Source organism: Flagellimonas sp. 389 (assembly GCF_018449435.1).
Classification (GTDB): domain Bacteria; phylum Bacteroidota; class Bacteroidia; order Flavobacteriales; family Flavobacteriaceae; genus Flagellimonas.
Genome location: NZ_JAHCMU010000003.1, coordinates 173,015 through 267,583 on the forward strand (window position 1 = coordinate 173,015; position 94,569 = coordinate 267,583).

92 protein-coding genes and 1 tRNA gene are annotated in these 94,569 nt (G+C 37.3%); 42 read left to right on the plus strand and 51 right to left on the minus strand.

Annotation, left to right across the window (positions count from 1 at the left end; translation table 11 throughout):
* Nucleotides 1–48: 48 nt before the first annotated feature.
* From KIM67_RS04030 to uvrB, 4 genes are read left to right on the plus strand one after another with little or no spacing between them, the layout of a single operon-like run.
* The gene (locus KIM67_RS04030) at nt 49–945 is read left to right on the plus strand and encodes an ABC transporter ATP-binding protein (RefSeq protein WP_213830076.1); all 897 of its coding nucleotides are present in this window, start codon (nt 49–51) and stop codon (nt 943–945) included.
* A 6-nt stretch (nt 946–951) separates the two neighbouring features.
* The gene (locus KIM67_RS04035) at nt 952–1,785 is read left to right on the plus strand and encodes an ABC transporter permease (RefSeq protein ID WP_213830077.1); all 834 of its coding nucleotides are present in this window, start codon (nt 952–954) and stop codon (nt 1,783–1,785) included.
* Between the two features lie 27 nt (nt 1,786–1,812).
* Nucleotides 1,813–3,555, plus strand: coding sequence for a T9SS type B sorting domain-containing protein (locus KIM67_RS04040; RefSeq protein ID WP_213830078.1), 1,743 nt, complete (start codon nt 1,813–1,815; stop codon nt 3,553–3,555).
* Between the two features lie 40 nt (nt 3,556–3,595).
* Entirely contained in the window at nt 3,596–5,584 is a 1,989-nt protein-coding gene (uvrB, locus tag KIM67_RS04045; protein ID WP_213830079.1) for an excinuclease ABC subunit UvrB, read from the plus strand.
* 115 nt (nt 5,585–5,699) lie between these two features.
* On the opposite strand, the gene KIM67_RS04050 is transcribed toward uvrB, so the two are convergent.
* The 5 genes from KIM67_RS04050 to KIM67_RS04070 form a co-directional block, all read right to left on the minus strand.
* A complete protein-coding gene (locus tag KIM67_RS04050; RefSeq protein ID WP_213830080.1) occupies nt 5,700–6,125 on the minus strand; it encodes an Hsp20/alpha crystallin family protein in 426 nt (141 codons plus the stop codon).
* A 115-nt stretch (nt 6,126–6,240) separates the two neighbouring features.
* The gene (locus KIM67_RS04055; RefSeq protein WP_163418235.1) at nt 6,241–6,642 is read right to left on the minus strand and encodes a TerB family tellurite resistance protein; all 402 of its coding nucleotides are present in this window, start codon (nt 6,640–6,642) and stop codon (nt 6,241–6,243) included.
* Between the two features lie 117 nt (nt 6,643–6,759).
* Nucleotides 6,760–7,131 carry a hypothetical protein gene (locus KIM67_RS04060; protein WP_213830081.1) on the minus strand — a complete coding sequence of 124 codons (372 nt, stop codon included), beginning with the start codon at nt 7,129–7,131 and terminating at the stop codon, nt 6,760–6,762.
* A gap of 342 nt (nt 7,132–7,473) precedes the next feature.
* Nucleotides 7,474–8,667 carry an ADP-forming succinate--CoA ligase subunit beta gene (gene sucC, locus KIM67_RS04065; protein WP_213830082.1) on the minus strand — a complete coding sequence of 398 codons (1,194 nt, stop codon included), beginning with the start codon at nt 8,665–8,667 and terminating at the stop codon, nt 7,474–7,476.
* 142 nt (nt 8,668–8,809) lie between these two features.
* Nucleotides 8,810–9,448: an LON peptidase substrate-binding domain-containing protein gene (locus tag KIM67_RS04070; RefSeq protein ID WP_213830083.1), complete on the minus strand. Its 639-nt coding sequence runs from the start codon at nt 9,446–9,448 to the stop codon at nt 8,810–8,812.
* 164 nt (nt 9,449–9,612) lie between these two features.
* Here KIM67_RS04070 and lysA point away from each other — a divergent pair, with 164 nt between their 5' ends.
* The 10 genes from lysA to KIM67_RS04120 all read left to right on the plus strand — a co-directional run bounded on the left by lysA (nt 9,613) and on the right by KIM67_RS04120 (nt 18,771).
* Nucleotides 9,613–10,851 carry a diaminopimelate decarboxylase gene (gene lysA, locus KIM67_RS04075; RefSeq protein ID WP_213830084.1) on the plus strand — a complete coding sequence of 413 codons (1,239 nt, stop codon included), beginning with the start codon at nt 9,613–9,615 and terminating at the stop codon, nt 10,849–10,851.
* Nucleotides 10,852–11,314: 463 nt separating this feature from the next.
* The gene (locus KIM67_RS04080) at nt 11,315–12,265 is read left to right on the plus strand and encodes an SDR family oxidoreductase (RefSeq protein ID WP_213830085.1); all 951 of its coding nucleotides are present in this window, start codon (nt 11,315–11,317) and stop codon (nt 12,263–12,265) included.
* A gap of 9 nt (nt 12,266–12,274) precedes the next feature.
* Nucleotides 12,275–13,186 (plus strand): AraC family transcriptional regulator, encoded by a 912-nt coding sequence (locus KIM67_RS04085; protein WP_213830086.1) that lies wholly within the window; start codon nt 12,275–12,277, stop codon nt 13,184–13,186.
* Between the two features lies 1 nt (nt 13,187).
* Nucleotides 13,188–13,703: a hypothetical protein gene (locus KIM67_RS04090; RefSeq protein ID WP_213830087.1), complete on the plus strand. Its 516-nt coding sequence runs from the start codon at nt 13,188–13,190 to the stop codon at nt 13,701–13,703.
* Between the two features lie 375 nt (nt 13,704–14,078).
* Nucleotides 14,079–14,561, plus strand: a complete 483-nt coding sequence (locus KIM67_RS04095) for a hypothetical protein (RefSeq protein ID WP_213830088.1) — start codon at nt 14,079–14,081, stop codon at nt 14,559–14,561.
* 12 nt (nt 14,562–14,573) lie between these two features.
* On the plus strand, nt 14,574–15,092 hold the full coding sequence (locus KIM67_RS04100; RefSeq protein WP_213830089.1) for a cbb3-type cytochrome c oxidase subunit I: 519 nt from the start codon (nt 14,574–14,576) through the stop codon (nt 15,090–15,092).
* 277 nt (nt 15,093–15,369) lie between these two features.
* Nucleotides 15,370–16,113, plus strand: coding sequence for an AraC family transcriptional regulator (locus tag KIM67_RS04105; protein WP_250149139.1), 744 nt, complete (start codon nt 15,370–15,372; stop codon nt 16,111–16,113).
* Between the two features lie 57 nt (nt 16,114–16,170).
* Nucleotides 16,171–17,244, plus strand: a complete 1,074-nt coding sequence (locus KIM67_RS04110; protein ID WP_213830090.1) for a family 16 glycoside hydrolase — start codon at nt 16,171–16,173, stop codon at nt 17,242–17,244.
* A gap of 323 nt (nt 17,245–17,567) precedes the next feature.
* On the plus strand, nt 17,568–17,996 hold the full coding sequence (locus KIM67_RS04115) for a hypothetical protein (protein WP_213830091.1): 429 nt from the start codon (nt 17,568–17,570) through the stop codon (nt 17,994–17,996).
* Between the two features lie 250 nt (nt 17,997–18,246).
* The gene (locus KIM67_RS04120) at nt 18,247–18,771 is read left to right on the plus strand and encodes a DUF255 domain-containing protein (protein WP_213830092.1); all 525 of its coding nucleotides are present in this window, start codon (nt 18,247–18,249) and stop codon (nt 18,769–18,771) included.
* Nucleotides 18,772–18,783: 12 nt separating this feature from the next.
* On the opposite strand, the gene KIM67_RS04125 is transcribed toward KIM67_RS04120, so the two are convergent.
* Both KIM67_RS04125 and guaB read right to left on the minus strand, forming a co-directional pair.
* Entirely contained in the window at nt 18,784–19,914 is a 1,131-nt protein-coding gene (locus tag KIM67_RS04125; protein WP_250149140.1) for a DUF819 domain-containing protein, read from the minus strand.
* Between the two features lie 82 nt (nt 19,915–19,996).
* Nucleotides 19,997–21,469: an IMP dehydrogenase gene (guaB, locus tag KIM67_RS04130; RefSeq protein WP_213830093.1), complete on the minus strand. Its 1,473-nt coding sequence runs from the start codon at nt 21,467–21,469 to the stop codon at nt 19,997–19,999.
* A 140-nt stretch (nt 21,470–21,609) separates the two neighbouring features.
* Here guaB and KIM67_RS18755 point away from each other — a divergent pair, with 140 nt between their 5' ends.
* Complete coding sequence (locus KIM67_RS18755; protein ID WP_313788423.1) at nt 21,610–21,960, plus strand: DUF6686 family protein; 351 nt, start codon at nt 21,610–21,612, stop codon at nt 21,958–21,960.
* A 68-nt stretch (nt 21,961–22,028) separates the two neighbouring features.
* On the opposite strand, the gene KIM67_RS04135 is transcribed toward KIM67_RS18755, so the two are convergent.
* The 8 genes from KIM67_RS04135 to KIM67_RS04170 form a co-directional block, all read right to left on the minus strand.
* Nucleotides 22,029–24,479, minus strand: a complete 2,451-nt coding sequence (locus tag KIM67_RS04135; protein ID WP_213830094.1) for a TonB-dependent receptor — start codon at nt 24,477–24,479, stop codon at nt 22,029–22,031.
* On the minus strand, nt 24,460–25,827 hold the full coding sequence (locus KIM67_RS04140; RefSeq protein WP_213830095.1) for an HTTM domain-containing protein: 1,368 nt from the start codon (nt 25,825–25,827) through the stop codon (nt 24,460–24,462). Before KIM67_RS04140 ends, KIM67_RS04135 begins: the two co-directional genes overlap by 20 nt.
* Complete coding sequence (locus KIM67_RS04145) at nt 25,828–26,964, minus strand: imelysin family protein (protein WP_213830096.1); 1,137 nt, start codon at nt 26,962–26,964, stop codon at nt 25,828–25,830.
* 119 nt (nt 26,965–27,083) lie between these two features.
* Nucleotides 27,084–28,310 carry a DUF4856 domain-containing protein gene (locus KIM67_RS04150; protein ID WP_371815660.1) on the minus strand — a complete coding sequence of 409 codons (1,227 nt, stop codon included), beginning with the start codon at nt 28,308–28,310 and terminating at the stop codon, nt 27,084–27,086.
* Between the two features lie 138 nt (nt 28,311–28,448).
* A complete protein-coding gene (locus tag KIM67_RS04155; protein ID WP_213830097.1) occupies nt 28,449–29,312 on the minus strand; it encodes a hydroxymethylglutaryl-CoA lyase in 864 nt (287 codons plus the stop codon).
* 21 nt (nt 29,313–29,333) lie between these two features.
* A complete protein-coding gene (locus tag KIM67_RS04160; RefSeq protein ID WP_213830098.1) occupies nt 29,334–29,960 on the minus strand; it encodes a LysE family translocator in 627 nt (208 codons plus the stop codon).
* Between the two features lie 87 nt (nt 29,961–30,047).
* The gene (locus tag KIM67_RS04165; RefSeq protein WP_213830099.1) at nt 30,048–30,587 is read right to left on the minus strand and encodes a DinB family protein; all 540 of its coding nucleotides are present in this window, start codon (nt 30,585–30,587) and stop codon (nt 30,048–30,050) included.
* A 15-nt stretch (nt 30,588–30,602) separates the two neighbouring features.
* Nucleotides 30,603–31,640, minus strand: coding sequence for a quinone-dependent dihydroorotate dehydrogenase (locus KIM67_RS04170; RefSeq protein WP_213830100.1), 1,038 nt, complete (start codon nt 31,638–31,640; stop codon nt 30,603–30,605).
* A 255-nt stretch (nt 31,641–31,895) separates the two neighbouring features.
* Here KIM67_RS04170 and pepT point away from each other — a divergent pair, with 255 nt between their 5' ends.
* Nucleotides 31,896–33,125 (plus strand): peptidase T, encoded by a 1,230-nt coding sequence (gene pepT, locus KIM67_RS04175; RefSeq protein ID WP_213830101.1) that lies wholly within the window; start codon nt 31,896–31,898, stop codon nt 33,123–33,125.
* A gap of 2 nt (nt 33,126–33,127) precedes the next feature.
* Complete coding sequence (locus KIM67_RS04180) at nt 33,128–33,721, plus strand: YdeI family protein (RefSeq protein WP_213830102.1); 594 nt, start codon at nt 33,128–33,130, stop codon at nt 33,719–33,721.
* Between the two features lie 51 nt (nt 33,722–33,772).
* Here KIM67_RS04180 and yajC read toward each other — a convergent pair whose 3' ends face one another.
* From yajC to nusB, 3 genes are read right to left on the minus strand one after another with little or no spacing between them, the layout of a single operon-like run.
* A complete protein-coding gene (gene yajC / locus KIM67_RS04185) occupies nt 33,773–34,063 on the minus strand; it encodes a preprotein translocase subunit YajC (RefSeq protein ID WP_163418195.1) in 291 nt (96 codons plus the stop codon).
* 13 nt (nt 34,064–34,076) lie between these two features.
* Nucleotides 34,077–34,559: a DUF1573 domain-containing protein gene (locus KIM67_RS04190; RefSeq protein ID WP_213830103.1), complete on the minus strand. Its 483-nt coding sequence runs from the start codon at nt 34,557–34,559 to the stop codon at nt 34,077–34,079.
* Between the two features lie 39 nt (nt 34,560–34,598).
* Nucleotides 34,599–35,546: a transcription antitermination factor NusB gene (gene nusB, locus KIM67_RS04195; protein WP_213830104.1), complete on the minus strand. Its 948-nt coding sequence runs from the start codon at nt 35,544–35,546 to the stop codon at nt 34,599–34,601.
* A gap of 180 nt (nt 35,547–35,726) precedes the next feature.
* On the opposite strand from nusB, the gene KIM67_RS04200 reads away from it, so the two are divergent.
* From KIM67_RS04200 to KIM67_RS04220, 5 genes are all read left to right on the plus strand, one after another.
* Complete coding sequence (locus KIM67_RS04200; protein ID WP_213830105.1) at nt 35,727–37,478, plus strand: ABC transporter ATP-binding protein; 1,752 nt, start codon at nt 35,727–35,729, stop codon at nt 37,476–37,478.
* 79 nt (nt 37,479–37,557) lie between these two features.
* Nucleotides 37,558–37,929 (plus strand): PUR family DNA/RNA-binding protein, encoded by a 372-nt coding sequence (locus KIM67_RS04205; protein WP_213830106.1) that lies wholly within the window; start codon nt 37,558–37,560, stop codon nt 37,927–37,929.
* Nucleotides 37,930–38,016: 87 nt separating this feature from the next.
* Nucleotides 38,017–40,536: a M14 family zinc carboxypeptidase gene (locus KIM67_RS04210; RefSeq protein ID WP_213830107.1), complete on the plus strand. Its 2,520-nt coding sequence runs from the start codon at nt 38,017–38,019 to the stop codon at nt 40,534–40,536.
* Nucleotides 40,537–40,549: 13 nt separating this feature from the next.
* Nucleotides 40,550–41,113, plus strand: coding sequence for a thioredoxin family protein (locus KIM67_RS04215; RefSeq protein ID WP_213830108.1), 564 nt, complete (start codon nt 40,550–40,552; stop codon nt 41,111–41,113).
* A 39-nt stretch (nt 41,114–41,152) separates the two neighbouring features.
* Nucleotides 41,153–41,674 carry a GNAT family N-acetyltransferase gene (locus KIM67_RS04220; RefSeq protein ID WP_213830109.1) on the plus strand — a complete coding sequence of 174 codons (522 nt, stop codon included), beginning with the start codon at nt 41,153–41,155 and terminating at the stop codon, nt 41,672–41,674.
* 1 nt (nt 41,675) lies between these two features.
* Here KIM67_RS04220 and KIM67_RS04225 read toward each other — a convergent pair whose 3' ends face one another.
* Entirely contained in the window at nt 41,676–42,218 is a 543-nt protein-coding gene (locus tag KIM67_RS04225; RefSeq protein WP_213830110.1) for a YfiT family bacillithiol transferase, read from the minus strand.
* Nucleotides 42,219–42,380: 162 nt separating this feature from the next.
* Between KIM67_RS04225 and KIM67_RS04230 the strand changes: the two genes are divergently transcribed.
* Together KIM67_RS04230 and KIM67_RS04235 are read left to right on the plus strand one after the other, a co-directional pair.
* A complete protein-coding gene (locus KIM67_RS04230) occupies nt 42,381–43,019 on the plus strand; it encodes a peroxiredoxin (RefSeq protein ID WP_213830111.1) in 639 nt (212 codons plus the stop codon).
* An 86-nt stretch (nt 43,020–43,105) separates the two neighbouring features.
* On the plus strand, nt 43,106–43,300 hold the full coding sequence (locus KIM67_RS04235) for a cold-shock protein (RefSeq protein WP_055397609.1): 195 nt from the start codon (nt 43,106–43,108) through the stop codon (nt 43,298–43,300).
* A gap of 495 nt (nt 43,301–43,795) precedes the next feature.
* Here KIM67_RS04235 and KIM67_RS04240 read toward each other — a convergent pair whose 3' ends face one another.
* The 3 genes from KIM67_RS04240 to KIM67_RS04250 all read right to left on the minus strand — a co-directional run bounded on the left by KIM67_RS04240 (nt 43,796) and on the right by KIM67_RS04250 (nt 47,151).
* A complete protein-coding gene (locus KIM67_RS04240; RefSeq protein ID WP_213830112.1) occupies nt 43,796–44,728 on the minus strand; it encodes a peptidylprolyl isomerase in 933 nt (310 codons plus the stop codon).
* A 144-nt stretch (nt 44,729–44,872) separates the two neighbouring features.
* Nucleotides 44,873–46,270 (minus strand): M20/M25/M40 family metallo-hydrolase, encoded by a 1,398-nt coding sequence (locus KIM67_RS04245; RefSeq protein ID WP_213830113.1) that lies wholly within the window; start codon nt 46,268–46,270, stop codon nt 44,873–44,875.
* The gene (locus KIM67_RS04250) at nt 46,270–47,151 is read right to left on the minus strand and encodes a PPK2 family polyphosphate kinase (protein ID WP_213830114.1); all 882 of its coding nucleotides are present in this window, start codon (nt 47,149–47,151) and stop codon (nt 46,270–46,272) included. Before KIM67_RS04250 ends, KIM67_RS04245 begins: the two co-directional genes overlap by 1 nt.
* A 178-nt stretch (nt 47,152–47,329) precedes the next feature.
* Between KIM67_RS04250 and KIM67_RS04255 the strand changes: the two genes are divergently transcribed.
* Complete coding sequence (locus KIM67_RS04255) at nt 47,330–48,040, plus strand: hypothetical protein (RefSeq protein ID WP_213830115.1); 711 nt, start codon at nt 47,330–47,332, stop codon at nt 48,038–48,040.
* A 12-nt stretch (nt 48,041–48,052) separates the two neighbouring features.
* On the opposite strand, the gene KIM67_RS04260 is transcribed toward KIM67_RS04255, so the two are convergent.
* From KIM67_RS04260 to KIM67_RS04305, 10 genes are all read right to left on the minus strand, one after another.
* The gene (locus tag KIM67_RS04260; RefSeq protein ID WP_213830116.1) at nt 48,053–49,216 is read right to left on the minus strand and encodes a sigma-54 dependent transcriptional regulator; all 1,164 of its coding nucleotides are present in this window, start codon (nt 49,214–49,216) and stop codon (nt 48,053–48,055) included.
* A 10-nt stretch (nt 49,217–49,226) separates the two neighbouring features.
* The gene (locus KIM67_RS04265) at nt 49,227–50,075 is read right to left on the minus strand and encodes a DUF6268 family outer membrane beta-barrel protein (RefSeq protein ID WP_250149141.1); all 849 of its coding nucleotides are present in this window, start codon (nt 50,073–50,075) and stop codon (nt 49,227–49,229) included.
* Nucleotides 50,076–50,137: 62 nt separating this feature from the next.
* On the minus strand, nt 50,138–51,016 hold the full coding sequence (locus KIM67_RS04270; protein WP_213830117.1) for a mechanosensitive ion channel family protein: 879 nt from the start codon (nt 51,014–51,016) through the stop codon (nt 50,138–50,140).
* 6 nt (nt 51,017–51,022) lie between these two features.
* Nucleotides 51,023–52,363: an ABC transporter permease gene (locus KIM67_RS04275; RefSeq protein ID WP_213830118.1), complete on the minus strand. Its 1,341-nt coding sequence runs from the start codon at nt 52,361–52,363 to the stop codon at nt 51,023–51,025.
* On the minus strand, nt 52,356–53,294 hold the full coding sequence (locus KIM67_RS04280; protein WP_213830119.1) for an ABC transporter ATP-binding protein: 939 nt from the start codon (nt 53,292–53,294) through the stop codon (nt 52,356–52,358). Before KIM67_RS04280 ends, KIM67_RS04275 begins: the two co-directional genes overlap by 8 nt.
* A 183-nt stretch (nt 53,295–53,477) precedes the next feature.
* A complete protein-coding gene (gene dnaJ / locus KIM67_RS04285; RefSeq protein ID WP_213830120.1) occupies nt 53,478–54,596 on the minus strand; it encodes a molecular chaperone DnaJ in 1,119 nt (372 codons plus the stop codon).
* 6 nt (nt 54,597–54,602) lie between these two features.
* Entirely contained in the window at nt 54,603–55,178 is a 576-nt protein-coding gene (locus KIM67_RS04290; protein WP_213830121.1) for a nucleotide exchange factor GrpE, read from the minus strand.
* 136 nt (nt 55,179–55,314) lie between these two features.
* Nucleotides 55,315–56,280, minus strand: a complete 966-nt coding sequence (locus tag KIM67_RS04295) for a TIGR01777 family oxidoreductase (RefSeq protein WP_213830122.1) — start codon at nt 56,278–56,280, stop codon at nt 55,315–55,317.
* A gap of 134 nt (nt 56,281–56,414) precedes the next feature.
* A complete protein-coding gene (gene mnmD, locus KIM67_RS04300; protein ID WP_213830123.1) occupies nt 56,415–57,077 on the minus strand; it encodes a tRNA (5-methylaminomethyl-2-thiouridine)(34)-methyltransferase MnmD in 663 nt (220 codons plus the stop codon).
* 1 nt (nt 57,078) lies between these two features.
* Entirely contained in the window at nt 57,079–57,543 is a 465-nt protein-coding gene (locus KIM67_RS04305) for a DUF4920 domain-containing protein (protein ID WP_213830124.1), read from the minus strand.
* Between the two features lie 108 nt (nt 57,544–57,651).
* On the opposite strand from KIM67_RS04305, the gene KIM67_RS04310 reads away from it, so the two are divergent.
* A complete protein-coding gene (locus KIM67_RS04310) occupies nt 57,652–58,716 on the plus strand; it encodes a branched-chain amino acid aminotransferase (RefSeq protein WP_213830125.1) in 1,065 nt (354 codons plus the stop codon).
* Between the two features lie 31 nt (nt 58,717–58,747).
* Here the strand turns inward: KIM67_RS04310 and KIM67_RS04315 are convergent, their stop codons facing one another.
* On the minus strand, nt 58,748–59,134 hold the full coding sequence (locus tag KIM67_RS04315) for a nucleoside triphosphate pyrophosphohydrolase family protein (protein ID WP_213830126.1): 387 nt from the start codon (nt 59,132–59,134) through the stop codon (nt 58,748–58,750).
* A 536-nt stretch (nt 59,135–59,670) separates the two neighbouring features.
* On the opposite strand from KIM67_RS04315, the gene crcB reads away from it, so the two are divergent.
* The 4 genes from crcB (at nt 59,671) to KIM67_RS04335 (ending at nt 63,100) form a co-directional block, all read left to right on the plus strand.
* Nucleotides 59,671–60,045, plus strand: coding sequence for a fluoride efflux transporter CrcB (gene crcB / locus KIM67_RS04320; RefSeq protein WP_213830127.1), 375 nt, complete (start codon nt 59,671–59,673; stop codon nt 60,043–60,045).
* A gap of 267 nt (nt 60,046–60,312) precedes the next feature.
* Nucleotides 60,313–60,651: a P-II family nitrogen regulator gene (locus KIM67_RS04325; protein ID WP_213830128.1), complete on the plus strand. Its 339-nt coding sequence runs from the start codon at nt 60,313–60,315 to the stop codon at nt 60,649–60,651.
* A gap of 34 nt (nt 60,652–60,685) precedes the next feature.
* The gene (locus KIM67_RS04330) at nt 60,686–61,942 is read left to right on the plus strand and encodes an ammonium transporter (RefSeq protein WP_213830129.1); all 1,257 of its coding nucleotides are present in this window, start codon (nt 60,686–60,688) and stop codon (nt 61,940–61,942) included.
* Between the two features lie 117 nt (nt 61,943–62,059).
* On the plus strand, nt 62,060–63,100 hold the full coding sequence (locus KIM67_RS04335) for an outer membrane beta-barrel protein (RefSeq protein WP_213830130.1): 1,041 nt from the start codon (nt 62,060–62,062) through the stop codon (nt 63,098–63,100).
* 55 nt (nt 63,101–63,155) lie between these two features.
* Here KIM67_RS04335 and KIM67_RS04340 read toward each other — a convergent pair whose 3' ends face one another.
* Complete coding sequence (locus tag KIM67_RS04340) at nt 63,156–63,791, minus strand: DUF1684 domain-containing protein (RefSeq protein ID WP_213830131.1); 636 nt, start codon at nt 63,789–63,791, stop codon at nt 63,156–63,158.
* A gap of 115 nt (nt 63,792–63,906) precedes the next feature.
* Here KIM67_RS04340 and KIM67_RS04345 point away from each other — a divergent pair, with 115 nt between their 5' ends.
* A complete protein-coding gene (locus KIM67_RS04345; protein ID WP_298867595.1) occupies nt 63,907–64,611 on the plus strand; it encodes a DJ-1/PfpI family protein in 705 nt (234 codons plus the stop codon).
* Here KIM67_RS04345 and KIM67_RS04350 read toward each other — a convergent pair.
* Together KIM67_RS04350 and KIM67_RS04355 are read right to left on the minus strand one after the other, a co-directional pair.
* A complete protein-coding gene (locus KIM67_RS04350; RefSeq protein ID WP_213830132.1) occupies nt 64,598–66,013 on the minus strand; it encodes an alpha/beta hydrolase in 1,416 nt (471 codons plus the stop codon). The genes KIM67_RS04345 and KIM67_RS04350 overlap by 14 nt on opposite strands.
* A 74-nt stretch (nt 66,014–66,087) precedes the next feature.
* Nucleotides 66,088–66,534, minus strand: a complete 447-nt coding sequence (locus KIM67_RS04355; RefSeq protein WP_213830133.1) for an Lrp/AsnC family transcriptional regulator — start codon at nt 66,532–66,534, stop codon at nt 66,088–66,090.
* Between the two features lie 124 nt (nt 66,535–66,658).
* Here KIM67_RS04355 and KIM67_RS04360 point away from each other — a divergent pair, with 124 nt between their 5' ends.
* The gene (locus tag KIM67_RS04360) at nt 66,659–67,060 is read left to right on the plus strand and encodes a hypothetical protein (RefSeq protein ID WP_213830134.1); all 402 of its coding nucleotides are present in this window, start codon (nt 66,659–66,661) and stop codon (nt 67,058–67,060) included.
* Nucleotides 67,061–67,079: 19 nt separating this feature from the next.
* Here KIM67_RS04360 and KIM67_RS04365 read toward each other — a convergent pair whose 3' ends face one another.
* Nucleotides 67,080–70,526 carry a methylmalonyl-CoA mutase family protein gene (locus tag KIM67_RS04365; protein ID WP_213830135.1) on the minus strand — a complete coding sequence of 1,149 codons (3,447 nt, stop codon included), beginning with the start codon at nt 70,524–70,526 and terminating at the stop codon, nt 67,080–67,082.
* A 143-nt stretch (nt 70,527–70,669) separates the two neighbouring features.
* Here KIM67_RS04365 and purU point away from each other — a divergent pair, with 143 nt between their 5' ends.
* The 3 genes from purU to KIM67_RS04380 all read left to right on the plus strand — a co-directional run bounded on the left by purU (nt 70,670) and on the right by KIM67_RS04380 (nt 74,170).
* Nucleotides 70,670–71,518 carry a formyltetrahydrofolate deformylase gene (gene purU, locus KIM67_RS04370; protein WP_213830136.1) on the plus strand — a complete coding sequence of 283 codons (849 nt, stop codon included), beginning with the start codon at nt 70,670–70,672 and terminating at the stop codon, nt 71,516–71,518.
* 69 nt (nt 71,519–71,587) lie between these two features.
* On the plus strand, nt 71,588–72,292 hold the full coding sequence (locus KIM67_RS04375; RefSeq protein ID WP_213830137.1) for a DUF4197 domain-containing protein: 705 nt from the start codon (nt 71,588–71,590) through the stop codon (nt 72,290–72,292).
* Between the two features lie 357 nt (nt 72,293–72,649).
* Entirely contained in the window at nt 72,650–74,170 is a 1,521-nt protein-coding gene (locus tag KIM67_RS04380; protein ID WP_213830138.1) for an AraC family transcriptional regulator, read from the plus strand.
* Nucleotides 74,171–74,398: 228 nt separating this feature from the next.
* On the opposite strand, the gene KIM67_RS04385 is transcribed toward KIM67_RS04380, so the two are convergent.
* Complete coding sequence (locus KIM67_RS04385) at nt 74,399–75,181, minus strand: alpha/beta fold hydrolase (protein ID WP_213830139.1); 783 nt, start codon at nt 75,179–75,181, stop codon at nt 74,399–74,401.
* Nucleotides 75,182–75,358: 177 nt separating this feature from the next.
* Here KIM67_RS04385 and KIM67_RS04390 point away from each other — a divergent pair, with 177 nt between their 5' ends.
* Nucleotides 75,359–75,556 carry a hypothetical protein gene (locus KIM67_RS04390; protein ID WP_250149143.1) on the plus strand — a complete coding sequence of 66 codons (198 nt, stop codon included), beginning with the start codon at nt 75,359–75,361 and terminating at the stop codon, nt 75,554–75,556.
* A gap of 4 nt (nt 75,557–75,560) precedes the next feature.
* Here the strand turns inward: KIM67_RS04390 and pyrF are convergent, their stop codons facing one another.
* Both pyrF and prfA read right to left on the minus strand, forming a co-directional pair.
* A complete protein-coding gene (gene pyrF, locus KIM67_RS04395) occupies nt 75,561–76,382 on the minus strand; it encodes an orotidine-5'-phosphate decarboxylase (RefSeq protein ID WP_213830140.1) in 822 nt (273 codons plus the stop codon).
* A 96-nt stretch (nt 76,383–76,478) separates the two neighbouring features.
* Nucleotides 76,479–77,555: a peptide chain release factor 1 gene (gene prfA, locus KIM67_RS04400; RefSeq protein ID WP_213830141.1), complete on the minus strand. Its 1,077-nt coding sequence runs from the start codon at nt 77,553–77,555 to the stop codon at nt 76,479–76,481.
* A 356-nt stretch (nt 77,556–77,911) separates the two neighbouring features.
* Between prfA and KIM67_RS04405 the strand changes: the two genes are divergently transcribed.
* Nucleotides 77,912–78,571 (plus strand): ABC transporter ATP-binding protein, encoded by a 660-nt coding sequence (locus KIM67_RS04405; RefSeq protein WP_213830142.1) that lies wholly within the window; start codon nt 77,912–77,914, stop codon nt 78,569–78,571.
* On the opposite strand, the gene KIM67_RS04410 is transcribed toward KIM67_RS04405, so the two are convergent.
* The 7 genes from KIM67_RS04410 to KIM67_RS04440 all read right to left on the minus strand — a co-directional run bounded on the left by KIM67_RS04410 (nt 78,558) and on the right by KIM67_RS04440 (nt 85,526).
* The gene (locus KIM67_RS04410) at nt 78,558–79,904 is read right to left on the minus strand and encodes a DUF3570 domain-containing protein (RefSeq protein ID WP_371815663.1); all 1,347 of its coding nucleotides are present in this window, start codon (nt 79,902–79,904) and stop codon (nt 78,558–78,560) included. The genes KIM67_RS04405 and KIM67_RS04410 overlap by 14 nt on opposite strands.
* On the minus strand, nt 79,891–80,100 hold the full coding sequence (locus KIM67_RS04415; RefSeq protein WP_213830144.1) for a DUF4266 domain-containing protein: 210 nt from the start codon (nt 80,098–80,100) through the stop codon (nt 79,891–79,893). The genes KIM67_RS04410 and KIM67_RS04415 overlap by 14 nt, the downstream gene beginning before the upstream one ends.
* Before the next feature lie 9 nt (nt 80,101–80,109).
* Entirely contained in the window at nt 80,110–81,105 is a 996-nt protein-coding gene (locus KIM67_RS04420; RefSeq protein WP_213830145.1) for an FAD:protein FMN transferase, read from the minus strand.
* Nucleotides 81,102–81,521: a thioredoxin family protein gene (locus KIM67_RS04425; protein WP_250149144.1), complete on the minus strand. Its 420-nt coding sequence runs from the start codon at nt 81,519–81,521 to the stop codon at nt 81,102–81,104. Before KIM67_RS04425 ends, KIM67_RS04420 begins: the two co-directional genes overlap by 4 nt.
* A gap of 39 nt (nt 81,522–81,560) precedes the next feature.
* The gene (locus tag KIM67_RS04430; RefSeq protein WP_213830147.1) at nt 81,561–82,016 is read right to left on the minus strand and encodes a ubiquinol-cytochrome c reductase iron-sulfur subunit; all 456 of its coding nucleotides are present in this window, start codon (nt 82,014–82,016) and stop codon (nt 81,561–81,563) included.
* A gap of 47 nt (nt 82,017–82,063) precedes the next feature.
* Entirely contained in the window at nt 82,064–83,242 is a 1,179-nt protein-coding gene (locus KIM67_RS04435; RefSeq protein WP_213830148.1) for an AIR synthase related protein, read from the minus strand.
* Nucleotides 83,243–83,342: 100 nt separating this feature from the next.
* Nucleotides 83,343–85,526 (minus strand): glutamine synthetase III, encoded by a 2,184-nt coding sequence (locus KIM67_RS04440; protein WP_213830149.1) that lies wholly within the window; start codon nt 85,524–85,526, stop codon nt 83,343–83,345.
* A gap of 210 nt (nt 85,527–85,736) precedes the next feature.
* On the opposite strand from KIM67_RS04440, the gene KIM67_RS04445 reads away from it, so the two are divergent.
* Nucleotides 85,737–86,747 carry a glutamine synthetase beta-grasp domain-containing protein gene (locus KIM67_RS04445; protein ID WP_213830150.1) on the plus strand — a complete coding sequence of 337 codons (1,011 nt, stop codon included), beginning with the start codon at nt 85,737–85,739 and terminating at the stop codon, nt 86,745–86,747.
* 57 nt (nt 86,748–86,804) lie between these two features.
* Here the strand turns inward: KIM67_RS04445 and KIM67_RS04450 are convergent, their stop codons facing one another.
* The gene (locus KIM67_RS04450; protein WP_213830151.1) at nt 86,805–88,409 is read right to left on the minus strand and encodes a carboxypeptidase-like regulatory domain-containing protein; all 1,605 of its coding nucleotides are present in this window, start codon (nt 88,407–88,409) and stop codon (nt 86,805–86,807) included.
* Between the two features lie 11 nt (nt 88,410–88,420).
* On the minus strand, nt 88,421–89,395 hold the full coding sequence (locus tag KIM67_RS04455; RefSeq protein ID WP_250149145.1) for a calcium/sodium antiporter: 975 nt from the start codon (nt 89,393–89,395) through the stop codon (nt 88,421–88,423).
* A gap of 576 nt (nt 89,396–89,971) precedes the next feature.
* On the opposite strand from KIM67_RS04455, the gene KIM67_RS04460 reads away from it, so the two are divergent.
* Both KIM67_RS04460 and KIM67_RS18575 read left to right on the plus strand, forming a co-directional pair.
* Nucleotides 89,972–91,753 (plus strand): DUF885 family protein, encoded by a 1,782-nt coding sequence (locus KIM67_RS04460; protein ID WP_213830152.1) that lies wholly within the window; start codon nt 89,972–89,974, stop codon nt 91,751–91,753.
* Between the two features lie 70 nt (nt 91,754–91,823).
* Nucleotides 91,824–91,970, plus strand: coding sequence for an SsrA-binding protein (locus KIM67_RS18575; protein ID WP_250149146.1), 147 nt, complete (start codon nt 91,824–91,826; stop codon nt 91,968–91,970).
* On the opposite strand, the gene KIM67_RS04465 is transcribed toward KIM67_RS18575, so the two are convergent.
* Nucleotides 91,964–92,476: an adenine phosphoribosyltransferase gene (locus tag KIM67_RS04465; RefSeq protein ID WP_213830153.1), complete on the minus strand. Its 513-nt coding sequence runs from the start codon at nt 92,474–92,476 to the stop codon at nt 91,964–91,966. The genes KIM67_RS18575 and KIM67_RS04465 overlap by 7 nt on opposite strands.
* A gap of 63 nt (nt 92,477–92,539) precedes the next feature.
* Between KIM67_RS04465 and KIM67_RS04470 the strand changes: the two genes are divergently transcribed.
* Together KIM67_RS04470 and KIM67_RS04475 are read left to right on the plus strand one after the other, a co-directional pair.
* Nucleotides 92,540–92,613: transfer RNA gene (locus KIM67_RS04470), tRNA-Arg, on the plus strand.
* A gap of 234 nt (nt 92,614–92,847) precedes the next feature.
* Nucleotides 92,848–94,107: a site-specific integrase gene (locus KIM67_RS04475; RefSeq protein ID WP_213830154.1), complete on the plus strand. Its 1,260-nt coding sequence runs from the start codon at nt 92,848–92,850 to the stop codon at nt 94,105–94,107.
* A 51-nt stretch (nt 94,108–94,158) separates the two neighbouring features.
* Here KIM67_RS04475 and KIM67_RS04480 read toward each other — a convergent pair whose 3' ends face one another.
* Nucleotides 94,159–94,473, minus strand: coding sequence for a DUF4138 domain-containing protein (locus KIM67_RS04480; protein ID WP_256442755.1), 315 nt, complete (start codon nt 94,471–94,473; stop codon nt 94,159–94,161).
* Between the last annotated feature and the right edge of the window lie 96 nt (nt 94,474–94,569).

Below are 94,569 nucleotides of genomic sequence, written 5' to 3' on the forward strand. Positions count from 1 at the left end.
ATAATACTTCGTCAAGTTACTATAAACAAATCAAAAAACGATTCCCACTTGGAGACAATACTCACCGTTAACAACCTGACCAAGAAATTTGGTTATTTAACTGCCGTAAAAGATTTATCGTTTACCATAGAAAAAGGAAATGTCTATGGTATTCTTGGGCCTAACGGCAGCGGAAAATCCACCACTTTGGGGATTATTTTAAACGTGGTCAACAGGACATCTGGAGAGTTTAGTTGGTTCGATGGCAACACATCTACACACGAAGCCCTAAAGAAAGTTGGAGCCATCATTGAGCGACCCAACTTTTATCCCTACATGACGGCCATCCAAAATCTAAAATTGGTCTGTAAAATAAAAGAAGTTTCAGATACGAAGATTCAGGAAAAACTGGAATTGGTCGGGTTATGGGATAGGAAGGACAGTAAATTTAGAACGTATTCCCTGGGAATGAAACAACGTTTGGCCATAGCCTCTGCCCTATTGAACGACCCTGAAATTCTCATTCTTGATGAGCCTACTAACGGACTAGATCCACAAGGCATCCATCAAATACGGGAAATCATTAAAAAAATCACAAGCCAAGGAACCACTATCTTGCTTGCTTCCCATTTGTTGGACGAGGTGGAAAAAGTCTGCTCCCATGTGGTCATTCTCAGAAAAGGCAAAAAGCTATATTCCGGTCCGGTGGACAGTATGCTTGCCAGCCATGGTTTCTTTGAGTTACGGACCACTGATATGGAAAAGCTCCAATCACTTTTGGAAAACCATGCAAGCTTTGGAAAAATAACTCGAGAGAACGGCATTTTGACCGCTTTCTTAAAAGAAGAAATGAATGCAGAGGAACTTAACAAAATGTTGTTTAAGGATGGTATGGTATTATCACATCTTGTGAAACGAAAAGAAAGTCTTGAAGAGCAATTTTTAACCTTGACCAAAAACAACTAAAAAGAAATGGTACGATTACTTCACATAGAATTTATAAAACTTTGGAACAATAGGGCAAGCAAAATATTGATAACATCGTATTTTTTCCTATTGACTTCCATAGCCCTTGTCGCCGCCATCAAATTTGATATTGGCCCAATTAAGTTCCATTTAGCCGAAATTGGTATTTTCAATTTTCCTTACATATGGCATTTCAATACTTTCGTGACCGCTTTTTTCAAGTTGTTCTTGGCAATTGTCATTGTATCCATGATGGCAAACGAATACAGTAATAAGACCATTAAGCAGAATCTAATTGATGGCCTGTCCAAAAAGGAGTTCATTCTCTCAAAATTCCTTACCGTGATTTCCTTTGCCTTGGTATCCACTGTTTTTGTTTTTGTGGTTTCACTTGTTTTAGGATCTATCTATTCAGATTATGACGAAATCTCCATCATATTTTCAGATTTAGAGTTTTTGGTAGCATTTTTTGTAAAATTAGTAGGCTTCTTTTCGTTCTGTTTGTTTTTGGGGATTCTGGTAAAACGTTCTGCTTTTTCATTAGGCTTTCTGGTCATCTGGCAAATTTTGGAAGGGATTATTAATGGGTTGATACGATGGAAATTATTTGACAAAGAGACCACAGAAATTGTTATGGGCTTCTTTCCCTTGCAATCCATGTATAATCTTATAAAAGAGCCTATTACTAGATTGGAAGCTGTACAAACCGTAGCTGATCAGGTAGGAGAAAGCATTAGTTTGGACTATCAAGTACAGTTGCACGAAATTCTTATTGTTCTCGGTTGGACAGCTATTTTCGTCTATTTATCCTATGCCTTGTTGAAAAAGCGTGATTTATAGTATCTTGTAGTGTTTGATTTTTGTCAAATGCTAAAAAAATTGCTTTACATAGGGTTATTTCTAATCCCAATACTTGCTTTTTCCCAGCGCTGTCCATCCCTCCTTAATCCATTGGAAGGAGCAACTGGTGTTCCGGTAGAAACAGTGATATCCTGGGAAGAAATACCTGGTGTTGCAGGTTATTCCATAACAATAGGTACAACCGTAGGTGGTCAAGATATTCAATCAGAGCGAAATGTAGGTAGTGCAAATTTCTTCACTCCACCTGTTGGGCTTCCTAATAACACGCAGGTTCACATAACAATTACATTATTGTTTTTCGATGGGACTGCAAGCATTGTATGTCCCAGCAAATCCTTTACGACAGAAAACGTTAGCATCGTACCAGATTGTACAACATTAAGAAATCCTATTGATGGTGAAATCGATATAAATTTCAGATCCAACATAAGATGGAATTACGCTCCAAAAGCCACAGACTATAGATTGAGCATAGGAACAAGTATGGGAGGTTCTGAAATTTTTGGACCACAAAATGTAGGTAATGTGTTAACTTTTAACCCTCCCAATGATTTTCCGCTCAATACCGAAATCTTTGTCACAATAATACCTTTTAATATTGTTGGGGATGCAACGAGTTGTACTGTTCAATCATTTACAACGCAAGATATACAAACAAACTTGGGATGCACAAGGCTTATTTCTCCCCAAAATGGAGATTCAGATGTACCATTGACGGTAATATTGCAATGGGAGCCCGTATCTGGTGCACGGAGCTATTTGGTAAGTCTTGGAACTACTCCCGATGGAAGGGAGATATTACGTGAAAGAGAAGTATTTGACACAATGTTGCCTGTTTTAGAATTTGAAGCAAATCGTTCTATTTTCATTACTATTATCCCTAAAAATGAATTAGGGGAAGCACTAAATTGTCAACAAGAAGTGTTTTCAACTGCTTTGGGCTGTGGACCTTTTTTGGATAGGACAACAGGAGAAATTGTCACCCTATTTCCAGAATTGGATGTTGAAGGGACCATTGTAATTTGCGAAAATTCCCCTCCAATCATTTTATCCACAAACGCCATAGCCGAAACCTACAGATGGGCAAGCATTACATCGGGTGGAACAGAGATTGAATTATTATCCGAAACCTCAGAAGTTGAAATATCAGAAGGCGGCCTTTATCGATTGGATGTCACCAATTTCGCCGATCCTAATGGAAACAATATTCCCTGTACTTCTTCGCAAGAATTTACGGTTGATGTTATACCTGGACCTAATATTAATTCCATAGATGTAGAAAGAGATGGCGATAATCTGAGATTGACCGTAAATGTTTCTGGAAACAGCGAGTATGATTTTGCGCTAAATGATATAAGTGGACCTTATCAAGACAGCAACGTTTTCACCAACGTACCTATCGGAAACAATACGGTTTATGTTAGGGATAAAAATGAAGATGGTTGCATACTTTCAGAAGAAGTTGAACAAGATCTCATCTCCGAAGGATTTCCAAAATTCTTCACCCCAAATGGAGATGGCATCAATGATTTTTGGCAATTCGCGCTCCCACCAAATATTGAAGATTTTGAAATAGTCTCCATTTCAATATTCGATAGATACGGAACTCTTATTTCACAGATCACTTCGGATTCCATTGGTTGGGACGGTCTGTTGAACGGACGTCCGTTACCCTCTTCTGATTACTGGTATAGTGCAATTGGCATTGACAATAGAGAATTTAAAGGACATTTCGCATTAAGGCGTTAGATTTTTTTTACAGTAGCCATTTGCTTCGTAATTTTAAAAAATGAAGTTTCAAGTAGTATCCGATTTTAGCCCAACTGGTGACCAACCCCAAGCCATAAAACAATTGGTAGATGGTATAAAAGAAAAAGAACCACACCAAACACTACTGGGTGTGACGGGTTCTGGTAAAACATTTACAGTAGCCAATGTGGTGGAAAAAGTACAGCGTCCCACACTTGTATTAGCACATAACAAAACACTCGCCGCCCAACTGTATTCCGAATTCAAACAGTTTTTTCCCAATAATGCCATTGAATACTTTGTATCCTATTACGATTATTACCAACCCGAAGCCTACATTCCAACCAGTGGATTGTATATTGAAAAAGATCTGTCCATTAATGAAGACATCGAAAAACTAAGGTTAAGTTCAACTTCATCTTTATTATCAGGTCGTAGAGATGTTTTGGTCGTGGCATCGGTATCTTGTTTGTATGGTATCGGAAATCCAATAGAATTTCAAAAAAATGTAATTTCAATTCACAGAGACCAAGTCATATCGAGAACCAAGTTCTTAAAACAATTGGTACAGAGCCTCTATTCAAGAACTACCGCCGATTTTAGAAATGGGAATTTCAGGGTCAAGGGAGACGTTGTGGATGTATTCCCCGGATATGCCGACCATGCATTCCGTATTCACTTTTTTGGAGATGAAATTGAGGAAATAGAGGCATTGGACCCGTTTAACAATAATGTCATAGAGGTCTATGATTCCCTGAATATTTACCCTGCTAACATGTTCGTTACCTCACCGGATATACTTCAAAACGCCATTCATCAAATTCAGGATGATTTGGTAAAACAGATAGATTACTTTAAAGAAGTCGGGAGGCCCCTTGAAGCAAAACGTTTGGAAGAGCGTACCAACTTTGATTTGGAAATGATACGCGAACTGGGTTACTGCTCAGGAATCGAAAACTATTCCAGGTATTTAGATGGCAGGGAGCCTGGTACGCGACCGTTCTGCCTGTTGGATTACTTTCCGGACGATTATCTAATGATCATTGATGAAAGTCACGTAACCATACCACAAGTACATGCCATGTACGGTGGTGACCGCTCAAGAAAAGAGAATCTTGTGGAGTACGGATTTCGGTTACCGGCAGCAATGGACAACAGACCACTCAAGTTTGAAGAATTCGAAGCATTACAAAATCAAGTAATCTATGTGAGTGCCACGCCTGCGGACTATGAATTACAGCTAAGCCAAGGGGTTTACGTAGAACAGGTAATCAGGCCAACGGGTTTATTGGATCCCATTATCGAAGTACGGCCAAGCTTAAACCAAATTGATAATCTCGTAGAGGAAATTCAGCAACGGGTAGAGAAAGATGAGCGAACTTTGGTAACGACCCTGACCAAACGAATGGCGGAGGAACTAGCAAAATATTTGACGCGAATCGATGTACGTTGTCGCTATATCCATAGTGATGTGGATACGCTTGAACGTGTAGAGATCATGCAAGATTTGAGAAAAGGTATTTTTGATGTTTTGATTGGGGTCAACCTGTTACGGGAAGGTCTGGATTTACCAGAGGTTTCACTTGTAGCTATCCTAGATGCGGACAAAGAAGGTTTTTTACGGAGCAATCGCTCCTTGACCCAAACCGTGGGACGTGCTGCCCGTAACTTAAATGGAAAAGCTATCATGTATGCCGACACCATAACAGAAAGTATGAAGAAAACAATAGATGAGACGAACTATCGTAGAGAGAAACAAATGACCTACAACAAAGACAACAATCTTGTTCCCAAAGCTTTAAATAAGAGTCTGGACAGTGCTTTGGCCAAAAATTCAGTTTCCACCTATCATTTTCATAAAGAAGAGTTACGCGCTGCGGAACCAGAATTGGAATATCTTACTCCAGACCAAAAAGAGAAGATGGTTCGTGAAAAACGCAAAGCCATGGAAAAAGCGGCCAAAGAACTCAATTTTATGGAGGCCGCAAAGCTTAGGGACGAGATAAAGGTTTTACAAGAGAGTGAATAAAAAAGAAAGCGCGCTCACAACACTATGAATGTGCAGAAACGCGCTTCCAAACTAACTAACCAACTAAACCAATCATCATGAAACACCTAAATGGTGCGTTCTTCTTCTTTTGTAATTATCCTATAGAAATCAATCTTTTAGGCCTTGGTAATGCCTCTTCTTTTTTAGGAAGTGTCAATTTTAAAATTCCATCTTCGTAGTTGGCATCAATTTTATTGCCATCTACTGTTTCTGGTAAAGTGAAGGCTCTTTTAAAGGAAGAAAAAGAAAATTCCTTCCTTGTGTAATTATCGTTTGTTTCTTCGTTTTCGGACTTTGTCTCGCTCGAAATTGTCAAAACATCATTATCGACCTCTACCTTAAAATCTTCTTTTTTGAAACCGGGAACAGCCAGTTCCAATTCAAATGCTTCCGTGTTGTCCTTAATATTTACTGAAGGAACAAAGTTTTTTTGGTTCTCAATTCCTCCAAACCAATCTGGTCCAAAAACATCGTTCATTAATGATGGGAAAAACACGTTATTTCTTTTTACTATACTCATGGTGATACATTTTATATTAAACATTAAAATCACCTAACCATAGTCAAATCCCATACCACTACAATAAATATGTCATTTTGACATTTTATTAACAAATTATAATGTCAAAATGGCATTAATTGTAATGTGCCTTGAAAATATTGATGAGTACGTCTACTGGAATAATGTTATCGGGATACTTGTGCATTACCTCCAAAACCTGCCCAATGGCAGATGGTGGCAGTCCCATCGCGAGCCCTATGTTATGAAGTGTGCTGATTTCCTTGTCGTGCTGTTCTTTATCCACATTCATGAGCAGCAACAACCTATGGAACTGCACGATTCGCTCAGCTTGTGTTTTAAGAACAACTTTTGGCGATTTTTTTTTGAGAAGTTTATTGAACGTTTCCTTGTCTACTCCCAAATTGGAAGCAACACCAAGTAAAAATTGATATTCTGATTGTTTCAGCGAATAATCTACCCTTGCAAAGGCAATCATCTCAGAAAGAATACTCAATTTCTCTTTATACGTTCCCATTATTTTGGAGTTGACATGTAATGCTAAGTACATAACTCCAAAACACCTGACTTTAGTGTATAAAAAAATCCCGGAAGTCTCCGGGATTTCTCAACTAATTCAAATACTACCAGCTAATTAGGTTGTAATCTTTACAGGAATCGTATATATTTTTCCCTCAATTACGTTTCCAACCGTTACTTTTTTATAGTTCAACCGTCCCTTGACAAATCCCTCCAACATATCGTTTTCAGTATAGACGGACAACACTACAATTTCACCTTCCTTGTTAATGGTGAAACGTACTTTGGCGGCCATCAATTCATTTTCAGCTAACTGAAAAGAATTGTTTTTCAATAGCATCTGAATTTGTATTGAAAGATTCTCTGAAGGATCGATTGTATTGTCTCTGTTTGCAAGAATATTTCCAGAGATACATAAACAAAAGATAACTAAAGCAATATGGGTTCTTTTGATGATATTTTTTTGATTTCTATTCAATGATTTCATATAAATCTGTTTTACAGCTATTTATTCAAAATTTGAAGAACGTTTCTTTGCAAAGACATGGCAAAATTAAGTTCTATTTTCAGAAAAACTTTACACAAAAACTTGATTTAACCCATGCTTAAATTCAATAACACTTACCTAATATTGGAGCTTTTTTTAGCTAAGAACCGTATGCTAAGAATCTTTCATTGGAACCTTCCAAAAGCAGAAAAACTTGTTATGCAATTAGAAAGATTACTGAAGATTTATGAAACCTGAGCCTAAACTTTTAGCGATACAAAAAAAGGGCAACGTTAACTAAACGTTGCCCTAAGTATTATCGGGATTGTGTGAGGTAGACTTCTAACCCAGCACTTCTTTGACTTTATCCGCAGCTTCTTGAAATTGAACAGCTGAATGTACCGCTAATCCAGAATTATCGATAATCTCTTTTGCCAGTTCTGCATTGGTACCCTGTAATCGAACTATGATAGGCACTTTAATGGCATCTCCCATATTTTTATAGGCATCTACCACCCCTTGCGCAACTCTATCACAACGGACGATTCCCCCAAAAATATTGATAAGTATCGCTTTTACGTTGGGGTCTTTCAAAATGATTCGGAAAGCTTCTTCCACCCTTTTGGCATCTGCCGTACCACCTACATCCAAAAAGTTGGCCGGTTCACCACCTGCCATCTTGATCAAATCCATAGTTGCCATGGCAAGTCCGGCACCGTTGACCATACAGCCTACATTACCGTCCAAATCCACGTAATTCAATCCTACTTCGCGCGCCTCGACTTCAATTGGGTTTTCTTCACGCAAATCCCGCATTTCGGCATAAGCCTTTCTTCGATATAAAGAATTATCATCAATAGAAACCTTGGCATCCACAGCCATTATTTTATCATCAGAAGTTTTTAAGACCGGATTTATCTCGAACATACTGGAATCACTTTCCACATATGCCCTGTAAAGTGATGAAACAAACTTTGTCATTTCTTTGAAAGCGGTTCCTGAAAGTCCAAGATTAAAGGCAATCTTTCTTGCTTGGAATGGAAGTAATCCCGTAGCTGGATCAATCTCTTCGGTAAATATCAAATGAGGTGTCTTTTCAGCAACTTCTTCAATATCCATACCCCCTTCGGTCGAGTACATTACCATGTTTCTTCCAGTTCCCCTGTTCAATAGAACGGACATGTAAAATTCGCTCGTTTCGCTATCTCCCGGGTAGTAAACATCTTCAGCAATAAGCACTTGGTGCACTTTTTTTCCTTCTGCGGAGGTCTGTGGCGTAATAAGGTTCATACCTATAATGTTTCCCGCAATCTCTTCTACTTCTTTCAAGTTTTTTGCCAACTTAACACCACCGCCTTTACCACGGCCACCAGCGTGAACCTGGGCCTTTACTACATGCCATCCCGTTCCTGTTTCTTGTGTAAGCTGCTTGGCTGCATCCACTGCTTGTTTGGCATTACGTGCAACTATTCCGCGTTGGATTCTAACTCCAAAACTTGCTAAAATTTCTTTACCTTGATATTCGTGAAGATTCATCTATACTTTACTTTTGTTCGTACTACAAAAATAGAAAACGACATTGACAAATTGAAGGGGAAAAAGGAATAAATGATGGCTAAATTGATACTATGGATGTTTTGATTTTTTTGTTCATCGAAAAGTGTGCAAAGAGAGGTGATCAAATCTTAAAGTCAGTAAAATCCAACGGGTCAAAATTTTTAAAATGTCCGTTCATTTCTATGATTCCTTTGGTACGTTTAACTTCATTCAATACCGAAGTCGTATTCTCCAAATGGGTTTTGATAAAATACAGTCTATCGGTCTCATTCGAAATTTGCAACAGCTCGTATTCCTGTTCAAAGGAAAGTCCCATTTTGTGTGCAAGCGAATAACTATTGAACTGTTTTGGGGATGTTTTGGTAAAGGGTACATCCATTAAACCGTACAATTCTTCCACACGCTCCAATACTTCTTTTCTAAGTTCTTCGCTGGCGTCATTTTCCATATCCAAAAATTGTACATCTCCTCCGGCATAGGGCTTTCCCTCAATTTGATTTTCGAATGAAAGCACCTTAAAGACCTGCCGGGCAATACAAACTACATCCATTTCACCGCTCTCATAGGTGGTAACCACTTCTACCAACTGCACCTCGGTACCGTAGGAAATGGTATTATTGATAAAGACAGGAATGCCAAAAGTCACTGCTTCTTTCCTGCAATCCAGAATCAATTGCTTGTACCTTTCTTCAAAAATATGTAACGGTACGGTTTCTCCCGGAAAGAAAACTGACTGCAATGGGAATAGGGGTAATTTCATCCTAATAATTTGCCCTAAATTTACAATGACAAGTTTAAAAGGGCAAACACCTTTACGCAATAATTGTTATTTTTAAAACAAATTGTTATATATTTACTTTTTCTTAAAATAATCTTGTGCAACTAGTCTGCAACCTTTAGATTTGTCACAAATAACGTTAGCTTATGAACTCCCAAGATTTACTGAACATTACAAAGGAATTTGGAGCTCCCCTGTATGTTTATGATGCTGAAAAAATAGCCTCTCAATTTCAACGTTTAACAAATGCTTTCAAGGGTGTTGGAAACCTTAGGCTCAATTATGCTGCAAAAGCACTTTCCAATGTTTCCATTCTCCGTTTAATGAATCATTTGGGGAGCGGTCTGGACACCGTTTCCATTCAAGAGGTAAAGCTGGGTCTTATGGCAGGGTTTCAGCCTGAGTCCATTATTTACACACCAAACGGTGTTTCCTTGGAAGAAATTGAAGAAGCTGCGGCATTAGGCGTTCAAATCAATATAGATAACCTATCGGTTCTGGAACAATTTGGGAGCAAACATCCAAACGTACCGGTATGTATTCGTATAAATCCACATGTGATGGCAGGGGGCAACTCCAATATTTCTGTGGGCCATATCGATTCTAAGTTTGGAATCAGTATTCACCAGATTCCACATTTGTTACGTATCGTGGACCTTACCCAAATGAACATCAATGGTATCCACATGCATACCGGTAGCGATATTCTGGATATCGATGTTTTTCTATATGCTTCTGAGATTTTGTTCGAAACGGCCAAAAACTTTAGGGATTTGGATTTTATAGACTTTGGCAGTGGGTTTAAGGTACCCTACAAAACCGGAGATATAGAGACCAATGTTGAGGAATTGGGGAAAAAGCTCACCAGTCGCTTCAATAAGTTCTGTAAGGAGTATGGCAAGGAACTGACCCTGGCCTTTGAACCGGGGAAGTTTTTGGTAAGCGAAGCAGGTTACTTTTTGGCAAAGGTGAACGTGGTCAAACAAACAACTTCCACAGTTTTTGCAAGTATCGATTCTGGATTTAATCACTTGATAAGACCTATGCTCTATGGGTCCTCGCATGAAATCATCAATATATCCAATACCAACGGAAGGGAACGTTATTACTCTGTAGTTGGCTACATTTGCGAGACGGATACGTTTGGCAGCAACCGCAGGATCAACGAAATTTCTGAAGGGGATATTTTGTGTTTTAAGAATGCTGGCGCCTACTGTTTTACCATGGCGAGCAATTACAATTCCAGATTTAGGCCGGCAGAGGTACTTTGGCACAACGGAAAAGCCCATTTAATCAGAAAACAGGAAACATTTGATGATATTCTTAGGAACCAAGTGGATGTAAAAGAACTGTTCGGATCTCCTGAAAAGGCAGTAGCTGAATAGCAAGTACAACTATCCTTCTTAGTAGTTTTTTGATATACCGACATAGCTACAAAACGAGCAACATACTATATGCCCGTGCACACATATATTATTCAAGGCTTTAATAAAAAGTGTTCAACCGTTCCTAGATTATTCACATCACCCTCAATGCATTAAATTTATGCTGTGATTTTTTGAGAGGTGTCCATAACGAAACTATAATAGGTTATTAAAACAATACCCAAAGGTGTTACATAACCAACATTTCGTTTTGGATATGCTTACTTTTATAGTAAAGTGTATATATCCAACCGTTGGTGGCAATGAGCAAAAGTATAGCCACCAACAACGTGTATAACACAAAGCCCGTAGTGCGTAAAAAGCCAACCAAAGAGTATACGATATTCGAAAATCTGTATAAGGAGTCAAATCTACTTCCACCCGACCTTTGTCTTATTCTTTTAATCTATAAAAAATAGACAAAATGAATACAAATCAATTTGGTAAAAAAGGTTGGACACCAGACAGCATTGGAAATCTAAATGGCAAAACATTCGTCATTACAGGTACTACAAGCGGAACAGGTTTTGAAGCAACAAAAATATTGCTTTCAAAAGGTGCAAAGGTGGTAATGCTTAATAGAAACCCAAAGAAAGTAGAAGACACCATTGCTTCATTGAAACAAGAATTGGGTAACGATATTGATGTTACTAACATTCAAATGGACTTATCCAAGCAAGCCTCTATAAAAAAAGCAGTTGCAGAAGTTTTAAAAATGGTTCCTCAAATTAATGCACTTATCTGTAACGCCGCAATTGCCCAAGTACCTAAACAAACGCTAACAGTAGACGGTTGGGAAAGTCAAATGGGAACGAACTACTATGGCAATTTTACGCTTCAAGCTTTACTATTTCCATTAATAGAAAAATCTAAAGGACGAATTGTAACTGTAGGAAGTATGGGATATGATATGGGAATTAAAACCATCAAATTTGACGATTTGAATTGGGATAAAGATTACACCCCTAACAATGCTTATAGTCAAAGTAAATTGGCACAGATTATGACTATTTATGAACTACAGGATAGATTGGCAGCAGTAGGTAAAACAGACGTTAAAGCATATGCTTGCCATCCTGGTTCTTCAAGAACCAACTTGATAAATACAAGTGGTAGTTTTATGATGAAATTCATCTTTAATCTCATGAAACTATCCCCATTAACACAATCGGCCGAAAAAGGTGCGTATCCCCAATTGATGTGTGCAACGGAGCCAAATCTTGACCAAAAGGGTTTTTACGGCCCAACAGGAACAAGCAATTGGGTAGGTCCAGTTGGAGCACACAAAATAGAGCCACACGCTAAAGATAAAGCTGTTGCTAAAAAACTATGGGAACTTTCGGAAAATGAGACAGGTGTAAAATGGAATATCTAAATTGGAAATATGAAACACTTTAAAAAATTGTCATCTTATTTAGATTATTTAGGACTGCCTCGACCAGAGCATCCAATGTTTAGTGTTTTTAACTCAAAAGGCGATGGTTATCTACCTTGTCCGCGAGAAAGTTCGCCACCAATTACCAATGATTGCTATTCCATTAGTTTTAAAAAATACGTAAAAGGTAATTTAAACTATGGGCGAACGAAATATGATTTCACCAATGGGGCTTTAATTTTCATTGCTCCAAGACAAGTTTTACAATGGGATAATAGCGTTGTTTTTGAGCAAAAAGGCTTTTCAATTAATTTCCACGAAGATTTTTTGAAAGGGACAGCATTAGCCCAACAAATAAAGAAATACGGTTTCTTTTCTTATTCAGTAAACGAAGCATTACATCTTTCACCTAAAGAAGAAAAGCAAATAGAATCGATAGTAGAAACGATTGAAATTGAATATCAAAATAATCAAGATGTCTATAGCAAAGAAATCATAATTTCTCAATTGGACACCCTGTTAAAATATGCCAATCGTTTTTATGAAAGACAGTTTTTAAACAGAAAAGAAATATCAAACGATTTGTTGGAACAATTTAATCAACATTTAACTGAATATTTTGAATCAGGTCAATTGCAAGAAAAAGGCATTCCAAGTATAGAACAAATCACAGATAAAATGTCCGTTTCGCAACGTTACTTAAGTGATACTCTAAAAAAAGAAACAGGTAAAACCACAACCGAACACTTACACTTACACCTGATTGATGAAGCAAAAAATATACTATTACAACCAAATAAGAGTATTTCAGAAGTGGCGTATGAATTAGGGTTTGAATATCCACCCTATTTTTCGAGATTATTCAAAAAGAAAGAAGGCATAAGTCCAACCGAGTATAGAGAAAAATATAAACTAAACTAAAATGGAATTATTAAAATTAGCCACAGAATGGGCAAAGTCTGAAGTATTTTCAACACGTTTCTTCATCTTCTTTGCCATTTTATTTTTAATCGCAAGTATTGGGTTTTGGCAGTTGGGAAAAACGGACTTAGCAAAGGCTTACATCATTCCAACCTTGGTAGCAGGTTTATTACTTATGACCATAGGACTTGGTTTATTTTACACCAACAAATCAAGAATTACCCAATTTAAAAAAGCGTTCAATAGCGATACACCAGCCTTTTTTCTGTCCGAAATTGAACGTTCCGAAAGCACATTAAAAGAATACACAGTCGTATTTAAGGCAATTCCAATTTTAATTATTGTAGCAGCATTACTAATTCTATTTATTAATACGCCAACTTGGAGAGCAGTTAGCATAACAACGATTGCGATGCTGATAGTTATCTTATTAGTTGACGGAACTGCCTATGCGAGAATTGAAGCCTACCGTAAAGAATTGAAATTGGTGCATATAGAAAATAAAATCATAAAATAACCACACACAACAAAGAATATAAAGCATAGCTAGTAAGTGCTAATTCGCAAGGTTCTTACTCTTGAGTAAGTTCGTCGGATCTATGATAGTGAACTGGAGCGAAAAGTAGAAGTTGTATTAGAAAAATGAAAATAAGAAAATGGTATATAACCACCGTATAAAAATGCATTGAAACGAATTTTACACTAAATGTTCAAGTTAATGCTGCGCTGCGCATCAACTCGAATGACGCAGGCGGCTACCCCAATCTGAACTGCACACAACGCAGCGCAAACCAAAACTGACCGCTTAGTACATTTCACTTCAAGCAAGATATTCCATACCTTGTTGCTGGAAAGCGGACCATTGCCATCCACGTCATTAGCATCAATAAAAATGGGAATTGAATTAGAAATATTCTATTTGTATAAAATCACATCTGATGAGAATAAAGAGACAAATGTTCTTATTAGATGTACTCGTGAGGAATTCCCTAATTATAGCCAGACTAAGGAAAATCAAGTCAATAAAGATGTTGAATCTAAGAAGGATGTTTTGTTAAAAAGCTTCATAATTCAAAATTTAGTAGCTAATAAAGAAAATACAAAAGTAGAATTTTTGGGTGAAATGCAAGTAAACACATTTGGAGACGAATTATATGAAATTGAAAATAAAGAATTGACCATATATGTTGCCGATACAGAGTATGGATTTCCTTGGATTACAATTGGGCAAGCAGATTCAAAAATGGATTTCACCAAAAAAATGAAAGATGATGAAATTTATGATTCCGAAATGGGAATATTAAGCCTTAATCCCAAAGTTGAAACACTTAGAAAGCTAAAAATAGAATTAATAACAGAAGCTAACACTGTGTAAAAATGCATTTTAATGCATTTTACTCAACCCGTTAGAGTTAATGCTCCGTTGCGTCCCGCCTCAACTCGAATAACACGGGCGGCTAACGCCACAAGTTGGATGAATAAACTAATTGAAAAACCACATCTGATTTTTTTACTGGCTATTCCAATAATACTATTGATTGGAATTTTGAGTGGAGATGCTGTATTGGACATCAATGTTCACGATACTTATTATGTAATTACTTATTTGCATTCTGCAATAATGATTTCTGCATTCTTTGGAATAATCGGAACTGGATATTGGATCATGCAAAAAGTGGGCAGAAAATTATCAAAATGGTTAAATTGGATTCACATTGGACTGACTTTTGGCGGAACTATAGTTGTCTGGATTTTAACCAAGCTTTATCGGACTGACATTATGGAATATGAATTCAATAATAATCTGACTTTAATTATTACTTCAATTGTTTTGCTAATGACCTTAGGGCAATTGATTTTTCCGATTAACATTATTTACGGACTGACAAAAAAGAAGAATGAATGAATTTGACTTTGCCGAATTAAACTATGACAAATCTGAATTTTAGGCCGTTCCTAAAAACAGGGAAGGCTTCAAAAAAGGTAAGAGCTTCACAAGAAGCTACTTAAAGTCAAAATTATTGTTAAACATAAAATCGGCATAATAAAACTACAATTTGCGAACATTTATTTTTGAAAAAAGAAAGTACGGATTCGAATTGCTGATGGATCTTCACAGATTTGAAGGAAACCCAAACGTTTTTTTCGATCCTGCACCTCACACAACCAATTTTTTTGAGATCATGGTTTTCGAAAGAGCCAATGGAACAATTGAATTGAACGGACATCTTTTGGAGGTTGCAGAAAATAGCTTTTTTTTTATCTGTCCCTTTCAAAAGAAAAGTTGTAAAATTTCGCTATCTGGGGTTAAAGGTTTTCATCTTGTTTTTCAAAATGACTTTTTATCTGATTTTTTTGATGATAAATTGTTCGCTTATCGGTTACAGTATTTTTATAATTACCAATACCCTCAATATTTGCAATTGGTCAATGAAGATTACAATGTTATACGATTTGCTTTAGATGAAATCATTGCGGAAATAAAAAATTATCAAAATGATAGCTCTCATATATTACGCTCACTTTTATATTTCTCCTTGTCAAAGTTGAATCGGCTGTATTCAAAATGTTACAATATTTCACCCAACATCCAATCAAATTCAATAATTTATAAGTTTAAAGAACTGCTCGAACTAAATATTCGAACATTACATTCTGTTACGGATTATTGTAATCTATTACATATAACACGGCATCAAATGAATGCTATGGTAAAAGAACATACCGGGCATACATCAAAAGAAATAATCAATAACAGACTACTGCAAGAGGTAAAAACAGAACTTCGTTATTCCGATAAAACGATTGCCGAAATAGCACATTCCTTAAAATTTAGCGAACCCAACAATTTGACACGGTTTTTTAGAAAGATGGAGGGTGTTAGTCCTTCCAAATACAAGGATAATTACCAAAATGATAGAAATTAGCAATCAACTGATAAGGTAGAGAAAGATAAACAAGCAGAAATTTGTAAATAAAAAGTCATGCAAAAATTTCTTTGTCCATTAATCACATTATTGAGTTTTCAACTGGCCATCGCTCAAAATTCCATCACAAAAATTGATATGGTCGCTTCTAAATGGGACATTCCAAAAGAAGCTTCATTTGAAAGATTTGACAACAGGGAAACACTAATTTTAAATGGTGGAAGAGCCACTGTTAAAAATCAAACCTTCACGAACGGGACTATTGAAGTAGATGTGTACGCCAACTCAACTAGAAGTTTTGCAGGCATCACCTTTAGGAAGCAAAACGACACTATGGAAGAAGTATATATGAGAATGCACAAATCCAGTCAGGTAGATGCTGTGCAATACACTCCAATCTTCAATAATGAATCAAACTGGCAATTATATAGAGAATATCAGGCACAGGTGATTTTTAAAAACAAAGGTTGGAACACCTTGCGAATCGATGTCAATAATCAAAGTGCAGAGGTTTTCGTAAATAATGAGAAAGTTATGACCGTAGATAATCTACGAACTGACCAAAGTAGTGGAGAAATTGGACTTTTTGCATTGTTTACCAATAGGTTTTCAAACTTTAGAATTACACCTAAAGATGCAGTAGAGCAACCTAAAAAAGATAGCAATATTCCTCTTGACGCTACACTTATTAAAAAATGGGATATCACAAAAGCACGTCCCTACAAAGTAGAAAAGCTAGATTTTAAAAGCTTTCTAGAGGAAGAATACCTTACAGTTGAAACCGAAACATCAGGACTTTTGCCTATTTCCAAATACATTAAAAAGTCAACTTCTGGCAATTTTGAACAGAATACGGAGGAATACATAGTTGCCTCTACAACTATTTATACCGATAATGACGAAACAAAACTGTTTTCGTTTGATTATAGTGACAAAATAATCGTGTATTTAAATGGTAAGATTCTTTTTGATGGCAATAACGCTTTTAGATCCAAAGGGATACAATACATGGGGCATATGGCCATTAATACCAACACATTGTACCTACCGCTCAAAAAAGGAGAAAACAAGATACATTGTATCGTTATAGATAAAGCCAACGGTTGGGGGTTAATGGCTAAACTGGAATAATACACTTTACAACTTCAGATGAGTTGGCACCCTATTTAAATGGAAAAGTAACGTATGCTTTTAGAATAACCTTATCTCTAAATCAGAGTAATGGAAAAAAATAGTATTAACTTAAACTACAAAATGCAAAACCACATATTTGAAGAAAAATAAAATCTGATTCTGATTACATAAAAACAATAGCGATTTGGATTTAAACTCGAACCGTTGTTGGTATTTTAAGTATATTATAGCCTATTTTTATTTACTACTATGCTTATTCTAAATCCTTTAAGAAAACAAGAAGAAGGCCTATCATGATGATTAGCAGTAATTCTAATTTTATGAAAAGAAGTACGATACTGCTATTAATAGCAATACTCTTTACATATGGAAATTTAATTGCACAAGAAGTAACGAAGAAACCGAAAATACAATTTGGAAAAGCCTTTAAAATATCGAGTACTGAAAGTTTGACCATTGGAAATCAAGATGAACATATGGCAATTCAACTAATAGATGTTATTGAAGAATGGGGATATGATGCACCTCCGGAAGATGAGAATCGCAATTATTTTTCTGATATAGAATATACCTTGAAAGTTGTAGCAAAAGATATTGAAAAAAGCATCAGTTTTTACAGTTCCGAAATTGAAAACAAAGCTAATCTCACTATTACCTTTGAGGGTTATAAAATCGGTATCTTATCTGATACCTACAACAATTCATCTGCATCAATCGAAATGGTAGTTACCAAAAATGAGGATAAATAAATTTAGATTAGCTGGATTCTCATAAAAAGAAGTTAAGCTTCTAAAGCATCTGAGCCTATAATGGTATTGCATGATTGCTTATTCTAATCATTTTATGAAAGTCCTCAGAGATTTTCTGCCTAAATGAAGAATAATCCAATTTATATCAACCTAATATACATGTTAGCATATGTGCCCTAAATACTATTTTGGCACAATTTTCGTTAGTTTTGTACTGGTCGATGGACTAAACCTTATAAAATAAAAAACTATGCGCTCAATTTTTACCTACTTTACCCAAATTGGCTTACTTTTTTTTCTTTTAACAGGATTCCAATCCCAAGCACAAGATGTACAATGGGTATCTTGGGATGAGGCCGTAGCACTTACCAAAAACGAAGGGAATACCAAAAAGATTTTTATAGATGTTTACACGGATTGGTGCGGATGGTGCAAAAAAATGGATAAAGATACTTTTCAAAATCCAGAAGTAGCTGCCTACATGCAGAACAATTTTTATATGGTCAAGCTTGATGCAGAAGGCAAAGACCCAATTGAATATGAGGGTAAGACCTTTAAATATGTACCTTCTGGAAGAAGGGGCTATCATGAATTCGCCGCTGCGCTTCTACAAGGCAAAATGAGTTATCCCACGGTTGTATTTTTGGACGAAAATCTAAAAATGCTTTCCCCTGTACCAGGCTATCAAAAAGTCAAGCCCTTTTTGCAGATTGCCCGTTACTTTGGGGATAATATCTACAAGGACCAAGATTGGCAGACATATGCCGGAAAATAGAATACTGTAATTCTATAAGACTAATACCACCATAAATCCTAAGTAAGTTCCTAGGGCATTTCCCAACGTACCTACCAATATTGCAGGCAAGACAAGTTCTTTACGATTAAAGCTTTCTGCCAAAGCAATAGCAGAAGTACTTCCTCCCACATTCGCCTGACTCGCTATTGCAATCATGTCCCAATCCTTAAATACCATAAATCCAAAAAGGATAATGAACAATCCATGAACTACCACAGCCAATAAGGTAAATCCGAATAGGGTAAACCCAATTTCCTTGAGTGCTACGACCGCTCCAATTTCACAGTAAGCCCCAATAACCGCCAGAAATAAATAAACCAAATATAAACCCAGGGTTCGACTCCCCTTAAGTTTGGTAATGAATGAAAATTGTGCCAATATGATTCCTATTGTAGAAATGGTAATAATAGAGGGTATCTTAGGGAATACATGGGCTATAAGTTCAGATACCAGGAATGCCGTTAAACCTAAGACCAAAAGAATTCCCAAAGAATATAAATCCAGCGTATCCGAAGCAGTTTCATCTTTAGCGGAAGTAGGGGATCCAATTTTTTTGTCCTTAAAAAAACGTCGAAGCGCTACCGGTATGGCTATTGTCACTACTACCCAAATAGCAGTAACCACATTATCTACGGCAATGGTACCCGCATATAAACTCCCTTTTTCCTGAAAATTGTACGCCAAAGCAACTGCATTAAAATTTATGCTACCACCAGTATACGTTCCGGTAAGCATTCCCGCCAATACTTTTGCATCATCGCCTAAAATATCTTGTGGCGAAACTAAATACCATGAACAAACGATTCCAAACACAGTGGCCAATGAACCAATCAAAAAAAGAACTATCATTGGTGTCCCTGCTTTCTTTATGGCTGTTAAATTAGCTCCAAGCAGCAAAAAAAATATCGAGATCGGAGCCAAATAACTAAATATGGCACCATATAACGGAATGGAATTCGAGGCGGAGGGTATTAGCTTCAGGTTAGCAACAATGGCAGTAAAAACAATAACCAACAGCGCCGCACCCATGGGTTTGCCCCATTTGGTCCTGCCTGCATAAAATGATAAAATCACCATCAGGCATAAAACGGTCAATACATAAACTGGGTTGGCTAGACTCATCTTTAATTCTTAAAAGATAAGCAAAGTGAATTGATTTGTCCAGCTAAAAAACCAACATTTATAAATAGTCAATTATTAGTTGCTATCTACTGTAATTAGGACTCTCTTTGGTAATGGTTACATCATGTGGATGGCTTTCGTTAATACCGCTAAATGTAATCTTCACAAAACGCCCTGAATCTTTAAGCGTTTCAATATCCTTGGCACCGCAATAACCCATACCGGCACGCAGGCCACCGATAAATTGGTGCATACTTTCGTACAGATCTCCTTTATAGGGTACACGGCCAACGATACCTTCGGGAACCAACTTTTTGATATCGTCTTCAACATCTTGAAAATAGCGGTCCTTACTCCCTTCTTTCATAGCCTCAACAGAGCCCATTCCACGATACGATTTAAACTTACGTCCTTCGTAGATTATCGTTTCGCCCGGAGATTCTTTTGTACCTGCCAATAGTGATCCCAACATAACCGTATCCGCACCCGCAGCAATAGCTTTTGGAATATCTCCCGTATAGCGTATGCCCCCATCAGCAATTACAGGAACACCGGAACCTTTTATGGCAGCTGCAACCTCTAAAACTGCAGAGAATTGAGGAAATCCTACTCCAGCGACCACCCTAGTCGTGCAAATAGAACCAGGACCAATACCAACTTTGACTGCGTCTGCTCCTGCTTCTACAAGATATTTAGCAGCTTCACCTGTAGCTATATTTCCTACGATTACTTCCAGCTCAGGAAAAGACTTTTTTACCTCTTTTAGAATATTCACCACACCTTTGGTATGTCCATGTGCGGTATCAATAACTATAGCGTCAACACCGGCATTGACCAATGCCCCTGCCCTATCAACGGCATCTGGTGTAACTCCAATGGCAGCAGCTACACGCAAGCGACCGTATTGGTCTTTGTTTGCCATAGGTTTTTGGGTCAATTTGGTAATATCCCTAAACGTAATTAGTCCTACCAGCACGCACTTATCATTAACAACTGGGAGTTTCTCGATTTTGTTTTCTTGTAAAATTACTTCAGCATCAGAAAGCGAAGTACCCTCACCAACAGTTACCAGATTTTCTGAAGTCATCACTTCAGCAATGGGTCTATCATCATTCTTTTCAAATCGTAAATCCCTGTTGGTCACAATACCGATCAACTTTTTGTCTTCATCAACTATAGGGATTCCGCCAATGCTATGTTCTTTCATGTTGGCCTTTGCATCACGAACAACAGAATCTAGCGGAAGTGTAACAGGGTCGATGATCATACCGCTTTCGGCCCTTTTTACCTTTCTGACCTTAATTGCCTGATGTTCAATGGTCATATTTTTATGCAAGACGCCAATACCGCCTTCTTGAGCCATGGCAATTGCCATTTGCGACTCGGTCACCGTATCCATTGCAGCAGAAACAATAGGCACATTTATGGTAATGTTACGAGTGAATTTTGTTTGAATGTTGACTTCTCTTGGCAGTACTTCAGAATATCCAGGTACAAGCAGTACATCGTCGTACGTTAAACCTTCGCCAATAATCTTTTTTAGGTGGGCTTCCATTGCAATTACGAATTAATTGCGTGCAAAGATACCATATTTTAATACAAATAAGATGTTTAGGAAATCACATTGGTTTTTAATGTCATTTTATTTAGATTCATTATAAATAATAATTATATTTATGACATAATACTCCCATTATGTATCAATCTTTAGAAGTTTTAAGCCAAACTAAGAACGGATTATTTACTTTTTGTAATCACAGTAAACTTTTCCAGTTGGTCTTCAATAATTTATGTTTTGAATTTTATGAATGGGAACTTGAAAATTTTAAAAAATACATTTTCCAGTTAGATGTAACATATTGGGAAAAAAATTACATTCAATCCCTAAATCATCGAAAAATACCTATTTCGGTAGGAAACAAGTTTTTCACGATATTGGTAAACAAACAAGAACTGGACGAAATTAAGAACTTGTTGCATATTGAGTTTTCACCCATCAGGTTATTAAAGCACAAAGACATAAACTATCAATTCATAGAAAACTAATTCCTAAGTGTTCTCAGGAGTTAGTAGGTTTGGAAAGCGGCTATTGGATTCAGCCGCTTTCTTTTTTACTATAGTTTAATCTGAAGTGTTGTATAGAACGTTCTTGGATCTGCCGGAATAATTCCCGGACCCGGGTATCCTGTAGCTCTTCGCGTAAAATAGGATTCGTCAAGAAGGTTGTTAATACCTGTTTCTAACCTAAACTGTTTATAGGAATAGGAAAAAGATAGATCCATAATGCCATAAGCCGGTAATTCACCAATAATACCGGCACTTGGCGCAGTTGATTCAGTAAGCGGTGGTGAATTTTGCGGATCATTGAATTGTTTCGATAAATATGTGTACTGTAAAGAACCAAGAAAATTTTTATATCCAAATCGTACTCCAGAACGAAAATTTATCTCTGGTATATGTTCAACCTTTTTCCCTTCCACATTATTGATTCCCTCTGCTTGTTCTATATATTCTGAAGAAGTCAAGGCCAGGTTACCAAAAAGGTTCAATTGTATATCTTGCGAAACATCCAACAGTGTTTCTTTTACGTTCCAATCACCAAGTAGTTCCAAACCATAGATAACGGCTGTACCAGCATTATCCGTGAGGTTTCTAACTCTATTTTGGTCGTCCACCAATGGAATGGTTCTAGAAATACGATTATCATAATACAACAAAAAACTACTAATATCATAAGACAAGAATTCCTTAAACCTACCTCTTGCTCCAATATCGGCTGTAAAGCCCTCTTCATCTTCTAAATCTTCACTAATCACCTGCGATGGATTTATCACCCTTAAATCATTAAAGGTCACTGAACGATAATTTTGGGATATGTTGCCGTAAAACTCAACACTCTTATTTAATTTATAGGAGGCGCCTAGACCCAATAAGACAAAAGAACGTTCTAAGTCACGATCTTCTTCGGTTACGCGAGTTTCTAGAACATTATCGGCCAAATCGGTAAATATCGTAGTAAAATTGCCAATGGCAGATGTTTTTATGTATTCAAAACGAAAACCGGGGGTAATAGAAAAACGGTCACTTAAATTAATGATATTCTCCCCAAAAACGGCCAAGTTCAAATTAGGGAAATTATATGTGGACTTTCTTGGAAAGGCAGGGAACTCTTCATCCACAAAATTGAAATCCGGGCCTGTAGTTGCAGGGCCAGCTCCTTGACGTTGTTTATTAAATGCTTGATAATACTTTGACCCTATCAAAAAAATAGCATCTTTTTGACCAATTTTATAACGTGAAAGCAAACGCGCCTCAGCACCCCAATTCTGAAAATCATCTACCAACAATTCTCGTACACCCCCATCATCAATAATATCTACTCTATTTTCACGAAATCCCAATGCTTTCCGTGAAGCATCCAATGCAAATAGATTAAGGCTAAAATCTGTTGCAGGTGAGAAGCTGTGATCTAAACGCAAAGAGCCTAATTTCCAATCAATATCGAACCAATTGCGTTCACGGTTGCTAAAAGTAGGATCTTCATTGAACTGCGCATCCGTCAATCCTCCCGGTTGTTGCGCCAAATAGTCTAGTATAGTGGCTTCGAAAGTAAGTTTTGTCTTTTCAGATATTTGATATCCGAAATGACCATGATAATTTCTAGCATTAAAATTTGAATTTGGTCGAAAGCCATCACCTTGCTTGTAATTAAAATAGTTATAATAGCTAAACTTACCCGAAGTACCGCTCAAACTATTAAAACTAGTGAACAAACCATTTGACCCAATAGTTTGTCTAGATATGAGCTCTACTTTTTTATTTGGATTGGGTTGCTTAAACTTAAAGTTAATCAACCCCCCAAATTGTGTTCCATACTGTAAAGATGCTGCTCCACGTACTACCTGTATTTCGCTTAAAGCTTCTACAGGTGGCGTATAATAACTTTCGGGGTACCCAAGTACATCGGCACTGATATCATAACCATTTTGACGCACATTAAAATTTGCAGTACGGTTGGGGTCCAAACCCCTCCCACCAATATTTAATTGAAGCCCTGCATCACCATTGTCATAAATATTAAGACCTACGACTTGACCATAAATCTGACGTGCATTGTTTGCTGCTAAATTGCCTGTGATCAGATCAATTGCCACTACTTCTGTTTTCTTACCTGCGTAAATGGCGGTACCTTCAACTTTTCTAAGGTTTCGTAATGCAAATACTTTTTCCCGTTCCCTGGTCAAGATCACTTCGGATAGTTTTTCCCCTATCGATTCAAGAGAAATAACCAAATCTTGATTTGATGTATTTATAGTTTGTTCATAAACCTTGAAACCATAGGCAAAGACAACCAAGCTATAGCTACCTTCAGAAAGATTATCAAAATAAAAATTTCCCGTTGCCGATGTGGTCGTTAACAATTCCAGTTCCTTCAAATAAACTTCCGCTTCAGATATAGGCTGATTGTCCGCATCCATTACCAAACCAGAAAAACTCGTTTGGGCCTGTACCAAAACAGAAAACAGCAATAAAAAAACCGTACTTTTAAATACCTTTGATCTCATCCTTAAATGGAAGTATCCATGTTTTATGTTTAAATGAATCATGTTCTTTGGTCAAATCTATTTCTGGGTCTATGAATGGCCGGCTCAACCTGCCGTTAAGTGCCACATAACTCTCCACGTAAACTTCAATATTTTTATGTCCTTGTGCTTCAAAATGATTTTTTAAGTAGTGGGCATATTCAACAATAAAATCTGGTTGAAAAGCCATTTGTTTTTCTTGAAAAGGGGTTAAGAAGTCAGTATTATCAACATAAAACCATTTCCCGTTTTCCTTATCAACTATCTTAAACTGGGCATAGCCCGATTTTTCCATCAACATTACCCGCCATGAAAAACGATATCCTTCTTCCGTCCAAAACAATTCTCCGGGATATAGAAGGCACCTCCAGGGAAAAGCAAGTTGGATTATAAAAAACATACTTATTACCATATACCGTAGCCGGTTTGAAAGACTGGTAGCGTATACTAAGGCTTTATTATTATCAAACTGGTTCTTAGTAATTTTCAACAATCGCGAAAGATAGTTCAATACGTTAGTATGAAACTTGACATCAAAAAAAATGAGTGCGGAAACAATCATGATATAGGGGAACATTCCAATGGGAAACAGTACCCGCGTTAATACGTGAAATACGACCACCAAGAAGAAAGCAAAATACCGTGTCTTGGAATACAGAAGAAGAAAGGGAATGACAAGATCATACACGGCACCGCCCCAACTAAAGGCATAATGCACCCACTCTTTACCCATAAGTTCCCCAATCAACGGAACATCAAATTTAGAGGGAAGCCATATCTTTAACGGCATTGCTTTTACCAACCAATCAGAATTCAGCTTTGCCAATCCCGCATAAAAGTAAACGATACCCAATACCAACTTTAAAGCATCCACAGTCCACTTGGGTATATATTGATAAGCGTTTTTAGGATTTTTTTTTGCATCCAGGGCATAATACACGTTTGCGGGCAAAAAAATCATTAGAAAAGATAGTGCACTAATGAAGTAATAATGATTGAGATACGTGGTCTTATCCATTAACTCGATGTACGTAAACGATAGGAAAAAAACCAAAATGGACAGTCGGTACTTATATCCCAACGCTACACCGATTGACGCAAGGGCACAAATAAGGAAAATTAAATACGTTGTATTGCCCAAAGGTTTCACCCACTCGAAACCATAATAGGAAAAGTGAAATTTTGGTTCCAAATACAATTTTTCAATCCAGCCGTTTGCCCAAAAACGAATGATGCTGATTAGCATCATGATACCAAAAAGAATACGAAAGACCGCCAAAGGGGCGGCCTCTACATTTATTTGTCTGTATTTGGAAAAGGAAATGGACATCTAATCGCCATCAGCATCAACGAAATCAATACTGATGCTCATTGCAGATACCATATCTACCTTAAAGAGCGGGACAGCTCGTTGGACCTCATCGTAAGCCATGTTCATATTGGTAGGGGTATCGTTGTTTTCGATTTCACTTCTAAAAGTATCCAAACCTGAAACGGCGGTACGCGTAGTATTCAATTGATTATTGATAAGTTCCGATAAATCATCGCCATCTTTTACAGAATTTAAGTCTTCAAGATACGAGGCCAGACTTTCACCAGTTGCCGATGAATTAAAATGCTTTCCATTAAAGAAATCCTGCACCGCTGATAAACCCTCTAAAAAAAGTGTATTGCTTATATCAGCTTTGTAGAAGGCTTCTATAGTATTAGGAGCGGTTTCTCCTGTGAAAACCCCCAATGGAATTCCCATTTTTCCAGCTCTGAGAAATTTTTCGTAGTAAAAGATATAATCGTTCACAAAACGATCTACAGATGCAGTTGATGAAGAGCCATCATTTTCTACAAAAGTATCGCGGTAATCACCTTCCCATTGTCCGACAACATCATCTGTTAGGGATTTCATATCTGAAATCACATCATCCATGTACGACAAGGTACCATCTGCTTCTGTACCACTGGCCAATCTGTTGACCAGAGCAACATCATCAGTTTCCAATCCATTTAAAAGATAATCCAGAGCGGGAAAACCTTTTGCATCTCTATTTGATGGCAAGGAAAGATCATAAGCACCATTAGCGATATGAGATTCTATCAAATCGGCATCCGCAGGATAAGTATTCATATTCAAACGATATCCAACAGATTCTGCAGGACCAGTTTCAAATAAAGAGACTTGTTGCCATGCAGTGTAAGCATCCAACCATGCTTCCCTAAAAGCGGTTAAGTTATCAACACTTCTATCTGAAACGAAACTATCGTACGATTCTTCCAGAACAGTGAGTTTGGCAGAAAAAGATTGGTATGCCGGCACAATAATATTATCGGCCCAATTTACCAACATAGCACTTCTATCGAATGTAACGGGGACCTCATCGTCCACTGCAGTACCGTCACCATTATTGGAATCTGAAGAACATGCCCAAATAAGAAATGGAACTGCAAAAAGAAAATACCAATACTTTTTCATTTTTTGTTTTTATTTATTCTAAGTAAAAGGTTTCAAAAGTAATAAAAGGAATGGATTTTACCTTTGTAAAACCCATTCCTTTTACTTAAAAAAGTAAGATTACTACTTAAAAACAAATCTTACTCTGCTGCTTGTTCCAATGTGAAGTCAAATTCTGATGCAATAGCTTCAGAAATTTCGTCTAGAGTCGTAGTGGATACATCCCATAAACCATTGACTCCGTCGTCTAACAAATCAACAAGAAATGCATCTACTTCAGCTTTGGTGAAATAAGGTCCGTCAGTATTTGGTTTTCTTGTAAACTGCAGGCTATAGATAAACCCGTATCCTTCGGATAAATCGTGAAAAGCACCACCAAAATCAGGGTTTTCTTGATCAAGTAGATTTTTTGCCTGTTGCAAATAGTAAACCGCTCTGATTCCAATAACTTCTGAAATCAATCCTTTAATAATTTCGGCTTGTTCATCACGGGTTGTGTAATCTTTCGCAACAATAGCCGCTCTACCCAGTTTAAATGCTTGGTAAATATCATCTGCGATACCAGCAAAATCCGTATCATCTTCTACCCTACCGATATACTTATTCAAGAAATCATCGGCTCCCAGATCATCGTTTGGATTGGCTGGGTCCGCATTCAATCCATAAGCATAACCATAGGCTTCATCCCATTTGTGCTCCATGGTGGTATAGTTTTTTCCTTCTGCTACCGTGCCTTCGTCGTTTTCAGCTACGTTATTTCCTTCGTCCAAAATACCGGTACTCAAATAATTATTGAGCGCTTGGTCTACCATAAGTGCCCCAATCAATGATTTATTAAAAAGTTGATTCATCTCCAAGCCAAGTCCGGTTACATAACGAGTGGAGGTACCGTCCGCAATTTGACCCGCAACACCGGCTGAAGCTGCCGTATTCCAATTTGGAAAAACCTCATCGTCTTGATTGTTGATCCAAGATTCAAAGTCAGCTCTGATTAAAGCTTGGTCAGTGGTATTGGAAGAAAAATAATCAAATGAAGCTGCAGTTTTACTTCGAATACTCTTGTCAGAAGCATTCAACTCAGTATTCTCAAAATTCTCCTCACCTTCAATATGGGCGAACATAGCATTCAAAATCTCTTTACTACTGGTCTCATCCATAAATTCATCCAATAATTCCTCTCCCATTTGAATTCTGGTGGTTTGACCGCTAAAACTAACCGTGGATTCCCCGTTTCTTGTAAATGTATATGTTGCAGGGTTATCTATGGTTATTTCATCTGGATTTATATCATTTGAATCATCATCAGAACAGGAAACAAGCAATAGGCCGATAAAACAAAAAAAGAAAAATCTTTTTAAAAACATCATTTAGTTTATTTAGATTACTTAAAAATAATTTTGGTGGCAAATATATTCTTAGAAAATCAATGAGACAAATTTATTTAGACTTGATTTAAATAAATTTACTGTTGCTTTCTTTGAAGATAAGGAAGGACAAAATTAGTTTTAATGATAAGCGGAGAACAACTTCGTAGCCTTGTTATAGGCAGCCTCAAAAACCATCCAGTTTACACCAGAGTCTACTTTTTCTGTTGTAAAATAAGATAACATCTTTTCGGTTGGCATATTCCCTGTAAGTTCATCTTTTGCCATGGGACACCCCCCAAAACCTTGAATTGCACCATCAAAACGCCTACAGCCGGCCTTGTACGCCGCATCTACCTTTTCGTGCCATTTTGTAGGTGTTGTGTGCAGATGTGCCCCAAATTCAATATGCGGATATTTTGGAATCAAGTTTGAAAACAGGTATTGAATCACCTCTGGGGTAGAGCTTCCTATGGTATCCGAAAGCGATAGGATCTTTACGCCCATATCCGCTAACTTCTCTGTCCACTCTCCTACAATCTCAACATTCCACGGATCACCATACGGGTTTCCAAAACCCATGGAGATATACGTTACCACTTCCTTATCGTTAGCATGCGTCAAATCTAGAATACCTTTTAAAGTTTCTACGGACTGTGCTATGGTCTTATGCGTGTTACGCATCTGAAAATTTTCCGAAATCGAGAAAGGGTAGCCTAAGTAATCAATTTGTGAGTGTTGGCATGCATCACTCGCCCCTCTTACATTGGCAACAATGGCCAAAAGCTTACTTTTTGTTTTGGATAAGTCTAATTTTCCCAATACTTCTGCAGTATCTACCATCTGGGGTATTGCTTTTGGTGAAACAAAGCTTCCAAAATCCAACGTATCAAAACCACAGCCCAACAAAGATTGAATGTACGCTACTTTTTCATTGGTAGGAATGAAAGTTTTTATGCCTTGCATGGCATCTCTTGGACATTCTATAAGTTTGATTTTTGACATATACTGAATGTAAAATTACCATTATTTATCCGATAGGAATATGAAAATGGCAATTCCCACAAAGACAGCAATCTGCAACCATCTTAAGTAAACTCCCGCTCTAGGGCTTTTTGAAAGATAGGTTGCTATTGTTCCCCCTAAAACAGCGATAGTACCAAAAACAATAAATGCTGAAAGCATAAATAGTAATCCGAGCACGTAGAACTGAATCACGGTATGCATATTCTCACTGAATAGAAAACCTGGAAAAAATGCCAAAAAAAAGATGGTCACCTTTGGATTGAGGACATTCATTGTAAAACCTTTCTTGAATAACTTGAACAAGTCTGTTTTTGGAGTCCCCTTTTTGTTCAACAAAATAGATGAATCACTTTTATAAACGCTAACAGCTAAATACAATAGGTATATAGCTCCAAATAGCTTTATACCAAAAAAAAGTGCATCACTTCTTTTAATTATTTCGGAAACACCAAATGCCAGCAGGGTGGTATGTACCAAACACCCACTCACTAGCCCTGCAACCGTAACCAGTCCAGATTTTACACCATTTGATACACTTTGGGTCAGCACAAATATGTTATCCGGTCCCGGCGAAATGGCCAAAGCAAAAGATGCGGTCGTGAAAAGTATCAGCGTATCAAAACTCAAACGTACTGGGTTTATCCTAGAAAAATACAAAATAATGATAGTGCAAAAGAAGAAAACTACTATTCAAAAATCACATATTCCCTTAGCTTACCAAGTGTATTCGGGTGGTTTGATTTTGTTCATACGCAAATAAAGATTGGCTTTGGCCCTATGGTTGGTCAAATGATCTTGCACATAGAAAAATGCAAATGCTCTACTTACCGTGTTACCACTATGGTACATAACACAGGTTTCATCTAATTTAGATTGCTCAATGCTGTAAATTACTTCAGTGGTATATGAAAATCCTTTTTCCAACAAGTCTATAATTTCTTTCTTGCTCATTACGGTAGCATCTGGGGTATTTGGCTTTACTTCCATACCTTGTACATATCGTTTGGTCAACAATTCGATGGTGTAGCCAATGTGTACCATCTGTTCCGCAAAAGACTTGCTTTGTGGAGTTGGTTTATAACTGTAAAGTTCTTCGGGCATAGCTTTTGCAACTTCGAGACAGTGTTCTTTCGCCTCTAACCATACCGGAAGATACATTTTGGTAAAGTTGGTTTTAGGTGTCTTATCGTTTTGTGCGAACACTATGGCTGTCACCAATAAAAGAAGGAACGTACTAAAAATTTTTCTGCTCATTGGACAACTAAGATTTTAAGTTCTTGCCAAAAGGGCTTGATTAATTTTTTTGACAATTGCAGGGCCTTCATAAATGAACCCTGTATACAACTGAATCAAATCTGCACCCGCATCCAGTTTTTCCAGAGCGTCTTCAGGAGAGTGAATCCCCCCTACTCCAATTATGGGAAATGCTTTGTTACTCTTTTCTGCTAACAATCGAATCACTTCAGTGCTTCTTTTGGCCAAAGGTTTTCCACTTAGCCCCCCCTTTTCTTCAACAATGGTCAAATGCGATTTAAGATTTTCCCTAGAAATAGTTGTATTGGTGGCTATAACCCCATCAATAGCGGTATCCTTCATTATACCAACAATATCCAGCAATTGGTCATCGGTCAAGTCAGGTGCTATTTTTAATAAAATCGGTTTTTCCTTTACACTGTTTTTCTTGGCAAGTTTGCCGTTTTGTCGCTTTAGCTTATTAAGCAACTCCGTAAGCGGTTTTCTATCTTGTAGTTCCCTTAAACCAGGTGTGTTTGGTGAGCTAACATTCACCACAAAATAATCTACATGCTCAAAAAGTGCATCAAAACAAATAAGGTAATCCTTAATGGCGCTTTTATTGGGAGTAACCTTGTTCTTACCAATATTACCACCTATTAACACTCGATGCTTCTTTTTTAACTGCTCAACTGCTTCAAAAACCCCTTTATTGTTGAACCCCATACGATTAATGATAGCTTCGTCATTTATCAATCGAAAAAGGCGTTTTTTGGGATTTCCATCTTGTGGTTTAGGAGTTAAAGTGCCTATCTCTATAAAACCAAAACCCAAATCGGACAGTTCATTATACAATTTGGCATCTTTGTCAAAGCCAGCTGCGAGACCGACCGGGTTTTTAAATTTTAACCCAAAAACCTCTCGTTCCAGTTTAGAATCATTAATCACATAAGCTTTTCTGAACAACCTCCCCAAACCCAACCTTGAGAAGAACTTTATGGCTCCAAAAGAAAAATGATGTACAGCTTCAGCATCAAATAAAAATAGGATTGGACGGATGAGAATTTTGTACATCTTACATATTTTCCACAAAAATATAAACTCTACATACAGAATTCATCGAATTGACTTTTTTTCGTTAATCCGTTTTCAGCATATGTATAAAAATGCAAATTGGTTGCATCGTATTATATGATTTTGTTCAGTTTCTTTACTAAAAAAGTTGTTTTAACTACGTCAATTTTTCAAAGCTTTGAAAGATACTTTTTAGCTTTCGTTTTTTCATAAAATCACGATTGAATAAACGTTATTTTTGATGAAACGCACATTATGGAAAAATTACTACCCCGATTTCTAGAATATGTGTCCATCGACACGCAAAGCGACCCTAACTCTAAAACCACACCGAGTACCAAAAAACAGTGGGATTTGGCAAAAAAGTTAGTGGTAGAGCTCCATCAAATAGGAATGCAAGAAGTCTCTATAGATGAGAATGCCTATATCATGGCCACACTGCCCAGTAATATCGAAAAAAAGGTACCCACTATTGGTTTTATCTCTCATTTTGATACCACCCCAGATTTTACGGGGACAAATGTTCAGCCACAACTGACAAAGGATTATGATGGAAAAGATATTATCCTCAATCAGGATAAGAATATTGTGCTGTCACCAGATTATTTTGAAGATTTACTGCTATACCAAGGTCAGACCTTAATTACTACGGATGGAACAACATTACTGGGCGCAGATGATAAGGCGGGCATAGCAGAAATCATTACTGCTATGGAACACTTGATTAAAAATCCCGAAATAAAGCATGGTAAAATCAGAATAGCTTTTACACCCGATGAGGAAATAGGTAGGGGAGCACACAAGTTCGATGTGGAAAAATTTGGTGCAGCTTGGGCATATACCATGGATGGAAGTCAAGTAGGCGAACTTGAATTTGAAAACTTTAATGCGGCAAGTGCAAAAATTAAGATTGAAGGTAAAAGCGTACACCCTGGTTATGCCAAAAACAAAATGGTAAATGCCATTGGAATTGCCAATGAGTTCTTAAGTCTTCTCCCACCTCATGAAGTCCCGGAACACACTACGGGCCGCGAAGGTTTTTTTCATGTGCACAAGATTAAGGGCGAAATTGAAAAAGTAGAAATAGAACTTATCATAAGAGATCATGATAAAGAACACTTTGAGGCCAGAAAAGAATTATTGAACGATATCGCCCTAAAGCTGGCAAAGAAATACGGAGACTTCATTACACTCAACATCGAGGATCAGTATAAAAACATGTGCGAAAAGGTAGAACCTGTGTTCCATATCGTAGAAATTGCCAAAGATGCCATGGAAGCTTTGGGAATAGAGCCTATTATTAAACCAATACGCGGAGGAACTGATGGTTCTCAACTAAGTTTTATGGGATTACCATGTCCAAATATATTTGCGGGTGGGCATAATTTTCATGGAAAATACGAATATGTACCTTTGGAAAGCATGGAAAAAGCAGCCCAGGTAATCGTGAAGATTTGTGAGCTAACTGCCGTTCAAATAAAGTAATCATGGAAAAAACCGATAAGCTTGATGCATACTATAATGAAGAACACCAATTTAAAAAAGGGATTGCGGTACTTAGAAAATTGGCGTTACAAACAAATTGTACAGAAGACTATAAATGGAACATTCCAATTTATACAGTAAATGGTAAAAATATCTTTGGGATATGTAGATTTAAAAATCATTTTGGGGTATGGTTTTTCAATGGAGTTTTTCTAAAGGACCCAAAAAATGTTCTACGCAATGCCCAAGAAGGAAAAACAAAGGGGATGCGCCATTGGAACTTTTATTCTATAAATGAAATTGATTCAAAAAGTGTATTGCAATACATGATGGAATCTATCGAAAATCAAAAACAAGGAAAGGAAATTAAGATTGAGAGAACAAGAAAAGAGATAGAAATCCCTACGTTGTTGATTGACAAATTATCACAAAGTGATGGTTTAAAGTCTTCCTTTGAAAAATTATCTCTTTCCAAGCAAAAGGAATTTTGCAACTATGTTGCGGAGGCAAAACAAGAGAAAACAAAAATCCGTAGGTTGGACAAAATTGTTCCTATGATACAAAAAGGTGTTGGATTAAACGACGCTTATAAATAATAAAAAAGCACCTGGTTTCAGGTGCTTTCTGTTTTCAAAATTCATTATAAATTACTTCTTCTTTTCGGGAGTGTTCAGTTTCTTGCTCATTTCCAACGAAATAGCAGAACGATCAAACTTTAAGCGGCCTGCCATAGTTTCAATGACACAGGAATAATCTTTGTCGTTCAACTCAACAACTTTTCCATGAAGTCCACTTTTTGTTATGATACGGTCTCCTTTCTTTAGCTCCGAAGCAAATTTCTTCTCATCCTTCTGACGTTTGATCTGTGGGCGGATCATAAAAAAATACGCCACTATAAAAATCAATATCAGTGGTAAAAACTGTCCAATGTTTTCCATTCAGGTGGTATCGCTATTTAACAGGACCTACCGCCTGCGCAGCATCCTTTGGATTAACAAAAGCCTTGATTCTCAAAAGTTCAGAACCTTTTTCAGTGTTTGCGGTAACAGTCACTGTTTTGGTAACTTGATTTTGACCTGACCCATTGAATTTAACCAACAGTTCACCTGTAGCTCCCGGTGCAATTGGTGTATTCTTCGGATACTCAGGAATGGTACAACCACAGCTACTTTTAGCATCTGTAATAATTAAAGGTGCATTTCCTGTATTGGTGAATTTAAAGATGGTCTCTTGAGGTGTTCCTTGTGCTATGGTTCCAAAATCGTGTTCAGATTTTTCAAAACTCATTACTGGAAGTTGCTTTTGTGCTTCATCTCTACTGGTAGCACTTTCTACATTATCAGCAACTATTTTACTGGTGGCCTTATCCTTGCACGAAATAAAAACGAGGGATACTACCAAAATCAAACTTAAAAAAGATGTTATTTGTTTCATGTTAAGTAATTATTTTTTTCAAAATTAAAAAAATATTGTTTATTGTAGTCCTCTTCCCATTTTTTGTAGCTGCCCAGTGGACTTATATTCCTTTGCCAATTTGTCAAGTACGCCATTAATGAAAATACTGCTCTTTGGTGTTGAATACTCTTTTGCAATTTCCAAATACTCGTTTAGCGTAACTTTTTCCGGTATGGATGAAAAATTAAGCAATTCGCATATGGCCATTTTTAAGATTATGGAATCGATCTCGGCAATACGGTCATTATCCCAATTGGGCGTTTTGCCTTCTATTTCTTTTTCCCATTTTGCATCGTTCAACAATGTCTTGGTCAATAGCTGATTTGCATACTGCAAATCTTGCTCATCTTTTAAGAGTTCAGGTAAAAAGAACGTTTCATTTACAGTGGCATTGGCTTTTCGCAACCGTTTGACCAAATAGGTGTTTACAATAGGGATATCATCAATCCATGTAAGCTTATCGTCCTCAAAATATTCATATATCTTTTCATTCGGCGCAATTACATTCTTGAAAAGTTCAATAATCATAGTTTTGTCCGTGTCATAAGAACTTTTTTCGCTCGACATGTACGTTTTGTAGATATCACTAGCTACAACTTCCTTGTAGATAATTTTAACATACTCTTCATTAAGATACCAATTATTGAGTTTTCTTCCTTCCAGTTCCCTTTTCAGTGACTTGTTATTGGAGATTTGGAGTAAGAGTTCGTTTTCTATAAACTTTTTCCTGTTTGGGTATGCATCCTCTTCAGTGGCGAGATACTTTGTAGAGGCATGCTTTGCATGTTTTTCCGCTAGCCGATGAAGCTCGACCAATAGGCTTAGCATGAGCAAATAAAGCACATACATATTTTCGATACTTACTTTCAGGAATTTTTCCTGCTTCTCTAAAGAATCGTCCTTAGATTGAATCAATGCATAAATACATTGCATTACTTTTACTCTGATATGCCTTCTCGTAAGCATTTTTAAAGAACTTTTAAAGTCGTTATTTGGCTTTCTCAGCGCAAAAGTAATCTTATATTTCCACCCAACCTACCAAAGTTGTTTTCTTATTGGTTTTATAACATTTACTTTGTGGGTAAACCTATATATTTGCCGTGCTATCGAACTATCTTCAAAATCTAAATCGATTTTTTCCCTTTTATGAAGGAACTAAAACACCTGAACAAATACTTTAAAAAGTACTGGTTAAAACTATTGTTGGGTATTCTTATTACAATAGTGGCCCGTGTTTTTTCGCTTATAATGCCTTCCTATGTGAACAAATCCATTCAGGCGGTCGAAGATTTTATATCGAACACGATTCCCGTATCGGAAGCCAAAGGGATATTGTTCGAATATATTTTAATAATCGTAGGTGCCGCACTGCTTTCTGGTCTTTTTACCTTTTTGATGCGGCAAACGATTATAAATGTCTCCCGTTATATTGAATACGATTTGAAAAATGAGGTCTTTGATCATTATCAATTCTTAAACCTTAACTTCTATAAAAAGAATCGTATTGGGGATTTAATGAACCGAATCAGTGAGGATGTCAACCAAGTTCGAATGTACGGTGGACCGGCCATTATGTATGGGATACAGACCATTACACTCTTTGTTTGTTTAATTCCATTGATGTTCATAAAAGCTCCGACCTTGGCAGCTTATACCTTGCTGCCGCTGCCGTTTTTATCGGTCCTGATATACCAAATCAGTAAAATCATACATAAAAGAAGCACAAAAGTTCAAGAATACCTGTCCACACTTTCAACGTTTACTCAGGAATCGTTCTCTGGGGTAGCGGTAATAAAAGCGTACGGACTTGAACCAAAAATAAATGCTGAACTCAGTGATTTGGCTTTAGAAGGAAAAAATACCAGTATGGATTTGGCAAAGGTAAATGCCTGGTTTTTCCCATTGATGATTCTACTTATTGGAGTTAGCAATATTTTTGTTATCTACATTGGCGGAAAACAATATATAAATGGTGAAATCGCAACTATTGGTATTATAGCTGAGTTTATCCTGTATGTAAATATGTTGACCTGGCCAGTGGCCATAGTGGGGTGGCTTACCTCAATTATACAACGAGCCGAGGCCTCACAAAAAAGAATCAACCAGTTTTTAAAGGTGCAGCCAACCATCAAAAATGAGGTTCAAGAAGCTACTCCAATCAAGGGAGATATAGAATTTAAAAATGTGACCTTCACTTATGAAGATACGGATATAACCGCTTTGGAAAATATTTCTTTTCATATAAGAGCTGGTGAAACCGTAGCTTTTTTAGGAAAAACAGGTTCTGGAAAGTCTACTATTTTGGATTTAGTGGCCCGTTTATACGATGTGTCTTCCGGTGAAATATTGATTGATGGCACTCCTATACATCAATTAAATTTAAATAGTCTGCGAAGTGCTACCGGGGCGGTACCACAGGATGCCTTTCTTTTTTCAGATACCATTGCAAACAACATCCGTTTTGGTGATGAAGACGCTTCTTTTGAAGATATTGTCACAGTTGCAAAGAAAGCTGTAGTACACGAAAATATAGAAGGTTTCACTAAAAAATACGACACGATTCTAGGCGAACGGGGCATCACCCTAAGTGGAGGGCAAAAACAGCGTGTCTCTATAGCCCGAGCGTTGTTAAAAGACCCAAGAATATACCTTTTTGATGATTGCCTTTCTGCAGTGGATACCGAAACTGAAGAAGAAATACTTAATAATCTAAAGCAGCTGTCCGAAGAGAAAACCACCTTATTGGTAAGCCATAGAGTATCGACAGCAAAAAATGCCGATAAGATTATTGTACTCGAAAATGGCAAAATATTGCAGGAAGGAACACATGAGCAATTGAACAGTGCAGAAGGATACTATAAAGAATTGTATCTTAACCAACTCTCCGAGAAAGAATAATAAAAAAGTTGCTGTTTTAGCTTTTTTTTTACATTTTTGGTAGAATTATTCATCATTGCACTAAATTATACTAGACCATATGGGAGATAAAGATATAATGGACCAAGAGGAAATTTACTCCAAAGTCTTAAGGGCCGGGAGAAGAACTTACTTTTTCGATGTAAGAAGTACTAAAGCCGGTGACTATTATCTGACCATCACAGAAAGCAAAAAATTTACCCATGACGATGGTTCCTTTCATTACAAAAAGCATAAAATATACTTGTATAAAGAGGATTTTACCGCTTTCAAGGATATCATGGAAGAAATGATGGACTACATCATAGACGAAAAAGGACAAGAAGTTATTTCGGAACGCCATCAAAAAGATTTTAAGAAAGAAGAAGAGAGTAGCCCAAATGATGGCGAGACCAAGAGCAATTTTACCGATGTAGATTTTGATGATATCTAAGTAGAAACTTTAAAAAAACCTTAAAACGACCTGTATTACGCAGGTCGTTTTTTATTTTTAACAACTAACTAACTTAAAGAGAATTTAATGCGATTAATCTGCTCCTTGCTTTTTGTATTCTTCTGCTTTACCCTTACTGCCCAAAATGTAACATTGGATTATTATCTACCTGATGATGTTACTTATGACCAAAATATTCCAAAACCATCAGAAATTATTGGACATGAAGTTGGGGAGTGGCATGTAACGCATGATAAACTTATGTTCTATATGCAACAACTGGCTGCTTCCAGTGATAGGATAACTATAGAAAATCGTGGAGAAACATTTGAGGGCAGACCTATACTTTTACTTACGATTACCACACCTGAAAATCATCAGAATATTGAAAATATACGGCAACAACATATTGGGCTGTCCGAGGGAAATACTGGTCTGAATACATCTGAAATACCCATCATAGTGTATCAAGGATTTTCCATTCACGGAAATGAACCAAGTGGGTCCAACGCTTCTTTGGCCTATGCTTATTATTTGGCTGCGGCACAGGGTCCAGAAATTGAAGCCATGCTGGACAATATGGTCGTTCTATTGGACCCCTGTTTTAATCCTGATGGGCTCCAGCGTTTTGCGTATTGGGCCAATGTAAATAAAAGCAAGAATCTGAACCCTGACAACAACGAAAGAGAGTATCATGAAGTATGGCCAGGAGGAAGAACGAATCATTACTGGTTTGATATGAACCGTGATTGGCTACCTGTTCAATTACCCGAAAGTAGGGCACGTATTGAAACGTTCCATAAATGGTTACCCAACATCCTTACCGACCATCACGAAATGGGAACAAACTCAACATTTTTCTTTCAACCGGGAGAACCAAGCAGGGTAAACCCGTTGACGCCAAAAATCAATCAAGAGCTCACAAAGGAAATTGGAACCTATCATGCCAAGGCATTGGATAAAATAGGCTCGTTGTATTATTCAGAGGAAAACTATGACGATTATTATTACGGAAAAGGCTCTACTTTTCCAGATGTAAACGGTAGCATAGGTATTCTTTTTGAACAAGGAAGCTCAAGAGGGCATATTCAAGAAAGTGAAAACGGCATCTTAACGTTTCCGTTCACTATTCGGAATCAATTCACAACTGCCATGTCAACCATAGAGGCCGCCAAAAACATGCGTACCAAAATACTTGACTATCAACAAAAGTTTTATGGCGATATGCGCAATGAAGCGGCCAAGAGCAAAACAAAAGCAATTGTCTTTGGTGATAGCAAGGATGCCTACAAAACATGGCATTTAGCCGAAATATTGAACAGGCACAAGATAAAATTTCACGAGTTGGCCTCTGACACCAAAATTGGAGGGGAAACGTATAAAAAAGGATATAGCTATGTGGTTCCCATGAATCAAAAAAATCCGAGACTTATCAATGCTATGTTCGAGAAAAGAACAACCTTCCAAGACAGTCTTTTTTATGACATATCCGCTTGGACTTTTCCTTTGGCGTTCAATTTAGATTATGCAAACCTTACTTCACTATCCAATGCAGGTGATGAAGTAATAGATTTTAAACCTCCTAGTGGCGGAGTCGATAAGCAAAGTAATTATGCTTACCTATTTGAATGGAACGAATACTATTCTCCAAAAGTGCTGAACAAAATTTTAGAAAAGGGGTTAAGGGCAAAAACGGCTAAATCTCCATTTACTTTGGAAGGGAAAGATTATGATTACGGTACTATTATGATACCAGTGCATAATCAGGAAATGAATCCCAAGGAACTGCATGGTTTTTTAAATGAAATTGCCAAAGAAAGTGGTATTAAAATCACAGCTGTTTCCACTGGCCTTACGCAAGGAATCGACTTGGGAAGCAATGATTTTGACCCTATCGAAAAACAAAAAGTGGCAATTTTAGTGGGCGATGGTATACGCCCTTACGACGCAGGCGAAATCTGGCATCTTTTCGATACGCGTTACGACATAAAAATCACAAAAATAGATACCCGTTACTTTAATACAGTGGATTTAACGGAATACTCAGATTTAATCATTCCCAGTGGTTGGAGGAGTAGCATTTTGGATAAAAAAGGAGCGGAAAAAATTAAAAGTTGGGTAAAGAGCGGCGGTACTATCATTGGATATAGAAACACCGCCAATTGGTTTAAAAAACATGAGTTCTTAAAACTACAAATGAAGGAAGATACATTGGTCGCCAAAAATATTCCATTTGATCGTAAACGCGATTTTAGTGGGGCACAAGTCACTGGTGGTGCAATCTTTGAAGCTAAACTAGACCGCTCCCACCCCATCAATTATGGTTATAAAAATGATAAATTGGCATTGTTCCGAAATACCAATATTTATTTAAAGCCAGAAAAAAACAGCTACGATAATCCAATCCAATATACCAACGACCCATTGTTGAGCGGTTACATTTCCGAAGAGAATGAAGAACTCATCAAGAACAGTGTACCTTTTAAAGTAAAAAGAATGGGAAAAGGAAGGGTTGTTCTATTTACGGATAATACTAATTTTAGGGCGTTTTGGTATGGAACCAATAAGTTGCTCATGAACGCTATTTTCTTTGGACAAATGATGTAATCAAATCTATCTAATGGCTCGTACACTAAGTAATATGTTGCCTTTGGGCACAAAAGCACCATCATTCACCCTCCATGATACCGTGACGGATAAATCTCGCACCCTTGAAGAATTGAAAGGTGAAAACGGTACATTGATCATGTTTATTTGCAACCATTGTCCATTTGTGATCCATGTTAACCCAGAGATTTCCAAAATGGGAAGAGCCTACCAAGGTAAGGGCATAAATTTTATAGCTATTTCCAGTAACGATATTGTCAACTATCCACAAGATGCACCTCACTTAATGAAGCTGAAAGCTAAAGAAGCGGAGTATTCGTTTCCGTACCTGTATGATGAATCGCAAGAAGTAGCCAAAGCATACGATGCGGCATGCACTCCAGATTTTTATCTTTTTGATGCAACCTTAGAACTGGTCTATAGAGGTCAATTGGACGACTCCAGGCCTGGCAATGGAATCCCGGTCACTGGTTCAGATTTAAGAGGAGCGATGAATTCGCTTTTAAATAGTGAAGCCATTAGTGCTAATCAAAAACCAAGTATTGGTTGCAACATAAAATGGATTGATACGATTTAATGTTCACCTTCATAAATCGGGAGTACTAAAAACTAAAAAATGGAGATTACGTTGGAACCTGTAACCGCTACAACGATGAGCGATTATATTGCTGTAGGGACAAAATCGTACAAAGAACATTACCTTCATTTATGGGAAAGTGAAAACCCAACCCCATATATCGAAAAAAGTTTCACCAAAGACGTAGTCAAAACTGAATTGGCGAATGCGAATATGGTCCACTTTTTAGTGAAAGCTGAACATACAACTATAGGAATTGTTAAGCTTGTGATAGATTGCCCATTAGATGAACTTCCAGCAAACGATTTGGTATTGATTGAAAAAATCTACTTGCTACGAGAATTTTCTGGTAAAGGAAACGGAAAAAAAGCATTGCAATTAATTGAAGCTTATGCAAAAGGGCTCAGGAAAAAGATGATATGGTTGGACACCATGAAAAAAGCAAACGCCATCAACTTTTATATAAAGAATGGTTTTCAGATAAAAAGGGAAAGTGAACTTACACTTAAAGGGGTAAAACCGTCAGAAAAAGCGATATGGATTTTAACCAAATCCATTTAAATTACCAGCCTTCTCTTTCGATTAAATTTTTAATATGTGCAAAATGGTGGCTACCATGCCAAGCATAGCGACCCACATTTTCCAATAAGGTTGTTTCCTCATCCCCCACCGGATGTATAAATTTTCGCTGAAGTTGCTCACTGGAAAGCCCTTTTAGCAGGTAAACCAATTTGGCATGGACAGCTTTAAGATGGTCCAGTGACATTTGAATGGGTGCAGTCTTTGCATCGAATAATTTGGACCACTCTTTCTCAAAATAAGGTTTTATAACGGGTGTATCTTCCGTTAGAGCCCATTTAAATCGTATGTAACTGTGGTGGTGGCTGTCCGAAATATGATGTATCAGCTGCCTAACGGTCCATCCATCAGGCCTATATGGAGTCTCTAATTGTTGAGGGGTAAGCGGAATTACCATGTCATGCAATCGCTTGGGCAAATTTTCCAATATGGCAATCCATTCCTTTAAATGATTTTCAGTAATCTTCTCAGGAACCTCATATGTACCAATGGGATATCGTAGTTTTTCCAATATATCATTTTCCATAGGTTAAAAATAACAAACTTTCATGTTTATCGCCCTAGTTACTTAGCTTGTGCCCTTCAAAGCTCAAAACTTTAATACACTTTTAACGAGAACTAAAACATTAAGAAAAACAATCTACTAATTTTGTAGGGTAATTTATTATTCAATTTTAACAAAATATATATGGCTACAATTAGATTAGGCGATACAGCTCCCGATTTTACTGCTGAAACTTCACAAGGAGCATTAAATTTTTATGATTACCTAGGTGATGGGTGGGGAATATTGTTTTCCCATCCTGCAGATTTTACACCAGTTTGCACTACAGAATTGGGAACAGCGGCCAAATTCAAGGATGAGTTTGAAAAGCGCAATGTAAAAATAATGGCCTTGAGTGTAGATGGTGCGGAATCTCATGCTGAATGGATAAAAGACATCAACGAAACTCAAGATACTATAGTTAATTTTCCGATTATAGCGGACGAAGATAGAAAGGTGTCCGATTTGTACGATATGATCCACCCTAACGCGGACGATACGCTAACAGTACGTTCGGTTTTCATCGTCGACCCCGACAAAAAAGTTAAGCTAATCTTAACCTATCCAGCTTCGACCGGACGTAATTTTTATGAGTTATTGCGCGTAATTGATTCATTACAATTAACTGCGCACCATAAAGTTGCGACACCGGCAAACTGGGAACATGGAGAAAAAGTGGTTGTAAGTCCATCAATACCAACCCAAGAGGCGAAGGAGATTTTTTCCAAAGGAGTTGAAGAAGTCAAGCCTTACCTGCGTTTAACACCGGACCCGACAGCGTAGAAAACTTTTCAAAAAAAAATAAAAAATCCTAGTTTCCAATAAATTAACTGTACATTTGCAGCTCAAATTAATTTTTAGTTTTTATTATGAGTAAAGGAACAGTAAAATTCTTCAATGATTCAAAAGGCTATGGCTTTATTACTGAAGAAGGTTCAAACACAGATCACTTCGTACACGTTTCAGGCTTAATTGACGAAATTAGAGAAGGTGACGCCGTAGAATTCGAACTACAGCAAGGTAAAAAAGGATTGAACGCCGTAAATGTACAAGTTATAGATTAAGGTAACAGCACACTTTTTTATAAGACAAACCCAAGCTAATGCTTGGGTTTTTTTATTTACTTTTTGTTTAACCTAAACGCAACCTCTTCACTTTTTTTCATCTAAACATTAAACAAACCAAGCTTTCCCACATTTTAAATAGACAACACTATGGGAACCTTTTTTGCAATTCTATCAGTTTTACTGGTAGTTAATATAGTATTGCTTTTATTGAGTCTGACTGGTTCTAAGAAGTAAACTTTTATGATTCTTTCACTTAATGAAAGCCCCGAATAATGCTATTGTACAATATAGTAGGGTTTTTTTCCGTTCGGTTGTTGTTAGGATAGGACAATTATCTACGAAAAATAATATAGGTTACAGATGGGCACATTTTTTACAGTTTTACTTTTATTACTAGCACTTAACCTTTGTCTGTTATTGGTAAGTGTAAATAAGTCAAAATAAAAGCTCCCAAGATTTGAGAGCTTTTGTTTATTTTGAAGTTAAATAGTTTTATTTAACGTTCATCAATTCAACGTCAAATATCAAAGTCGCATCAGGAGGAATAACTCCACCGGCACCAGCACTACCGTAAGCCAAATGTGATGGTATTACAAAACGAGCTTTATCACCCACTTTTAATAACGCAATACCTTCATCCCATCCAGAAATTACTTGGCCTACGCCCAACGTAAAATCTATAGGTTCATTTCTACTGTACGAGGAGTCAAAAACTTGTCCGTTCGTTAAGCTACCTTCGTAGTGTACCGATACCGTTTTACCTTTTTCCGCTTTTGCTCCACTACCCTGTTGAATCATTTGATAACGCAGACCAGATTCAGTTGTATCAAAACCAGCTGCTAATTTTTCCATTTCTGTTTCTGCCTGTGCCTTTTGTTCTGCAATCCGCTTCTCCCTAGCTCCTTCAAAAGTTCTAAATGCTTCAATGGCATTCCAACTTTCTGCTTCAGACCCTACTCTTACAATTTCAAGTGTTTCAAGAACATCGTTTTGGGCAATGGCATCAACAACTTCTTGTCCATGTTCCACAAAACCAAAGACGGTATGTTTGTTATCTAACCAAGGCGTAGCAACATGCGTTATAAAAAACTGACTGCCATTGGTTCCAGGACCTGCATTGGCCATGGATAGTACTCCCGGTCCTTCATGCGTAAGTTCTGTGTGAAATTCATCATCGAACTTATATCCAGGATCACCAGTTCCCGTTCCTTGAGGACATCCTCCTTGAATCATAAAATCCTGTATGACACGGTGAAACTTAAGTCCATCATAGTAGGGCTTCCCTTGTGGTTTGCTACCATTTTCCATATTGCCCTCTGCCAAGGCTACAAAGTTGCCTACCGTACCAGGGGTTTTATCATGGGTCAATTTTACTAAAATCTCCCCTTTTGTAGTATTAAATTTTGCGTAAATTCCGTCTTGCATCTCTTTTCTATTATAGTATTAACCTGAAATTTTAAAGAATGCAAAGGTAGCGGTTTTATTGATTGTCCACAGGATCAAAAAAGACATCAATTTGAAATCTAGAAAAATAGAAAATATTTAAGATTTATTGTTTAGTAGCTCTTTTTAGCCCTTTATCTTTTTAGAAGTAATTGTTCCATATTTATCAAAAAGATACACCAAACTTGCCATGGTAGCAGCACCTAGCTCCAGTTCACGCTTATTTACATGCTCGAAAGTATCATTTTCCGCATGGTGATGATCAAAATAACGTTGGGAATCTGGTCTCAACCCAGCAAGTACTAAATCGTCAGTTTTTAAAGGTCCGATATCAGCTCCACTACCACCTTTCACGAACATATGTATCAAATACGGCTCAAATAGTTTTTCCCAGCCGAGTACCTGATCAAAATTTTCATTGGTGCAATCAAAGGAAAAACCTCTTGGTGTAAATCCTCCAGCATCACTTTCCAAAGCAAAGACATGGTTCTCTTTTTTACTTTTGGCAACTTCGGCATATTTATTCCCCCCTCGCAAACCATTTTCCTCGTTCATAAATAAAACAACGCGTAACGTTCTTTTGGGTTTGTAGCCATTGGCCTTTATTAATCGTAAGACATCCATACTCTGGACCACACCTGCGCCATCATCATGGGAACCATCACCTAAATCCCAAGAATCCAGATGTCCGCCAACTATCATAATTTCATTGGGGTACGTAGATCCTTTAATTTCCCCAATGACATTGTATGATTGAACATCATCAAACTGTTTACAATTTTGTTTGAAATAAAACTTAATATCAGGGTTCAACGTAAGGGTAGTACTCAACAATTCTGCACCTTTTGTACTGATTGCCGCAGCTGGAATTCTTTTAGAAACAGGAGTATCTCCATAACTCATAGAGCCTGTATGTGGATAATCATCCAAACGCAAGTTCACGGAACGTACGATTACCCCAGCAGCACCATACTTGCCCGCTTCGGCTGCTCCGGAATAACGTTGGTCCACACAACCGGAATAAGATGAAAACGTGCTTATTTTGGTTGGGTCCATAGGACGATTGTAAAAAACGATTTTACCTGCTATTTTATCCTTTCCCAATTTTTCCAAATCCTCTATCCCCTGTACCTCAACAATATTGGCCTTTAAGCCTCCATCTGGTGTAGCCACTGAACCGCCAAGTGCACAAATAGGCACATTAGTGGTAAGTCCGGGTTTTGTCTCTATATATGCAAATTCCGGAGTTCCCCTAACCCATTTTGGTACCATTACAGGTTGCAGCCATACTCTATCCAATCCAATGGAATCCAATTGTTTTTTTGTGTAATCAATTGCTTGTTGAGCCTGTATAGATCCAGATAGACGGCCACCAATCTGATTGGAAAGGTGGTTCAGCCAATCATAAGCTTTTCCATTGGTCAGGGCCTTATCATATATTGCCCTGAGTTGTTTTTCATCATCTGACTGTGAAAAAAATGGGGTGCTGACCAAAAAAATGGCCATTAGTACGATTGTTCTCATTAGGATTCTTTTTCCAATTCTTGCTTAAAGCTTTCTAAATTAACTCTTATTTTCTCTTCTAACTCAGGTTCTTTGACATCTTTATACTTTTTTAACTCTTTCAATAAGATAGAAGCAACGATGACCCGCGCTGCTTTTTTATTGTCAGCAGGAATCACATACCATGGAGCATGGGGTTTTGATGTTTTATTAATGGCTTCTTCATAGCAGTTTTGATAGTCATCCCATAACTTTCGCTCTTTAAGGTCACTAGGAGAAAATTTCCAATTCTTTTCTCTTAGCCTTAGTCTACGTAACAAACGTTGCCGTTGTTCTTCTTTGGAAAGGTGAAGAAAAAATTTAAAGATTATAGTACCGTTTTCGGTGATATGCTTTTCAAAATCGTTGATTTGCCTATACCGGTTTTCCCAAAACGTTTCATCTATATCGGATACCGATTCAATTCCTGGAATATTTTCTCCTAAAATATACTCGGGATGTACTTTGGTTACCAATACATTTTCATAATGGGTTCTGTTAAAAATACTGAACTTACCCCGTGCGGGCAATGCAATATAATGGCGCCAGAGATAGTCATGCTTTAGTTCCAATTCAGTAGGCACCTTAAAACTATGAACCACTACACCCCGTACATTGAAGTCTTTAAAGACCTCCCGTACCAAACTGTCCTTACCGGAAGTATCCATTCCCTGAAGGCAAATGAGTACACTATACTTTCCATGGGCGTAGAGCGTATTCTGGAATTCTCCCAAATCCTTTCTGATATCCTTGAGTTCGTCTTTGAGTTTCTCTTCCCCTGTACCAAAATCTTCTAAAGTGGAGCATTTTGAAAGTGTTATCTCTTTTTTCACCAAGTATTCTCCTGTATCAACTTTTTTCATGGTAATGAATATACTTTTTTTTCACCAATACTCCATTCACCGCCTCAAAACAACTATTCACCGATCCTTAATGCAACTCATAGCGATTGATTGTTTTTTAACGATTTTTTTGGCTTTCATATGATTCTTGAACTAATTTAGTAGGAATAATAAGACGCAAAGTCCCAAATCTAGCGTTATGAGAACTAAAAAGGTTATTCTTTTCATCATCTTTATTATAGGTGTCATCAGTCTACTTCTATTATCTTCTTTTAGCATACGAAATGCATGTGAGTATGCCAATTCCAACTTAGAGTATATAAAAAGTCAGACGCAAAGGGCCATTGTAGCCGATGACTTTAACAGGTCTAAATATTATGCTTATAAAGCACTCAACGGAATCGAAAAGACCAAATACAATTTTATAGACTGCGGTTGTGAAGGTACCATTGAAAGCCTTGATAAAACCCTTGCCCACCTGAAAACCGCTACAAAAGCAATTTCTTTTGAGGAATCTAAAAAGTCATTGCACAATGCATTGAAAAGTACTGAAATTGGGATGAACGTTCTTAAGAACTATGATCAAGACTTTTCCAGTGTATACGGTAATAATATGTTGGTATTAAACACGAAAGATGCACTGCTCTCCCAAAATGGCGTTATTGAACCACATATAAAGCCTTCAAGGCAACAAATACATAATTGTTTATTAGGCTTTGAAAATTCTTTGGATAAAGTAGTAAAAGAGGTGAATTGCAAAGTGGCCTTTGAATTTATTTCAAAAACAAGTGAAGAAGCACGATTGACTCTTTTGAATACGGAGCTATCCGAGCCTAAAAAACAATACTATCAACGCGTAAAGACCCTTTCTGATGAGGCACTCTCGCGTTTGGGAGATTGCTCTAAATAAGAACCTCCTTTGCTACTTGCTGGCAAATAGCTTCACATCATCTTCGGAGACTTCTTTACCTCCAAGAATAATCAATCGTTCTACTACATTACGTAACTCTCGTACGTTTCCTGTCCAATCATATCCTTTTAAAAGCGCAATGGCCTTTTTTGAAAAACTTTTTTGGGCTGTGCCCTGTTCCGAAGCTATTTTTTCCGAAAAGAAGTCGATCAGCATAGGAATATCTTCTCGCCTATCGTTCAATGCCGGCACTTTTATTAAAATGACCGCCAAACGATGATACAGGTCTTCCCTAAATTTACCCTCTTCTATTTCTTTCTTTAGATTTTTGTTGGTGGCCGCCAAAACACGAACATCTACTTTTATGTCTTTATCCGTACCAACCCTAGAAATCTTATTTTCTTGTAGCGCCCTAAGCACCTTGGCTTGAGCGGATAAACTCATATCCCCTATTTCATCCAAAAAAATAGTTCCCTTGTTGGCTGCTTCAAATTTACCGGCCCTATCTTTTACTGCGGATGTAAATGCCCCTTTAACGTGACCAAAAAGCTCACTTTCTATTAATTCCGATGGGATTGCAGCGCAGTTGACCTCAATAAAAGGCGCTGAGGACCTAGGGCTTTTTTCGTGTAGCCAATGTGCAACAAGTTCTTTTCCCGTTCCATTGGGGCCAGTAATCAAAACACGGGCATCTGTTGGAGCGACCTTCTCGATCATATCTTTTATAACGCCTATTTCCTGGCTCTCACCTACCATTTCGTAGTTCTTGGAAACTTTCTTTTTAAGAATCTTGTTTTCCACGACCAATTCTTTGCGGTCAAGTGCATTTCTGACCGTAGTCAACAATCGGTTTAAATCTGGGGGTTTAGAAATATAATCAAATGCTCCAAGACGCATTGTATTTACGGCAGTATCCAAGTCACCATGACCCGAAATCATAATAAACGGTATCTCTGGCTTAATCTTTTTTGCAGCTTCAAGTACTTCAACACCATCCATCTTTGGCATTTTTATATCACAAAGCACCAAATCAAAATCCTCCTTTTTTATGGCCTCAATACCTCTTAGGCCATCTTCGGCCTCAAGTACATTATAGGTATCACTTTCTTCACCCAAAATCTTTACCAAAACTCTACGTATGGCAGATTCGTCCTCTATTACCAATATTTTTGACATAATGTGTTATTTAAAAAATTCCAATCTTGAACCCTGTTCTAATATAAAGATTTGATTCGTCATTCAATAAAAAAACGTCTTCCCTATTATCGTTTCGTAAATTCCCTCCTTGTTCAAAGGAACGCCCAACCAAGGCATAAAGAGACATCCGTTTTGACATATTGTATTGATAGCCAATCGCTCCCACTAATGCGGAAAGGGTTATTCTTGACCCAACTCGATTATCCGGCAAAAGAATATCGTTCTGTAGATTGATAAAATATCCATCTAATAACAGTGTGGTTTCCAACGTATGCTTTTTGGTGATATGGTATTTAAAATTTGTACGGGGTATGCCCAAGGTATACGACCAATTTGGATGAAATCTTTTATAGTAACTAACGATAGGTAGCGGAATGGGAAGACCGGCAGTACTGTTATAGGAAAGCCCTAAAACAATTCGAAACGGTTTGTCCGCCTTAGAGTTCTCCTTCCATAAGGTGGCCGTTGCGTTCATAAAAAAATCATCTGTCATAGCTCCGTTTATGAAATTGGAAGCCAACCTTGGCGTAAGTATTGTTACCAGGTTCCAATTTTCGTTCCATTTTGTGATGTATCCCAAGTTAAAGTCCACCACGTGAAACCTATTTAATTCACTACTGTCAAAAGGAAGATCCTGAGAGTACCCAATATCCAGTTTGTTGTACTCAACACCAGTGATTAGGTAGTCTTTCTTTTCATTCAGTTTTATAGGAAGGTTAAAGAGAAATCTATAGCGTTGTGTTTTAATCCCCGTATCATTTTCCGGAATGTTCAGATACTCCAATCTAAAGATATCCGAACTCTGGCCTAAAGCTATTTCACTGTATAATATGCCCAATAAAATAAAGATTAGCCTTGTTACTGTATGATATGTTGGTGTTTTTATATGTTCTAGGGGTTTTATTGTTTTAAATGAACATCTCGTTGAGGGAATGGGATATTGATTTCGTTTTCTTTGAATTTGGTATTTATATTATAGCGAATCTCACTTTTAATTTTTGGATCACCAAAACTATCATTGGTAAAAAAGTGAAGTGAAAAAAGAAGTGCCGAATCTCCAAAATCATCAAAAAGAACAAATGGTTTTGGATTTTTTAGCACTTGTTTCTGCTCAGCAGCAACTTCTTCTAAAATTTTAGTGACCAAGGCAACATCGCTTCCGTAAGCTACCCCAATATTTACCTTTTCGCGTGTAGTTCTGTGGTTCTGCGTGTAATTATATACAATATCGCTAACAAATTTATGATTGGGAATAATAATGACTTTATCATCACGGGTCAATGCTCTGGTTGTTCGTAATTTTATCTCAAATACTTTACCAACTTTTCCATCGACCTCAACAATATCACCAACTTGTAAAGATTTATCAATGATAATAAAAATACCTCCCAGAATATCTTGAAACAGTTCTTGCAATGCCAGTCCCAATCCTACAAACAAAGCTGCAGAAGCGGTAATGATAAGTGTAATGTCGATTCCGGCAGCGCTCAATGTAACCAGCACGACCACCAGATAAATCACATAATTGATAAACTTAAAAACACTGGCAAATTTTCGTTTATCCTCCAGGTCCATTTTTCTGGTGAACAAATGTTTTAGCCATTTCATTACAAACTTGGTAAAAACAAAGGCTACAGTGACAAGCAACAACAAGCCAACGGTCAGGTTGATGGATTTATCGCCTTCACCAAGGTGAAATCCAAAGTCCAGAAATTCTTTAATGGTACCCCAGATATCCTCTTCAATAATTTCTTTTATCTCACTGGTTTCTTCCTGCATTTCAAATTAATATCTCAACCATTTAAATAATTCTTTATAAGTAGGTCTTTTTCCATACATTAAAATACCCACCCGGTAAATTTTAGCCGCCAACGATACTATGCCCAAAAAAGTAGCAATCAGCAAACCAATGGACAACAACAATTGCCACAAAGGTACTCCACCTTCCCCAATACCCCCGGGTAGCCGCATCAACATAACTATAGGGGAAGTTAACGGAAATAATGAAAAGCCTACCGCAATAGGCCCATTAGGGTTACTGAACACCGAAAAGAAACCAACATAAATCCCAAGCATCAGCGGTAATATAATTGGAAAAATAAACTGCTGGGTATCCGTTTCATTATCTACGGCCGCTCCGATGGCAGCATAAATTGAACTGTAAATAAGATATCCCAAAACAAAGTAAACCAAAAAAGAACTTATCAAAAGCATCCAGGGAATATTTAGGATTTCGTTGGCATAAAGCATAGTATCGCTGTCAAGTGAATTAGAAAATTGAGCTACCCCTCCAATTGGTCCTGGTGGCATCGAGGCATTTGAGTCCATCGCACCAAAATCAATTCCGAAGAAAAATGCGATAAGAAACAGCAAAAGTGATGCCGATAGTATCCATATGGTGAATTGGGTTATTCCCGCTAGAGAAGTTCCTATAATTTTCCCTAACATAAGTTGAAACGGTTTTACCGAAGAAATGATGACCTCTATAATTCTACTGGTTTTTTCCTCGATGACACTACGCATAACAAAACCACCATAAATGATAATGAACATCATAATGGCATAACCAAACCCACCCCCAATAAAAGCCTTGATCTCGTTGATTCCCTTTATACTCTTTTCTCCACTAAATGCAGCTAAATTTATTTCGAACTGCGCTTCGATATCAGAGAACTGTTCCGAAGAAACCCCCAGCTTTCCCAATCTTTTTTGAAGTAATTGCTTTTGAAAAACACTTTCTATGCGTTGGGTTACACTCGTATTGGGGTTATCCTTTGTAAATAGATAAGAGGACCTGGCAACATTTTCTAGATCTATACCTTTAGGAAGATAGAGCAAACCATAATAGCCCAATGAAACCGTTGAATCTTTAGCTTCTTGTAATGTAAGGTCCTTAAAAAGAACATAGGACATGCTTTCTGTAGGTTCAAATTCTTTTGAAAGAAATTCACTTTCATTAAGAACCGAAATAATCCGCTTTTCACTGTCATTGATTTTTGCAAGATAAACTATCAAAACAATCATTCCCACTATGAGAATAGGACTGAGAAATGTCATGATAATAAATGACTTGTTTCGCACCTTTGCCAAATATTCCCGTTTTATAATCAACCCCAGCTTACCCATTATCCTCTTTGTTGTTTACGGTCTGAATAAATATATCGTTTGCTGAGGGAATGGTCTCCTCAAATCGATTGACATTTGCTTGTTTGGATATTTCCAAAAGCACATCTCTAGTATTATTTGATGGTAATTGTACCGTAAAATCCAGTTGTTTTTCTTGAATATCAAAACTGGAAGATAGAATATGGAATTTTTCCTCCAATTGTTTTAGCAGAGTATCTCCATTTTGTTCTATTTCTAGCCCTATTTTGAAAATATTGTTTTTATATTCCTTTTTTATTTCTGATAGTTTACCATCTAATATTTTTTCAGACTTGTGAATCAATGCCATATATTCACATAATTCCTCTACAGACTCCATACGATGGGTAGAAAAGATAATCGAAGTACCTTTGTCTCTCAACTGTAAGATTTCATCTTTGATGATGTTGGCATTGATAGGATCGAAACCGCTAAAAGGCTCATCAAAAATCAATAACTTGGGTTCATGGAGTACGGTTACGATAAATTGGATTTTTTGGGCCATTCCCTTAGAGAGTTCTTGAATTTTTTTGTTCCACCAGTCTCCTATGTTCAATCGATCAAACCAAAACCTCAACCTTTTTTTTGCATCTTGTTTAGATAATCCTTTAAGTTGTGCAAGGTACAATGCCTGCTCCCCTACCTTCATGCTTTTGTACAGACCCCTTTCTTCTGGTAGATACCCTATGTGGGAAATATGTTCGGTCGCTAGTGGTTCACCATTGAATAAAACTTCTCCTTTATCCAGGTATGTTATCTGATTTATAATTCTGATAAACGTAGTTTTACCTGCCCCATTGGGCCCTAAAAGGCCATAAATACAGTTTTTGGGTATTTCTAAAGATATGTTGCTCAATGCAGTATAGTCTCCATAGGATTTGGAAACATTTTTGGCAACAAGGATGTTATCCATGTAAACAATTTTTTCAAAGATATGTATTTGGACAAGAAGACAAGGTGGTTTAAAAAACAAAACCCACCCTTAAAAAAATTCAAGGATGGGAAAAAAATTGCTATGAAAAAGAAAATTTGATATCGGTTTCCCAACATCAGTTTCAAATATACGTTTTTTATTTAAACAGAAACCTAATATTCGTTAGGAGAACATATCTTTAACTTTTTCAAAAAAGGACTTGTCTGATTTTTCGGGTTTTGGCATAAAATTCTCATCATTTTGCATGCGTTCAAAAAACTCTTTTTGTTCTCTGTTCAACTCTTTTGGAGTCCAAACATTAACGTGAACCAACAAATCACCACTACCATATCCGTTTATACTGGAAATTCCTTTTCCTCGTAATCGTAATATTTTTCCCGATTGAATTCCAGGCTCTAATTTTATCCGAACTTTTCCAGTTACGGCATCTATTTCTTTGGAACTTCCTAAGACAGCTTCAGAAAAACTAATGTAAAGGTCATAGTGTAAATTATCTCCTTCTCTCTTTAACGTGGCATGCTCGATAGTTTCAATAGCGACCAATAAATCCCCTGGTATACCATCGCCTGGAGCACCATTACCTTTACCAGTGACCTTCAACTGCATCCCTTCTTCCACTCCTGGTGGGATTTTAATGGAAACAGTCTCTTCCTCTACTTTCAATCCTTGGGCATCGGCACCACTTGGTCTTTTATCAATGGTCTGACCGGCTCCTCCGCAGGTACTACAAGTGGTGGCTGTTTGCATCCTGCCCAGTATGGTATTCGTTATTTTGGTAACCTGTCCACTACCATTACATGTAGGACACGTTTTATAAGTTACTCCAGCTGCCTGGATTTTTCGTCTGACCTTTACTTTCTTCTCTACACCATTGGCAACTTCTTCCAGAGTCAGTTTAACCCGTATACGTAGATTACTTCCTTTGACTCGTCGTTGTCCGCCTCCACCAAATCCTCCAAAGCCACTAAATCCTCCTCCGAAAGCGCTTCCAAAAATATCTCCAAATTGACTGAAGATGTCATCCATGTTCATACCACCTCCGCCAAATCCTGCACCTCCCTCAAAAGCAGCATGACCAAATTGATCGTACTTGGCACGTTTATCGGGATCGCTCAAAACTTCATAAGCTTCAGCAGCTTTTTTGAACATTTCCTCAGCTTTTGAATCGCCAGGATTTTTATCTGGGTGAAATTCTATGGCTTTTTTCCTGTAAGCCTTTTTAATTTCAGCTGCTGATGCGCCCTTGGAAATACCTAATATTTCATAAAAGTCCTCCTTCATATATTCTTAGTTACCGACCACCACTTTTGGGTGTCTTATGATACGGTCTCCTAGTTTAAATCCTTTTTCGACCACATCTATTATTTTTCCTTTCATTTTTTTGTTAGGCGCTGGAATTTGGGTAATCGCATCATGTACCTCTGCATCAAAAACATCTCCTGCACCAACTTCAACCTGCTCCAGTCCTTTTCCTTTGAGCGTTTCCTTGAACTTATTGCTGATGAGCTCAACTCCTTTGAACATTTCTTTGTCCTCAGATTTTGAAATCTCTTTGAGTGCTCTTTCAAAATCATCCATAACAGGTAAAAGTGATACGATTACTTCTTGGCCAGCAGTTTTAAAAAGCTCAACACGTTCTTTTGAAGTACGTCTCTTAAAATTTTCAAATTCGGCAAAAAGTCGAAGAAATTTATCTTTTTCCTTTGCCAAATCTTCACGTAATCGTTCTTCTTCGGAAACTTCTTCTATTTCTTCATTTTCGTTTTCAGCATCTGCATTTTCATCGTTCAGTTCAGGAGTCTCCAGCGTTTGGGAATCATTAAGCTCGCTGTCCCTTTCCTCAACTTTACTTTTCTTGTTCATATACTTTAATTTTATTTTCAATTTCTGAAGTGGCAAAAGTACTGCCAATTGTCCAAAAATGTCAAAATGTCACAAGAAATCACAAAAAAATCCGCCTTATCGGCGGATTGTATTTTAAGTATATTAAGGCAACTTGCTAAACCAGCTCTTCATTTAAACTAGCAGTCTTGGTTTCGCATGCTGCTGTCTTTTCTGTAGTATATAAGTCTTCGATGGCGCAACATATATTAGAAAATTCAAAATTGAACCCTTTCTTTTCGATACGTTTACTACTTACCCTATGACTTGCAAAAAGTAGATAGGACATCTCCCCTAGAATGAGTTCCATTACTGGCTTTGGAACATTGGGTAATACCAAAGGTTTTTTGAGAACTTTTGCTAATTCTTTGGTCATTTTGCTATTGGTCACTGGATTGGGCGCTACCGCATTAAAGGTTCCCCTTAACCTATTCTCCAAAGCAAATACAAACATATTGGCCAAATCATCAATATGAATCCAGGATTGCCATTGTTTACCATTTCCAAAAGCTGCTCCAACATAATTTTTAACAGGCATGGCCATTCTTGGTAAAGCTCCCCCTTCGGCAGATAAAACAATTCCAATCCTTATTTTGGCCAAATTAAAATCGAAAACTTTCAAAGTGTCTATTTTTTCTTCCCATTCTTCCACCACTTCACCTAAGAAACTGTCATCCACCGCAGTCTCTTTCTCATCATAATACGAAAAGAGAGAAGAGGGATAAATACCAATTGCCGAGGCAGAAACAAAGGATTTGATTTGAGAAGCATCTATTTTTTTCAGCCCATCATGCAATGTTTGAAGGCTGTCTACCCTGCTTGATAGCACCTTTTTCTTATAAGCGGTTGTCCATTTATCAGCTATGCTTGCACCCGCTAGATTAATAATTGCCGAAACTTCTTCAAAACAAGCTATATCGATTTCACCATCAGCAGGATTCCAATAGAAACCATTATAGTTTTCTTTTGAAACCATTTTATTCTTACTAGTGGTCAAGTAATTAACGGCGATACCTCTAGTAAGCAAAACCTTTGTAATGGCTTTACCGACTAAACCCGTAGCACCCGTAATCAACACTTTCATAAAATCGTTTTGAACAAATTTAATAGTTTAACTTGCTGTTTTTGAGCTATTAATTAAGGTTTAACATAAATGTTTAAACTTTAATTGTTTTTAAGACAACTTGAATAGGTTACTTAACAAAATATTATGAAAAGCTAATTCTTTATTGCTCTGAGCATTTCACGTTTACCAGGAGGTCCCGGTAATCGCTCAACGGAAAAACCAACTGCTTCCAAAGCCCTACGAACACTGCCTTTTGCAGAATATGTAACCAAAACACCTTCTCTTTTTAATGCGCGGTACATTTTCAAGAACAGTTCTTCCGTCCATAAATCAGGTTGTACCCTTGCTCCAAAAGCATCGTAATAAACAAGATCGAACAAATTAATGTCGTTTATGGATTTAAAATCCTTCAATTGCTTCAGTAATTGAAAGTTCTGAGCAATTTTAACTTTAGTTTCCCAAGATGAGCTGTGCATCTTTTCAAAAAGCTCCTGATGTTCATGGGCATTTAAATTCTCGATGTAGTTTAATGCTGTTATTTCTCCCATTTTCACTGGGAATGCTTCCACGCCTACATAGTCTATGGATAAGTTTAAATTCTCACGCTCCAAAAAGGTTACCAGTGCATTAAGACCTGTACCAAATCCTATCTCTAAAATTTTGATACTTGTATCTTGAAATAGCCGTAGACCATTCTTGATAAAAACATGATAAGCCTCTTGAACAGCACCGTGCTTTGAATGGTACTGCTCGTCCCAATCTTCAATTTGGATGGTTTTAGAACCGTCGGCAGTAGTAATAATTTTACGCTTCAAACTACTTTTCTATCTGAACTCCGGACGCTTCAAACCTTAAGGTTTTTTTAGGCTTGGTTATTTTAGCAACTTCTTCCTTGGATTTTCCTGCATCCTCTGCATAATGCCGTTGTTCATCTACCGAAACTTCTTCAACAAACGCAATTCCATCCATAACTACCTTTCCATTTTCCGAATCCGTGGGGACAAAAAAGCCATAGTCCTTGAACTTTACAAAAACTTCTTCTTCATTTCCCATAGCTACTTTCATCCAACATCCTTTAGCTTTACATACATCTACGATAGTTCCTGATATTTGGGTTGCAATAGTATCTTTTACACCTATTTTCTCAAAAACTTCATTTTCAAGGTCTGAAGTTTCCTTTGCCTCGAACGAGGCGCCATAAGTTTCAAAACCTGTATTCTGAGCGTGGGCAACCGTTTGAAACAGTAAGAATATGGCAGTTAAAATGTTAAATACTTTCATAATCAAAAAAAATAAATAAAGTGTGAACGAATAACTTGATTTTAAATAGATAAAGCACGAAAAAATAGGGATAATTAGCTAATTTTATCTGTTAATATTTTTTTCGATATGGAAACAACGACTAAAGCTATCAAGGTAGAAAAATCCAAAACCTCCAAAATTCATGATGTTGATTTTGACAATCTTTCATTTGGAAGTATTTACACAGATCATATGTTAGTCTGTAATTTTGTCAATGGTTCATGGCAAACTCCCGAGGTCATACCTTACCAACCTTTAACTTTGGAGCCTTCAGCGAAAATATTCCACTACGGACAGTCTATTTTTGAAGGAATGAAAGCCTATAAGGATGAAGCAGGAGATACCTGGCTTTTTAGACCTTTGGAAAACCATAAGCGCTTAAATAAATCTGCCAAAAGGTTGGCAATACCAGAACTTCCTGAATCTTATTTTATTGATGGCCTGATTACTTTACTGCAAACAGACTCAGACTGGATTCCGCAAACACCGGGCAGCTCCCTATATATTCGCCCTTTTATGCTAGCATCCGGCACAGGATTTCATGCTTCGCCAGCGGACGAGTATAAATTTATTATAGCCTGTGCGCCATCGGGTTCTTATTTCTCTGGTAAGGTCAAAGTTTTGATCGAAGAGAAATATTCCCGTTCAGCTAACGGTGGGGTGGGTTTTGCAAAAGCCGGAGGGAACTATGCAGGTCAATTTTATCCAACACAGCTTGCTATTGAAAAAGGATACAATCAAGTTATCTGGACAGACGACAACAACCACGAATTTATAGAGGAAGCGGGTGCCATGAATATTTTCATTCGTATCAACAACACTCTTATTACAGGACCTACCAGTGACCGTATTTTAGATGGTATTACCCGTAAAAGCATTTTAGATATTGCCAAAGACGAAGGTATTACGACCGAAGTAAGAAAGATTAAGGTAAATGAAGTTGTGGATGCGGCAAAAGACGGAACGCTCAAAGAAATGTTTGGCGCCGGAACAGCTGCGGTAATTTCACCAATTTCTACTTTTGGGCATAAAGAAACAGATTATGATTTACCTGAATTATCAGAAAGTTACGCTGCACTTCTAAAAAAACGAATTACCGATATTCAATACAACCGCGCAGAAGATAAATTTGGATGGCGCTTTAAAGTATAACACAAAGAAAAAGCACCTTAAAGGTGCTTTTTTATTTTTCGAGAACGCCTTCTATATTGGGTTTAAAATAATTTGGCCCTTTTAGGACTTTTCCATCTTCACGATAAATAGGTTTGCCGTCCAATCCTAATTTACTCATATTGCTACGTTGAATTTCTTCGAAAACCTCTTCAATTTTATACTGCATTCCATGTTCTAAGATTGTCCCACAAAGAATATAGAGCATATCTCCCAGTGCATCGGCAACTTCAACTAAATCCCCCTCATTGGCAGCCTCTAAATACTCTTTGTTTTCTTCATCCATAAGATTAAATCGCAACTTGTTTTTTGCCGCTCCTAAGTCTGCTTTCGGTTCTTGGAGCACCCCAAGACCAAAAGAGTTATGAAACAGCTCCACCGCCTTTATTTTACTTTCCATTATTACTGTTTTGATTTAGCTTTGCGTAAAAATAGAAAATATGTTCAGTACAGGACAATTAATTTTTGCCGCCCTTTTCGTTGTAGTTTTTATTGCCATAATCTTAATATCTTATCGGAAGGACAAATCCTTACATAACAAAAATTACAAAGGAGTAAAGTGGGTTATGATTTCTTTTATCACATTCATAATAATTTTATTCCTGATCAAACATTTTCTTAAAAATTAACAGCAAGTTTGATTACACCACAAAAATTAACCGTTTTACAACTTTATTCATAAGGCAATACGTACAATGTAGTAAAAGACGTACTTTTGTTTAACGTTAGTTTTGTACAAGATGACAACATTTTTCGGCCTCCTTTTAGTTTTACTTATTGTTAATGCATTGCTCTTATTTCTTAGTGTTAATGGTTCTAACAGTAAGTTAAACAATATAGCTTCAAAGAAACCCGAAGCTTCTGTAACAAAAATTTTCCCTAAAGAAGCTTCTAAAAGTCAATATAAGAAAGCGGTTTAGTTTGTACTTTTAATGAATGAAGCAAGCTTTTCTTGTTTTTCTTGGTGGCGGTCTTGGTAGTGTGCTCCGCTATGTCATTACCAAACCTTTAAACAATATCTTTCCAAATTTCTTCTTGGGAACTTTTTTAGTGAACATTATTGGTGCGTTGCTCATTGGTTTAATTTTGGGAATAGCATCAAGAAGCAGTTTATTATCCTACAACAGCACATTATTTCTTGCTACAGGTTTTTGTGGAGGTTTCACTACATTTTCCGCATTTGCATTAGAAAAACACAGTTTATTAAAAAGCGGTGATTTTTTTCATTTTTCTTTCTACTTGGCATTAAGCATTATTCTAGGTGTTTTAGCCGTTGCAGTTGGGCTATGGCTCTCTCGATTAGGAAATTAGTTATAAATCAACTTTTCTCAGTATTTTTTGTTGATTATTAAACATTTTTTATAAAAATGAGCACTTACCATCAATAACCTCTATTTTTTGATCCTAATGCTAAGAAAAAATCATCAAATGTTTAATAAAACTATCTTCAAAATAAGTTACCCCTAAAATACTAGGGGTATTTTTTTCATAAGTATAAAAATCCATACAACTACCTGACATTTATCATAGTCTCTTTTGATTTAACATATATTTGGGAAATCAATTAACTATTTAATTATGAAAAAAGTCGAGGCAATTATTAGAAAATCCAAATTCGATGAGGTGAAAAAAGCACTTCATGGAATTGAGGTCAACTTCTTTAGTTACTGGGATGTAACTGGAGTTGGAAATGAAAAACAGGGGCACGTTTATCGCGGCATCTCCTACAGTACTTCAGACATACAAAGAAGGTATTTGGTCATTGTTGTATCTGATGACTTTCTAGAGCGAACAGTAAATACGTTGATAGAAGCAGCAGCAACTGGAAATGTGGGAGACGGCAAAGTATTCGTTTCTGATGTCATTGAAGCCTACCGAATAAGAACCAAGGAAAGCGGTAGTGCTGGAATTAACTAAACAACTCAACTAACACTAACAATATTTAAAGATTATGGACGCAGGATTATTTACAGCGAATAACGTATGGATGATGATCTGTACAGGACTAGTGTTTTTTATGCACTTGGGTTTCTCTTTTTTAGAAATCGGTCTTACCAGACAAAAGAATACCGTAAACATATTATTTAAGAACGTATTTATAATATGTGTTGGCTTACTACTTTATTACGTAGGAGGATTCAATTTAATGTACCCAGGTTTTGAGGATGGAGATTTAGGGTTTTTAAAATTTGCAGGCTTCGGTATTGCAGCTCCAGAAAATGGCATGACACCAGAATATGCAGATGGAGGCTATACTTGGTGGACAGACTTCCTCTTCCAAGGAATGTTTGCCGCGACCGCAGCAACAATAGTTTCTGGAGCCGTTGCAGAACGGGTAAAAATTGGAGCATTTATGCTATTTACAATCATATACGTAGGGCTTATTTACCCTATAGTAGGTTCATGGCAATGGGGAGGTGGTTTCCTTTCTTCACTTTCTTATGGTACAGCTGAAGGATTCTATGACTTTGCAGGTTCTACCTTGGTACACTCTGTAGGTGGATGGGGCGCATTGATCGCTATTTTCTTACTCGGTGCTAGAATAGGGAAATTTGGCGAAGACGGTAAACCCAAAGCAATTCCAGGACACAGTTTACCTTTTGCAGCAGCAGGGGTACTCATTCTATGGTTGGGATGGTTTGGTTTTAACGGAGGATCCGTACTTTCGGCCGACCCAGAATTAACGTCATTGGTATTGGTCACAACCTCTTTAGCAGCCGCTGCTGGAGGTGTATCCGCATTTTTAACTTCATTAATCGCCTATAAAAATTACGATTTGACCATGTTCTTGAACGGTATCTTGGGCGGTTTGGTAGGAATTACGGCAGGGGCAGACCAAATGTCCCCCAACGAAGCAGTAATCATAGGCTTAATTGCCGGTGTTGTCATTGTATTTGGTGTAGCACTTATCGATAAATTGAAACTAGATGACCCCGTAGGTGCGGTTGCCGTTCACTTAATATGTGGTATCTGGGGTACGCTTGCCGTTGGAATCTTTGGAAGTTTAGCCAGTTTTGACCAATTCTTGGTACAACTTGCAGGTGTTGGAGCAGCAGCTACATTCTGTTCGGTCTCGGCATTCATCATTCTATTTGCCATTAAGAAAATCTCTGGCCTTCGGGTTTCGGAAGAGGAAGAAGTGGAAGGTTTGGACATTCACGAACATGGAATGGATGCTTATGCGGATTTTAGAATGAATCAGCATTAAAAAAGGAAACGGAGCGTTTGGCAGAACGCTCCGTTAAATAACCTTTTTCAATTACAAAAACTCAATAACAATATTAAATGGTCCTCTTTATGAGGGCACCTAAAACTGATTATGATTATGAAAACGATTATAACAACAAAGTTCGTAAAAAATTTAGCTTTCGCCATATTGGCACTAGTATCTTTTGCTGCATTTGCGCAAGAGGAAGAAGAAAAAAAACCAGTGTCCATTAGCGGTAGTGTGGACGCTTATTACAAAACCAACCTTAGCGCTACAGATAGAGCATTGGGCGAAGAAAATCCAACCTTTATTACCCCAGGAACTTCATTTGCAACCGAAACGGGATTTGCTTTGGGTATGGCAAATATTATTGCCGCATATGAAGGGGAAAAAGTTGGAGCTGTTGCTGATTTGGTTTTTGGTCCACGGGGAGATGATGCCACTGGTGGTTTTAACATAAACCAATTATATGCATACTGGAACGTATCTGAAGGAACTACATTTACTGTTGGACGTTTCAACACTTATTTAGGGTATGAGGTTATTGCACCTGCTGCCAATTTCAACTATAGTACTTCTTATATGTTCTCTTATGGTCCATTCTCACATGTTGGCCTAAAGGCAGATTTTTCTTTATCCGATGATTTTAGCTTAATGTTAGCTGTAATGAACCTGACGGACGAAAACAGCAACCTTACAGGAGAATATTCTGTTGGCGCACAATTGGGTTATGCAGGACAGTTTTTGAATTTCTACTATGACGGAGAAGCTAAATTAGGTTTTGAAATTGACTATACCGGTGGTTTTGACCTTTCTGAAGATTTCTTTTTGGGAATAAACGCTGCCTACCAAGATAATGATGGTCTTGGTTTTTATGGTGCTGCACTATATCCACAATATGCAACTTCTGAAAATTTCACCCTTGGTTTAAGAGGAGAATATTTTGCAGAAATGGGTGACTATGGCGCAATAGGAACAGGAGTTGAGGATTCCAGCGTTTTTGCAGTCACCCTAACAGGAAGCTATACCATTGAAAATTTAATCATTAAACCAGAAGTACGATTAGATAGTGCTTCAGATGATGCTTTTCTTGACAATGATTTGGCCGGCACCAAAAGCCTCTCATCATTTTTAGTAGCTGCTATCTACTCTTTCTAGACCAAAGAATTATTTTAATACTAAAGCCTTACATCTATTTGGTGTTAAGGCTTTTTTAGTCTTTTACAAAAGCTTTCACTCCTGCTCTCACACTAGTTCTCAAATAATTTTGCCTTGGCACTAGAGGGCAGGAGTACTTTTTATTATAAACACAATACGGATTATACGCCTTATTGAAATCTATTGTGATCGTATCTCCCTCCGGAATTGTTAAGTCAATATAACGACCCCCACCATATGTCTCCGCACCATTCGTTTCATCTAAAAATGGTAAGAATAAATAGTCCCTGTATTGCTTTTGGGAAATTAAATCGAGACTTTGGTAAATCTCTAATTCATGTTCAATACCATTTAATTGAAAGTGTGCGATACCATAAACAATTTCTCTTGTTTTTTCATCGGTTGTGCTAGGCATCAAAAAAGGCACTGCATCTGGAGTTCTTTCAAATCTGGCTTTAACCACATAAGTCGTATCGGGTACGAAAAAATCAAGTCCTTCAAAATCTTTTCTAAACCTATCCGGCAATGGTGAAGAATTGGGGTTTTTAAATGTAGCATCCAATTCCTTTTGAAATGCAACAATATCCTTTATTGCTGCGGACCCAGACTGAAGCTTTTCAGAAGCATGATACTTTTTATCGGGTTTACAGGCAACCATCAAAAGCACTAGTATTGGTAAAACATATTTCATTCCCACAAAATCTTTCCTGTAAAAGTAGCGGAAATCATTCTTAATATTACCTTAGCCTATTACTCTAAATAAAAAAATCATCGTGATAAAACATCTGATATCCATACTGCTCTTGATTTTGTCCGTTTCTTGTGTTGACAAACAACAACGAGCAAATGCTTCAAAAGAATTAAAAAGAGAACTTCCCGAGCTGGAGCCCGGAAGATACAATGTCGCATTTTTAATAATGGATGGTGTTTACAACACAGAATTCACAGCACCCTATGATATTTTCCAGCATACACAGTTCCGGAAGAATATCAAATCCATGAACACGTTCTCTGTTGCCAATACCCTAGAGCCCATAACCTCTTTTGAAGGAGTTCGGATTTTACCCGATTTTGATTACACAAATGATTCAATTCCCAAAATTGATATTTTGGTCGTACCGAGCGCAGAACACCATTTGGATACCGACCTAAAGGATTCCATAATGCTGAATTTTGTACAAAAGGTGGATAAAGAAGCCATGTTCGTCACCTCGCATTGCGATGGCGCTTTTGTGTTGGCCAAGGCTGGGCTTTTAAACGATGTTGTCTCTACTACATTTCCCAGTGATATTGAAAAGTATAGAACCATGTTTCCAAAATTAAAAGTAAAGGATAGTGTACTTTTTGTGCATGACGGAAAATATATCACCTCCGCTGGTGGCGCCAAAAGCTTTGAGGCAGCACTCTACCTTTGCGAACATTTATATGGAAAAGAAATCGCAGCGTCTCTCGCTAAAGGTCTTGTTATTGATTGGGATTTAGAGGAAATCCCAAGATTTATTGGTCGTTAATTCGATACCTTGAATCCTTCAAATACTTAGCCACCAATTCATTGAATTTTGGTGTTATTCTAAACAAGCCGGTATCTGGTAGATTATACAATTTTTCTTTGTCATCAAAACCTTTCTTTAGGGCTTCTTCTAGATAAAACAAAGCAGTTCCAAAATCTTCATTTTTTACACTTAGAGATATTATGTTCATGTAATGCTCAAAGTTCTCAGGCTCCAAAATGGTCTTTAGCATATACAAAAATGCAAGTGCATCCTCATCTATAAGTGCTTCGGATTTTACCATATCAATATTGTCTTCTGCCAACGCATTAACATAGCCCAACAAACGATTTCCCATTTGTTTTTCATAAATATTACTGGCAGAAATAAACTTATTGATCTCTGTCATTTGATAATTCCACCAACCCAGATTATTAAAATTATGGGTGACGACGTCTTCTTCTATATAATATTGATAATCTTCTTTTAAAAGTGACTCCTTAAAGAACGTTGCATTTTCTGCTCTTTTCATTCCTTTAAACACACGGTCCCGTCTCAGGTTTTTTTGAACTTGCCGTAAAGAATCCAGATTTTTGTGCACACCATAAATAGACATCATCTCTCCCATATATTGCTCTGCAAATAGCAACTTGTTCGAATTCTTCAACCTATTGACTTTGGCTAAATCTTTCTTAAAGGCCTTTTCAATATAACTGGAATCCATGGCCGCCAATTTTTTACCCATTGCCGATAATGTGAACAGCTGCATGGCTTTTTGAAAATATTTTACATCTGGCCATTTTTGTTCTTCATCGTACAACAATATCTGATTTGGAAACTTAAACCGATCTAAAACCTTTTCTACATTTAGCATTTGGGTGTAGTTGAAATCATTTTTCCCGATTATTCCAATGAAATGAAAAGAACGCTTAGGGTTTAATAGGTCTGAGTTTGCAATAGAAGCACCTGCAGAAATGGTACCTGCGACGTCCTTTATAAAAATTGGAACCAGATTGGCAAAACGTGCCCCAGAAGAAATACCAGCGGTATATACTCTCGATTTATCAACGGGTAAAATGCGTGATATTTTATTTAGAACATTACTCGCACTTATCATATTGTTAGATAAGGGAACAGTATCGGACAGTTTTGGTGCCGCCAATAGATACCCTTCCTCCTCGGCTGCCTGCAAGAACATGGACATCGACTGCCGTTCTTTTCCATCCAAATCAAACACCAATAATAAAGGCCACTTTTTGGTAGTCGTAAAATGGGTAGGCAAATAAAGAGAAAATGTGTCTGGAATGGTATCGTTTACGACCAGCGAGTCTATAATCTTTCCTTTTTTAAGTACTAATTCTTGCGTAAACGCACTTTGAAACAAAAATGTGGCAAAAAAAAGTATAGCATATTTTTTTTTCATAACGCTGTATCAACAAAAATCTGGCCAAAACGAAAAGGCTGTTTATCCTTTATAAAAATAAACGAAATTTATCACTAATTCTTACTTTGTTTAATTGGTGCATTTGCGACAATATTGGACAATACTATGTGTGTTCTACATTCTCCGTACACTATTAGTTCATCAATAAATTTTTCCAAATGGGCTTGATCCTTTAACACTACCTCCATGATGATGTTCTCGTTACCAGTAATCCGATAGCAGTTGACCACTTCTTGAAACGATTTTACTTTGTTAAGAAATGGTTTGAGCTTGCCCATAAAGGCACGAAGCATAATGATCGCTTTTAACTGATGCCCTGCCAAAGCATAAGAAACGGTAGTACCATATCCTTCTATCAATCCCAAGTCTTCCATTTTTTTTACGCGCTCTGCTATAGCTGGTGGGGTAAGCCCAACTTTACGCCCAATATTTGCAAAAGACTCTCTAGCATCTTGCTGTAGATAGCCCAGAATTTTCCAATTTAAATCATCTATTTTCATATTTAAAGTGATTTATCGTTAATACCTAACATTCAATAGTAAATAATCATTTTCTATTTTAAAAACAAATTTACATTATCTATTTCATATGTAATTTTAACTTTCTAAACTGTCTTGAAAAGAAATGGAAAGGAGTTCTTTAAATTCTCTTGTAATATATAGAAAATCACTAGCGCTTAGAGATTTAAGCGAAGCTGTGGCTTCTTACTTTTCCCGAAATAAAGAAGCATTGTCCTTACGGAATTATCAAAGCTTTCGGGATGATATTTCCAAGTCCCTGCGTACCGATGCAATTTTAATCACCAAAGAGGTAGAACAAGCTGCTTTAAGTAGTTCTTATTCCGTAAAAATGGAAAGCCTTACCTTTATCAACATCATGACACGTAATATTTTAGCATATTGCAACGGTCTTGAAAGAGATGGTGTAAAAGAAAAAGAATACCTCAATCTTTTACGAAAGGAAATCAAACTGTTTAGGTCTTCTTTCAAAAAATGGAGAAAGTCCTTTAAAAACGGAAACGACTAACTATTTTCCTATCTAAATCCTACATGTTACGCCTATACTGCCCACCCACCTGAAACAGTGCGTTGGTAATTTGTCCCAATGAAGCGTATTTGGTTACCTCCATAAGTTTTTCAAATAGATTTTCATTGTTTACAGCCGCTTCTTGAAGCTCTTTTAATTGGGCTTTGGTTTCCGTTTCATTCCTAGAATGTAGGTTTTCTAAAATGACTATCTGATTCTTCTTTTCTTCCTCGGTTGCCCGTATGACTTCTGCAGGAAGTACGGTTGGCGATCCTTTAGAACTTAAAAAGGTGTTCACCCCAATAATTGGATATTCCCCAGTATGCTTTAAGGTTTCATAATGCAAACTTTCTTCCTGTATTTTGGAACGTTGGTACATGGTTTCCATTGCCCCCAAAACTCCACCACGTTCCGTTATTCTATCAAACTCTACTAGCACTGCCTCTTCTACCAAATCCGTAAGTTCTTCAATGATAAAAGAACCTTGGATAGGATTTTCATTCTTGGCCAATCCTAGTTCTTTATTAATGATCAATTGAATGGCCATGGCCCTTCGTACGGATTCTTCTGTAGGGGTCGTAATAGCTTCATCGTAGGCATTGGTGTGGAGTGAATTACAATTATCGTAAATGGCATACAACGCCTGCAAGGTGGTGCGTATATCATTAAAATCAATTTCTTGGGCATGCAAACTTCTACCAGATGTTTGTATATGATATTTTAACATCTGGGCACGTGAATCGGCGCCATACTTTTCCTTCATTGCCTTTGCCCATAAGCGTCTAGCTACTCTTCCAATTACTGCATATTCAGGGTCCACTCCGTTTGAGAAAAAGAACGAAAGGTTAGGACCAAATTTATTAATGTCCATTCCCCTACTTAAATAATATTCTACATACGTAAACCCATTGGAGAGTGTAAAGGCTAGCTGTGTGATAGGATTTGCTCCTGCTTCGGCAATATGGTATCCAGAAATTGAGACCGAATAAAAGTTACGTACGAGATTATCAATAAAATATTCTTGTACATCGCCCATTAATCGCAATGCAAATTCCGTGGAAAAAATACAGGTATTCTGTGCCTGGTCTTCTTTTAAAATATCTGCCTGTACCGTTCCCCTTACCTGATTTAGTGTATCTTTTTTAATCTGGCTGTAAATATCTTTGGGCAGAACTTGATCTCCCGTCACCCCCAAAAGCATAAGTCCCAATCCATTATTTCCATCGGGAAGCGCCCCAGAATATGAAGGTCTATCACTATCTTTCTTTTTGAAGATTGAAGTTATTTTTTTCTCAACTTCTTTTTCCAATCCATTTTCCCTGATGTATTTTTCACAGTTTTGGTCAATGGCGGCATTCATAAAAAACGCCAATAACATAGGTGCAGGACCATTAATGGTCATACTTACAGAGGTCATTGGGTCGCTCAGATCAAACCCGGAATATAGTTTTTTGGCATCGTCCAAACAGCAAATAGAGACTCCCGCATTTCCAATTTTACCATAAATATCTGGTCTATGGTCTGGATCATTACCATATAGAGTTACAGAATCAAATGCCGTGGATAGGCGCTTTGCCGGCATATCCAAACTTACATAATGGAAACGTCTGTTGGTTCGCTCTGGTCCACCTTCACCAGCAAACATCCTGGTAGGATCTTCCCCCACTCTTTTGAACGGGTACAATCCGGAAGTATACGGAAACTCCCCCGGAACATTTTCCTGTAAGCTCCATCTAAGGATATCTCCCCAAGCTTGATACTTAGGCAATGCTACCTTAGGTATTTTACTATGCGAAAGTGATGTTGTATGGGTTTCGATATGCACTTCCTTACCTCTCACCTTAAAGGTGTATTGCTCGGATTTATACTGATTCACTTTGTTTTGCCATTTTAAAATGGTTCCCCAATTGTGGGGGTCAAGGTTCATTTTAACTTTATCAAACTGTGCCAACAATAATTTTACAAATACGATTTCGTCATCTTGTACCTGTTTCAAGATGGCATCGGCATCAAGTCCTGGTTTTACCAGATAGGATTGCTCATTTATGTTTGGAATAATGGATAAAATCGTTTGATGGATACCAAACAATTTTTGTGCTACAATAACTTGTTGATCAACCTTTTTGTCATACGCCCTATTACTTTCCGATATTTCAGAAAGATATCTTGTTCTTGCGGGTGGAATAACAAAGACCTTTTCTGTAAGCTCATTGGAAACTTTAAAATTGGATTCCAGTTTTGCTCCTGCTTTATCGGTCAAAGTTTCCATAACAATTTTATAGAGCCTGTTCATTCCAGGGTCGTTAAATTGCGAAGCAATGGTTCCAAAAACAGGCAAATCGTTCTGATCAATATCCCATAATCCCTGGTTTCGCATGTATTGTTTTTTTACATCGCGCAACGCATCCAAAGCACCTCTTTTATCAAACTTATTGATAGCTACAACATCTGCAAAATCCAGCATGTCTATCTTTTCCAGCTGGGTTGCCGCACCAAATTCTGGAGTCATTACATATAGGGAAACATCACTATGTTCCAGAATTTCAGTATCAGATTGACCAATACCAGAAGTTTCAAGTATGATTAAATCAAAATTGGCCGCTTTAAGTATTTGTACCGCTTCTGCCACATGTTTGGAAAGTGCAAGGTTTGAACGCCTGGTTGCCAATGAACGCATGTAAACGCGTGTATTGTTAATTGCGTTCATGCGGATTCTATCGCCCAACAAGGCACCTCCCGTTTTTCTCTTGGAAGGGTCTACGGAAATAATGCCAATATGTTTATCTGAAAAATCACCTAAAAATCTACGGACAAGTTCATCCACTAAACTGGACTTTCCCGCTCCACCTGTTCCTGTTATCCCCAACACTGGTACTTTATTGGGATTCTTTTTGATAATAGCTTGATGATTTTCAAAAAGCTCGTGCTTGTTTTCTGCCAAGGATATTAATCGCGCAATGGCATTTACATCTTTCTCCTTTAGCAATTCTTCTAAACTTTTTCCTTTTGAAAGCTTCAAATCAGGTACATCAGTATCGCAGCGCATTACCAAATCATTGATCATCCCTTGCAAGCCCAATTCACGGCCATCATCTGGAGAATAGATACGCTCAACCCCGTAATCCATCAACGCTTTGATTTCCTCTGGAAGGATTACTCCACCGCCACCGCCAAAAATCTTGATATGTTCCGCACCTCTTTCTTTTAACAGGTCGTACATATATCTAAAATATTCATTGTGCCCGCCTTGATATGAGGTCATCGCAATTGCATTAGCATCTTCTTGCACTGCGCAATCGACAACTTCGGCGACACTTCTATCATGTCCTAAATGAATCACTTCAACCCCGGTCGATTGAATAATTCGACGCATAATATTAATTGCAGCATCGTGTCCATCGAACAAAGAAGCTGCGGTAACGATTCTAATCTTATTTTTGGGCTTGTAGGGCTTTATTTGTTCCATTGGCAATAAAGGGTCTTATTTCACTATGCAATTTACAGAAAATGCAACATAAAATTGGTTTTGATTAGAATTTTATAAAAACTAAAGGTGCTTTGGGTTACTTTTTTTGAATATCATAATTTTATTGCGCTCAAACTACCCATATGAAACTAACTATCCTTATTCACTGCCCAGACCAATCGGGAATCATAAGTGCGGTAACGCGCTTCATCCACGAAAAAAAGGGAAACATTATTTATTTGGATCAGCATGTCGACAAGGAAGCTGGGGTATTCTTTATGCGATTGGAAAGTGAATTTAACGCTGATTTTAGTTTACTAAATTTTGAAGGTGGGTTTGAAGAACAATTGGCAAAAAAGTATAACATGTATTGGAACATCTATTTGGAAGCGACAAAACCCAAAATGGCGATTTTTGTTTCTAAATACAATCATTGCATATATGACCTTTTAAGCCGCTACAATTCAGGGGAACTTTCTGTTGATATTCCATTCATTTTAAGCAATCATCCAGATCTTGCGTATGTAGCTGATCAGTTTCATATTCCATATTATCATATTCCTGTAACCAAGGAAAACAAGGCATCTGCAGAAGATCAACAACTACATCTTTTAAAAGAACACAATGTTGATTTCATTGTGCTAGCCAGATATATGCAAATCCTTTCGCCAAAAGTAATCGATGAATTTCCACAGCAAGTCATTAATATTCACCATTCCTTTTTACCTGCATTTGCCGGAGCCAAACCCTATCATGCCGCTTTTGAAAGAGGGGTCAAGATTATTGGTGCTACAAGTCATTATGTAACAGAAGCATTGGATGCAGGCCCCATCATAGCGCAAGATGTTGTCACGGTATCCCATTCGCATGCTATCAAGGATTTTATTGCAAAGGGAAGAGACTTGGAAAAAATCGTACTTTCCAGGGCGGTACAGCTTCATGTGGATAGAAAGACCATGGTCTATAATAACAAAACGGTTATATTTTCTTAAATATATTCTGACAGCATTCAGTTTTCTCAGCTTATGTAGTAATTTCACCTCAACTATAAAAACAACACTATGAAACGATTTTTATTGGCGCTTTTAATTTTTCAGTTAGTTGGTTGTACAGAGTTACAACAAGTCGTTAACCAACTTCCACAAGGAACAACTGGCATTGGAAACGTAGAAATAGCGCAAGGTTTGCGAGATGCGCTTAACCTGGGAATAGATAAACAAGTAGACAAATTGGCCCTTAAGGACGGTTTCTTTAAAAATGAGCTTGTCAAAATTTTGCTTCCAGATGAACTTAAAAAAGTTGATAAAACACTTAGGGATGTCGGCTTGGGCAGTTTAGCCGATAAAGGGCTACAGATACTCAACCGAGCTGCGGAAGATGCCGTAAGTGAGGCTACACCAATTTTTGTGGATGCAGTAAAGGGAATTACGTTCAATGATGCCAAGCAAATTTTGTTGGGAAATGATAATGCCGCTACCAATTATTTGGAGCAATCCACAAAATCCAAGTTGTATGACAAATTCAACCCCATTATCGAAAAATCTTTTAAGAAAGTTGGAGCCGACCAAATTTGGAGCAACATCATTACCAAGTACAATAACCTTCCACTTACCAATAACGTAAATCCAGATTTAACAGATTATACAACACAAGAAGCATTAGAAGGTGTGTATACAATGATTGCTGTTGAGGAAAAAGAAATTAGAACAAAAATTTCTTCAAGAACCACAGATCTACTGAGAAAAGTTTTCGCACTACAAGATTAGCCAAAGATTTTTCCTACGCACAATATTCGTGAATTTTATGCGTTCTAAACTCAAGAAAACAAGACAATTATAACAAAATCCTAAAGTTTAATTAACCTCGGTACAGTGGTTAAAATAGAATTTTGTAAAAGATTATCTGAGTTAGCATTTTTTTGAGTTAGTTAGTTTAAAACCGGTGTTAGCACCGGTTTTTTCTTTTACCCTATTTTAACTTCTGAAGCATTTTTTATCTAAAAAGTAGCCTTTAAGCATTATAAAAAAGGTAAGTTCTTATCGGAGTTTACTTTTTTTAAGATTTCATTAACAAATCGTTTTTTGTAATTCACTAATTTCAAGGGAGTTAATTCATCAATCAAAATGAGATGGTCAAAATTCTTTTTTTTCCTGTCTTTAATCTGCTGTACATTCAATTCGATTGGAGTATATAGTTGTTATGAATCTGGTCAACCCAATACCATTTCGGTATATGATTCGCTGAAATGGGCCGACTATTATTATAACATACAGCGATATAATAAAGCAATACCTATATATGAGAAAAATCTGGTCAATCCCGATGCAAAGAAAACGCATATTCTAAAAAGACTTGCGCTTAGTGAAGCTGCATTGAATCATGTGGATAGGTCTACCACCAATTTAACCAAATATCTACAACTGGAATTCAAACCAAATTTTTTGCTCAACGAAGGGTTTGACCCTATACGTAAGGAACAAGGGTTTAAAAAGATATCGGACAAAGTGATACCCAAAGTGAACACTTGGTCATTATTTTATCTCTTTGTTGCCGTTGTAGGTTTCTATGTGGTACTTATTCTATGTTTGAATAAACAGATATATCGTTCATCCCGTTTTTTGATAGCTTCGTTTATATTTATTCACTCTTTGTTCATTCTGCATCTTAGCATAAATTCCGCAAACTATTTCTTTCAATATCCCCATACCTATTTAATGTCAACTTGGGCCATATTTTTGTACGGACCATTATTATATTTTTATTTTAAGAAGACCACAACTGATTATACATTCAGGCCTATCGATATATTACACTTACTACCAAGCCTAGTACTTCTAACGTATCTTGTATTAAATGTTTATACACTCACTGAGGAAAGCAAGATAACCTTGATGCTTTCCAGAATGCAAAATGGATTGGGGCCCCAAGATTCTAACAGGTTGGTCATCTTGGTCATCTTTAAAATCATTTCGTTAAGTGTGTATGGTTATTTTATTGGTAAAGTTTATAACGCGGGTAAAAACAATAAACTGCTTGACCTGAAAAGCCTTACCTGGCAAAAAAATGTATATCACATACATATATTGTATGTGTTTACGTATGCCGCATACGGCATAGTTATCATCAATGGTTACTCCAATGGTGTCCTTTTTGACATATCTGCGGCTACGATGGCATTTATGGTGCTATATGTAGGTTATTCAGCCAATATACAACCCGACGTGTTCAGCGGTATTTATGCCTATAAGAATAGATTGTTTCCAAAGTATGAGAAATCTGGTCTAACACCTAGTCTATCGGACGAACTAAAAGAAAACCTACTACATCTTTTTGCCATTGAAAAAATCTACAAGGAAAATAATATAAGCCTGGACATGGTTGCAAAACGCCTAAATACTACAAGACATAATGCATCTCAAATTATCAACGAACATTTTAATGTTAGTTTTCATGAATTTGTCAATATATACAGGATAAGAGAGGCCAAACAATTACTTATGGACAATGAGTCCCATAAGTTGAACATTATCCATGTGGCCTATGAAGTAGGCTATAACAATAAAGTAACTTTTAATAAGGCTTTTAAGAAGGACACAGAACTTACACCTTCAGAATTTCAAAAAGCAGTTGCAAGGACATCTTGACAAACATCATAGCACTGAAAAAGGGTAAAGGTTTATCAGATGTTGCTCTTTTCGTTTTTTATCCATCTATTTTTAAGACAGAAAACAGCTCGCTAGGCAATAGTAAGACATTTATGGTCTCAACTTTAAGGAATGATTGAATTAGTCAGCAATACTACCCTTTACCTAAGAGCTGTTTTATTTTTTCACAGATTCTTAAAAAAGAAAAGGTGACACTACCATTTGTAACTATTCAACATTTTTAAGGTAGGTGATTACTCTTTCGTTAAAGACTGTTGGTTTTTCAACATTGACAACATGGCCACAATCCTCGATAACGAACAAAGTAGACTCTACATGAGAGTTAACAACTTTCTTTATAGTAGGAAGAAATAGATAATCTTCACCTCCCATGATATAAAACGTTGGTATTTTGATATCGACCGCTCTAAAAAAACGTAACAGCGGATTAATTTCCGAAGTCAACTTAAACCATCTGATAAATTCCTTTTGATATAGTTTTTTAGCTTCTCTCACAAATAAGGAGCGGGACTCCCTATGATTTTTATTCGGCATAATTACGAACGCGAAAAACTTATACAACCAAATATATGGTACAATGGATTTGAATATAACCCCCAAACGCATTAGAACTTGAGACCTTAGGTTAAGCTTCATTATAGCTCCGCCCATGACCATACTAACCACTCTATTGGAATATTTTTCTGCTAAATTTCGTATTAAAATGGTCCCTAACGATATTCCAATAAAATGGGATTTCTCAATCTTTTCATGGTCCAATACCTCGATGATGTCTGCAGTAATGGAGTCAAAGGTATATTTGTCGCTGAACGCATCCTTTATGTTCGGCTTGGAATTTCCATGACCTCTCAAATCCAACAAAAGTATATTGAAATGTTTTTTAAAGTCTCTTAATTGTTTGTACCAAATAGTAGAACTACCTCCTGCACCGTGTACGAAGGTTACCCAATCTTTTGATGTTTCATGTCTGTATGCCGTGTAGTGTAGCAAAGATTGTTTTTTTATAAAAGTACGTTAATTTTTTACTTACAAAAGGTTAGATCAAAATGATGACAATCTCGATTTTGTTAAATTTTAGATAAAGTACCTGATTTCTAGGTGTGTAACGTGGCATTCCGTAGTCCATAGCTGGGTTTTCAACGTATCTTTGTTATAACAAATCTTGTAATGATGAGTGAGCAATATTGTAAAGTTGGAGCTGTGACTCCAATAACTAGCGGAAGTCAAGCGATATCAGTTTTAGAGTTTATGTATCAGAATTTTATGGAAAAAGCATCTGATGCAACACATATGGACACTAATTTGAGAGAATTTTTCACCAAGAAAGCGCAGGGAATTAAAAAGACGTTGGAGAGCTTGGTATAACGATTTAGTTCAAGTTATTCAATTCAATCTCCATTTCCTTTTGTATACTTTTAGCTTTTTCTGTAGCAGCATGCGCAAAATTATGGTCATGCGAAGCATATAGAATTCCTCTGGAAGAATTTACCAACAACCCCACGTTTTCCGTAATACCGTATTTACAGACTTCCTGTAAGCTACCCCCTTGTGCGCCAATACCAGGGACCAATAAAAAGCTTTCTGGGATGATTTTTCGTATGTCTCCTAAGTAAGATGCTTTGGTAGCTCCTACCACGTACATTAACCTATCTGCATTCTTGTAATTTCTAGACGTTTCCAAAACCTCTTTATAGAGCTCATGTTTTCCTATACTCTTAGTTTGAAAATCAAAAGCCCCTTGATTGGATGTTAGTGCCAACAGAATCGTATGCTTATTGTCAAACGCTAAAAACGGTTCTACAGAATCCTTCCCCATATACGGCGCTATGGTGATCGAATCAAAATTCAATGTTTCAAAAAATGCCTTGGCGTATCTTGTGGACGTATTCCCAATATCCCCTCGTTTTGCATCCGCAATTGTAAAAATATCGGGATGATTCTCGTTTAAGTACTCCATAGTGCGTTCGAGCGATTTCCATCCCTCAAGACCATACGCTTCATAAAATGCAATATTGGGCTTATAGGCAACACAATATTGGTGTGTAGCATCAATAATCGCTTTGTTGAATGAAAAAATTGGATCTTCTTCTTTAAGAAGATGTTGGGGTATTTTATCAAGGTCCGTATCCAGACCAACACATAAAAAGGACTTCTTTTGGTGAATCTGGGATATTAAATGGTCTATTTTCATTAAAATTGGTTATCGACTGCGCTCGAACTGACAATCAACTTGGAACTACTAACTACTAACTACTAACTACTAACTACTAACTACTAACTACTAAAATTAAAAAATCTCCGATGCCTCCTTCAATTTCTCGGTATTCTCCACGAGCATCAATTCATCTATAATTTTCTGGATGTCCCCATTGATTATGTTCTGTAAATCATAAAGGGTCAGACCAATTCTATGATCTGTTACCCTACCCTGAGGATAATTGTAGGTTCTAATTTTTGCCGAACGGTCGCCACTGCTCACCTGCGAGTTTCGTTTGGCAGCATCTTCTTCCTGCTTTTTGGCCAATTCCAAATCGTAAAGCCTTGAACGTAATACCTTAAAGGCTTTTTCTTTGTTCTTGTGCTGGGATTTCTGATCTTGGCATTGCGCAACTAAACCCGTGGGAACGTGTGTTAATCTAACTGCAGAATAGGTAGTGTTTACCGATTGTCCACCGGGACCGGAAGAACAGAAAAAATCGATACGTACATCTTTTGGGTCTATTTGGACATTAAAATCCTCTGCTTCTGGAATTACCATTACCGTTGCGGCACTGGTATGCACTCTGCCTTGAGTCTCGGTTTGTGGCACACGTTGCACACGATGTACGCCAGCTTCAAATTTTAGGGTACCGTACACATCTTCACCGGTTACTTCAAAATGGATTTCCTTGTAACCGCCACTGGTTCCTTCGCTTAAATCCATAATATTGGTTTTCCAACCTTTGGACTCACAGTATTTTGCGTACATACGATATAAATCCCCTGCAAAAATACTTGCTTCGTCACCCCCGGTTCCTGCACGAACCTCCATCACCACATTCTTTTCATCCTCTGGGTCCTTGGGTATCAAAAGCATCTTTATTTCTTCTTCCAATTTTGGAAGGGAGCTCTTGGCTTCGTCCAGTTGCATTTTGGCCATTTCCAACATTTCGGCATCACTACCATCAGAAATAATTTCGTCTGCCTCGCTCATATTATTGTTGAGCGTTATGTATTCTTCACGTTTGTCAACAAGCACTTTTAAGTCTTTATATTCCTTATTGAGCTTTACATATCGTTTCTGGTCAGAAATGATATCTGGTTGAATGATAAGGTCGGAAACCTCATCAAAACGCTGTTTTACTATATTGAGTTTGTCAAGCATAAATCAATCTTCGTTAAGAATACGAATTTACAATTAATTTGTACATTTAAATCTAGCTATGGCTGTACTACTCCGTCTTACTTCTTATTCTTTAGCTTTTTTCTTTAGCAAGTCAATTTTGGTCATTTCTATTATTGTGACTGCCTTCCTAAGTTATGCAAATGTTCCATTTTTAGCAATAGTACTTTGTAAAGTAGTGTTTGCTGGTTTTGTATTTTTTCTTTTTGAAGAAGAAAAATTAAAGCAAAAGCTTGTTTTTTATCAGAATTTCGGACTTTCCAAAACTTTGCTTTTTTTGATTTCGTTTGCTTATGACACTTTAGTATCCACAATCATTTATTTAATCTTTTTGCAAGTTGGTTCTTGAAATAGACAACATAGAACTGAATTTTGGTTCCAAAAGAATATTATCGGGCATCTATCTTAAAGCAATTGAAGGCGAAGTAACAGGAATTTTAGGAAGAAATGGGTGCGGAAAAACATCGCTGCTAAAAATACTATTTGGGAGCTTGCAACCAAAATACAAGACCATAAGAGTTAATGGTAAGAACTGCAAGGGCAAGTTGTACCTATCGAACAACATAGCATATCTTCCCCAGCACAAATTATTACCTAGCGGAATCACAATCAAAAGAATATTCAATCTATATAAGGAAGACTGGTATAAGTTCACTGATTTTTTTGATAGCTTCAAAATTTATAAGAACCATAGCGTTTCAGAACTTTCAAGTGGAGAAATAAGAATATTGGAAACCTACCTTGTATTGAATCGGCATTCAAAAATAATTATGTTGGATGAGCCTTTTTCATTTATCGCCCCAATATATGTAGATGTTTTCAAAAAAATGATTCAGTCCAAGAAAAAAGAACGGATAGTCATTATTACTGACCATTTCCACAATGATGTGATGGATATTGGAGATACTTTTTATTTAATAAAAAACGGAAATTCCAAACTTATAACCAATAAGGATGATTTGGTCAGGGATGGATACTTATCCTCTAATTCCCAATAAATGTTGTTCCCAAAGTAATAATGTAAGCGTTAAGACCATCGCTCCTATCGTATTGACTTAGCTGTAAATCGATAGTTTTTAGACCGAAGGACAAAATCTTGGAATTAGCGAAGATATCCTTATATTGAATTCCCAACCCGTATTGGTGGGCATCATATTGGGACAGGTCATAATCCGAAGTATAAAACTCAAATGTGGAGAGCGCATCCTCTTTAGCATAAAAATAGTCCGCTGCTGATTGGGTATAATAGCGATAGGTAGGATACAATGTAAACTTGTCAGTTACTTTGACCGGTGCTTCCAAACTTGCGGTATGCGAGGTTATGCCCCAATTATCCCAATAAAAACGGTAGTACGAACGCAGTATTAAAAAATCGTTCACATAATAGTTTAACCTCCCGCCAATGGGAACTTTAAATCTGCTTTCCGGTAATCGCTCCACATCATCGGCCAATTGAAAATCATCAATAAAAAAAGCTTCCGTATCTCCAAAATAGACCCGCTGAAAAGGAGTGCTGAGCAATCCATTTTGAGAAACCAAGTCCATGAAAAGTGCACCTTGCAATTTCTTGCTCAAGATTTGGGAGAAACCTAAGGATAAAGAATAGGAATTCCTGTTTTCATTTTCAAACTCTAAAAAATTTGGATTATAGGTGCCATTTCCTGTAATACGGTCATCAAAAAATCCTTGCCGCAGTTCAATAGGATAAATTGCGTTCCATTTATCTAAAAATACCTTGCCACTTATAGAAATTTCAGTGTTTTTTTCATTGAAAAGTTTTGTATAGCCTCCTCCAAAACCTATAGAAACATAGTCATATTCATTTGAAAAATAGGCATTAGCGCTCCAAATAGTATTTCTGTCTTCTGAACTGTGCTGATAACTGGGGTTTATATAGGCTAACAAATCTTGTCTTGATTCCCCAGAAGATGCATCAAAAGGGGAAGTGTTCAGGTTGGTTCCATCCAATGGGTTCACATTGCTTGAGGATGCAGAGGTATAGGCGGATATTCCAACATCTACTGTCAACACATCATCCTCGTTCATGGGCATACGCAGGACAATGGTAGACGTCGCATCGGTGAGCTCTTCGGTACCTTCTCCTCCCGTAACCGCGGCATTTTGCCCATCTTGTTCATAATAACTGAACAAGAAGTCTATTTCACTAGATTCTAAAACCCTTTTGGTATATGACGTATTTTGTTGTGCAAATCCACTATAGCCAACAATCAAAAAACCTGTAAGAAGTAATTTATAAAATGGTTTTTCCAAAAACTGAAACTTAAAAAAAGTAACTCGTTCCCTTTCGCTAATAGCTTTAATTACACCCACAGCCACCTCCTGTTTTTCCGCCATTGGCACCCGCCGAAGCCTCCCTATAAATTTGAAAGTTCGTCTCAAAACGTTCAGATGCCCTTGCCCCCAATTGCATTTCGGCAGCATTGATATAAACCTTGTCGTACTCCCTAACCACCACACACGAACTGGTAACTAGCAATAGGGCAAAGAGGTACAAGAGTTTTTGCATATTTTAAAATTACGGCTTTTTGTCAAAAACGATTCCGGAGCTTTTATGGATTTTATTATCAGAATCTACCAGCACCACCTCTACCCCATCAATCTGATTCACCATATGGATTCCACTATCTTTTCCCATTATAAAAACAGCAGTTGCCAATGCATCGCACAGTTCCGCGGTCTTTGCAAAAATAGAAACGCTGTTGATACCTACCGTAGGATAGCCCGTTCTTGGGTCAATAATGTGGGAATATTTTTTACCATCGAGCGTCACATACTTTTCGTAATTACCAGATGTTGCCACGGAAGACTCTACTACGGGCAACCAACTAAACACTTTATCCTTGTCCAGAGGATTGGATATTCCTATAACCCATTTTTCTCCAGAGGCTTTTGTGCCCCATGTGGTTAAATCTCCTGAAGCGTTGATAATTCCGCCTTTCACCTGTTTGGAAACCATCAGCTCTTTTGCCTTATCTGCGGCGTACCCTTTCCCAATAGCGCCAAAACTAATGCGCATTCCAGGTTCTGTTAAATAAACCGTCTGTTCTATGGGGTCCAGCTTTATTTTTTTGTGTCCAATTTTGGCAACGGATTGTTGTATGTTAATTTTAGGCGGTACTTCTTTCATGGTACCGTCAAACCTCCACACCCTGTCTATGGATGCATACGAAATATCGAAAGCCCCATCGGTGATTTCGGATATTTTTTTTGAGCGTTCTATTAACTGAAATAATTCAGATGATACTTTTACCGGTTTAATCCCGGCATTTTTGTTGATCAATGATGTTTCTGAAGCTTCATCCCATGAAGATATCATTTTTTCGATTCGCTTTATTTCCGAAACCGCTTCATCAATATCAAGGTAGCCAATGTCCTCGTTAGGCGCAACCACAATTATTTCGAACGTAGTTCCCATTAGCTTCAACGTACGCTTTACGGTAACATCTTCTTGCCGCTGCCCTTGGGAAAGCATACAGCATAAGCTACAAAAAATGATCAATACTGTTCTCATTCCAGAAACCCGTTCAGTACCGAAACATAGTCTTCCGGTGAATTCTTTTTAGAGAAACCTGTTTTTCCCAACACCACTTGCTGCTTGTCCATGAGTACGACCAAAGGAAAGTATCCTCTTGGATTATACTTTTCCGCCAAGGATTTATTGGTGTTCAACTTATCTAAGGGAAGTTGATTTTTTTTCTTTCTTGGAAAATCGGCATTGTATAAAATATAGTTGGCAGATGCGTACGTTTTAAAATAATCCGATTCAAGAATACTTCGTTTTAAACGAATGCAGGGCGCACACCAGTCCGACCCCGAAAAAACCAAAACAATGGGTTTGTTCTCTTCATTTGCTTGATCAATAGCACCATCAAAGGTTTCTTGCCACAATTGCGCTTGCAACGTGGCAACAAAAAAATAAAATGCCATAAGCATAACATTTTTCATAAACCTAGATTAAGTGTACCTCTATTCAAAAACACGAAGGGTAGAATCCGTAAGTTCTGTATTAAAGACCCGTAAAGGGTTGCTTGTTATCGAATTTAAAGGTGTACCATCCTGATCGAACCTTGAACCATGGGTAGAACATCTGAAAATCCCACCATCTTCAGAAATAAAACGCACCTCCTCAGTTTGCTGATGACTACAAATCTGACTTGCAGCAATTAAATTGCCCTCAAGATTTCTGGCGACGACGATGTCTGTGTACCCTAAACTTTGACTTGATTTCACGAGGATGAATCCCCCGTTGTCAGCTAATGGAGCAGCTTCAGCAGATGTCAAATCTATTGTAAAGTCAACTCCGTCCGGTTCTGGGAATTGCTCCAAATCTTCTGAATCATTAGAACAACCATGTAAACAAGGAAAAGTAAGGGCAAAAGCAGCGCCTGCACCCAAACTCCTTAAAAAAGCTTTTCTTTCCATAGCGTGGGGTTATGTAGAAATAACGTTAATTTGACCTAAATCGTATGTCAATATTCAAACTTGCCAAACTCACTTTTGATGGTCAATTTTTTAGAGCCGGCATCTTCTACTCTTCCTATAATTTGGGCATCTACGTCAAAGCTTTGCGAAATTTCAACAATATCCGATGCAATCTCCTCATTCACATAAAGTTCCATACGGTGGCCACAGTTAAAAACCTGATACATTTCTTTCCAGTCGGTCCCCGATTGCTCTTGTATCAATTTAAAAAGCGGAGGAATGGAAAACATATTGTCTTTGATAATATGAAGATTTTCGACAAAGTGAAGGATTTTTGTCTGAGCTCCCCCACTGCAATGCACCATACCATGGATGTCCTTAGCTGTATAGTTTTCCAATACTTTTTTGATGATAGGGGCATATGTTCTGGTAGGTGAAAGCACTAGCTTACCAGCATCCAATGTAGAATTAGGCACATCTGCCGTAAGCTCTGTAGCACCAGAATAGACCAGTTCATCGGGAACGGATGCATCAAAACTTTCTGGATATTTTTTGGCCAAGTACTTTCCAAAGACATCATGACGGGCAGAAGTTAGACCGTTACTGCCCATGCCTCCATTGTATTCATTTTCATAGGTTGCCTGACCAAAAGAGGCCAACCCTACGATAACATCTCCTGCCTTTATATTGGCGTTATCAATAACATTTTTTCGTTCGATGCGGGCCGTAACCGTTGAATCTACGATAATGGTGCGTACCAAATCCCCTACATCGGCAGTCTCACCGCCGGTAGAATGAATGGTGATTCCATGCTTTTTCAAATCAGCAATTAACTCCTCGGTTCCATTGATGATAGCGGAAATAACTTCTCCTGGTATTCGGTTTTTATTCCGCCCTATGGTCGAGGATAACATAATATTGTCTGTTGCCCCCACACAAATTAGATCGTCCACGTTCATGATGAGCGCGTCTTGGGCAATCCCTTTCCAAACCGAAATATCCCCCGTTTCCTTCCAATACATATACGCCAAAGAAGACTTTGTACCAGCTCCATCTGCATGCATCACCAAACAATGCTCGCTACTACCTGTGAGATAATCAGGTACTATTTTACAAAAAGCCTTGGGAAAAAGCCCTTTGTCAATATTTTTTATGGCGTCGTGTACATCTTCCTTTGAAGCTGAAACTCCACGTTGGGCATATCTTTTACTGGTGTCTGAAGACATAAATTTGGTTTGGGCAAAAATAGCGGAAAGCTGTTAATTAACCCGAAATATGATTTTATTCTTTTAAGTTCTGCTAACGCCGGCTTTCATCTTTTCTTGATCACCTCGCAAATAGCAACTCCCTATACTTGGTGAATGGCCATAAATCGTCCGAAATCAATTTTTCCAACTTGTCAGATTGCTCCCGTATGGTTTCAAAATAGGGTTTTACGTTATTACAATACGCTTGAGCTTTTTTATTGATTGTAGAGAGTCCATTGGCACGTCTACGAGCAGCAGTCATATCATCCGTTTGTTTTTTGATTTCCGATATGTGCTCCCCGATCTGTTCCAGAATATTCAATTGCCCCTCGGCAACTTTTTTATGAGCTGCACCATAGACTTCTTTAAGGCCTTTTATATTTTCCAAAAGCAAATTCTGATAACGTAATGCTGACGGTATAATATGATTGTACACCATTTCCCCCAGCACCCTTCCTTCAATCTGAAGGTGAAAAATATAGGCTTCCAGCTCTACTTCTTGATGCGCTTTTAGCTCCACCTCACTCATTACATCCATATCTTTAAAAAGTGCAATACTTTCTTTGGATGTCAACACCTGTAATGCTTCGGGGGTATTTTTATTATTGCTAAGTTTTCTTCTTCTGGCTTCTTGTTGCCATTCCATTCCGTAACCATCTCCATCAAAACGGATTCGTTTTGAGGTTTTGATATATTCTCGCAACACATTGAAAACAGCCTCATCTTTTTTAAGGCTCTTTTTATCGATCAATGCATCAACTTCTTTCTTGAATGCGGTAAGTTGTTTTGCCACTATGGTATTGAGCACGGTCATGGGCTTAGCGCAGTTGGTCTTTGCCCCTACGCCCCTTATTTCAAATTTATTCCCTGTAAAAGCGAAAGGTGAAGTCCTGTTTCTGTCTGTATTGTCCAATAAAATTTCAGGAATTTTACCAACTACATTCAGTTTAAGTTCTGTTTTCTCCTGAGGCGATAACTTTCCTTTAGAAACGCCTTCCAACTCATCGAGAACATCACTCAATTGTTTTCCAATAAAAATAGAAATAATGGAAGGTGGTGCTTCATTGGCGCCCAATCTATGGTCATTGCTCGCAGATGCAATGGAGGAACGCAACAACTCCTCATAAATGTCAACAGCTTTTATCGTATTTATAAAAAAGGTGAGGAACTGAAGGTTCTTCATTGGTGTTGAGCCCGGGCTCAAGAGATTGACCCCAGTATTTGTTGCCAAAGACCAATTGTTGTGCTTTCCCGAGCCATTTACACCAGCGAAGGGCTTTTCATGAAAAAGGACGGTAAAATTATGTTTATCAGCAATTTCCTCCATGACATCCATCAACAACAAATTGTGATCTACGGAAAGGTTTGCTTCTTCAAAAACGGGCGCAAGTTCAAACTGATTTGGGGCCACTTCATTATGGCGAGTCTTGACCGGAATACCCAACTTGGTACACTGTTTTTCCAAATCACTCATAAAATTGAGTGCTCTGGCAGGAATCACGCCAAAATAATGGTCGTCCAATTGTTGGCCTTTTGCGGCAGGGTTGCCCACCAAGGTACGTCCTGTCATTACAATATCCAGCCTTGACTGGGCAAGTGCCTTGTCCACAAGAAAATACTCTTGTTCCCAACCTAAAGTTGCATAGACTTTACGTACATTTTTATCAAAATATTGCGCTACCGCAGTTGCAGCTTCATCCACAGCATGTAAGGCTCTTAGCAATGGAGCTTTGTTGTCCAGTGCTTCACCTGTGTACGCAACAAAAATTGTTGGAATACAAAGTGTTGTTTTATAAATAAAGGCTGGTGATGTCGGGTCCCAAGCTGTATATCCCCGTGCCTCAAACGTATTGCGTATTCCACCACTTGGAAAACTGGATGCATCTGGTTCTTGCTGTACCAGTTGAGCTCCCTCAAATTTCTCCATTGCCCTGCCATCTGGCAGTATATCAAAAAATGCATCGTGTTTTTCCGCTGTGGAACCTGTTAAAGGCTGGAACCAGTGTGTGTAATGCGTAGCACCCATAGACAGTGCCCATGCTTTCATACCTTCAGCAACTTGGTCCGCAATCTTTCTATCTATCTTACTTCCTTGAAAAATGGCAGATTTGACCTTTTCAAAAGCTTCCCTGGTCAAAAATTGAAGCATTCGTTCTTCATTAAAGACATTTTTTCCGAACAATTCAGAACGTCTGCCTATTTCTCCTGTTGTGCGAACCCTTTTTTGGCTCTCTGCTAGCGCTTCAAATCTTGTGTTTGGCATTATTTAGAATTTAAATCACAAAGCTACAATTAACAATTTAATAATATATCCTTCAAAATTTACTTTTTTTTCATTGAGCCCTATCCAAAATAGGGGTAATTTAAATTATACGTACTAGTTTGTGATTTTAGCCCTTAAAAAACCATATTATGAAACGAAAAATATATTTTTGTAAATCATAAATTTGAGAACTAAATAACTGCAGGAATTATGAGCAAATCTAAATTAGAGTATATCTGGTTGGATGGATACAAACCAACCGCCAACTTAAGAAGTAAAACAAAAATCGAAGATGATTTTAGTGGTAAACTAGAAGACTGCCCAATGTGGTCTTTTGACGGAAGTTCTACAAAACAAGCAGAAGGTGGTTCTTCTGACTGTTTGTTGAAGCCCGTAGCGATTTATCCCGATCCTGCTCGTATCAACGGATATTTGGTTATGACCGAAGTATTAAATGCCGATGGAACGCCGCATGAGTCAAACTCTAGAGCAACCATTGATGACCCTGATTCTGATTTCTGGTTCGGTTTTGAGCAGGAGTACTTTATAATGGATACGCAGACACTTTTGCCGCTTGGCTTCCCCATTGGAGGATACCCAGGTCCACAAGGACTGTATTATTGTTCTGTTGGTGGAAGAAATACATGGGGCCGTGATTTAGTCGAAGAACACGCCAATCAATGCATTGATGCCGGATTAAACTTTGAAGGTATCAACCAAGAAGTAGCCGCTGGCCAGTGGGAATTTCAATTGTTCGCCAAAGGTGCACAGAAAGCAGGTGATGAAATCTGGATCGCCAGATATCTACTTGACCGTTTAACAGAGTCTTATGGTTACTACATTGAATATCACCCAAAACCTGTAAAAGGAGACTGGAACGGTTCTGGTATGCACGCAAACTTCTCAAACACAACATTGAGAACTGCTGGTTCTAAAGATGTTTATGAAAAAATATGCGAGGCTTTTAGACCTGTAACAAAAGAGCATATTGCAGTATATGGTGAATTTAACGATCAACGTTTGACCGGAGACCATGAAACTGCATCAATAAAAGATTTTAGTTATGGTGTATCCGATAGAGGAGCTTCTATTCGTATTCCTATCATGACCGTTGAGAAAGGCTGGAAAGGTTGGTTGGAAGATAGAAGACCTGCTTCTAATGGAGATCCGTACAAAATTGCTGCACGTATCATCAAAACCGTTAAGTCAGCGGACATATAATATTAGATTAATTGTTGAATACATTTTTAGAAAGCCGCCTCAACTTGGGGCGGTTTTTTAGTTTTCAATTCTTTTAAAAGGTGTGTTCATCCAGTAATCCCCGCTACTACCATCTTTATCGAGAATTAAAGGTTGCTCTGGGCTATATAAAGGTTCAGTCTTTAAAATAAGTTTTAATTTGTCCATAGGTAGTGAATCTCTGCCATCTTCAACAACCTTTTGAGTGAAAAACTCTCTAAATTGATTCAAATGTTCCGGCTTTTGTTCATTTAATTTATTCCCATCCACATCCATCAGTTTTGGTATTCGCAGAAAGAATTTTCTCTCTATGGAATCTGCTGACCCTGAGAACAATTCATTAAGTATTTCTACCTGTCCTCTATTTGTACTGAACTCTAATACTACCCTATTTTCAGTAACCTTTATCAACTTTTTAAAGTGTATTTTCTTTTCCCCATACCGCAAATCAAAATCGGCTATTCTGAGTTCATCCTGATTCACAGCTGGATGATTGAATTCCACTCCTAAATAGTCCTTGTCTTTATCCAAAAACATTTTCTGGATTTTAAAGATTGGTGGGCGAAGAATAGTAAACGTATTATGAAAAGATATATAATTCAAGTACATTTTTTCATTCAAATCGGCATACTCTACTGTAATGTCATAAATTAATTCCTCAGCTTTTGAATGGTATTGTATCGTAGAACCGTTCCATTTATCATTTACTTTTTGTTTGTAAACGCCATATCTCATTTTTCGAATAGCATAATCGTCCTTATCAATATAAATAGTTCCCCATATCTGAAAAGGATGTTTATTTTTTCTGATAGTAATTTCATATACAGCTTCATCCCCGTAAAATGTATCCCCTACTAATGAAAATCGATGTTGTTTCACAAAATCATCGACCATCTTATCGACATAAGAATAAGTAAGTATATTGTGATTTCTTATAGCATCATGAAGGTAGAGCAAAACCAATTCGTTTCCCACGTAATTGCCCAATAGCTCAACATGGGGTATGATCTTCTCTTTATTGGAATAATTATAAGGTCTGGCAGCAAGGGAATCCACTTTAAATTCATTATTTTTTGAATACGTATACAAACCATACTGCGTTTCTTTATAATCATCAATTAGAAAACCACCATCATAGATTTTGACAATTGCTTCGTTCAGATTAATGTATTCATCATCTTGTAATTGATAGTCCCTATAATAGCCCACAAGATTGAAAGGGCTAACCGGATAGTTCTCAGGTATCCGTTTTAATGCTTTATTTATAATTTGCCTGACCGTTAACTTTTTCCGTTTTCCAGTAACTACAGTTTCGGTCAACTGCATTAAAGCAGGAATCATCAAGATTTTATTGGTTTCTTTTTTCTCTAAAGAAGAAAACTCAATATTCTTTGTTTGATAACCTAAGCAGGATATTTCCAAAAAAGCCCCTTCATGTTGAAAATGCATTGGAATTTTGAATCCCCCGTCTTGATTAGATATTACACCTAATGCCTTCCCTTTTACCCTAATGGTAGCAAATATGACAGGTTCATTGGAATTTGCGTCCAACAACCGACCTTGAACGAACTCTTGTTGCCCCCAAGATTGGGTCTGACACAGGAAAACCAAGCCAATTTGTAAGTACCTCAATACCGAATACAAAAAATAAGATTTTAGCTAATCGTAAAATAAATAAATGTTGCATAATAGGCCACAAGAACTATACCATCACGCCATCCTAATCGTAACCCTTTTGGGATAAAAACCAACGGAAGTATCAAGAAAGAAATCCCAAGCATCCAAAAAATGTCGCTAGAGAGCAACCCTTGGTCAATAACAGTTATTGGTGTAATTATGGAAGTTATCCCAAGAACAGCGAGAAGGTTAAAAATATTGGAGCCGATCAGGTTGCCCAGAGAGATAGCCTTCTCTTTTTTGATAATAGCGATAATGGATGCTGCCAATTCTGGGATACTTGTGCCGACAGAGACAATGGTAACACCAATGACCCTATCGCTCACTCCAAATGTTGATGCCAGACCCACAGCGCCATCTATCAATAACTCCGAGCCACCCCAAAGAGCAGTTCCCCCTATCCCTAGAAACAGCGCAATTTTATATAAGGGTAACGGAACATCATCTTCCGGCATTTCATCAATTACCGCTGTTTTCTGAAATCTAAGCAAATAGATTAAGAACAAAAACAAAATGACAACCATGATAATGCCTTCATACTGCTCCAAAACCCCATCAAAATAAACAAAGCCTACAAATAATAAGGATGCCGCCATCATCACTGGCCAGTCTGTAGTGTAAAAGTTCTTGCGCACATCTATGCTTCCCAACAGTACCGTAATGCCAAGTACTAGGCCCAGATTAGCAATATTTGAACCTACAACATTACCAAGGGACAAATCAGGAAACCCATCCAAGGCTGCTTTAATACTAACAATAAGTTCCGGGGCAGAGGTGGCGAAAGAAACCACCGTCATACCTATAACTATTTTTGGAATTTCAAGTCTAAGGGACAAAGCCACCGCAGCTTTTAACAACCAATTCCCTCCCAAAATTAGCAGTGCCAGACCAAGAACAATTAAAAGTAGATTTCCCAAAAATAATTTTTGATGTAAATATAGAAGAAGATTCATTCGTCGATAGCTTAGTGACAAAAAAATGTTTCATAAAACATTTAAACCACAAATAAATTAGGGTGATAAAATATCCAAAAAATACAGAAAACCCGTTACGCAATGAACTGCCCAAAGAATCAATAATCTATTTCTCCAAAAGAATGGAATGGTAAAAAAAGGTGATTTTTTAAATGAAACGCTCCTTGGTTTTTGAAATTAACACAAAAAGATAGCTTTATTTATTATGATTTGTAATATGATTTCAAAAATTACATTATAAATCATAATTTTTTTAAAGCAAGTCACATCATTCCTAAAGTTGATTTCATTTTTAAAGCTACAATCTTGTATTCAATTTGATTAATTCTTAGCTAAGTATTTGGAAACCTGACAATTCTCATTTTATATTCAAAAAACATAACCGGTTCACAACAAATATTCACCCTTTAAATTAATCAATACAATGATAACCATAGTTAAGTTTTTAGTGATGTTGCTTATACAGCTCATTGCATCTTTTGTGTAACCAAAAAGCTAATACATTAGTCTGTGTTATTTTAAGTATTTTGCATTTGAAATGTTTAGCTATTTGAAATGACAAAAAAAATAACTCTTTTATACACCATACTTGTTTCATTCTTTTCGTGTAAACAAGAACCAAAGCAAGTGAACACTCCAGGCCTCAGCGCGAATTTTTCCACAATTCTGGACAATTATTATGAAGATGGTCTAAAATTGAACCCAATCAATGCTACAATGGCGGGAGACCATCGTTACGATGATATTTTTATCAATTTACTTTCAGATGAGTATTTGGACAGAATTAAAACGCATTACAATACATATAAAAATGAATTGGACGCTTTTTCAGATGAAGACCTTTCAGACAGTGAAAAAATGAGCAAGGCAATTTTGATATGGGAATGCAATATGAATTTGGAAGAACAAAAATTCAATGCAAACCTCACGCCTATTGATCAAATGTGGTCTCCCAATCTATTTATGGGGCAATTGGCAAGCGGCTCCAGCGCTCAACCTTTCAAGACTGTAGAGGATTATCAAAAATGGCTGAAAAGAGTGGATGGCTATTTGGAATGGCTGAATTCTGCGGAAGAAAGAATGCGTGAAGGAATGGAAAAAGGTCATGTACTTCCAAAATCCTTAATTGTAAAGGTGCTACCACAATTAGAATCGCTCACCGAAAGAAATTTAGAGAACCATCTTTTCTACAAGCCTATCAAAAAGTTTCCTATCGACTTTTCCGAAGAGGAAAAATCCAACTTGGAAGAGGGCTTCACAAAGATGATACTCGAGAAAATAGTACCTGCCTACGAACGCTTGCATAAATTCATGAGCGAGGAGTATCTTGACGCTGGTCGTGAATCAAGCGGTATACAAGGAGAACCGGATGGTGACGCTTACTATGCCCATCAAATTAAGAAGTATACTACTACGAACATGACTGCTGCCGAAATACACGAATTGGGGCTTAGCGAAGTTGCTAGAATTCGCTCTGAAATGGAAAAGATAAAAATAGCGGTTGGTTTTGAAGGTGATCTAAAAGCCTTTTTCGATTTTGTAAGAAGTAATAAGGAACTTATGCCCTATAAAGACCCGAATGAAGTAATCGATAACTTTAATGCTATCCATGAGCACATGAAGCCACAGATAGAAAAACTGTTCGATGTAAAGCCCAAAACTGCTTTTGAAGTAAGGCGAACCGAAGCTTTTAGGGAAAAATCCGCAAGCGCCGAGTACAATCCGGGTTCATTGGATGGCACAAGGCCCGGTATTTTTTATGTGCCCATTCCAGATGTTATGGTATACAACACATACTCGGATGAATCACTTTTCTTGCACGAAGCGATTCCCGGACACCATTACCAAATATCCCTGACACAAGAAAGTGATGTTTTGCCCAAGTTTAGGAAAACGCTTTGGTACAGTGGTTATGGTGAAGGTTGGGCTTTGTACAGTGAATCACTAGGTACTGAGTTAGGGCTTTATACAGACCCCTACCAGCTTTTTGGTATGCTAGGAGCCGAAATGCACCGTGCAGTGCGTTTGGTGGTGGATACTGGACTACATTACAAAGGATGGACAAGAGAAGAGGCCATTCAGTACTCTTTGGATAATGAAGCTGAATCTGAAGCAAGTATTACATCAGAAATAGAACGTTATATGGCCAATCCAGGGCAAGCACTTTCTTATAAAATTGGACAATTAAAAATTAGGGAATTACGTGAAAAAGCTGAAAAAGCCATGGGAGAGAATTTTGATATTCGAAAATTTCACAATCAAGTATTGGAAACCGGCTGTGTTCCCTTAGCTTTATTAGAGGATAAAATAAATAGTTGGATAAAGGTCAACAATTAGTTTTTTCACAAATTTTTAAAGGCTAATGTAGTAACTTCTTGGCTATATTTGTTTTATCAATATACTAACAATGTTTTATAGACTTCTGGCTAGAATGAATAAAGCTCTTCTCCCTTCTTATTCAAAAAAAGGGTTGGATTTGTCAAAAGCTTCTAAAATACAAATGGCGATAATAGGCTGGCGCTATTTTATAACCACTAAAGCATTGGGTCAATAGTTCAACAGTGCTTTGATTTCATAATTTTTAAGTTTAGCTGCTCCATTTAAAAAACCAAGTTGAATCAAAAAATTACATTGTACCACTTCTCCCCCCAATTTTTCCACTAGTTTGCAAACTGCATTTGCGGTTCCACCAGTTGCCAACACATCGTCATGTACCAATACTTTTTCGCCCTTTTGTATTGCATCCGTATGAATTTCCAAGGTGTCCTCACCATATTCCAAGGAGTAGGACTCCGAAATTATTTTATATGGCAATTTTCCTTTTTTACGCACAGGAACAAAACCGGCATTGAGTTTTGATGCAATTAAGGGTGCGAAAATAAAACCTCTGCTATCTACACCAACCACCTTGTCAATAGCATAATCTTTAACCATATCGCAAAGTGTTTCACAAGCTTTGGCAAGTGCTTGAGGATCTTTTAAAAGAGGGGTGATATCCTTAAAAACGACACCAGGTTGAGGAAAGTCTTGTATATCACGAATGTAGCGTTCAAAATCCATTATTTTTGGTTATGAGGTTTTGTCGTAAATTTAAAAAGAAATATATTTGCACCCCATAAAAAAGGCCTCGTGGCGCAACTGAATAGCGCATCTGATTACGGCTCAGAAGGTTACAGGTTTGAATCCTGTCGAGGTCACTAAAAAAACTTGTAAAAAGTTTCAAAACCGTGCAAATCCTATGATTTGCGCGGTTTCTTAGTTTTTGGGCCATCATTTAAATTGATTTGATTTGATGTAAAAAGGTCACAGACCGTCAACAAAATTTTAGACCGTCAACATTGTTGACGATTTGATTTGTGAACACATAAGCTACTCAGTATAGTTGATTTGACTTTCGTCTTACTAAATGTTTAATTTAAAAGACAACAACTATGAGAACATCAAACACATTTGCAATCCTTTTTTGGGCATACTCTACTCGTGCCAAAAATAACCTAACCGGTATGTACGCCAGAATTACAGTAAATGGAAAAAAAGTCAACATTAGCTTAAAACAGCAAGTTGATGTGAGAGTATGGGATTCAAAAAGGCAGCGAGCAAAAGGGAATAGTGAAACGACAAGGGCTTTAAATTCTTATTTAGACCAAGTTCATGCACAACTCGTGCAACTTTATCAAGATTTAAAATTTAAAGGGCAATTAATTACCGCTGAGTTAATCAAGGCTGAATATTTAGGTGAAAGTGATAATTCTAAGACTCTTCAAAACCTTCTTGAATATCACAACAAAAAAACTGAAAAAACATTAGCCGTCGGAACCTTGAGGAATTTTAGAGTAACTGAAGGTTACCTTAACAAGTATTTAAACAATGTATTGAATACTTCAGATATTTTTTTAAAAGAACTCAACTACAAATTTATTTGCGATTTTGCTAATTTCCTAATTTGCTTTTGGCCCAAGGGACACCTTAAAGCAATGAGCAATAATACGGTTATGAAACATATTCAAAGGTTTCGAAAAATCATAACTCTTGGTTATCACATAGAATGGATAGACAAAGACCCCTTTGTTAGGTGGAAACCTACTTATGAAAAAAGAGAACGCCCGTTTTTAACTGAAAACGAATTATCAAACATTGAAACCTATCATCTTCCGATTGCTCGATTAGAAAGAGTACGAGACTTATTCATCTTTAGTTGCTATACGGGAATTGCATATATAGATATTATGAATCTTACAAATGATAACATTCTTAAAGGAATAGATGGCAACGATTGGATTTTTATGAATCGGCAAAAAACGAAATCACCAGTAAAAGTTCCATTGCTTGGAAAGGCAAAAGAATTACTTATTAAGTACGAAAGTCATCCAATGACAGAGATTACAGGGACTTTATTTCCGGTAATCACGAATGAAAAAGTAAATCTATATTTAAAGGAAATTGCTGAAGCTTGCGGTTTAAAAAAGAATCTTACATTTCATATGGCCCGGCACACATTTGCCACTACAGTAACACTAAGTAATGGTGTACCGATAGAAACTGTTTCCAAACTTTTAGGACATTCTAAAATTGCTTCTACACAAGTCTATGCCAGGGTTGTTGAAAGAAAGGTAAGCCAGGATATGTTGGCGTTAAGAAATAAAATAGAGGCTCCTGATAAAAATGAACTTCAAATAAAACATAATATGTAAGTATCAATATTAAAGGGAAAATGCTTTTGATAAATTCAAAAGCATTTTTTTTTAGTTTTTCAATACTATTTTCCTACTCCCCTTCAGTTCCTTCAATTCAATCATTAGCCTCTCATTATCCCCAAGAACAAATTTTGGAAGTACATAAACAAATCGCTTTCTTTCTTTGGTTTTTATTTCATTAGGTAATTGATATTGATGAATTACTTTCTGTTCTAATCTTTGAAAAGAGGCCTTACGCTTTTTATTTCCATTTGTTCGATAAATTTTGAGATAGTCAATCTCAAAATCAATTTCAGACTTATTCTTGATTTCTAAAACCAAATAAACTTCGGAAGCATTATAAGCCATTTTCTGTAATTGCAATTTGATGTAAGCTTCCCTTAAAATAGGACAGCTTAAAATTAGAATTTTCTAACTTTAAATTTTAACTGTCACATGAAAAAAAGCAAGTTTACCGAG

Coding starts and splice junctions, on each gene's coding strand:
- KIM67_RS04125 (WP_250149140.1), bottom strand. CDS start 19,914: ATGAGTCTAGCCAACCCAGTTTATGTATTGACCGTTTTATGCCTGATG.
- KIM67_RS04110 (WP_213830090.1), top strand. CDS start 16,171: ATGCAAAAATTTCTTTGTCCATTAATCACATTATTGAGTTTTCAACTG.
- KIM67_RS04200 (WP_213830105.1), top strand. CDS start 35,727: ATGAAGGAACTAAAACACCTGAACAAATACTTTAAAAAGTACTGGTTA.
- KIM67_RS04105 (WP_250149139.1), top strand. CDS start 15,370: ATGGTTTTCGAAAGAGCCAATGGAACAATTGAATTGAACGGACATCTT.
- KIM67_RS04380 (WP_213830138.1), top strand. CDS start 72,650: ATGAGATGGTCAAAATTCTTTTTTTTCCTGTCTTTAATCTGCTGTACA.
- KIM67_RS04050 (WP_213830080.1), bottom strand. CDS start 6,125: ATGAGTATAGTAAAAAGAAATAACGTGTTTTTCCCATCATTAATGAAC.
- KIM67_RS04070 (WP_213830083.1), bottom strand. CDS start 9,448: ATGAAATTACCCCTATTCCCATTGCAGTCAGTTTTCTTTCCGGGAGAA.
- uvrB (WP_213830079.1), top strand. CDS start 3,596: ATGAAGTTTCAAGTAGTATCCGATTTTAGCCCAACTGGTGACCAACCC.
- KIM67_RS04090 (WP_213830087.1), top strand. CDS start 13,188: ATGGAATTATTAAAATTAGCCACAGAATGGGCAAAGTCTGAAGTATTT.
- yajC (WP_163418195.1), bottom strand. CDS start 34,063: ATGGAAAACATTGGACAGTTTTTACCACTGATATTGATTTTTATAGTG.
- KIM67_RS04330 (WP_213830129.1), top strand. CDS start 60,686: ATGGACGCAGGATTATTTACAGCGAATAACGTATGGATGATGATCTGT.
- KIM67_RS04190 (WP_213830103.1), bottom strand. CDS start 34,559: ATGAAACAAATAACATCTTTTTTAAGTTTGATTTTGGTAGTATCCCTC.
- KIM67_RS04315 (WP_213830126.1), bottom strand. CDS start 59,134: ATGGAAAGTAAAATAAAGGCGGTGGAGCTGTTTCATAACTCTTTTGGT.
- KIM67_RS04290 (WP_213830121.1), bottom strand. CDS start 55,178: ATGAACAAGAAAAGTAAAGTTGAGGAAAGGGACAGCGAGCTTAATGAT.
- KIM67_RS04140 (WP_213830095.1), bottom strand. CDS start 25,827: ATGTCCATTTCCTTTTCCAAATACAGACAAATAAATGTAGAGGCCGCC.
- KIM67_RS04455 (WP_250149145.1), bottom strand. CDS start 89,395: ATGAATCTTCTTCTATATTTACATCAAAAATTATTTTTGGGAAATCTA.
- prfA (WP_213830141.1), bottom strand. CDS start 77,555: ATGCTTGACAAACTCAATATAGTAAAACAGCGTTTTGATGAGGTTTCC.
- KIM67_RS04275 (WP_213830118.1), bottom strand. CDS start 52,363: ATGGGTAAGCTGGGGTTGATTATAAAACGGGAATATTTGGCAAAGGTG.
- KIM67_RS04445 (WP_213830150.1), top strand. CDS start 85,737: ATGAGCAAATCTAAATTAGAGTATATCTGGTTGGATGGATACAAACCA.
- KIM67_RS04475 (WP_213830154.1), top strand. CDS start 92,848: ATGAGAACATCAAACACATTTGCAATCCTTTTTTGGGCATACTCTACT.
- KIM67_RS04155 (WP_213830097.1), bottom strand. CDS start 29,312: ATGTCAAAAATCAAACTTATAGAATGTCCAAGAGATGCCATGCAAGGC.
- KIM67_RS04255 (WP_213830115.1), top strand. CDS start 47,330: ATGAGAACTAAAAAGGTTATTCTTTTCATCATCTTTATTATAGGTGTC.
- KIM67_RS04180 (WP_213830102.1), top strand. CDS start 33,128: ATGGAAAAAACCGATAAGCTTGATGCATACTATAATGAAGAACACCAA.
- KIM67_RS04430 (WP_213830147.1), bottom strand. CDS start 82,016: ATGGAAAGAAAAGCTTTTTTAAGGAGTTTGGGTGCAGGCGCTGCTTTT.
- KIM67_RS04245 (WP_213830113.1), bottom strand. CDS start 46,270: ATGAGAACAATCGTACTAATGGCCATTTTTTTGGTCAGCACCCCATTT.
- KIM67_RS04115 (WP_213830091.1), top strand. CDS start 17,568: ATGAAAAGAAGTACGATACTGCTATTAATAGCAATACTCTTTACATAT.
- KIM67_RS04205 (WP_213830106.1), top strand. CDS start 37,558: ATGGGAGATAAAGATATAATGGACCAAGAGGAAATTTACTCCAAAGTC.
- KIM67_RS04355 (WP_213830133.1), bottom strand. CDS start 66,534: ATGAAAATAGATGATTTAAATTGGAAAATTCTGGGCTATCTACAGCAA.
- KIM67_RS04325 (WP_213830128.1), top strand. CDS start 60,313: ATGAAAAAAGTCGAGGCAATTATTAGAAAATCCAAATTCGATGAGGTG.
- KIM67_RS04295 (WP_213830122.1), bottom strand. CDS start 56,280: ATGAAAGTGTTGATTACGGGTGCTACGGGTTTAGTCGGTAAAGCCATT.
- KIM67_RS04420 (WP_213830145.1), bottom strand. CDS start 81,105: ATGAGAACAGTATTGATCATTTTTTGTAGCTTATGCTGTATGCTTTCC.
- KIM67_RS04335 (WP_213830130.1), top strand. CDS start 62,060: ATGAAAACGATTATAACAACAAAGTTCGTAAAAAATTTAGCTTTCGCC.
- KIM67_RS04425 (WP_250149144.1), bottom strand. CDS start 81,521: ATGGCATTTTATTTTTTTGTTGCCACGTTGCAAGCGCAATTGTGGCAA.
- dnaJ (WP_213830120.1), bottom strand. CDS start 54,596: ATGAAGGAGGACTTTTATGAAATATTAGGTATTTCCAAGGGCGCATCA.
- KIM67_RS04350 (WP_213830132.1), bottom strand. CDS start 66,013: ATGAAAAAAAAATATGCTATACTTTTTTTTGCCACATTTTTGTTTCAA.
- KIM67_RS04440 (WP_213830149.1), bottom strand. CDS start 85,526: ATGCCAAACACAAGATTTGAAGCGCTAGCAGAGAGCCAAAAAAGGGTT.
- KIM67_RS04060 (WP_213830081.1), bottom strand. CDS start 7,131: ATGAAATCATTGAATAGAAATCAAAAAAATATCATCAAAAGAACCCAT.
- KIM67_RS04460 (WP_213830152.1), top strand. CDS start 89,972: ATGACAAAAAAAATAACTCTTTTATACACCATACTTGTTTCATTCTTT.
- KIM67_RS04415 (WP_213830144.1), bottom strand. CDS start 80,100: ATGCAAAAACTCTTGTACCTCTTTGCCCTATTGCTAGTTACCAGTTCG.
- guaB (WP_213830093.1), bottom strand. CDS start 21,469: ATGGAAGCCCACCTAAAAAAGATTATTGGCGAAGGTTTAACGTACGAC.
- purU (WP_213830136.1), top strand. CDS start 70,670: ATGAAACTAACTATCCTTATTCACTGCCCAGACCAATCGGGAATCATA.
- KIM67_RS04310 (WP_213830125.1), top strand. CDS start 57,652: ATGGAAACAACGACTAAAGCTATCAAGGTAGAAAAATCCAAAACCTCC.
- pyrF (WP_213830140.1), bottom strand. CDS start 76,382: ATGAAAATAGACCATTTAATATCCCAGATTCACCAAAAGAAGTCCTTT.
- crcB (WP_213830127.1), top strand. CDS start 59,671: ATGAAGCAAGCTTTTCTTGTTTTTCTTGGTGGCGGTCTTGGTAGTGTG.
- KIM67_RS04270 (WP_213830117.1), bottom strand. CDS start 51,016: ATGCAGGAAGAAACCAGTGAGATAAAAGAAATTATTGAAGAGGATATC.
- KIM67_RS04215 (WP_213830108.1), top strand. CDS start 40,550: ATGGCTCGTACACTAAGTAATATGTTGCCTTTGGGCACAAAAGCACCA.
- KIM67_RS04305 (WP_213830124.1), bottom strand. CDS start 57,543: ATGAAAGTATTTAACATTTTAACTGCCATATTCTTACTGTTTCAAACG.
- KIM67_RS04220 (WP_213830109.1), top strand. CDS start 41,153: ATGGAGATTACGTTGGAACCTGTAACCGCTACAACGATGAGCGATTAT.
- KIM67_RS04390 (WP_250149143.1), top strand. CDS start 75,359: ATGATGAGTGAGCAATATTGTAAAGTTGGAGCTGTGACTCCAATAACT.
- KIM67_RS04040 (WP_213830078.1), top strand. CDS start 1,813: ATGCTAAAAAAATTGCTTTACATAGGGTTATTTCTAATCCCAATACTT.
- KIM67_RS04225 (WP_213830110.1), bottom strand. CDS start 42,218: ATGGAAAATGATATATTGGAAAAACTACGATATCCCATTGGTACATAT.
- KIM67_RS04085 (WP_213830086.1), top strand. CDS start 12,275: ATGAAACACTTTAAAAAATTGTCATCTTATTTAGATTATTTAGGACTG.
- KIM67_RS04150 (WP_371815660.1), bottom strand. CDS start 28,310: ATGATGTTTTTAAAAAGATTTTTCTTTTTTTGTTTTATCGGCCTATTG.
- KIM67_RS04260 (WP_213830116.1), bottom strand. CDS start 49,216: ATGTCAAAAATATTGGTAATAGAGGACGAATCTGCCATACGTAGAGTT.
- KIM67_RS04080 (WP_213830085.1), top strand. CDS start 11,315: ATGAATACAAATCAATTTGGTAAAAAAGGTTGGACACCAGACAGCATT.
- KIM67_RS04165 (WP_213830099.1), bottom strand. CDS start 30,587: ATGAGCAGAAAAATTTTTAGTACGTTCCTTCTTTTATTGGTGACAGCC.
- sucC (WP_213830082.1), bottom strand. CDS start 8,667: ATGAATCTTCACGAATATCAAGGTAAAGAAATTTTAGCAAGTTTTGGA.
- pepT (WP_213830101.1), top strand. CDS start 31,896: ATGGAAAAATTACTACCCCGATTTCTAGAATATGTGTCCATCGACACG.
- KIM67_RS04035 (WP_213830077.1), top strand. CDS start 952: ATGGTACGATTACTTCACATAGAATTTATAAAACTTTGGAACAATAGG.
- KIM67_RS04120 (WP_213830092.1), top strand. CDS start 18,247: ATGCGCTCAATTTTTACCTACTTTACCCAAATTGGCTTACTTTTTTTT.
- KIM67_RS04135 (WP_213830094.1), bottom strand. CDS start 24,479: ATGAGATCAAAGGTATTTAAAAGTACGGTTTTTTTATTGCTGTTTTCT.
- KIM67_RS04365 (WP_213830135.1), bottom strand. CDS start 70,526: ATGGAACAAATAAAGCCCTACAAGCCCAAAAATAAGATTAGAATCGTT.
- KIM67_RS04360 (WP_213830134.1), top strand. CDS start 66,659: ATGGAAAGGAGTTCTTTAAATTCTCTTGTAATATATAGAAAATCACTA.
- nusB (WP_213830104.1), bottom strand. CDS start 35,546: ATGCTTACGAGAAGGCATATCAGAGTAAAAGTAATGCAATGTATTTAT.
- KIM67_RS04145 (WP_213830096.1), bottom strand. CDS start 26,964: ATGAAAAAGTATTGGTATTTTCTTTTTGCAGTTCCATTTCTTATTTGG.
- KIM67_RS04465 (WP_213830153.1), bottom strand. CDS start 92,476: ATGGATTTTGAACGCTACATTCGTGATATACAAGACTTTCCTCAACCT.
- KIM67_RS04100 (WP_213830089.1), top strand. CDS start 14,574: ATGCATTTTACTCAACCCGTTAGAGTTAATGCTCCGTTGCGTCCCGCC.
- KIM67_RS04235 (WP_055397609.1), top strand. CDS start 43,106: ATGAGTAAAGGAACAGTAAAATTCTTCAATGATTCAAAAGGCTATGGC.
- KIM67_RS18575 (WP_250149146.1), top strand. CDS start 91,824: ATGTTTTATAGACTTCTGGCTAGAATGAATAAAGCTCTTCTCCCTTCT.
- KIM67_RS04230 (WP_213830111.1), top strand. CDS start 42,381: ATGGCTACAATTAGATTAGGCGATACAGCTCCCGATTTTACTGCTGAA.
- KIM67_RS04095 (WP_213830088.1), top strand. CDS start 14,079: ATGGGAATTGAATTAGAAATATTCTATTTGTATAAAATCACATCTGAT.
- KIM67_RS04240 (WP_213830112.1), bottom strand. CDS start 44,728: ATGCAAGACGGAATTTACGCAAAATTTAATACTACAAAAGGGGAGATT.
- KIM67_RS04250 (WP_213830114.1), bottom strand. CDS start 47,151: ATGAAAAAAGTTGATACAGGAGAATACTTGGTGAAAAAAGAGATAACA.
- KIM67_RS04340 (WP_213830131.1), bottom strand. CDS start 63,791: ATGAAATATGTTTTACCAATACTAGTGCTTTTGATGGTTGCCTGTAAA.
- KIM67_RS04280 (WP_213830119.1), bottom strand. CDS start 53,294: ATGGATAACATCCTTGTTGCCAAAAATGTTTCCAAATCCTATGGAGAC.
- KIM67_RS04375 (WP_213830137.1), top strand. CDS start 71,588: ATGAAACGATTTTTATTGGCGCTTTTAATTTTTCAGTTAGTTGGTTGT.
- lysA (WP_213830084.1), top strand. CDS start 9,613: ATGAACTCCCAAGATTTACTGAACATTACAAAGGAATTTGGAGCTCCC.
- KIM67_RS04435 (WP_213830148.1), bottom strand. CDS start 83,242: ATGTCTTCAGACACCAGTAAAAGATATGCCCAACGTGGAGTTTCAGCT.
- KIM67_RS04055 (WP_163418235.1), bottom strand. CDS start 6,642: ATGGGAACGTATAAAGAGAAATTGAGTATTCTTTCTGAGATGATTGCC.
- KIM67_RS04170 (WP_213830100.1), bottom strand. CDS start 31,640: ATGTACAAAATTCTCATCCGTCCAATCCTATTTTTATTTGATGCTGAA.
- KIM67_RS04210 (WP_213830107.1), top strand. CDS start 38,017: ATGCGATTAATCTGCTCCTTGCTTTTTGTATTCTTCTGCTTTACCCTT.
- KIM67_RS18755 (WP_313788423.1), top strand. CDS start 21,610: ATGTATCAATCTTTAGAAGTTTTAAGCCAAACTAAGAACGGATTATTT.